Genomic DNA, 110,916 nt, shown 5'->3' with positions numbered 1-110,916 from the left:
CCGCGAACTCGTAGAGCGCGGGAAGACGCGGGGCGATCAGGCCGTAGTCGAGCATGCGGGCGAGGGCGTGCTCGGCGAGGACGACTTCGTCGAGGGACCCGGCCACCGGGTACTCCCTCGGGAACGACCGGCCGAGGTCGAGGAACATCTTGACGCTCCGGTGGCGCGGGTCCACCAGCCTGGGGCCGAGGAAGGCCAGCCGTCGCCCCAGCGCGAGGCGCGGATTCGCCAGCATGGCATGGGTATAAAGAACTCGAATCAGCGCGACGTTCATCATGAATCGCTCTACTTTGAGTTCCTCGGACGCCAGGCTTTCATACTTCAGATAACCCGCGACAATGCTGGCGTTATGCGCCCGGTACCACCGGGTCGGCGAGGGTTCCGCAATGAAATCCATCCAGTACCGAACACTGTGGCTGCCGGCATTTCCTGAATTGCCGGCGGCCAAAAGACCTGCCTCGACCTTGTCCCGCAGCAGCATTTCATTGACTTTGCGCCACCACGGGCTGCCGGCCACAGCCGCGGTCTCCGGCTCCAGCACTCCGCGAGCGGCCGACCAGCGCATGAAGCTCAACTCGGCGTACCCGTATCGGGAGAAGCCGCCCGGCACCGCGTCATAGAACTCACGCGCCAGTGCAAGACGTTCAGCCGTGTCGCTCTGCGCGAGTTCCACCCGCTGCCGTGCGCGAGCGGCGGCGTCAGTCACGGTGACCCATTTGGATCGGCATCATGCAGAAACCTCATGAATTCGAGGACTGGATCGTTGTGCATTGTGCTCCGGTAACCGCACTCTAAGCCTCGTCCACCGCGTCCGTCCCGTCCGGGACGTGCGTCTCCTCGATCGGCGGCATGAACGCCCGCAGCCACCGTTCCGTCTGGGCTACGTGCGCCTGTGCGGCTCCTGCCGCCGCGACGGGGTCGTGGTCGGCGATGGCGGTGGCCAGGACGCGGTGGTCGTCGTCGCTCTTCCTGCGCAGTTCGGGGCCTTCGGGCAGGGTGAAGACCTGGTACTTGCGGGAGCGGGCGCGGAAGACCGCCAGGAGGGTGGCCAGGGTGGGGTTGCCGCCGACGCGGGCGATCTCGGCGTGGAAGCGGTGGTCGAGTTCGGAGGCCTTGGTGGGGTCGCTCGTGGCCTCCATGTCCTCGATGAGCGAGAAGAGCGTGCGCACCGCCTCCGGTGTGCACCGGGCCGCCGCCTGGGCGGCGACGTGGGCCTCGAGGACGCGCCGGATCTCGTAGACCTCCAAAAGGCCCGACAGCGGGAGGAGTTCGAGGGTCAGGGAGAGGCTGCCGATGACGTCCTCGGGCCTCAGTTGTGAGACGTACGTGCCCGAGCCGTGCCGCGGTTCGATGACACCGAGGGCGGCGAGCATCCGTACGGCCTCGCGCAGCGATCCCCGTGAGACGCCCAGTTCCTCGCAGAGGTCGCCCTCGGGCGGAATGCGCTCGCCCGGACCGAGGCGCCCCGACGCGATCATGTGCCGTAGGCCGTGGAACGCCTTCTCGACTGCGGACATCCGTCCCTCTTCCTCCCCTGACGGGTCCGCGATCATGCCGCGGCCCCTCGGAGCACTGTAGCGAGGTGTGGCGAGTCATCAGATGTGTCGGATGCATGCCGCCCGGAAGTCATCTGATGACTTTCACTGTACGACCCTTGTTTCCGCCGGAGAAGGTGTGCAGGATGCCGAGTCATCAGATGTGTCCGGCGGAGTCCGACCTTCCGTCGGCCCGCCCCTGCCCAGATCTGGAGTCCTGTGAGCGAGACCGAGGTGACCACGGCGCCGCGCCCTCTGCTGCTGGCGGACGGCCGGCCCGCCGACCGGGCGTGGTCGCTGGATCCTGCCCTCAAGCACCTGAACCACGGCTCCTTCGGGGCGGTTCCACTAGTGGCGCAGGAGCGGCAGGAACTGCTGCGTGTGGAGATGGAACGCTCACCCGTGGTGTGGTTCCCGGCACTGCCCCAGCGGCTCGCCGCCACCCGTGTCGAGCTCGCCGACTTCCTGCGCATCGACCCCGGGGACCTCGCCCTGGTGCCCAACGCCAGCGCCGGCGCGAGCGTCGTCTATGCCGCTCTCGCCCTCCGCCGGGGCGGGGAGATCGTCGTCACCGACCACGGCTACGGGGCTGTGACCATGGGTGCCGAGCGGCTTGCACGTCGGTGGGGCGGCCGGGTCCGTACCGCCCGGGTGCCGCTGGACGCGGACGCGGATCAGGCCTACGAGGCCGTGACCGACGAACTCGGCGAGGCCACCGAGCTCGTCGTCGTCGACCAGATCACCTCGGCGACCGCACGGCGGCTGCCGGTGGAACGCATCGGGGCGGAGGCCCGGCGGCGCGGCATCCCCGTCCTCGTGGACGGCGCGCACGCGCCCGGGCTCCTCGCCGCCCCGCTCGCCGACGCGACCTACGACGTCTGGACCGGCAACCTGCACAAGTGGGGCTGCGCCCCGCGCGGCACCGCGGCGCTGGTCGCCCGCGGCCCCTTGCGCGAGCGGCTCCACCCGCTCATCGACTCGTGGGCCGCGGCCGATCCCTACCCCGACCGGTTCGACCAGCAGGGCACCGTCGACGCCACCGCCTACCTGGCCGCGCCGACGTCCCTCGCCCTCATCGAGCGCACCTGGGGCTGGACCGCCGCCCGCCGCTACATGGACGACCTGGCCGACTACGGCGCCTGTGTCATCGGCGCCTCATTCGCCGAACTGACCGGCGCGGACACCGCGGTCGACGTCGGCATGCCCGTGCCCGGGATGCGCCTGGTGCGCCTCCCGGACGGACTCGCCGCCGACCGCGTCGAGGCCGACGCACTGCGCGACCGGGTGGCCCTCGAACTGGGCGTGGAGGCGGCGTTCACCAGCTTCGACGGCGTCGGCTACATGCGCCTGTCCGCCCACGTCTACAACACAGCCGCCGACTACGAGTACTTCGCCGAGGAATGCGTCCCCGTCCTCGGCAGGTGGGCACGAGAAAACCGAAGGAAGAGGTCAGCACAATGAGAAGAAGGACGGCAGTTCTCGCGCTCGGCACCGCCGCCGCGATGGTCCTGACCGGCTGTTCCACCATGAGCCCCGAGGCGAGCGGAACAGTCACCCTCAACATGGTCGAGAGCCTGACGAACCCGACCCGCACCGACCTGCTCAAGGACCTCATAGCCGACTTCGAGCAGCAGAACCCCAAGATCAAGGTCAACCTGGTCTCCCCGCCCACCGAGCAGGCCGACCAGAAGCTCCAGCAGATGCTGCAATCCGGCAGCGGGGTGGATGTCCTGGAGGTCCGCGACATCACCGTCGGGCCCTGGTCGAACAACGGCTGGCTCCACGACATGAAGAAGGACCTCGACGGCTGGAAGGGCTGGGAGGCGATGACGGAGAACGCCGTCAACGCCTCGCAGGACGCCAAGGGCAGGACGTACTTCGTCCCGTACGGCTTCTACGGCCTGAGCCTCTTCTACCGCACCGACCTGATCAAGGAAGCGGGCTTCAGCAAGCCGCCGGCGACCTGGGCGGAACTCGTGGAGCAGGCCTCCGCCATCCACGACCCGGCGAAGCGCCGCTACGGCTACGCGTTCCGCGGCGGCGCCAACTCCAACAGCAATGCCACCGCCGCCATCGAGGCCTACCTCGCCGACCAGGTCGACCCGGCCAACGGCTTCAAGCTCAAGGGCGGCCGTACGATCTTCTCCGCCCCGGAGGCGGAGGACGCCATGGAGAACTACCTCAAGCTCTTCAAGCAGGCGTCCCCCAAGTCGTCCGTGTCCTGGGGCTACCCGGAGATGGTCGAGGCCTTCTCCAACGGCTCGACGGCGTTCCTGCTCCAGGACCCCGAGGTGATCGCCACGGTCTCGGAGTCCAAGTCGATCTCGAAGGGCCAGTGGGGCACCGCGCCGCTGGTGGCCGGGCCGGGCGGCAAGACCGTACAGCCGCTGGCCACCGCCGGGTGGGGTGTCGCCAAGGGCAGCGGACACAAGGCCGAGGCGGTCAAGCTGGTCGAGTTCCTCTCGCAGGGCGAGGCGTCGACGACCTTCACCAAGAAGAACAGCCTGGTGCCCATCCTCAAGTCCGCGACCAGCGACCCCTTCTACAAGACCGGTCCCTGGTCGAGCTACGTCACCATGACCGAGCAGCCCGACAAATACCTGGTCGTCACCCAGCCCCGCGGCGTGACCTGGTGGGCCGAATGGCAGCAGAAGGCGGACGCCGACGTGCAGAAGCTGATCCTGGGCAAGACGACGCCCAAGAAGCTGCTCGCCGGCTGGGACGCGTACTGGACCGAGAAGTGGCAGCAGGAGCAGTAGGCATGTCCGTCACGTCCACACCTACAGCGAAGACGACGGGGCCGGGCAGGGGGGAGGCCTCCCGCAACCGAGGTCTCCCCCAACGGGGCGGCCGGAGGCGGGAGTTCACCACCCGGCGTGGCCTGCAGATCGCCGCCTTCATGGCGCCGGCCGCGGTCTTCGTAGCGGTCTTCACCTACTACCCCATGATCGCGGGCGGCCAAATGGCCTTCCGCAACTGGAAGTTGACCGACCTGACCGACACCTCATGGGTCGGGCTGAAGAACTTCAGCGACGTATTCGCCGACCCCGCCTGGGGCACCGTACTGGGCAACACCGGGGTCTGGGTGGTCGGCTCGATCGTCCCCCAGCTGGTGATCGGCTTCGCCCTCGCCCTGTGGCTGCGCCGGCGCTTCCGTTTCCGTGGCCTCTACCAGGCGCTGATCTTCTTCCCCTGGGCGATCTCCGGGTTCCTCATCGGCATCCTGTTCCGCTGGCTGTTCAACAGCGAGTTCGGCGTCGTCAACGACCTGCTGCAGAAGGCCGGTCTGATCGACGAGCCGATCGCCTGGCTGGCGGATCCGAAGACGGCCATGGTGGCCGTGCTCATCGCGAACATCTGGTACGGCGTCACCTTCTTCGCGATCATGATCCTGGCCGCTCTCCAGTCGATCCCCGACGAGCTCTACGAGGCGGCGGCGCTGGACGGCGCGAGCAAGTCACGCACGCTCTTTCAGATCACCATCCCGTACATCCGCACCACGCTGGCCCTGACCGTGCTTCTGCGGGTGATCTGGATCTTCAACTTCCCCGACCTGATCTTCGGCATGACCGGCGGCGGGCCGAACAACGAGACGCACATCGTGACCACCTGGATGATCAAGATCACTCAGCAGGGCGACTACGGCAGGGCCTCCGCGCTCGGCCTCCTCGTGGTGGCCGCGCTGCTGGTGTTCGCGGTGTTCTTCCTCATGGCCACGCGCGACAAGAAGGGGGTGCGGTCGTGATCGGCAAGGAGTCCACGGTCGGCCGGGTCGTCAAGTTCACCTTCCTCGGCGTGTGGCTGCTCTTCACCGTCTTCCCGCTCTACTGGATCACCGTCACCTCGCTCAAGGCACCCGGCGACATCTTCCACTTCCCGCTCGCCTACTGGCCCGAGCGCTTCTCCCTGGAGAACTACAGCGGTCTGTTCGGCACGGCCGACTTCGGGACGTACCTCACCAACAGTCTCGTCGTCTCCACCGTGGCGGGCGCGACGGCCACGGTGATCTCGATGCTCTCCGCGTATGTGCTGGCCCGCTTCGAGTTCCGCACGAAGTCCGCGCTGCTGATGGCCGCCCTGGTGACCCAGATGATCCCCTCGTTCATCGCACTCGGGCCGCTCTACCTGCTGATGACCGACCTGAAGCTGGTCGACAACCGCTTCGGCCTGACCCTCGTCTACATCGCGGTGTGCATCCCCTTCTGCACGGTGATGCTCCGCGGCTTCTTCGAGAACATCCCGGACGCGCTGGAGGAGGCCGCCATGATCGACGGCCTGTCCCGGTTCGCGGCGCTGTTCCGCGTCCTGTTGCCGGTGATGCGGCCGGGCATCGTCGCCGCCTTCATCTTCAACTTCGTCAACTGCTGGAACGAGCTGTTCCTGTCCGTGACGCTCATGAACAGCGACAGCAACAAGACCGTGCCCACGGCCCTGAACGGCTTCATCTCCAGCTTCAACATCGACTGGGGCTCGATGTCGGCGGCGGCCGTGCTCACGATTCTGCCCACCATGCTCCTCTTCGCCTTCGCCAGCCGGCACATCGTCCAAGGCCTCACCTCGGGGGCGGTGAAGGGCTGAGAGGGAGGCGGGCCGACCTGACGGGGCGAGTCGCGGGAATGCTTGCGGGCTCGCCCCGCGTTGCCACGAGCATGACGACGAACGCGCCGCAGCAGCCCGAGGTGCTGCGCTACACGGCCTTCTCGAGCACCGCCGACGGTGGAAACCCCGCCGGCGTCGTTCTGGACGCCAGTGCCCTGGACGACAACGACATGCTGGCCATCGCCGCCGACCTCGGATACTCGGAGTCCGCGTTCCTGACCGCGCCCCCGGACGACCTCGCCGGCCAGGCCGGACGGGCGTACACCATCCGGTACTTCAGCCCCAAGGCCGAGGTGCCGTTCTGCGGGCACGCCACCGTCGCGACCGCCGTCGCGCTCGCCGAACGGATCGGCTCCGGGGAGTTGGTGTTCGCGACCCGCGCGGGCACCGTGCCGGTGGAGGTCACCGAGGAGGGCGGGACGATCAGGGCCACGCTCACGAGCGTGGAACCGCACATCGAGGAGATCGCGGACGCCGACCTCACGGAGGCTCTCGCCGCGCTCGACTGGCCCGCCGCCGATCTCGACCCGGCCTTCCCGCCCCGTGTCGCCTTCGCCGGCGCCCGCCATCTCGTTCTCGCGGCGGCGACGCGCGCCCGCCTCGCGGATCTCAGCTACGACTTCACTCGCCTCGAAGCCCTGATGCACCGCCTGGACCTGACCACGGTTCAACTGGTGTGGCGGGAGTCCCCCACCGTGTTCCACGTCCGTGACCCCTTCCCCGTCGGCGGCGTCGTGGAGGACCCGGCGACCGGCGCCGCGGCCGCCGCGTTCGGTGCGTACGCCCGCGAGCTGGGCCTGGTCGAGGAGGACACCGTCCTCACGCTGCACCAGGGCACGGACTTGGGCCGCCCTGGTCAACTCACCGTGACGCTGCGCGCGGGTGACCCGCGGGTCCGAGTCGGTGGCGCGGGGACGCGCATCGGCTGAAGCACCTGTCACAGGCCCTCCCTCGCCGGGTTCATCTCCGGCGAGGGAGGGCCTTTTTACTTCGAGGCCTTCTGGCCCTACAGGCGGACGATTGGGTTAATTCCGGAGCAGTACAAGCATTTCAGCACCTGCGAACCTTCACCGTTCGTGCACAATTTGCGCGTCGCGGCGAGTGCGAAGGTGCAGCGTCATATGTGCACCGGCCGCGACCCTGCCGTCCGAGAGAAAGACAACGAGAGTGCGACAGATCCTCAGCAGGGCATTGGCCGTGGCCGCCACCACAAGCGCCCTGTCCCTGTGCGGCACATGGGCGTTCGCGGCCCACGATCCACAAGGCACGGAGGCGGATGCGCCCGCCGCGCCGTCGAGCCGTGCGTTCCAGTGGGACTTCCCGGACGAGCCGTTCGACGTCAAGCAGTTTGACGCCATGCACTCCAAGGTCGAAGACACCATGTCCCGGTTCGACAAGATGTGGGGACAGGACCAGCACAGCACATCCGGGCACCACACAGGCGAACCGTCCACGCACGACCGTGAGGAGTCGCACGGCCCGCGGGAAGCATCCGGATACGGACCCGAGGAACCGTCCGGGTACGGGCCGTCGGAACCGTCGGGGTATGGCCACGATGAGCCGACCGGCTACGGCTCGGAGGAACCGGCTGGGTACGGCCATGACGAACCGGCCGGATACGGCCCGGACGAACCGGCCGGATACGGCCCCGACGAACCAGCAGGGTACGGCCCGGACGAACCAGCCGGATACGGCCCCGAGGAGCCGCCCACGTCTCCGCCGCCGCACAGCACCCCGCCGGCCTCACCCTCGCCGACGCCGACCAGGCATGCACCCGAGAAGCCGATCCCCGCAGGGGAGTTGCCCGACACCGGCATCGATGAGGGTGTCCTGGCCGCCATGGCCGGCGGCGGAGCGCTGCTGGCAGCCGGAACCTTCCTGTACCGGCGAGGCCGGGCGGCGTCCCGCCGCTAGCGCATCACCAGCGGACGCCATCGCGGCGGCGCGGAGCCGATGTCTGCTCCGCGCCGCCGCGGGTGTGTGCACCAGCAGCCGCGCTGCTTCCCCGCGCACGCCCCTCCCCGTCGGCCGACCTGGAACTCATCGCCCCCGCAGGGAGCTCGCCGTCGCTCCGGTGCGTTCGCGGAGCAGGATGCGCAGGGTGTTGGCGTGTTCGTAGCCGACTTTGCGGGCGATCGCTTCGAGGGGGAGGTCCGTGGTCCGCAGCAGGTGCGAGGCGTGCTCGACGCGCAGGTCCTGGACGAAACGGACGGGGGAGGTACCGAGCGTGCGACGCACGATGCGCTGGAGCGTCCGTTCGCTGACGCCGAGGGTGCGTGCCGCGTCGGCGATCGAGACCGGCTGGTCCAGGTGCGCCCGGGCCCAGCGCTCGAAGGCCGCCAGCGTGGGGTCGCTCTGCGCGAGGGCCGAGGTGATCGTGTACGCCGCCTGCGACGGCCGCTCGTCGACGACGAGGTAGCGCGCGACCAGATCCGCGAGGGCGGGGCTGCTCATCCGTACGATCGCGAGCGCGAGGTCGACGTGCCCGAACGCCGCGCCGGCCGTGGTCACCCCGTCGGACATGGTGACCATGCGGGTCTCGTCGACGGTCACCGCCGGGTAGCGCTGACGGAAGTAGGGGGCGAGCCACCAACTCGTCGTGGCCCGGCGCCCGTCCAGCACCCCCGCCTCGGCCAGCAGGAACGTGCCCGTACAGGCGGACGCGATGGGGATGCGACGTTCGCGTGTCTCGGCCACCAGGCGTCGTACCGGCTCGGTGTCCGAACCCGACACATGGGCGATCAGCGCATCGGGCCGTCGCTCGGCCAGCGCGGGCACCAGCAGCAGGTCGGCCTCCTTCGCCGTGTCCATGGGGAGGGTCTCGACCACATGCCCCGCTCCGGTGCGGATCCGGCGGCGAAAGCCGACCGTGGAGACCTTCCAGGCGGGCGGCGGTTTGGGGATTTCCTCGCGCATGGCGTTCGCCCCGTCGATCACGTCGAGCAGGGCGGAGAGCCCGGAGTCGAACACACCGTCGTATGCCACCACAGCCACATCCATGACGGAAACGATATCGGACGCGTCGTTTCCGACGCTGGGCGAGGCGATTGCGGCGGCCTAGTTTTGTGGTGTCCGGACGACATCCGGTGCCCGGTACCAGCACCGAACGCTCACCGATGACCAGAGACAACCGCACGTTCGCCCATGACCACAGACAGGAATGCAGCATGACGAAGCTGGGGCTGCTGGCCCGGATCGAGGCCAGGCCGGAGTACGCCGAGAAGGTGGAGGCGCTGCTGCGGGACGCCGTCCAACTGGCGCAGCAGGAGGAGCACACCGTCACCTGGTACGCGTTCCGCCAGGGCGCGAGCACCTTCGGGGTCTTCGACACCTTTGCCGACGAGCAGGGGCGTCAGGGGCACCTGCAGGGAAAGATCGCCGCCGCGCTGATGGGGGCCGCCGAAACCATGCTCAGTGAGGCGCCGGACATCCGGCCGGTCGACCTCCTGGCGGTCAAGCTTCCCTGATCCCACCGCCGGCCGGCAGCACCCTGACCCGCGCTGCCGGCCGGCGCCCTCCGCACACCTGCGCATCGACCACGGCCCCGACCGGGCCGACCGAGGCAGACTTGAGGAAGAGAGAGATCATGGCACAGCCCGCCACCAAGGACGACAGCACCACCGGCGACGGGGTGCCGTCCGCCCGGTCCCGCTCGCGTACGCACACCTGGCAACCGCCGACCAGCTACGCGGCCGCCGGCGCCCATACGGGCATCGAGCTGGCCCGTATGAGCCTGGACGGCCGTCTGCCCGAGGCCCCGATCTGCACGACCCTCGGATTTCGCCTGGTGGCGGTCGAGGAGGGGCAGGCCGTCTTCGAGGGCGAGCCCGGAGAACACCTCTTCAACCCCATGGGCACGGTCCACGGAGGCTATATGGCCACCCTCCTCGACTCAGCGCTCGGCACCGCCGTACTGAGCGCCCTGCCGGCCGGCCGCGCCTACACGACCGTCCAGCTCGGCGTGAACATGGTCAGGCCGGTGCTCGACTCCACTCCCACGCTGCGTTGTGAGGGCACCGTCGTCCATGTCGGCCGTACGACCGCGACCGCGCAGGCGCGGCTCGTCGGAGCAGCCGACGGGAAGCTTTATGCGCACGGGACCGCCACCTGCGCCGTCTTCCCGCTGCCCGGCGCGGACTGAGGGAGCGTATGAACGAGGTGAAACGGACGACGGTCGTCAACATGAAAGGGCATCGCGACGACCCGGACTACGCGGACGTCGTCTACGTCGGCCGCGCGATGCGCCGGGGCGGATGGGACCTCGATGCCTCACCGCTCGCGAGTCCCTTCCGGCCCGGCCGGGACGGTACCCGGGAGGCGGTGATCGACAAGTACCGGGCACATCTGCTGAGCCGTCCGGATCTGCTCGAGCTGCTGCCGGCGCTGCGTGGCCGCAGGCTCGGCTGCTGGTGTGTCCCGCAACCGTGCCACGCGCAGGTCATCGCCGAACTCGCCGACTCACTCGCGCCGTAGAGCCCAGGTCCCGGACGCGGGCCGATCCATGGCGCGGCCCGGTCCGTGTTTCACGCCTCCGCCACGAAGCGCTCGGCAACGCCCAGAGCGGCGGCCATGATGCTGAGCTGCGGATTCACCTCCGGGCAGCTCGGCAGCACGGACCCGTCGGCGATGAGCACACCGTGCACGCCACGCAGGCGCCCCTCGGCGTCGGCCGGCGACCGCTCGGGGTCCGTCCCGGCGGCGGCCGTACCCGTGGGATGGAACGCGGACATGTGCAGGTGCCGCGCGGTCACCGTGTCGAGCAGCGCCTCCAGTTGCTCGGGGGTACGAGCTCGTGGGGCGTGCGGGACGCCGGTGAGTACCTCCTCGGCGCCGGCGGCGAACAGCAGGCGGCCCATGGCTCGTTGGGCTCGCAGCAGGCGGCGGGCGTCGCGCGGCGCCAGGTCGTAGCGCAGCAGCGTGTGGTCCCGGCCGAGGACCCGGCCCGAGGGGCGGTCGGCGACCATGGCCCCGAGTGTCGCCAGTTGCTCGGTCTCCTCCACTTCGCGGCGCAGTTCGCGTCCGACGCCCGGCAGCACGAAGGAAGTCATGCCCGGGGGCGCCGCGGTGGCTTCGATCAGGATGCCGTCGGAGTGCAGTTCCTCCACGCCGACGCTCTGCAGGACCCCTTTCCAGCCGGTGACCGGGCGGCTGAAGCGGCCCGCGACGCTGATGGCCGGGTGCACGCTGAGGTTGCGGCCGATCCGCGGGTGACCGCCGAGGCCGGAGCGGCGCAGCAGTTGCGGGGTCTGCAGGGCGCCGGCGGCGACCACGACCAGGGAACTGAGGATCTCCAGTTCACTGCCGCCGGGGCGGCCGACCACCACTCCGGCGGCCCTGAGGCCGCCGGGCCGGTCGCGGTCGGTGAGGATCCGCAGGACACGGGCGCCCGTCATGATCGCGGCGCCGGCCGCGCAGGCGTCGGGAAGCACGGAGAGCTGGACGCTCTGCTTGGCGCCCGTGGGGCAGCCGACGACACACTGGCACGAGCCGCGGCAGCCGGGGGCGTTGCGGCGCAGGGGCGCCGCGGCCCAGCCGAGCTCCTTCGCTCCGGCCAGGGCGAGCAGTCCGTTGTTGCCCAGGACGTCCAACGGCTGCCGTGCCACTCGAAGGGAGCGTTCCACCTCGTCGAGGCGTGTGTCGAAGCCCTCGGCGACGTCGAAGCCGTGGTGGCTCAGCCAGCGGGTGACGACGTGGTCCGGAGTGCGGTAGCAGGTGCCGGAGTTGACGACGGTGGTGCCGCCGACCGCCCGGCCGACGGGCAGGACCAGCGGCGGGTTCCCGAGGGCGATCGTGGCGCCGCCGTCCCGGTAGAGGTCGGTGAAGCGGTCGAGCGGAGCCCTCCGCCCGAACGACGCGGTGGTGTGGTGCTCCCCCTCCTCGACCATGACGACTCGCAGCCCGGCGCGGGCCAGCGTCCGGGCGGCCATCGCGCCGCCCGCTCCCGATCCGACGACGACGGCGTCGGCGGTGGAACGGGTCGGCCACTCACGCGAAGGGGTGCAGTCGAGCGGCGGATCGTCGGCGGCGGCCACTGGGCTTGCGGGGCCTTGATGCGCCGTCCGTTCGGTACCGGCCGCCAGCAGCACCGGTACCTTCACCGCGTCCAGCAGGGGCAGCAGGGACCGGTGCGAGGCGAGCGACGCCATGACGTGCTCGCGTTCCACGGGTCCGAGTGCGGGCAGCCGCCGGCCGGTGCGGGCCACGGCGTAGGCGTTGATGGCCTTGGTCGCGCCGTGTATCGCGGTGCGGGCGGGGGCAGGCATGGCTGCCAGGAGCGTCTCGAGGCGCCTTGGCACGGCCCGGGTCCAGTCGGCCGTGCCGTCGTCCGCGAGCAGCGCCGCGGCAAGAGCCGTAAGTCCAGGGGAAGTTGAGGGAGTCATCGGTCACCGACCTCCGCGTGGGCGGTGCCGGAGAGCCGCCAGGTGGCCTCCTGCCGCCATGTGCCCCACCAGCGTTCCACGCTGACCACGGCGTCCGCGGTCTCGGTGTTGCGGCAGACCGCGGGAGATCCGTCGGGGTCGGTGTAGTCGAGGGCCAGCGTCCGCTCCGGCGGCTGGGTCACCGTCACCCGGATGCGGCGCCGGCCCGCGCGGCCGGTCACGTGCCACTCGGGCAGGCCGATGTCAGCCCGGAACCGGCCGAGCCCCGCCCAGCCCACGGCGGCGCGCTCCGCACGACGGGGCCAGGCACGCCCGTTCTGCAGCAGGCGCAGGAACACCAGGGGTGGCAGTCGGTCGAGTCCACGGCGCATGGACACCGCGGCAACGATCTCCAGGATGTCGCCGCCGCCCAGGTCCGCGTGCAGCCACGCCCAGCGTCGGGCGTTGCCGTGGCCGTAGATGCGGGCGCTCGCGCCGACCGCGCGGTCCAGCCGCAGCTCGTTGGCTCCGTACCGGACGGTTCCGCTGTAGTGGCAACGGGCGGCCGGCAGCATGTGGCTGGCCGGCAGCCAGGGGCGCCGCCAGGACCAGCGGGGAAAGGTGTGGACCGGGCCGCTCAGGGGCGTCTCGGTGAGCGACCAGGTGAACGGCCCCGCGGAACCGGTGAGACGGCCGGGCCGGGCGCTGATCTCCTCGGTGGCGAAGCCCTGTTGGTCCTCCGACCACGGCACGGGGCCGAAGCGTGCGTGCTCGGCGGGGCCGTCCTTCGGGAAGACGGCGACCCAGCCGTGCGCGTAGGCGCCGGAGCCATCGCTGGGCGCCACCACTTCATGGTGCAGCCACATTCCGCTGCCGGTCGCCGGATCGGTGAGCGTCGTGTACCAGACCTCCGTGCGCCCCGGGTTGCCGTCCCAGCGCGGGGCCAGATCCTGCCCGCCGGATGCGGGGGTGGACTGCGCAGCGCGCGGGAAGCGGAAGCTCGCGAGGAAGGGCAACAGGCCGGTGGCGAGGGGGAAGCGGAGTGTGCCCTCGCCCACCGGTTCGCCGTCCTCGTAGAGGGTGTACGGCAGCGTGGTCATCGAAGAGAGCGGGCGCGCCGGCGAGATGGACTTCCAGCCGTCCAGCTCCAGGCGCCGGCCCTCCATGGCGAACGTGATCCGGTAGCGGATCCTGCGGTGGGCCAAGGGCGAGATCTCCAACTCACCGACGGCTTCGGCATCGTCCGCCCGCCCGGCTATGCGCACCCTTCCCGTCATGCGCGCCTGAGTCGTGCGGTGCGGCAGCATCAGGTCATCGGAGCGGACCACGAGGTCCAGGCGTACAGGGCGCTCACGGTCCTCGTCGCTCAGGTGCACGCGACCCAGCATCGCCTCCTGGAACACCGTTCCGCGTGGGGTCACAGCGCACCGTCCCGGCGTTCGCGCGAACGCGCCAGTCCCTCGAGCATGATGCGTTCCGTCGCCGACAGATAGGCGCCCGCCGCGACGCGCGCCGCCTCGGGGTCGCGGGCGGCCACGGCCTCGACGACCGGTGCCAGACGATCGTGGGCCGCCCGGGCCTCCGTGAAAGGTCCGACCAGCGCTGCTCGGACCGGCAGATAGGCGTTGAACAGGGTGTTGGTCAGCAGGACATACACGCGGTTGCCCGTGGCTCGGGCGAGCGCCCGGTGCACCTCGGCGTCCGCCAGCTGGACGTCGTCGCCGCCGTCCGCGTCCCCGACCGCTGCCAGCAGCGCCCGCAGCTCGGCGACCTGGGCCTCGGTGGCCCGGTCCGCGGCACGCTCCGCGATCAACGCACCGATGCTGCGCCGCACTTCGAAGATCTCCCCGATCCAGTCCGGACTGTGCCGCACGAGCATCGGCAGCAGATCCGCTCCGCCGAGGCGCAGGAAATCCCGGACGCGGGTCCCCACTCCGTGCCGTGTCTCCAGCAGCCCCGACTGCGCCAGCCGGCCGAACGCATGCTTGAGCGTGGTGCGGTTGACCCCGAATTCGTCGGCAAGTTCACGCTCGGGAGGCAGATAGCTCCCCGCCGGATGCCGCCCGGCGAGAATGTCCTCGCGCAGCCGTTTCTCAAGGACGTCGACGACGGTCTCGCGTGGCAGTGCTTCCATCCCGGATCTCCAAGCGCACGGTGGATCAGTGACTCATCCACTGAACCACTAAGATTGACCTCGGGTCAACGGACGCTCCGTGGAACGGAGTTCGACGGGGGGGCGGCGCGGCCGCCATCGCGCCTGGGCACGCGTACTCTTCCCGCGCCGCACGATCCGTCGACCGCCACGGTGCTCCGCTGCTCGTGCCGACCCAGCCGGCACGAGCAGCGGAGGCGGCGAGGTCACGTCACGCGACGGCAGTGCCCTCGAGCTCGATCATCAGGGTGGGGATCGCCAGCCGTGTCACCCCGAGCATCGTGGTGGTCGGCGCCACCCCGGCGGCTCCCAACCGGGACGCCAGCACGCCGTAGTGCTGGAAGAGCAGGTCGACGTCGGTGGTGTAGACATTGAGCCGGACGAGGTTCACGAGGGACATGCCGGCCTCCCCGAGCACGGCCTCAAGGTTGTCGAGGCTCAGCGCCAACTGCGCCGCCATGTCACCGTCATGCTGGGGCTTGCCGTCGCCGCTCATCGCTGTCTGTCCGGAGCAGTACAGGGTCCGGGTGTGCCCAGAGACGATCTCACCCTGGTTGTAACCCATCTCCACCGACCACGTCCACGGGTTGATCGTCGTGCGCTCCACAGCCACATCAGCTCCACTCGGTTCATCGACAGTGAGTACGTCCACCGACTCCGTGGCCGCCCATCCCTGACGTCGTGTTGAGAGCCTCTCAACCAACCACGACACCCTGTGTCATGTATTCGGTAGGGTTTCTCGTATGCGCGCCGACCGGTTGGTATCGCTGGTGCTGCTGCTGCGCCAACGCGGTCGGTTGTCAGCGGCCACACTGGCCCGCGAGCTGGAGGTGTCCACCCGCACCGTGCTGCGCGACGTGGAGGCCCTGTCCGTGGCCGGGGTCCCGATCTACGCCGAACGCGGCCGGCACGGCGGTTTCGCGTTGTTGCCGGGATTCCAGACGGAGCTCACCGGCCTGAACCACGACGAGGCGCTCGCCCTCCTGGTCGCCGGATCACGGCGCGGCGCGCAGGTGTTCGGCCTCGGCTCCGCGCTCGCTTCGGCCATGCTCAAGTTGGTTGACGCGCTACCCGAGAGCTATCGGGACACCGCGGCCGGTGCCGCGCAGCGACTGCTCATCGACCCGGAGACGGACCTTCTGTCGCGCCGCTCGGCCGCCGAGGAGGTGCCCGACACCGTTGTGGCCGAGGTCCGGCGCGCGGTGTTCGCCGGACACAAGCTGCGCATCCACTATGCGGCCGTGGACCAGACCCCGAAGTGGCGAACGGTGGACCCGATCGGCCTGGTCACCGTACGCGACCAGGGCTACTTGCTGGCCACGAGGTCTGGTGAGGACCGCACTTACCGGCTGTCCCGGGTGCTGGCCGCCGAGGAACTCGACGAACCCGCGCAGCGCCCGGACCGAGTCGACCTGGACCGAACCTGGCAGGAACGCAGCACGCAGTTTCGGACCGGCGGCGACCAAGTCACCGTGCTGGTACGGGTGGACCCGGCCCGGCGGAAGGACCTGGCGGGCACCGCGCTGGCCGTCCACGCCGAAGAAGCCGACGCAGACGGCTGGCTGCGGCTGGAGGTTTCCTTCCAGGATTCCCGACATGCCGAATGGGCGCTGTGGCAGCTCGCCACGCAGGCGGAAGCCCTGGCCCCGCAGTGGTTGCGCAACTCCCTGCGCGACCGCGCCTCCGCGATCGCCGGTCGCTATGGAGAGTCGGCCTGAGAGTTGTCGCCTTCTGCGGGCGGCCGCCGACACGAACTGGGGCCGCGTCGAGCACCATCGTGCCCACCCACATGCTCACAAACTTCAGGCCATTTCACACCCGGGCACATCGGCCACGCATTCAACCCAGCGCTCAGAATGGAGAACCGCCCACCTCCTCCATCATGTGCGCCACCCAGTCAATCAAGACACTAATTGACTGAGCAACCGAGTCTGAATTGCAGCGACAGAAAGCGCTACAACTCTTCCACCCTGAGATGAGAGCAACCAGGTGGGTACTTCGGGGCACGAGCACCACAAACAGAAGGGAGATACACCATGCAACCAATGACACGCTGGGCAGGAACAGGAGCACTGCTCGCCGCGGCCCTTGCGGGACCGCTGAGCATGCCCGCCCACAGCGCCCCCGCCTCGCTTTACGCCCCGTCGTCCCTGGTTCTGACGACCGGTCACGGCGAGAGGGCGGCCACGACAGCACCCGAGCGTGCGGTGACGCTGAACTGTGCGTACACCACGTCCGGTACTCACCCGGACCCGCGACAGGCATGCGGGGAACTGGACCGCGTGAACGGCGACCTCGACCGCTTGGCCACACTCGGCGGAAATGAGACCGGGCGAGCCTGCACGAGGGAATACCGCCCCATTGTCGTCACCGTTCAAGGTGTGTGGCGCGGTATACGCGTGGACTATGAGCACACCTTCGCGAATCCTTGCATCAAGGAAACGCAGGGCGCTTCGGCATTCGCGTTCTGAGCCACTACGGCCGCACGGCGCCTACGGGCCCCCTCGCCCTTGAGCCCGTGAACTCGTCGGCGAGTTCACGCTCGGGCGAATCTCCTCGCGCAACCGTGACCGAAGAACGTCGATGACGGTTTCGCGTGGCAGTGGTTCCATGCCGGCATCTCCAACCGTGCTGTGGGTTATTGACCCATCTGCTCAACCATCAAGGTTGACCCGGGTCAACGACGCCTGCGCGGAGTGGAGTTCGGCCTTCGGGTTCACCGGCATGGGACCGGGGGCGTGGGACCGACGCCCGGGTTCGGGCCAAGCTCCACCGTTTCCGGTCAGCGGTCGTCGCCTGACTGGTGCACGCCGCTCATCGGTGGTTCACCGCCGGCCCCGGGCCTGCGGCGATCGATGAGGGTCGGTGCGTACGTGTGCGCGCACCCCCTGCAGGCCGAACAGGATGAGAAGCTCGACCGCGCCGCCGTCGGCGCTGCCAAGCCAGTGGGGCAAGGACGTGTCGAACTCGGCTGCCTCACCGGGCGGAAGCGTCAGGTCGCGCTCGCCGGTCACCAGCCGCAGGCGTCCGTTGAGCACATAGAGCCATTCGAAGCCTTCGTGGGTCTGCGGGGTCGGTTCCAGTGGTTCCGCCGAGGCAGGGATGACCATCTTGAACGCGTGCACCCCGCCCGGTCGCCGGGACAGGGGCACGAACGTCATCCCGAACCGCTCGATCGGCTTGAGGTGGATCCGGGGGTCGCCGGTGCGCGGGGCGCCGACGAGCTCGTCCAACGGAACGTCATAGGTACGGGCCAGCGGCAGCAGCAATTCCAGACTCGGCCGACGCAGCCCGCTCTCCAGCCGGGACAGAGTGCTCTCCGACACGCCGGTCGTCGCCGCGAGCTCGGCGAGGGTGATGCCGGAGGCCCGACGCAGCGCACGAAGGCGCGGCCCCACCCCGTCCAGCACGTCGTCGTCCGTCTTGCGTTCCATCAGGCCATCTTGCCGTAACCGCAAGATTCCGTGCCAGGTCGAGGGGTGCCTGGCAAGACTGAGTGCATTGCACCACCGATGCGGTCGCGTTCCGGGACTGCGTCCACGCCCCCCGGACCCGCGGAGAGTCGCCGCGCGTATCGACCTGCCCCAGTGAAGGAGCGCACAGTGCCCAGCACCACGCGCCGCCACCGCCGCCGCGACACCCCGCCGCCCCGTACCGGAAGCAGCGAGAGCGAGGTCCTGCGCAAGTTCCTCGACTACCTGCGGACCTCGATCGCCGCGAAGGTCGAGGGCGCCCCGGAACCGCAGGTGCGGACAGCCGCCGTGCCGTCAGGCACGAACCTGCTCGGCCTGCTCAACCATCTGACGTTCGTCGAGCGCTCGATGTTCCTCGGGGAGGACGTCACCAACTGGCGGGCGACGTTCCGAGCCGCACCGGCGGACACCGTGCCCGATGTCGTCGCCCGCTACCGAGACGCGGTCAAGCGCGCGAACGACGTGCTGGACGGGTGCACCGATCTCGGCGCACCGGTTCCCCGACCGCAGCCGGACCGCCCCGCTGCCAGCATCCGCTGGGCACTCACCCACATGATCGAGGAGACCGGCCGGCACGCGGGCCAGGCGGACATCCTCCGCGAACTCATCGACGGCACGACGGGCCGCTGATCCACCTTTCCAGGACGGGAACCCATGAGCACAGCACCACGGCCATCGTCGCGCCGCGTCCTCCGTTCCGCGCGCACCGCAGCAACGGTCGTGCTCGCCCTCCTCCTCCTCACGATCGTCACCGCAGCCTGTTCCACGCCGACAGCGGACGACGGCGTTCCCGCCCCCACGGCCGCCACCCAGGGCGATCCCCGGTTCGAGAAGACCTTCCGCCACGAGTTCGCCGACGTCGACGGCGTCCGTATGCACTACGTGACCGGCGGCAGCGGATCGCCGGTCGTGCTGATACATGGTTGGCCACAGACCTGGTACGGCTGGTGGCCGATCATGCCGGAACTCGCCGAGCACCACACCGTCTACGCCGTCGGCCTTCCCGGACTCGGTGACAGCACCGGCTCACCGAGCGGCTACGACAAGGCCACACTGGCGCGCTATGTGCACACGCTGATCGCCGACCGGCTCGGCGTGCGTGACGCGCGTGTCATCGGGCACGATTTCGGCGCCGCGGTGGCATTCCAGTACGCAGGCCAATTCCCGGACGACACCGCCCGCCTCGGCTACTTCGACCTGCCGCTGCCCGGTCCTGCGATCGATGCACCCACGTACCGTTCACTGAGCTGGCACATCGCCTTTCACTCCCAGCGCCGGGTCCCCGAGGCGGTCGTGGGCGACGATGTCCGCGAGTACCTGGCACTGTTCTATCCCCAGGTCTCGTTCGGTGGCACGGCGTTCGGTGGCACCTCTGACCGGTCCCCGTTTACCGGTGCCGAGATCGACGAGTACGCGCGAACCTACAGCCGGCCCAAGGTCCTGTCCGGCGGCTTCGAGCTCTACCGCGCCCTCGACAAGGACGTCCGCGACACCGTGGCGGCAGCACCGACACGTATCCCGACCCTGCTCATGACCGCCCAGGGGCAACTCGATTCGATACGGGGCACAGTGGCCGCGCGCATGACCAACATCGTCCGGGCGGTGGACGTGCCGAAGGCAGGGCACTGGCTCGTCGAGGAGAACCCCCAGTTCGTCACCGCCGAGCTCTTGCGCTTCCTCGACGGATGACCACGCCCACCAGGCGTCGCGGGACGCCGTCCGCACCCACTCACAGGAGACTCACCATGCACAAATACGACGTCACAGTGACTACCAGCGCTTCGCCGGATGTCGTCTGGAAGCTGCTGGTCGACGCGGCAAGCTGGCCGCTGTGGTCCAAGGTGGACAGTCTGGACACGGCACGGTCGGTCGACCTCGATCCCGGCGGCGACGACGGCGTCGGTGCCGTCCGTGCTTTCCGGACGGGACGCACCGTGACCGGGGAGCGGCTGACCGAAAAGGTCGAGCAACGCCTCTTGGCCTACGAAGACGCGTTCAACACCCCGATGCACAACTATCACGCACGCATCGAACTGAAGCCGACAGCGAGCTCGGGCACGGTCATCCACTGGTACGGCACATACGAGACGAGCCGGCTGATGGGCTGGGTCATGCCGCGCTACCTCCAGAGGTTCATGCAGGGCATGGCAGAAGGACTGGCCCGCTACGCCGAGGAGTCCAAGCCGGCTCAGTGATGGCTACGCCGCGGCGCATCTTCAGCCAATTGTTCGGCGCATAGGGCATGCCATCGCCGGGGTAATCTGACGGCGACTTGCGCCAGAGGGAGACCCCATCGTGTCCACGTTCGTTGTGTTCGATCTTGAATTCACGTCATGGGCGGGGGCACTCGAGCAGGATTGGGGGACGCCGGGCCAGCTGCGCGAGATCGTGCAGATCGGGGCACTGCGCCTGCGCGAGGACTGTTCCGTCGTCGAGGAGTTCGAGGCGCTGGTGCAGCCCATCGCCAATCCCCGGCTTTCCGCGTACTTCACCGATCTCACCGGCATCGACCAGGACACGCTGGACCGAGAGGCGATTTCCCCGGCAGAGGCACTTGGCGAGTTCCTGGGGTTCTGCCGGGGCGAGTCGGTGCTCTCCTACGGCAACGACATGGTGGTCCTCGGGGAGAACGTGGGCTGGGCGCGAGCGCGGGGCGAAGAGGTCAAGAACGGTTACCTCGCTGCCCATTTCCTGAATATCCGACCTTGGTTGAATACTCTCGCGCCGGAAACGGCGACAGCCAACGTGGGCCGCCTGTGGCAGGTGCTCGGTCTCCCCAAGCCCGCAGCCGGTCAAGAGCACTCCGCGCTTTTCGACTGCTATTCCTTCGCCGCCGCCCTTGCATACCTGCGCGGCACCGGCGCTCCCCTGCCCGACGGGTGTCTGCGGCGTCCTTACAACTGAGTCGGAGCCGGGGTGTCGGCTCCCCTGGACGGCCAACAGAAAAGGCAAGGAGAGATCTCTCCTTGCCACTCTCAACTTATAGCGCGCCGGGGGGCTTGCCGCAAGACCGGGGTCACGGCGCAGAATCGTCGACCGATGCCACAACCTGCGGAAACGGGGCACGACGTGCGTGTGTGTTGTCGACGACAAAGTTGGTAGCGAAGTGACTGAGCGGTACGTGTTGGATCTTCAGGACGTCGACGAGAAGCAGGTCGCGGTCGTCGGCGGCAAGAGCGCGCACCTGGGCGGGCTGTCGCGGATCGAAGGCATCCAGGTGCCGGGTGGCTTTTGCGTGACGACGGACGCCTTCCGGCGGATCATGGCGGAAGCACCGTCGATCGACGAGCGGATCGATCAGCTGTCGCGACTGAGCCCGGACGACCGGGAGGCGATCCGCACCCTCAGCGGGCAGATTCGGCGGACCATCGAGGGGATTGCCATCCCGGTCGATCTCGCGGCGGCGATCACCCGCGCGCTCGACCGATTCGGAGTGCAGTCCGCCTACGCCGTCCGGTCCAGCGCGACGGCGGAGGACCTGCCGACGGCCTCGTTTGCCGGACAGCAGGACACGTACCTGAACGTCGTGGGACCGACGGCGATCCTCCAGCACGTCAGCCGGTGCTGGGCCTCGCTGTTCACCGAGCGGGCCGTGACCTACCGTCAGCGCAACGGCATCGACCACCGTACGGTCCACATGGCCGTGGTCGTGCAGCGGATGGTCATCCCGCATGCCGCCGGCATCCTGTTCACGGCCGACCCCGTCACGGGCAACCGGAGGGTCGCCACCGTGGACGCCGGCTTCGGCCTCGGCGAGGCCTTGGTCTCCGGCCTGGTGAACCCGGACGTCTTCAAGGTGCGGGACGGCGAAGTCGTCGCCAAGGCGATCGCCGCAAAACAGCGTGCCGTTCACGCCCTGCCGGCCGGCGGTACGCAGGAAGTGGCGATCGACGCGCAGCAGCAGGAGCAGCCGGCGCTGACGGATGCTCAGGTCGTGCGGCTCGTGCAGCTCGGGCGGCGGATCGAAGCGCACTTCGGCCGCCCGCAGGACATCGAATGGTGCCTGGGCGACGATGACTTCCGGATCGTTCAGAGCCGGCCGATCACGACGCTGTTCCCCACTCCCGAGACCGGCGACGAGGAGAATCACGTCTACGTCTCCGTCGGTCATGGGCAGATGATGACCGACCCCATGAAGCCCCTGGGGCTCTCCATGTGGCAGCTGACGGCCATGGTGCCGATGCACGAGGCCGGCGGGAGGCTGTTCGTCGACGTCACCCGGCGCCTGGCATCGCCCGCGAGCCGCGCCGGCCTCCTGGACGTGCTGGGGAAGGGCGATCCGCTGATCAGGGACGCCCTGGAGACCGTCCTCGACCGCGACGACTTCGTCCCGTCGGTCCCGGACGCGGATCCCGGCAGGCCTCCGGCCGGCGGTGCGCCCTCCCCGATCGAGACCGACCCGGACCCGGCCATCGTCACCGAACTGATCGGACGCAGCCAGGAGTCCATCGCCGCCCTGGAGCGCGCCATCCGTACGAAGAGCGGACCGGCGCTGTTCGACTTCCTGCTGGAGGCCTTCGAGGAGCACAAGCGAGTCCTCGGCGATCCGCTGAACCTGCAGGCGATCATGGCGGGGATGGAGGCCACATGGTGGCTCAACGACAAGCTGCAGGAGTGGCTGGGCGAGAAGAACGTCGCCGACACGCTGACGCTGTCCGCCCCCGACAACATCACCTCGGAGATGGGACTCGCGCTGCTCGATGTCGCCGACGTGATCCGCCCGCATGCGGAGGTGGTGGCGTTCCTTCAGGGAGTCGAGGACGACGGCTTCCTGGACGAGCTTGCGAAGCTCGCGGGCGGGACCGAGGCGCGCGACGCCATCGAGGCCTACCTCGACCGGTACGGCATGCGCTGCGTCGGCGAGATCGACATCACGAGGCCGCGTTGGCGCGAGCACCCCACCACGCTCGTGCCCGTGATCCTCGACCACGTCAGGAACTTCGAGCCGGGCGCCGCCGAGCAGCGCTTCGAGCAAGGGCGGCAGAAGGCGCAGCACAAGGAACAGGACGTGCTGTCACGCTTGCGGGCCCTGCCGGACGGGGACCGGAAGGCCGACGAGGCCAAGCGGATGATCGACCGGGTCCGAGCCTTCATCGGGTACCGGGAGTACCCCAAGTACGGCATCATCAGCCGCTACTTCGTCTACAAGCAGGCCCTGCTGAAAGAGGCCGAGCGCCTCGTGGCGGCAGGTGTACTGCCTGAGAAGGAGGACATCTTCCACCTCACGTTCCAGGAACTCCGCGACGTCGTGTGCTCGAACCGGGTGGACGGCCGGCTCGTCCAGGAGCGCAAGGACGCGTTCCGCTCGTACCACGCACTCACACCGCCCCGGGTGCTCACCTCGGACGGTGAGGCCCTCACCGGGGCGTACCGGCGCAACGACGTGCCGGCCGGCGCCCTGGTCGGTCTGCCGGTTTCCGCCGGGACCGTCGAGGGACGGGCCCGCGTCATCCTGGACATGGCGGACGCCGATCTCGAAGCGGGCGACATCCTGGTCACGCCCTTCACGGACCCCAGCTGGTCGCCGCTGTTCGTCGGCATCGCGGGCCTGGTGACGGAGGTGGGCGGCCTGATGACCCATGGCGCGGTGATCGCCCGGGAGTACGGCTTGCCGGCCGTCGTGGGCGTGGAGCAGGCCACCCGGCTGATCCGGGACGGGCAGCGGATCCGCGTGCACGGAACCGACGGGTACGTCGAGATCCTGCCTTGACCGACCGCTCCGGGCCCGCGCCCGTCGTGAAAGTCCGAGGCTAGAGCACCGCTTCGAGGATCCCCACGATCTCCCCCTCCGTCGGCTGCCGCGGTGCGTTGCGAGTGACCGCGTCCGCGAGGGCGCCGGAGGCGATCGGGCGCAGCATGTCCGGGCGGACGCCGAGGTCGCGCAGGGGCTGCTTGATGTCGAGGGCGCCGGAGATCTCGCGTACGGCGTCGATCGCGGCGCGGGCCCAGTCGCCGTCGGCGGGCGGGGCGAGGCGGAGTGCGCGGGCGGTCTGCTCGTAGGCGTCCTGGGCGGCCGGGGCGCTGAACTCCAGGACCTCCTCCAGGACGGCGGCGAGGGCGATGCCGTGCGGGGTGCCGGTGTGGGCGGTGAGGGCGTGACCGATGCCGTGGACCAGGCCCAGGCCGGAGATGGTCAGGGCCTGGCCCGCCAGGTGGGCGCCGAGCATCAGCTGGGCGCGGGCCTCCAGGTCCGAGCCGTCACGGTGGGCGGCAGGCAGCCAGCGCCCGACCATGGCCACGGCCTGGGTCGCGTACGCCACCGAGACCGGGTTGGCGCCGCGCGAGGCCAGGGACTCGATGCCGTGGACGAGGGCGTCGATGCCGGTCGCGGCCGTGATCCGGGCAGGCAGGCCGAGCGTCAGCTCCGGGTCGAGGAGCGCGATCCGGGGCTTGACCGAGGAGTGGCCGATGTACACCTTGCGGCATGCGGCGGCGTCCTCGATGACGCCGAAGCCGTTGGTCTCCGCACCCGTGCCGGACGTGGTGGGGATCGCGATGAGCGGCAGACCGTCGAGCCCATCCCAGAGCGCGTCCGCATCGGCCGCCGCCGCGTCGGTGTTGCCGACGAGCAGCGCGATGCCCTTGGCCGCGTCGAGGACCGAGCCTCCGCCGAGGGCGACGACGACCGACGGGCCGAAGGCCCGGGCCCGGGCGGCACCCTCGTCGACGTTGCCGGTGGACGGGTTGGCGCCGACGCCGTCGTACACGCCGTGTTCCAGGCCCGCCGTGTCCAGGACCTTGAGCACCTGGTCGACGATGCCGGCGGCCCGCAGACCCCGGTCGGTGACGACGAACGCGCGGTTCATGCCGAGGGAGGAGACGAGCTCCGGGAGGTGCGCGATGCGGCCGGGGCCGAACTCGATGCGGCAGGTCGGGTCGATGGTCAGCTGGTCGGTGCGGGACTCGCCCATGGCGTTCGGCTCCTGAAGACGCGGCGGGACGTGCGGTGCTCGGAAGGAAGAGGGAGGTGTTGCAGAGGGAGATGGAGTGGGGGCCGGTCCCGCCGAGCCGGCCTGACCGGCCCGGCGGGACGCGAACGGATCCAGCGGATCACACAGAGCTCAGTGCCGCGTCGTCAAGGGCGGCGGCCGGGTTCGGGAGACGGAACTCCGCTCCGGCCAGGGCTTCGTAGAGACGTACCGGGCTCATCTCGCCGGCCAGGTCTCCGTGGTGCGCCTTGGAGCGGCGGAAGATCTGCTCCACGAGCGCGGACAGTTCCGTGGAGACGCCGACCTCGCGGCCGAGGTCGATGGCGAGTCCGAGGTCCTTGCAAGCGAGGGCCATGGCGAAGGAGTCGTCGTAGTCGCCGTCGGCCAGGACGCACAGGATGTCGTTCTCGAGGAAGTTCGAGGCGGCCGGGCTGGCGAGCAGCGAGCTGCGCAGCACGCCGAGGTCCACGCCCGCCTTCACGCCCATGGCCAGCACCTCGGACGTGGCGACGAGGTGGCTGAACCACAGCAGGTTGATCATCAGCTTGACCGTGTAGCCGGCGCCGAGCGGGCCCACGTGCAGCACCTTGTCGGGGTCGCCCATGGCTTCGAGCACCGGCAGGGACATGCGGAAGTCGTCCGCCGTCCCGCCGACGAATATCTGCAGCCGCCCGGCCTCGGCGCCGCGCGCCATGCCGCTGACGGGGGCGTCCAGACGGCGTACGCCGCGCCGGTCGAGCACCTCGGCGGCGACCCGTTCCGCGGCGGCCGGCGTGGAGGTCGACATGTCGATCCACAGGGCGCCCTCGGGCAGCGCCTCGGCGACCCCGCCGCGCAGCAGCACGTCCTCGACGATGCGCGGATTCGGCAGCATCGTGACGAGCAGTTCGGCATCGGTGGCGCACGCCGCCGGGGCATCGGCCCAGCGTGCCCCGAGCGCCAAGTGCTCGGCGGCGGCCTCGGGCCGGGTGTCGTGCACGGTGACCAGGTGTCCCGCGTGGATCAGGTGGCGGGCCATGTGGCTTCCCATGTTGCCCAGTCCGATGAAACCGATCCTCATCGTTGTCCTCGCTACGGCTCTGTAGGGGTGTGCAGGTGACAGGTGTTCAGGTGAAGGGGTGCAGTGCGGTGGTGGGCCGGTCAGGCCAGGTTGATCCAGGTCGTCTTCAGCGCCGTGTACGCGTCCAGCGCGTGCAGGGACTTGTCGCGTCCCGCGCCGGTGGCCTTGAAGCCGCCGAAGGGGGTGATGACGTCACTGGCGTCGAATGTGTTGATCCAGACCGTGCCGGCCCGCAGCCGCTTGGCCGTACGGTGGGCGATCGTGACGTCCCGGGTCCAGACGGAGGCGACGAGCCCGAAGTCGCTCTGGTTCGCCAGGCGTACGCCCTCGTCGACGTCGCCGTCGTACGACACGACAGCCAGCACCGGGCCGAAGATCTCCTCCTGGCCGACGGTGGACGTGTTCGCCACGCCGTCGAGCACGGTCGGCTCGACGAAGGTGCCGCCGGTCTCGGTGAGGGTGCGTCCGCCGCCCAGGAGCACCTGCGCCCCGTCCGTCCTGCCGCGCTCGATGTAGCCGAGGATCTTGGCCAGTTGGGCCTCGTCGACGATGGGGCCCATGACGGTGGCGGGGTCGAGCGGGTCGCCGACGCGGAAGGTGTCGGCGGTGATCCGCTGTACGGCGTCCAGGAGTTGGTCCTTCACCGATGCGTGGACCACGACGCGGGAACCGGCGTTACAGGTCTGCCCCGCGTTGTAGAAGATCCCCCACGCCACGGCGGACGCGGCGGCCTCGATGTCGGCGTCGGCGAGCACGAGCTGCGGGGACTTGCCGCCCGCCTCCACGGCGACCTGCTTGCCGTTGGACTCGCCCGCGTACACCTGGAAGAGCCGGGCGACCTCGGCCGAGCCGGTGAAGGCGATCTTGTCGACCTCGGAGTGGCGGCCGAGGGCCTGACCGGCGACCTCGCCCCGACCGGGGATCACGTTGAACACGCCGTCGGGCAGCCCGGCCTCGGTGGCCAGTGCCGCCAGCCGGAGGGCGGCGAGCGAGGTCTGCTCGGCGGGCTTGAGGACGACGCTGTTGCCGGTGGCGAGCGCCGGGGCCAGCTTCCAGCTGGCGATCAGCAGCGCGTAGTTCCACGGCACGACCGCGCCGACGACGCCCAGCGGCTCCCGGGTGATCAGCGCCAGCGCGTCAGCCGGAGTCGGGGCCACCTCGTCGTACGTCTTGTCGATGGCCTCGGCGTACCAGGCAATGGTCTCGGCGGCCTTGTCCACGTCGATGCGCACCGACTCGGTGATGGGCTTGCCCATCTCCAGCGTGTCCAGCAGCGCCAGTTCCTCGGCGTTTGCCCGGATCAGGTCGGCCCAGCGCAGCAGGACGCTCTTGCGTTCCCTCGGCGCGAGGTCACGCCAGCGGCCGTCCTCGAAGGCGGCGCGTGCGGAACGTACCGCCCGGTCGACGTCCTCGGCGCCGGCGGCCTGGACTTCCGCGAGCACGGCACCGTCGCGCGGCGAGACGCTGGTGAAGCTGTCGCCGGAGGTGGCGTCGGTGAAGGCGCCGTCGATGAAGAGGCGTGTCTCGAAGGTGAGCTTGCTCGCCGCGGTCAGCCACTCGTCGTGCGAGCGCTTGAGCAACTCGTCGATGGTGTACGTCACTTGATCCTCCAGCGGTCGATCGCGTCCTCGTCCAGTTCGACGCCGAGGCCGGGCCTGTCCGGGATCTCGAGGTCGCCCTCGGCGTTCACGCGAACGGGCTCGGCGAGCATGAAGTCGCGGCGCTCGGGCGTCCAGCCGGGCGGGTCGTAGGGGAACTCGAAGAAGGGGCCGCCGCCGACGCCCGCCGCGACGTGCAGGTTGGCGAGGACGCCGATGCCGTTGGTCCAGCTGTGCGGGGTGAACTGACGGTGCTTCAGCTGGGCCAGCTCGGCCAGGGTGCGGGCGCGGTGCATGCCGATCGCGAGCACCACGTCCATCTGGTAGATGTCGAGGGCGTCCTCTTCGAGGTAGCGCAGCAGCTCGGTGGGTGAGTGGTGCATCTCCCCGGCGGCGATGCGGACGCCGGGGTTCTCGGCGCGCAGCCGCTTGAAGCCGTTCAGGTCGGCGTACGGCAGTGGCTCCTCGACCCAGAACACGTCGAGCTCGGCGAGGCGGGCGATGGTCTTGCGGGTCTTCGCGAGGTCGGAGGCGTTCGCCGTGTCGCCGGCCATCCGCCAGGACTGGTTGAGGTCGACCATGATCTCGAAGTCGGCCCCGAGTTCCTCGCGCACGGCACGTACGGCCGCGACGCCCTCGTCGATCCGGTTGCGGTCGATACGGATCTTCAGTGCGCGGAAGCCGGCCTCGCGCACCTTCAGGGCGGTGGCGACCCGCTCCTCGGGCGACTTGAGCTCGCCGGAGGAGGCGTATGCGGGCAGCCGCTTCGCCGCGTTCCCGAAGAGTTCCGACACGGGGCGGCCGTGCACCTTGCCGATGATGTCCCACAGGGCCGCTTCCAGGGGCCAGTAGTGGGCGCCGTGGAAGTTGGCGGTCTCGATCGCCTTGACGTGCCGGGTGATGTCGAGGGGGTCCTCGCCGACGAACAGGTGCTTGTACGTCTCGAAGCCGTCCATGAGGTCACCGGAGCCGATGCCGGTGACGCCCTCGTCGGTGTGGACGCGGACGATCGTGGCGTCGAAGTGCCGGCGAGGCTCGGGGTCCCAGGCGGCGCGGAAGGGCGGGTCCAGTTCGAGGCGCAGCCGGTCCAGGGTGATGTCTGTGATCTTCATCGGGCGAGCACCTCGGCGGTCGGCGTGTAGAACGGGTTCGTCGGCCCCTGCTTGGCGGCGGTCTGTACGTCGGAGACAGTGGGGGTGCCGGTCACGGCGGCCCGTATCGCGTCGTGGGCGGCGGCACGCTGGTTGCGGAAGGACTCGTCCAGGTCGTCAACCGCTGGGTTGATCCACATCGCGGCGATGATCAGCAGGTCGTCGGCCTCCTCGGCGGGGATCAGCCCTGCGTCGACCGCGTCCGAGATCCCCTGAGCGAGTCCGGCCTGGGCGGAACCCCAGGTGGCACGCTGGTGCAGCTCGCCCTCCGCGGCGGCCTTGGCCACGAACAGGGTCAGCGGCTTCACGGGGACGGACGGCCGTACGACCGTCATGAACGGGACGTGCCCTGCGCTCGGTGTGGCCAGCGCCGTCGCCCAGGCGGTCTCGACGGGGCCGCCCTTGCGTCCGATCACGACATTCGTGTGGGCGGCATTGGCGCCCTCACCGACGAAGGACTCGCCGATGAGCGCGGTCGGTGCAAAGGGCGAAGGCATGGGATCTCCTGGATCTCCGGGAGCGGGGAGCTGTGGCGGGCCGGTGGATCCGGCGAGTGAGCGCAAAGCTCGCATACCTCGCAGTTCATCCGGCTCGATGCGGCGAATCTAGGTCGGCCGCCATCCCGTCGCAAGGCGGTCGCGGGAATCGAAATGCCGGTTGCTCTCCTGACAACTTCATACCTGACCTGGGGGTTCCTCAGCCGGTGTGCCCGCATACGATGACCTGCGTGACCGACTCTTCCTCGGCTTCCCGCGGACATGGCCTGCGCCGCGACATCGACCTGCTGGAGGCGCTGGCGTCCGACGAGGCGCAGAACGCCGGCGGCCTCGGCGTCGTACGCCTCGCTCAGCTGGTGGGCCGCGAGAAGACGCAGGTCTCCCGGGCCCTGAAGGCGCTCGCCGCCGAGGGCATCGTCGAGCGTGACCCCGACACCCTGGAGTACCGGCTGGGCTGGCGGTTGTTCTCGCTGGTGGCCCGTACTTCCGAGAGCCGCCTGGTGCGGGTGGCCGAGCCGGTCATGCATACCCTGTCGGCGGATCTGGAGGAGACCAGCCACCTGTGTGTGCTCAGCGAGCGTGAGGTCCTCACCCTGCTGTCGGTCTCCGGGCACTCCTTCCGCGTCCATGGCTGGGAGGGGCGCGGGGTGCCCGCCTGGCGGCTGTCCGCGGGCCGCGTCCTGCTCGCCGACGCGACACCGGACGAGCTGTACGTCCGCTTCGGCACGACCGGTGAGATGCCGGTGCAGGAGCTGTGGACCCTCATCCAGGACGCCAAACGGCAGGGTTACGCGCGGGTGAGCGAGGAGTTCGAGGAGGGCCTGGTCGGGGTGTCGGCACCGGTGCGCGACTTCCGCGGCCGGGTGGTCGCGGCCATCAACATCTCCGCCCCCAAATCCCGGCTCGGCGACCGTCTCGACGTGGCGGGGCGCACGACGGCTCGGGCCGCGGGACGGGTGTCGTCGCTGCTGGGCTGGGAACCCCGGCGCACTCCGCAGTTGCGGGCCCGGCTGACCTGACGGGTCCGCCACTCTCCGTGCCCCCGAGCAAGGCCTGCGAGCGAGTTGCCCTCACAGCAACCACGGTTGCGATCCGCCGAGGTTGTCTTGTCGGCCCCATGACGCCCTCGTAAATTCACCGCGCATCGGACGAGCCCCCGTCCGGAACGGAGAAAAGAGCAGCTCATGAACCTCGCCGGCATCGACCTCCTGGCCAAGGCCCCCCTCGCCGAAGGCGATGTGTTCCTCGGCGGCCGCTGGCTCCCGGCCGCCGACGGACGGACCTACCCCGTCCTCGACCCGGCCACCGGCGACCTGGTCCGCGAGGTGTCCTCGGCCGGACCGGAGGACGCCCGCGCGGCGATCGAGGCGGCCCGGTCCGCCGCGGCCGGCTGGCGTACGACACCACCCCGGCGCCGTTCCGAGATCCTGCACAGGGCCTTCGAGCTGATGCGCGAGCACACGGACACCCTCGCCCGGCTGATCGTGCTGGAGAACGGCAAGGCGTACCGTGACGCGGCCGGCGAAGTCGCCTACGCCGCCGAGTTCTTCCGGTGGTTCGCCGAGGAAGCGGTCCGGATCGGCTCCTCTTTCGCGGACGCACCGGCCGGCGGCTTCCGGCACGTCGTACGCAAGCACCCCGTCGGCGTCACCGCCTTCGTGACACCCTGGAACTTCCCGGCCGCCATGGCAACCCGGAAGATCGCCCCGGCGCTCGCGGCGGGCTGCCCCGTCCTGCTCAAGCCCGCGCCGGAGACCCCGCTCACCGCCCTCGCCATCGCCGCCCTCCTCGCTGAAGCCGACCTGCCCGACGGGCTGTTGAACGTCCTGCCGACCGACCGCGCCCCCGAGGTGGTCTCGGCCTGGCTCGGCGACGAACGGGTCCGCAAGTTCTCGTTCACGGGCTCCACCGCAACCGGCAGGCTGCTCCTGGAGCAGGCCGCGGCGAACGTCGTCAACGTGACCATGGAACTGGGTGGCAACGCCCCCTTCGTCGTCTGCGAGGACGCCGACATCGACGCGGCGGTGAGCGGCGCGATGGACGCCAAGATGCGCGGCGGCGGCGAAGTCTGCATCGCCGCCAACCGGTTCTACGTCCACGAGTCGGTCGCCGCCGAGTTCACCGAGAAGTTCGGCGCGGCCATGGCCGCCGTACGGACGGGCCCCGGCCTGGAGGAAGGCGTCACGCTCGGCCCCATGATCAACCGGGCGGCCGTCGACAAGATCCGCTCGCTCGTCGACGACGCTCTCGGGCGCGGCGCGCAGATCGCCGCGCAGGGCACCACGCCCGACGGGCCCGGCCACTTCCACCCGGCGACCGTCCTCGTCGACGTACCCGACGACGCCCGCATCCTCCACGAGGAGGTCTTCGGACCGGTGGCGCCCCTCGCCACGTTCACCGACGAGGACGAGATGCTGACGCGCGCCAACGCGACGGTGCACGGTCTCGCCTCGTACGTCTACTCCCGCGACGTCGGCCGCGCCCTGCGGATCGCCGAGCGCCTCGAGGCGGGCATGGTCGGCGTCAACCGCGGTCTGCTGTCCGACCCCGCGGCCCCGTTCGGCGGCGTCAAGCAGTCCGGTCTCGGCCGGGAAGGCGGCCGCGAAGGCATCGAGGCCTTCCTCGAGACGCAGTACATCGCCCTCGACTGGCCGCTCTGATCCCTGCCCTTCTCCGCTCTCCCCCGCTCTCCCCTCTGCTCACGTCGCTCAGGACAAGGACCGCCCATGGCAATGACGCCTGCGACCCAGAACCAGCCCAGCACCCCGGAAGTCCCCGACTTCACGCGTGAACGCCGCCGTCTGCACACCAAGTTGAAGCTCGCCACCCAGATCGGGCAGGGCATCGACGGCTACATCATCGGCGGCATCGGCATGGCGATGACCGCGCTGACCGCCGACCTCCACCTCTCGCCCCTCATGCAGGGACTGGTCGGCGCCTCCCCACTTATCGGCATCTTCGTCGGCGGGCCTCTCTTCGGGCGGCTCGCGGACCGGTTCGGCCGCCGCCCCGTGTTCCTCGTCGACATGCTGATCTTCCTGATCGGCTCGGTCCTGCAGTTCTTCGTCGCCGACGGACTCCAACTGTTCCTGATCCGCCTGCTGATGGGCGTGGCGATCGGCGGCGAGTACGCGATCGGCGCGCCGCTGCTGTCGGAGTACGCGCCTCGCCAGGGCCGCGGCCGACTGCTGGCCAGCCTGGAGATCAGCTGGTACGTCGGCTACGCGCTGGCGACCGTCGTCGGCGCTCTCTTCGCCGAGGTCGACGGCGGCTGGCGCTGGTCGCTCGCCAGCAGCGCGGTCATCGCCGTGGTGTGCGTGGCGCTGCGCGGCGGCATCCCGGAGTCGGCGCGCTGGCTGCTGAGCAAGGGGCGCCGCGAGGAAGCCGAGGTGTTGATCGAGAAGTACGGCATCGAGGTCGACGTCGACGCGGAACTCGAGGAGCGTGACGCCCCCGCGAAGGAGGGGTTCGGTGCGCTGTTCCATCGCCGGCACCTGCGCAGCACGGTGTTCGCGAGCGTCTTCTGGGCGGCTCTGGTGCTGCCGTACTTCGCCATCGGCACGTTCTGGACCCAGGTCTTCGAGGCCCTCGACATGGGTGACAACGCGGTCGCGGCGCTGCTCGTCTACTCCTTCACCGCTGTGGCCGGCGTGACGGCGGGCTGCCTCGTCGTCGACCGGATCGGCCGGCGCAGGCTGCTCATCCCGCCGTTCTGGATCACCGCCGGCTGTCTGGCCCTGGTCGCTGTGTGGCCGACATCGACGCCGGTCATCGTCGGCGGATTCCTGTTCTTCATCTTCCTCAACGCCGCTTCGAGCGCACTGACCGCCGTCTATCCCCTGGAGGTCTTCCCGACCGCCCTGCGCACCACGGGCGTCGGCTTCGCCACCGCGATGAGCCGGGTCGGCGCGGCCATCGGCACCTTCCTGCTGCCGATGGGACTGGAGCGGTTCGGGGCGGAGTTCGTGCTCCTCGTCGGTGCGGGTGTGCTCGCCCTCGGTGGTCTGGTCTCGCAGTTCCTGGCCCCGGAGACGACCGACATGGACCTCGCACGGGCGGCGCGCAAGGCACGAGGGGCATAGCCACCGCACGCCAAAGGGACGGCCCCGCGGGCGAGCGCCTGCGGGGCCGTGCACTGTCGAGCGTCACGCGTAGGCGTCGAAGGGGATCCCGGAGGGCTTCGCGTCGTGGAGAGCCCACTGGAAGTCGCCGTCGTCGATCTTGATCGTGGCCGAGCCGAAGTCGGCGCTCATGAGCTTGTCGCGGAATCCGGCCGGATAGCCCTCCCAGCCCACCAGGCGCGGGAAGAACCAGTTGCCGGTGGCGTTCTCCGCCGGTTCGTCGTTGGTGTTGGCGAACCGGAAGCAGTGACTGGAGACGCCGTCCTTGTGGTAGACGATCTTCGGGTGGGTGCCGTCGAAGCGGATCGCCGAACGAGCCGCCAGCTGGTAGGTGTTGTGCTGGGACACGGACACGTATTCGGCCTGGTTGTTGCTGATCCACACAATGACGTGTTCCCAGTCGTGGGTGTGCCCGAGGGCCGCCGGACCGAGGGTGATCTGGTCCTTCTCGAAGTAGCTCGCGTACATCACCGCGCACCAGCCGTTGTTGCACTTCGCGCGTGAGTAGGTGTTGGCGTTGGCCAGCTGGGCGTAGTCGTGGCATTTGCCGTTGACGTCACCGCCGAGCTTGAGACCCGGGTTGAGGATCCGATCAGCGCCGATGGCGGCCGTGGCGTAGCAGCCGTCGCCGTCGTAGTCGTAGGCCGGTGAGAACGTTTGCTCCAGACCGTCGGCGTTCTGCGGCAGCAGGGGCAGGACGTTCGCGTGGGCGCTCGCCGGCAGGGCCACGACGAGCGTCATCGCGCCGAGGGCGCCGAGGGCGGCCTTGGCGAGGGATCTCAACTTGCGCATCACGGCTCCCGGCTCAGCAGTAGAGGTTGCCGCCCGGCGAGACGCCGAGGATCTGCGTGAACCGGTTGTAGGCGTCGACGCGGCTCTGGACCTGCGCCGGGTTCTTGCCGTCGCACTCCAGGGAGCCGTTGATGGACCGGATGGTCTGGCCGAAGCCGGCCTGGTTCACCATGGCGTTGTGGGGGGTCATGGTGCCGGGGCCGGACTGGGTGTTCCAGTACCAAAGGCCGGTCTTCCAGGCGACGGCCGACTCGTTCTGCACCCGCCAGGGGTTGTTCAGCAGATCGATGCCGAGCGCGTCACCCGCGGCCTTGTAGTTGAAGTTCCACGACAGCTGGATCGGACCGCGGCCGTAGTAGGCGGCCTGGCCCGCGGGGCAGCCGTAGGGCTGGTTCCAGTCGCAGTAGTGCGGGTAGTTGGCGGTGTTCTGCTCGACGATGTGCACGAGCCCGCCGGTCTCGTGGTTGACGTTGGCGAGGAAGGCGGCCGCCTCCTGCTTCTTCACCGTGTCGCTGCCGGTGTTGGCGAAGCCCGGGTAGGCGCTGAGGGCGGCGGTCAGGCCGTTGTACGTGTAGAACGAATTCCGGTTCGGGAACATCTGGTTGAACTGCGACTCGCTCACGACGAACCCGGACGGGTTGCCGCCTCCGCTCGCCGGCGCGTTCCACTTCTGGTTGGCGGCGCCGGTGCAGGTCCAGATCTGCAGCCGGGTGCTGTTGGCGCTGTTGTTCTCCCGTACGTCGAGACACTTGTTCGCGGCCGGATTCACGATGTCGCGGGCCGCGGTGACCACCCACTGCTGGTTGGCACCGCCCGAGCAGTCCCACAGCTGGACCGCCGCACCGTCGGCGGTGCTGCGCTCGACGATGTCCAGGCACTTCCCGAGCGCGCGCAGGGTTCCGTCACCCTGGTTGGACCAGATCTGGGCGCCCGTTCCGTTGCAGTCGTAGAGCTGAACGGCGGTGCCGTTGGCGTTGCTTGCGCCCGCCACGTCGACGCACTTGCCGGCAAGTCCGGTGATCGTGCCGTCGGCCGCCTGGGCGGGCGTCACGGTGAACAGCGTGGTGAGAACCGCGGAGAGAACTGCGAAGACCGCGAACCGGCCGACGGGACCGCGTCTGGTACGGGACCGTCTGTGGTGGGAGAGAGGCATGATCGAGGACGCTCCTTCGGTGCGCTGAGGGGCCAAGGGAGGGCGGGGGTTTGCTGGATCAGCCGGTGTAGCCGGCGAACACGCGGGTGAAGTCCCAGTCGGACTGGTTCACGCCGGAGCAACTGTCGGCGGGGCCGCCGGTGCACGGGCGGTCGCGGTTGGCCGACCAGAAGGTCAGCCGCGCCAGGTGGTGTTGCTGGGCGTAGGCGAGCATGGTGCGGAAGTCGTTGACCGTGACGGTCTCGTTCTGGTCGGTGATGCCGTTCATGGACGAGATGCCCATGGACCGGTAGGCCTGGTCGTCGGTGTAGCCGTAGGCGCTCTTCAGCGAGTTCTTCAGGCCTTCGGCCGCCTGTACGGAAAGGTTGCCCATGTTCTGGCCGGCGCCCTCGAAGTTGAACGGCATGATGGTCCAGCCGTCCACGGTCAGCCCCGAGTTCGCCGCCCGGTTGATCAGGCTGGTGTCGGGACCGTTCTGGCCCGTGCCGATGGTGACGTAGACCTTCAGGCCGGAGTTGTTCGCCTTGACGGTCTTCAGGGCGTCGACGGTGCGCTGTTGCACGGTCGGGTTGCTGTAGGCCTCGGCCTCGATGTCGATGTCGATGGCCTTCAGGCCGTAGGCGCTGATGACCTTCTGGTAGGCGGCGGCCAGTTCGCTCGCGGTGGAGCAGGAGCTCTCCAGCTTGTTGCCGCTCCAGCCGCCGAAGGACGGGACGACGTCCCCGCCGTTCGCCCGCACGGTGTTGATCGTCTGCTGGTCGACTCCGCCGGTCAGCGCGCGGCTGCCGTCCCACTGGGGGTTGCAGTAGCCGTTGCTGAGGACGAACGCGAGGGTGAAGTACTTCACGCCGGTGGCGTTGGTGACCGTGGTGGGGTTGGGCGGGCTCCCCCAGCCGTTGTAGAGGTACGGCGCCACGGCCATCGGCGCGGAGGGGGTGTCGCCGTCACCGGGGGCGGGTGCGTTCCACTTCTGGTTGGCACCGCCGCCGCAGCTCCAGATCTGGATGCGGGTGCCGTTCGCGGGGTTGTTGTCGGTGACGTCCAAGCACTTGTTCGCCTGCGGGTTGACGATGTCGCGCCCGGAGGAGACCGACCACTTCTGGTTGGCGCCGCCGGTGCAGCTCCACAGCTGCGCCTTGGCTCCGTCCGCGGTCGAACTGCCGGTGATGTCGAGGCACTTGCCGAGGGCCTGGATGGTGCCGTCGCGGCCGACCGTCCACTGCTGGGCGGCGGTGCCGTTGCAGTCGTGGAGCTGTACGGCTGTGCCGTTGGCGGAGTTGGCTCCGGCGACGTCGAGGCACTTGCCGGCGAGGCCGGTGACGGTGCCGGTGGCGGCCTGCGCGGGCGATGCGGTGAGCAGGCCGGTGGCGAGGCAGAGCACAGTGAGTGAGCAGGCTGCGGGGAGAGGTCTGGGCATGCGCGCGGAGAGCCCTTCGTGGGGGGTGTGAACGACCGATACGCATTCACCTCGTGAACGGTGAGTGCGTCGCACGGTGCCTGGCTGACCCGTGAACCTAAAGGTATGGACCATTTTCGTCAAGACATGAAGTAAGCCGTGAGAGAAGCAATTTGGAGCCCCCGCCCAGCCGCCTCCGCGGCTCCCCGCATGCAGCTGGCAGGATGCACGCATGGCGAACACCCAGTCGATCTCCTATGAGCGGATTGCCGAAGTGCTGACCGAACTCGGCATGATCACCAAAGAGCAGGCCCAGAGAGCCCTGGACCAGGCCGCCGCCTACGCGACCGAGCCGATGGCACGACGCCGTGAAATCGCCGACGCCCTCGAATCCATCGGCGTGGCCGTGTCCATCCACGCCGACGACGTCGACTTCGCCGACGAGCACTACGAATGGCTCCTCGACGAGGCCGCAGCCCTCACGGGCGGCAGCGTCACCGTCTCCAACTACCGTTTCGACAAGGCCAACCCGGACGACGAGGACTGCGGCCTGGGAACGGTGCACTTCGAATGCAACGGCCGGCCCCTCTCCTTCGGCATCGAGCAGGAGTCGAACGACTACCTCGACATGGGAGCGGCGCAGCAGGCCATCGAATCGCTCACCGCCCATGACGACCCTCGGGAGTTCCGCTGCGTCGAGCTGGAAGGCTCGGACCCCGGCGACGACTACATGGTCCTGGCCACAGCCGAACAGCGGGACGGCCTCCTACGACACCTGGGCATCGTCTTCGAAGCCCCCTTGCGCTGAAGCCGCCACCCGCGACCTCGAAGGATCACCGCATGGCACCTGGACCTGGCCACCCTGCCGATTCCGCCGAGCCCGGACCCACCCATCACCTCGTCGGCGAGGAGGCCGGTGCAGTCCGCCGCTTCTGGAGCCGGCTCGGCCTTCCCGGACTGGTCGACGTCCACACGCACTTCATGCCCGAGCGCGTTCTGCGCAAGGTGTGGGACTACTTCGACGCCCTGGGGCCGCTGACCGGTGGAGTCGAATGGCCGATCACGTACCGGCAGGAGGAGGCCGAACGAACAGCCCTGCTCCGCGAGTTCGGCGTACGGTCCTTCACCGCGATGCTCTACCCGCACAAGCCCGGCATGGCCCGATGGCTGAACGGCTGGGCAGCCGACTTCGCCCGCCGCACCCCCGACTGCCTGCACACGGCGACCCTCCACCCCGAACCGGGCGTCGAAGCCTACGTCCGCGATGCCGTCGAGGCGGGTGCGCGCGTCTTCAAGGCACACGTGCAGGTGGGGGCGTACGACCCAGCCGACGAACTGCTCGAGCCGGCATGGGGGCTGCTCGCCGAAGCCCGGATTCCGGTCGTGATCCACTGCGGCTCCGGGCCGGCGCCCGGGAAACACACCGGACCCGACCCGATCGCACGGGTACTGGCCCGGCACCCCCGGCTGCGGCTGATCATCGCGCACCTCGGGATGCCCGAGTACGAGGAGTTCCTCGGCCTCGCCGAGCAGTACGAGGAGGTGCGGCTGGACACGACGATGGCGTTCACCGATTTCGCCGAACAGCTCACGCCGTTCCCCCGCCGGGCCCTGCCCCGCCTGGCCGACCTCGGCGAACGCATCCTGCTCGGCTCCGACTTCCCGAACATCCCCTACCCGTACATCCACCAACTCCACGCCCTGGAGCGGCTGGGACTCGGAGACGCATGGCTGCGAGCTGTGTGCCACGACAACGCGGCCCAGGTCTTCGGACTGGAACTGCAAGCGGGGCTGCGGCGTCCGGACCTGACATGAAGGAAGAGATCAAGGGCCTCGCCGGTTTCCTCGTGGCCGGTCTGGGTGCCGCGGCGGCGCTGCTGGCCTGGGCACCCCTGGCACGGGTCAATGTGGAGGGCGGCTTCGAGGGGCTCCACCGGGACCTCAGAGTCCTCTACATCGACCTACCGCTGGTCGCCGCGGGCGGCGCCCTGGTACCACTCACCTTCTGGCTGCTCACCCTGCGCCACTCCCACCGCCCGTGGCTCGCCGCCCTGGCCGCGGTCGCGGCGGCCGCCCTGGGGATCTGGGGTCTTACGAGTTGGTGGGCTCCCTATCAGGCACCTGAGTTCGGCTACTGAGAGGGCCCGCACATGACCACCGCACGCCGTCGCACCCGCCTCGCCCTCACCCTCGCCGGCGTGCTGATCGCCGCCATCGGCCTGCTCATCTACGTCCCGGCGAGCATCGACTCCGGCGCCGCGGACCAGGCCGCCGTCGGCGCCTCCGCGGGCGACTGGGACGACGTCCTCGGCTACAAGGCCGACTACGCCGCAGACGAGGCGGCATTCCAGGCCGACGCGGACAAGCGGATCGCGGAGGAGGACAAGACGTTCGGGCTCGTACTGATCGGCCTTGGTGCCGCTGTCACCGCTGCGCGATGGACCGTGCGGCCACGGCGATAGCCGGTGCGTGCAGCATGGCGGGGCCGCTGCGTCGGGTACCTGGGGCGGCCATGCCCGCCGCCCCCGGTGTCACCCGGTTCACAGCGACGCGGTCTCCGACGCGGTCGTCCACGCGAAGCCGTCCGGGTCGGTGAAGGTCCCGGCGTCGCCGCCGATCGCGAGCCGGTGTGATCCTGTGCCGTCCGGCGAGATGCCTGCGACCTTGGCCAGGCCGCGGCGCTTGTAGAGCGCCAGCTTGACCGGGCCCGCGCCGGTGACGAACTCGACGTACTTGCCGCCGAAGCTCTTCGCCACGGCGAGGCCGTGATCGACGTAGAACTGCTTGCTGGCCTTCACGTCCTCGACGCCGAGCAGGAGCACGATCTCGTCGATCTCCCGCGTGGCCGGGCCGGTGTCCTTCTTCGACGACGACGCGATCTGCCAGATCGTCCCGTCCGGAGCCTGTACGACGCCGCCGTAGCCCCAGAGCGACTTGGCGGCGGGCTTCAGCGTGGTGGCACCGGCTGCCACGGCTGCGTCGACGAGGGCGTCGACGTTGCCCGGCTGGGACACCACGAGCGACAGCGTGAATCCGCGGAAGCCGGTCGTCGGTGCCTCGGATGCCGCCAGGCGTACCTGGTTGGCGAGCCCGAAGGCGGTGGAGTAGAAGCTGCCGGCGGCGGCGGGGTCGGCCACCTCGAGAGTGACGAATTCGATGGAAGTCATGGGAATGACGCTAGTCACGGCCGGGGACCGGCGCTTCTTGATTCCTGACCGGAACCGCCGACCGGGTAGTCCTGCCGGAAGTCGGCAGACCGGTTCATCAGTACTCGTTGCTGCGCCGCAGCCCGAAGGGCCGGCCATCCGGGTCGACGAGAAGGCGATGCAGAGGCGTGTAGAGCCGCTTGGCCGTGCTGGAGAGGCTCGGCCGGCGATACGCACGCAAACGCCCGGGCGGCCGGGGGCCGTGGCGGCCGTCGTCGTGCCAGGCATCCAGTGCGGCGGCGCTCGCGGCGAAGGCGTCGAAGGCCGTCAGGGGATCGCAGAGCGCGTCGGGCGCGCGGGGAACCCCCGGTGCTTCCAGATCCAGGTGCTCGCGCATGAGTTCCAGACGCAGATCTCTGGCGAAACCGCGCGCGCCGTCCCCGAGACCACCGGGGTCGCGTGGCTCGCGCGGGTCCGGGCTCTCGTCCAGGACGGCACAGGTGAGTTCCGAGTCGTGGGTCCAGGAGCGGAGGTTGATGTTGTCGGAGCCGACCGAGGCCCACACGTCGTCGATCACACACACCTTGGCGTGCACGTACACCGGCGTCCCGACGTGGTTCTCCAGCCCGTACGCCGCGACCCGCCCGCCGCCGGCGCGGCGCAGCCTGTCCAGGGCGGTGATCCGGCCGATCAGGTTCATCGGCAGGGTGAGCCGGCCGTCCTGTTCGGGGACGCTGGGGATGACCGCGATCAGACGCAGGTCCGGGTGGGCGTCGAGTGCCTCGGCGAAGCATTCCACGACGTGCGGGGACCACAGGTACTGGTCCTCCAGGTAGATCAGGGCCCGGGCCCTGCGCAGCGCCTTGCGGTAGCCGCGCGCGATACTGCGCTCGCCGTCCGGGGCGAAGTCGTAGCCGCGCAGCAGCCGGTTGGGGTAGGTGCGCAGGACCTGGACGATGTGGGTGCCGCAGGGCGGGGGGTCGGGTGTCTGGGCGGGCAGCCGGTCGGCACGGGTGTCCTCGTCATGAGCGAGCTCGCGCAGGCGGACGAGCGGGCTGCGGGTGAGCGGTGCGGGGTCTTCCCAGCGTTCGCGGAAGCCGGCCTCGATGTCGCCGACGGCCGGTCCGCGGATCGCGAGCTGGATGTCGTGCCACGGTGGGTGCGGTCCGTATGCGGCGGCGATGCGCAGTGACTGGGAGTCTCCGCGGTGCGCGGCGTCGTCGTTGCGGTTGTGGCACAGGTCGATACCGCCGACGTACGCGACGTCGTGCTCCGGTCGGTCGGGATGCCGGAGCACGACGAGCTTCTGGTGGTGCGAGCCGCCGGGACGTACCCGCATGTCGAGCAGGCACTCGCCGCCCCCGGCTTCGATCGCGTCGCCGAGGTGCCGGTTCTCGGCCTCGCTGAACTGGAAACGGTCCAGGTGGGAGCGCCAGAGCAGACCCTTGACGATCACTCCTCGGCGTGCCGCCTCAGCCAGGACGGTGCCGATTTCGCTCCCGGGGCCATCGAGGCGCTCGTCGGGGTCGCCGCGCCAGTCGGTGAACAGGAGCAGGTCTCCTGCGCGCTGCGCACGGATCGTGCCGAGGAGGGCCGGGAAGTACGTCGCGCCGTGGACGAGCGGCCGCACCAGGTTGCCGTACGACCACGACCGTCGGTCCGACCGACGGCTGTCCAGACGTGTGGCACTGTTGCCGCGCTCGGCCGAGGTCAGCAACCAGTCGCTCAGTTCCACAGCCCAAGCCTCCCGATTACACACACGGGTACCCGGTTCGCGCCCCCTCACCCTGGCTCCGAAAGCCGTCAGCTCTTCGCGACGGGGTGGTACCGCAGGTTCACCTCCGCGGTTCGGTCGACGCCGTTGAGCAGTTCGAGCCGCACGGGCACGCCCCCGGGGTTGTCGAAGAATCGGACCCCGTCGCCGAGCAGCACCGGCGCGACGTGCAGGTCGATCTCGTCGACCAGGCCGCGATCGAGGAGTTGCCTGCCGATCGTGGGCGAGAACACCTCGAGGTTCTTGCCGCCGGCGGCCTCCAGCCCGATCCGGACCGCCTCGGCCACATCGCAGTTCAGGAACGTCACGCCCTCGGCTTGCTGCGCGTCTTCAGGATGGTGCGTCAGGATGAAGAGGGGCCCCTGCCACGCGCCGCCGTAGATGGCGCCGGGCTCGGGGTAGGCGTCCCAGCCGTTCCGGCCACCCAGCACGGCGCCGGTCGTCTCGACGTACTCCTCGATGATGCCGGGCCGGGACGAGATGCCCGTCAGCCAGTCCATCGCATGCTCCGGCCCCGCCACGAACCCGTCCAGCGACATGCTGAAGTGCAACAGCACCTTCCCCGCGGCCGTCTGTGGATCCGTGTCCGGCAGGGCCCTGGGGAACGTGCCGTCGGGGCTCTGGGAAGTCTCTGCGGCGGCCATGATCGGTTCCTCTCGTCGGCGGTCCTCCTACTTGTCGACCGGTCCCGCCGCCGAAATTCATCGTCGGACGGCCGACGTCACGACAGATCGGCCGAAGGCGCGTCCGGGAGGCTTTGGCGCAGCCGTTGGGCGTCCCGGAAGAGGCGGTTCGTGTGGCCGGCGAGCACGCCGCCCAGCAGCAGCTCGGGACGGTAGAAGGCCCGCGCGGCGGCGGCCACCTCCCGTGCCGGCAGGTCGATCTGGATGATGTCAGTGCGGCGGATCTCGTCGATGGAGCTTCCCCAGACGACGCGCCGAAGATTCGCCCATGCCATCGCGCTCATGCACATCGAGCAGGGCTCGCCCGTGGTGTAGAGGGTGGTGTCGGACCAGCCCTGGTTGCCGTGGCGATCCACGTAGTCGTTCATGGCGACCACCTCGCCGTGCAGCAGCGGGCTGTCCGCCCCGGTGTTGACCCCGCTCCCCCGGACCTCGCCGGTGCGGTGGTCCACGATCACCGCGCCGAACGGCCACTCGGGGTTCCTCCGAGCCTCCTCGATGGCCCGCCACATGAACTGCTCGTGACGGGTGCCGGTGACGGTTCGCAGGTCCGTCGCCGCGTTCGGACCGGGGCCGAAGTCCGGGGCGGCGTGGGTCTCCTGCACCGCATGCCGAGGGAGTGCGATGGGCGCCGCAACTCCCGTCGCCACTGCTCCGAACCTACCGAGGAACTGACGCCTGCCCGAGTCCATACGCTGCTCCTTGCCCGTCACCGACAACCGCACGGAGTGATCAAACCATCACAGATGGTTTCCGATCCGGCTGGGCATCATGCCTCCGGCTCATGGCGCACCCAGCCCGAGGGGCCGGCACAGGCCCGGTGCGCCACGAGTCAGACCAGTTCGGGTTGCGGTTCCAGTTGTCGCCCCGGTGCGATCTTCGGTTCCCAGAGTTTGGTGGTCCGCATGTAGCCGAGGATCACCGAGACCATCGCCAGAATGAGAAGTGGCCCGAACACCAACGGATATCTGGCCATCTCCATCGGCAGATAGCGATACGACACCAACAGGGCCGCGAAGACCGTCGTGCCGTAGGCGACCAGCTGGATTCCCGACCGATCCCAGCCACGAGCGAGCGACCGCATCGCCGCCTCGATCGTGAGCGCGAACACCACGCCGGCGACGAGGTCCACGCCGTAGTGGTATCCGAATCCCAGAGTTGCGCCGAGCGTGGCAAGCAACCAGAAGGTGCCTGCGAATCGCAGAATCCTCGGCCCCTTGCGGGAGTGGACGAAGATCACGGTGGCCCAGGCCGTGTGCAGGCTGGGCATGCAATTGCGTGGGGTGATCTCGTCGAACGGCATCGCGTGCGGCGCACTGATCGGCGGCGCCGTCTCCGGCCACAGGTTGGCGACCGCCCACTGCCCGCCGTCGACGCCGTAGGCGAAGATCGGTCCGACGACCGGGTAGATCATGTAGATGCCCGGCCCGAGGAGGCCGATGACAAGAAACGTGCGCACCAGATGATGGCTCGGGAAGCGGCGTTCGACGGCCACGTGGCGCAGTTGGTACAGCGCGACGACAACCGAGGCCACCGCCAGCTGGACGTAGACGTAGTCGAGAACGTGGGCGCCGACCGGACCGGTGGCCCGAACCATGCGACCCACCAGCCACGATGGGTTGCCCAGCGCCTGATCGGCGGTTGCCACGTACTGGTCCAGCACCATCGGGCGGGTCTGCGACGTGATGTGCAGCCATGCGTCGCCGGTCTTACGGCCGGCCACCAGCAGCAGGCCCAGGCCGACGCCCTTCAGCAGCAGGACACGTTCCCGGCCGGTGCGGCGCGTGACAGCGATGACCGTGCAGCCCAGCATCACCCACAACGCGCCGTTGCCGAAGGGATGGCCTTCGGTCACCTTTATGCCGGCAGCCCACCGCACCACGACGAATATGAGGTCGATGCCGATCGCGGTGCCCACCGCGATGAACCGGTGCCGCCGGGTGAGCACCACCATCATCAACGCCATACCGGCGTAGAGCAGGAATCCCGACTTGGGCGGGAATATCACCTCTCGCGCCTGCGTGGTGATCGGCCCGGGTATGCCGTAGTGGCGCGCCGCGATCTCCAGCGCGACGAGGAACCCGAGGGTCACCACACCCGCAACGGTCCACAGCATCGCCCGTGGTTGACGCCACACGGCGACGGCGAACTTGATTCTGTTTTTTATTCGCGAGAACGCCCGCGACGACATGGATATCAATTTGTTTGGCCGGTTTTCGGATGTTAGGTAAACAGGTCACTTTGCTCTGATTGGTACGGATTTCGGTCAACAGTTGGCGATGAGGGCGATCATCGCGAGTTCGAACATGTTAGCGGAGAAGGCCAGTAGGTTTCGGCTCGGTGAACTGACGCTCGCTCAGTGCGGCGACAACCCGCCCGACAGCCCGCCCATCAGCCCGCCTTGGCGCTGCCGGTACCGGCCTTCGGGGGAATTCCGCGTCGGCTGCGCGGTCCGGTGGCCGCCGGGTGGTACGGGCATGAGATGGCCACGCCCCCCGATCCGCCCGCCTCGCCGCTCGAGCACCCGAGCGGAGTGGAGTCGCGCGTGCCGGGGCTGCTGCGGGTCGCCGCCGCGTACGCATGGCGGATCATCGCCATCGGCATCGTCGTCCGCGTCGCCTTCTCCGTGCTCGGGGAGTTCCACCGGATCGCCGTCGCCGTCTTCCTCGGTCTTGTCATCGCCGCCGTACTCCGCCCCGTGGCCGGCCTCCTCGCCCGCTACATGCCCCGGCCGCTCGCGGTCGCCGTCGCGCTCATCGGCGGCATCGTCCTCATCCTCGGGGCGCTGGCCCTGGTGGGGGAGACGGTGGCGGACCAGCGGAGCACGCTGGAGCGAGAGTTCGTGACGGGGATCGACCGGATCGAACGTCAGCTGGAGGAGCCTCCGTTCCGGCTCCCCCCGGACCTGTTCAATGATCTCCAGTCCCGGATCGGCAAACTCCTGTCGAGTCACCGCTCGACCCTCATCAGTACGGCGCTCAGCGGCGCGAGCCGGCTGCTCGAGGTGCTGACCGTGCTCGCTCTGGCCCTGTTCTGCGCTGTCTTCTTCACGCACTCCGGCGAGAAGCAGTGGCAATGGCTGTGCGACCAGCTCCCCATGGCGGCGCGTCAGCGTTTCGCCGTCGCGGGAGGTGCCGCCTGGCGGACGTTCACCGGTTACACGCACGGCATCCTGCTGGTCGCGGCAACCAACGCGGTCCTCGTGGGCATCGCGCTGCTCGCTCTCGGGGTGCCCCTCGCCGTGCCGTTGGCGCTGCTTGAGTTCGCGGCCGCTTTCATCCCGCTGATCGGCTCGCCGATCGCTCTCGCGGTCGCGGCCGTCGTCGCGCTGGCCTCCAAGGGAGTACTGGTCGCCCTGCTCGTCGTGGCCCTGATCGTGGTCATCGGACAGATCGAGGGCCACCTCCTGCACCCCATCGTGATGAGCTGGGCCGTCCGCCTGCACCCGGTGGTGGTCGCGCTGGCGGTCGTCGGCGGAGCGGTGGCGGCGGGGGTGATCGGCGCCGTGGTGGCCGTACCGGTGGTGGCCGTGGTCTGGTCGGTGTGCCAGGCACTGCGGGGCCGCACCGACGAACCGGAAGGGGTCGGGGCGAGGTCCGGCGACGACAGCGCCTGAGCCGTATTCGGTGACCGGTCTGGGGGTGGGCCGGGGTGCGTTGACGGATGAGGGCTGGGAGTGGATGCCGCTGCGGGAGCGGGGCATCGGGAGCCGACGGCCGGTCCGGCCGGTTCAGCAGGTTCAGCAGGTATGGCCGGTATGGCGCCGGTACGGCCGGTCAGTGGCCGGCGGCGGCCTTGACCAGAGCGACGGCCAGCCCGATCACCGCGTCGAGCACGCCGGCCAGGACGCCGGCCGTGGTGCTGTTGCCCATGCGGACACCGCCGTACCAGCCCCAGCCGAACAGGCCGGCCACGTTGACTCCAGCCGCGGCGAACAGAGCGGTGTCCAGGTCCATCACGTCCAGGGCCGCGGAGCCGATCAGGATGAGCGGACCGACCGCGGACAGCAGCAGCGGGCTGCTGACCCACAGCATCCGGCGCAGCTCCGCGCCGGTGGCCACCCGACCGTGCACCGTGCGGTGGGCCTGTTCGTCGGCGACGAGCGTCGCGAGCCAGAGACCGACCGCGGCGGCCGCCACACTGGCCGCGGCCCCGGCGACGGAGGGGTGCTCGGCCGCCGTCAGGCCGATCACCACGGAGATCATGGTGATGGTCGCGTACAGCCGCTCCTTGAGCCAGTTGAGCCAATCGGCCGTGGTCCGCGGGTCATTGCCCGCCCCGGCCGCCGGGCCGCCGGCCGGGATGGGCCTACCTTCGGCGCCCTCGGTGTCGTCGTGGCCCATGCGGTCAGCGTAGGTGTTCGACCGGACCTGCCTGACGCTCCGTCAGGGTGTGTCGCCGGGGCGGCGGCGGCCGTACGCCGGGTGTGCGTGCCTGCGGTGCTCTCGTACGGGTCTGCAAGGTGCCCTCCCCGCTGTACCGGCTCAGCGGCGCAGGACCCGGCGCTGTACCGACTCCAGCGGACCGTGGGAGAACCGACGCAGCCACAGGGTCGAGGCGGCCACGAGGAGGACGCAGACCGTCGCCCACAGGCCCATGACCCACCAGGGACCGCTGTCGGCGAAGTGCTCGGCCAGGCCGAGGCCGATGCCGTAGCAGGCCAGCATGCACAGCACGTTCTGCAGGACGTAGGAGGACAGCGCCGTACGGCCGACCGCGGACAGTCCGTGGGTCAGGAAGGCCGGGAACCACCCGCGGTCCAGGGCGACGCCGACCAGACCCATGTAGCCGACGGCGACCACCGGGGCGGCGACATAGCGGCCGAGGAAGAAGAACTCCTCACCGCCCAGCCACAGGGCCGCGTTGAACGGAATGCCCAGCCCCAGGCCCCAGACAGCCATCCGCGAGCGCAGCCGCCGACCCCGGTCGGTGGGCTTGAAAGCTCCGGCGCGGTGGAGACGGACGCCGAGCAGGAAGAGGAAGACCAGCAGGCCGAAGGAGATGACCGGTTCCATCCGCAGGGCGATCGCGTTCTCCAGCCGGAAGGCGATCTGGTCGAACCAGCTGCCGTGGGCGTACACGTCCACCGCCGCGTCGGACACCTCGTTCCCGGAGTCGTCGGAGGGAGCGGCCAGCAGGGCGAGCGTGATGAGCGACATCAGGACCACGTGCACGCTCACCGACGTCCACATCACCGCGCGCCGTACCCGCTCGGAACGCGCCAGCAGCCTGGCGATCAGCAGAGCCGTCAGGGCGTACCCCATCAGCACGTCGAACCCGAAGACCAGTACGAAGTGCAGCGTGCCCTCGGCGAACAGGAACAGCGCGCGGGGCCGGTAGCCGCGCGGCCACGGGGTGCCGCGGCGCGCGGCGGAGTCGTACTGAATGGCCAGACCGACGCCGAACAGGATCGTCAGCAGCGACAGGAACTTCCCGTCCGCGAGGAACCGGAACAGCGCCTCAGCCGGCTCGCCGAGCGGGTCCGGCATGGGCGTCCCCTGCAGGAACGCCCACTCGGAGCCAGGCGTGGCGAAGATCCACACGTTCGTCATCAAAGTGCCGAGAATCGCCGCTCCACGCAGCACATCGAGCAACGGCAGCCGGGCCGGCGACGCGGGCTGCGTGGAGGACGTGTCGTCGAGGGACGCGCGAAGGCTGTAGGGCATACCTTCAGGTTCTCGGCGCTTTACGGCCCGATCGTCGTGCGACCGGACGAAAACGACGTACATCCTTCGATGCAGTGCAGGCGTCGGAACAGGCACCGGTACCTCGGGAAACGAGCACCTGCCTACGAGAGGCCTACCGGATCGTCCAGCGCTGGGAGTTCCCGCCGGTGCACGGCGCTGTGAAGACGCGGTCGTTCGCCGTCACGCGGTGAGGCGCCTCGACGCGGCTGGCGCACAGGCTCACCAGAAGCAGCCCACCATGCGCACCGCGCACACGGAACATTCGTCCAAGACAAGCGCCGAGAAGTCGGCCACCGTAGAGGCATGCGCAGCTACGAAGTGGGCCCCTCCCCCACGGACCGCGAGGCGGCGAACGGCTGGGAAGTCGCCCATCTGCACGGCGGCACGTCTCTGAACGGCGTGTGGATGGCAGGGTTCCGCGACCGTGTCGCCGGTGGGCTGGATCTGCAGGTCCTCCCCCAGCCTGCCGTGATCGTCGTCATCGGGCTCGGAGTTGACCCGCTCACGGTCGAAGGTCCCGCGGGGCACCTGCCACTGAACAGCTTCGTTGCCGCGCTGTCGCCCGGTTCGGCCCGGATCCGCGGCGAGCGGGTCGAGTGCATCGAGATGCGCTTGTCTCCCCGGGCCGCCTATGAACTGCTGGGTGTCTCCCCGTACGAACTGGACCGCTCCATCACTCCTCTGGAGGACCTGTGGGGGCGTCATGAGGAGCGCCTGCGCGCGCAGTTGGGTGAGGCGGCGACCTGGCAGGAACGCCTGGCGCTGATGGACGAGTTCCTCATCAGACGTGCTGCCGACGCACCGGCGATGGCGCCTGAGGTCGCCGCCGCCTGGGATCTGATCGTGAACCAGCGGGGACGGGTACGGGTCGACGACCTCGCCGCATCCTGCGGGTGGAGCCGCAAGCGGCTGTGGTCCAGGTTCACCGCGCAGGTCGGCCTCACACCCAAACGCGCCGCCATGGTGGTCCGCTTCGACCACGCCGCCCGAGCGCTGACCGTCGGCCACAACGCCGCCGACGTCGCCTTTGCCTGTGGATACACCGACCAGTCCCACCTCCACCGGGACGTACTCGCGCACGCCGGATGCACACCACGCGCCCTCGCCGACAGGAACACGACCGCCAGTTAGCCCTTTCAGGCCGAGACCCAAAGCCCAGGCCAGGGCCCGGAACCCAGACATGGACATGGACCTGGGCTGATACAGACCTGCCACGCGCCCGCGCGCCTCGCCGCCGACGCTTGCGCCCGCACGCTCCTCCCGCCCCTCCCACGGCCCAGGCACCTAGGCACCCGCAGACACCAAACACACAGCCGAACAAAAAGGACCGCACCTATGACGAACCCCGACACCCAAGCAGCGCCCTCAGCCGACCGCGACCTGATCGGCCGGCTCACCTTCGGAACCATGGCCGCACAAACCATGCGCGCAGCAGTCCAGTTGAAGGTTGCGGAGCTGATCGGCGACACCCCGCGCACGGCCACCGACGTGGCCGCCGACGCCGGAGCCCACCCCCAGCAGATGACGCGGCTGCTACGTGCCTTGGCCGCGCTCGGCCTCTTGCGGGAACACGCTCCCGACAGCTTCTCGCTGACCGGCGCGGGCGCCCTGCTCAGCGCCGAACACCCCGACTCACTCGCGTCGTTCGTGGGCGCATTCACCGATCCGACCGTGGTACGCGCCTGGGAACACCTGGATGGCAGCGTCCGCACCGGCGAGGTCGCCTTCGACACCGTATTCGGCACCGACTTCTTCTCCCACCTTGCCCAACGCCCCGAACTGTCCGTGCAGTTCAACGCCGCGATGAGCCAGGCCGTCTCCGAGACCACCGCCGCGCTGCCGCACGCCTACGACTTCGGCCGGTTCACGACCGTCACGGACGTCGGCGGAGGGGACGGAACCCTCCTGGCCGGGGTGCTCGACGCGCATCCGCACCTCACCGGCGTCGTTTTCGACACCACGCACGGCCTGGACGAAGCAGCCAAGACGCTGGAGCGGCACGGACTGAACGACCGCTGTTCGCTGGTCGCCGGAGACTTCTTCAGTTCCGTCCCCGCAGGCTCGGACCTCTACCTGGTGAAGAGCATCCTGCACGACTGGACGGACGACCAGGCAGTCACGATCCTCAGCCACTGCCGCGAGGTACTGCCCCCCGGCGGTGCCGTCCTGATCGTGGAGCCCGTGCTTCCCGAAGCCGTCGCCGCCCACACCGAAACCGACAGCCTCGACAGCGCGATCACCTACCTGAGCGACCTCAACATGCTCGTCAATCTCGGCGGCAAGGAACGCACCCGCAACGACTTCCAGGACCTGTGCCATCGCGCGGGCCTGACCCTCACCACGGTCACCCCGCTCGCTGACGCCGAGCCCTTCTCGATCCTCGAAGCCACAGCCAGCCCCATAGGCCCCAATAGCCGGTAACGCCGCTCCACACCATCGCTCGGACATGCGCGGGCCCGGCCCGGACCCACTGGCCCGGGCCGGGCCCGCCCAAGGTCACCTACCGTCAGCTCGACGAGTCGGCGAACATGCCGGGCTCGTACGTACCTCCCGGCATGCGGGTGATCACACCCAGCCGGTTGGCCGCGTTGATCATGGCTACCAGGGAGACCAGCGCGGCGATCTGATCGTCGTCGTAGTGCTTGCGCACCTGCGCCCAGATCTCGTCGGACACGCCGTGGTTGGCGTCGGCGAGCCGGGTGCCCTCCTCGGTCAGCGCCAGCGCGGCCCGCTCGGCCTCGGTGAACACGGCCGACTCGCGCCAGGCGGCGACCAGATGAATCCGGACCGGCGTCTCACCGGCCGCTGCGGCTTCCTTGGTGTGCACGTCGACGCACCAACCGCAGCCGTTGATCTGGCTGGCGCGAAGTTCGACCAACTGCTGCAGGCCCTCGGGCAGCGACGACTCCGTGATCGCCAGGCTCACGTGGTACATCCGCTTGCCGACCTTGGCGCCGACCTTGTTGGCCATCAGGTTGAAACGGGATTCCATTGGCTTCGTCCTCACTTGTGCGACGGCGGCACCGCGCGAAGGGTCTGCGCGGCGTCCGGACGAACACCAGATGCCGAGGCTTCGCTCCTTGTGACGGTGACGATGGTGTGACGTGTGCCACCGAGATCGGATGTCACAAATCAGCGGGTACCGGCATCTTGTGCGTGAGGAACGCCGGACAGCGAACAGGTGGGAGTCAGCCGTGACCGAGCGCAACGCGCAACCGAAGGACACCGCTGAGCTTTTTGCTCCGGAACACGGGATGAACTCCGCCACCGAGGCGTTCGTCGCACACCGGAATCTGCTGTTCACCGTCGCCTACGAGATGCTCGGCTCGGCCGCCGACGCGGAGGACGTCCTGCAGGAGACCTGGCTGCGATGGGCCGGCGTCGATCGCGACACCGTGCGCGATCAGCGCGCGTTCCTGGTCCGGATCACCACACGCCAGGCACTGATGCGGCTGCGCACGCTCCGTCGGCGCAAGGAGTCCTACGTCGGCCCCTGGCTGCCCGAACCACTGCTGACCGCACCCGACGTGGCCGAGGACGTCGAGCTGGCGGACAGCGTGTCGATGGCGATGCTGCTGGTGCTGGAGACACTCGGCCCCACCGAGCGGGCGGTGTTCGTGCTGCGCGAGGTCTTCGACCTGGCATACGACGAGATCGCGGAAGCCGTCGACAAGAGCCCGGCCGCCGTCCGTCAGATCGCCCACCGCGCCCGGGCACACGTCGCGGCGCGCCGCCCTCGCGGGGCCGTATCTCCGGCCGAGGCGCAGAACGCGCTCGACGCCTTCCGCCGGGCCGTCGACTCGGGTGATCTGCAACGGCTGCTCGACGTCCTCGCACCGGATGTCGTCCTGCTGGGGGACGGCGGCGGAGTCGTTCAGGCCGTGCTGGCACCCGTCGTGGGGGCCGCCGAGGTGGCGCCCCTGGTCGCCGGGCTGGGCCGCTTCGGCACCGCGGCGTCGCTGCATTCGGCCCACATCAATGGCCATCCGGCCCTGGTTCTCCGGCTGAACGGTCGGATCGACACGGTGTTGGCCATCCGCATCGACGACCGTCTCATCACCGGCCTCTACGCCGTACGCAACCCCGAGAAGCTGTCACGCGTGGAGCGGGAGACCGCGATGAGCCGTTGAACGTGAACGCTTGCCACAGAGCTCTCCGCCGAGCGGCCGGCCCGCCAGCGCAGGCGACGTACGACCCGATGTGCAGCACTCAGGAACGCGGGGGCTTCCAAGGTGCGGTCGGCCAGGACCACCTCCCCCTCCAGGACGCGCACGCGCACCGACTCCGGCGCGATGGCCTGCTCACCGTCGCCCGCGACCGGGGCATCGTCCTCACGGAACGTCAAGCTGCGCACGGCTGTGCCCGATCTGCGTCGGATCCCCTGAACCAGGCGTCCTGGAGCGGATGTTGGAACAGGATGGCCGGGACCATGCCGCAGACGGCGCCGACCATCCCGTGATCGAAAAACATTTGCGGACGCGGACCGCCCTTGGATAGACGAAGAGGGATAAGCCGATGATCCCCGTGATCGCCACGCTTGTGTCCTCCCGGAGTGTGCCTTGACGGTGAAACAGAACGACCTGACCATGCGTCCGATCAACGGACGCGAAGAACTCGACCTCTTCTCTCAACTGCCCTACGCCCTCAACGCGGAACTGGCCGACGACCTTGCCTCCGGCCGTCGACGTCCCGAGTGGATGTGGGTCGCCCAGCGCGGTGACCGCCTGCTGGCCAGGGCTGCCTGGTGGAGTCGGCCCGGCAGGGACACACCACTGATCCTGGATGTCCTCGACATCGACGACAGCGCACCGGATCCCGATCGTCTGGACATCGGGGTGCGGCTTCTGCGGACGGCGATGGCGGCTGTTCTCCCGGACAGTTCGCGTCCCCCGGAGTACAGCCGTTTCATCCCTCCGGACTGGCGTGACAACGCGGCGACCAGACAGCTCGTCGAAGACCGCATGACGGTGCTGGAACGGACCGGTGCCCGGCTCTTCGTCGAGCGACTTCGCCTGGAATGGAAGCCGACGTCACCGGTTCCCGGGCCCAGCGAGCGGCTGCTCTTCCGGCCGGTCCAGGATGCCGGGGAACTCGTGGCCCTGATGGCCCCGGTCCTGGACGGCACGCTGGACGAGCACAGCCGTGACGACCTGACGCGGATGACTGCCCAGGAGGCGGCCACCCAGCACTACGAGGACGAACTCGCGCGCTACACGAGTCCGCGAGACTGGTGGCGGATCGCCACGCTGCCCCAGGGAGAACCGGTGGGGTTCGTGGTCCCGGCCCACAACGGCTACAACCCGATCATCGCCTACGTCGCCGTCCTGGCCGCACATCGTGGCCACGGCTACATCGACGACGTCCTCGCCGAAGGCACCCGCATCCTCGCCGAGCAGGGAGTTCCCCGCATCCGGGCCGCCACGGACCTCGGCAACGTCCCCATGGCGAACGCCTTCCGACGGGCCCGGTACGTCAACTTCGAGCGTGAGATCAACATGACCTGGAACTGATCACGCGTACCGACCCGCGCCAGCCCGGCCAACCAGCAAGGAGTACCGGACCGTTGAACGTCGAGCTCCCGCCGTTCGTGCGCGACACCGCTGCCCAGTTCGGGGCCGGTGTCCCCTACGCCCTGAAGGTTCTGGCCGGCCGACTGGCCGACGACCCGGACATGGGCCGGCCCTCCGGTCTGCCCGGCATCCTCACCGTGATGGTTGAGGGCGACCTGTACGAGGACTGCCCCGACCTGGCCGTCGGCTACATCCGCGAGCCCGACCGGATCGAGATCCGGTACGTGAACCTCGCCCCGTCCGCCGAGCCCGTAGCGCCCGCCCAGGACGAGGACCCGGGTCAGGAGCAGGTCCAGCCTGTCGACCCGATCACCGAGGCCGTCACCGTACGGCAGATCGCCGACGCCTGGCTGCGTATCATCCGCCGGCTCCAGCACAGCGCCCCCGACTCCTATGCCGCGCTCCGCACCGGTGCCGACCTCACCGCGATCGCCGCTTTGGAGAACGACCTCGGCGTCCGCATACCCACCGAGCTGCGCACCCTGTGGCTGCTGAGCGGAGGCGACGACGGGGCCGACGGCTGGGGCTCGGGATGCCTTCCGGGCAACGAGGCTCTGATGGCCCTGGATGCCGTGCCCGACGTCTACCGGCAGAAGTTGGACGCCCAGGCCGACCTCGACACCGACAACGCGGGCCGCCCCGAGGAGGAGCGGATCATCTTGTGGAAGGCGACCTGGATTCCGGTTGTCTCGCACGGTCCGTCCGACACCACCTCCGGCCTGTACCTGGACGCTGCGACCGGCTACCTGGGCCGTTGGTCCCTCTACAACGACGCTTGGGGCGAAGAACTCGACACGCTGGTCACCTACTTGGAAGAAACCGCCGACATGCTCGAAGCCCCGGCGCTGGCCACGCGGGACACTCCCGGCCTGATCGGTGGGGCGCTGGTGTGGCGCAGGGGGTTCGGCGACGCGATGGAGGACCGGTGGCGGCCCCTGACCGGCTGACCGGCTGACCGGGCAAGTGGCCGCCAAGTACGACGCGTTCGGCCATACTGATCACATGATGGGTGTGCCGCTCTCCGTACTCGAAGTCGCGATGGTCCAGAGCGGTACGGACCCCGCGGACACCTTGAGGGACACGGCCGAGTTCGCCCGTCGCGTCGAAGGGCTCGGCTACCGGCGCCTCTGGTATGCCGAGCATCACCACTCCCCCGCCATCGGTGCCTTCCCGCCGGTGGTGCTGGTCGCTCACGCCGCCGCGTCGACGTCGTCGATCCGGCTGGGCTCCGGGGGCGTCCTCGCGCCCAACCACGCTCCGATCATGCTGGCCGAACAGTTCGGCACGCTCGCCGCGTTGCACCCTGATCGCGTCGATCTCGGGATCGGCCGTGGCCCGGGTACCGTGCACGAGGCGACAGCGCTGGCCCTGCGGCGCGGGGCGGGGCCGGCGACGGACGAGGAGTACCGCGACGACGTGGTGGCGACCCTGCGTTTCCTGGTCGACGAGGTCGCGCTCGGCTCGCTGCCCGAGCCGTGGCTGCTGGCCTCCAGCACCGCCGGTGCCGCTCTCGCCGCGCAGCTCGGTCTGCCGATGGCCTTCGCCCATCACTTCCGCCCCGAGAACACCACTGCCGCGATCGAGCACTACCGCGCGCACTTCGTGCCGTCCCGCTGGTGCCCGAGCCCGCGTGTGCTGCTGTGCGTGGAGGCGGTGTGCGCCCCGACGCGCGAAGAGGCCGAATGGCTCGTCGGTCCGATGAGCGTCGTCAAGGTCGGACTTCTCCAAGGGCGAAGCGACATCGCCTTTCCCACCCCTGCCGAAGCGGCCGTGCATCCCTTCTCCGACCAGGAGCGGCAGGCCCTCGCGGCGTTCCACGCGCACCAGGCGTACGGCGACGCCGACACCGTCGTTCGCCGTCTCACGGAGCTGACCGACGCGACCGGCGCGCAGGAGTTGATGCTCGTGTCACCGGTGTACGCCCTGAGGGACCGCCTCCGGTCCTTCGAGCTCATCGCCGCGTCATCACCTGCGCAGGGCGACGGGCCGGCCACCGCGTAGGGCCCCCTCCCTGCCCCCGCTCAGGGCCTCGCGTCACCGCGTCGGCGGCCACCACCCGAACAGCAGCAGCGTCGCGTCGTCCCGCAGGCTCCCGGGCTGTGCGTCCAGGATCGAGTGGATCAGTCGCCGCAGGGTCTCCGGCGCCAGTTCGCCCGCGGCGGAGGCGCAGATGATGTAGTCGGTGATGAGCAGCGGCGCGGGGTGTCCGCAGTTGATCCAGCGCAGCACGCCGCTCGCCAGGTCGAGCTGGGCGAGGACTCCCGTGCAGAACTGGTCCGGGAGCCACCGCGCCAAGGCGTCGTCCACGCTCTGCACCAGTTCGGGCAGCTCGGCCCCGGTGCGCCGGGCGTTGTGGCGGGCCGGGGCGGCAGCAGGCCCCGGCGACACCGCCGTAGGGATGAGAGGTCCCTTCACGAGTCTCTTGACCGATGCCGATGTCGGTCGGTCAGTCCTCCTGGACCACGGACAGCACGTTCCCGGCGGGATCGGTGAACCACGCGATCGCCGCGGGGCCGCCCTGGCCGACTCGAACGATGCCCTTCTCGTCGTGGTCGAAGCCGGAGTAGCGCTCCAGGGTCACGCCGCGCCGCTCCAGTTCGGCGACGGCGGATTCGATGTCGTCCACGGGGAAGTTGAGGATCGTGAACGTGGCGGGGGTGTGCGTGTCCTTGGGATAGACGAAGACGTGCCCGCCACCGCCGAGCCGCACGATCAGCATGCGCATCTCGCCCTGTCCCATGTCCTCCACCTGGAGGCCGAGGGTCTCACCGTAGAACAGGCGGGCCGCGTCGAGGTCGTCGACCGAGAAGCCGCTGTACGCCTGCGATTGTCCGAGCATGCCGGGTGTCTCCTTCGTGGGTGAGCCGTTGTGGCATCTCAGGGCACATCACGCGTGCCGCGGCGGGCGGCACGCCGCGCTGGCAGCCGCCCGGATGGTCGTGCGTCCTTCAGCCGGGCGGCCCAACTCCCCTACCGCGTTTGCGGATCGACGACGCACACACCATCGGAGTTGGCCTACACCAAAGCCTTGACAGTGGTTTCCGTCACTTCTTAAATCATGCATTGAAATAAGCGTCACTTCTCACCCCCTTCACCCCCCACCCATGCCGCTTCGCCGGCGCAGGAGAAGACATGCCCCCTACCTCACGACCAGCCGTCAGAGGCCGCGGTCCGTTGACCGCGGCCTTTGTCGCCGCCGCCACGGCCGCCTCGCTCCTCAGCGCCGTCCAGCCCACCCAGGCCGCCCCGGAACACGCCGCCGACGCAGCCCCGTCCGCCGCCGCCCTCCCCACCGGCTGGTCCACGGTGGTGAACAGCGGCAGCGGCAAGTGCCTGGACGCGCGAGCGGCCGGCACCGCCAACGGCACGGCGGTGCAGCAGTACGCCTGCAACAACAGCACGGCGCAGCAGTGGAGCTTCACACCGACCGGCGACGGCCATGTGCGGATCAACAACCGCAACGACGCCCGGCAGGTGGTGGATGTCAGCGACGTGTCCACGGCCGACAACGCGGCCGTGCATCTGTGGACGTACGGCGGCGGCAACAACCAGCAGTGGCAGGCCGTCGACGAGGGTGGTGGCGCCTACCGCTTCGTCAACCGGAACAGCGGCAAGTGTCTTGACGTACCGTCCGCCTCGACGGCCGACAGCGTCCAGCTGGTGCAGTACACCTGCAACGGCTCGGCCGCCCAGCGCTTCCAGGTCGCGCCCGTGAGCACTGCCCCGGGGGATGTCGACCTCGGCCCGAACGTGGCCGTCTTCGATCCGTCGATGCCGTCGTCCACGATCCAGAGCCGACTGGACTCGATATTCCGGCAGCAGGAGACGAACCAGTTCGGCTCCGAGCGCTATGCGGTGATGTTCAAGCCGGGCACGTACAGCAATGACGTCAACGTGGGCTTCTACACCCAGGTCCTGGGCCTGGGCCAGTCCCCGGACTCGGTCACCATCAACGGCGCCGTGCACGTGGAGGCGGACTGGTTCCCGCCGCAGAACGCCACCCACAACTTCTGGCGCGGCGCGGAGAACCTCTCGGTGAACCCCACGGGCGGCACCGACCGCTGGGCGGTCTCCCAGGCTTCCGGGTACCGGCGCATGCACATCCGCGGCAACCTCGAACTCAGCGACGGCGGCTGGTCCAGCGGCGGCTTCATGGCCGACACGAAGATCGACGGGCAGGTCCGCTCGGGCACGCAGCAGCAGTGGCTGACCCGCAATTCCCAGCTCGGCAGCTGGACCGGCTCCAACTGGAACATGGTCTTCGTCGGCAGCCAGGGCGTACCGGGCAACACGTTCCCCAACCCGCCATACACCACGGTCAACCAGAGCCCGACCGTACGGGAGAAGCCCTTCCTGTACGTCGACAACGCGGGCGCCTACCGGGTGTTCGTGCCCTCCCTGCGGACCAACTCCTCGGGCACGAGCTGGGCGAACGGCGCCGCGGCGGGCAGCTCGCTCGGCATCGACCAGTTCTTCGTCGTCAAGCCGGGCGCAACGGCCTCCCAGATCAACGCCGCTCTCGCCGAGGGCAAGAACCTGCTGGTCACCCCCGGCGTCTACCACCTGAACCAGACGCTGAGCGTCACCCGCCCCGACACCGTCGTCCTCGGACTCGGCCTGGCCACGTTCATCCCGGACAACGGGATCACGGCCATGACGGTCGCCGACGTCGACGGCGTGAAGATCGCGGGAGTCCTCTTCGACGCGGGCACGACCAACTCCCAGACCCTGGTGGAGATCGGCCCGGCCGGCGCCGCCGCCAACCACGCCACGAACCCCACCTCCCTGCACGACGTGTACTTCCGCGTCGGCGGTGCCGCCGTGGGCAAGGCGACCACCAGCCTCATCGTCAACAGTGACAACGTCATCGGCGACCACATGTGGATCTGGCGCGGCGACCACGGCAACGGCATCGGCTGGAACACCAACACCGGCGACACCGGCCTCATCGTCAACGGCGACAACGTCACCATGTACGGCCTGTTCGTCGAGCACTACCAGAAGCACCAGACCATCTGGAACGGCAACGGCGGGCGGACGTACTTCTACCAGAACGAAATGCCCTACGACCCACCCAACCAGGCCGCCTGGATGAACGGCTCCACCCAGGGCTACGCCGCCTACAAGGTCGCGAACTCCGTGACCAGCCACCAGGCGTACGGGCTGGGCAGTTACTGCTTCTTCAACGCCAACCCGTCCGTCACCGCCGAGCGCGCCTTCGAGGTCCCCAACACTCCTGGCGTCCGCTTCCAGAACATGGTGACCGTCTCGCTCGGCGGAACCGGAACCATCCGGCACGTCATCAACGACCGGGGCGGCCCCTCCAACTCCACCACCAACGTGGCCAACCTGGTGAGCCATCCGTGAGGCGGCTGGCAGCACGACTGCTGGCGGGGCTGGCGCTGGTGCTGGGGCTGACAGCAGGCCCAGGGCCCACCGGACTCCACGCCTCCGCCGCGCCCCAGGCGCCCGCCTTCAAGGTCATCGCCTTCTACAACGGCACCTGGGACGCCGCACACATCGACTTCGTCAAGGAAGCCAACGAGTGGTTCCCGCGCACCGCCGCCCAGCACAACTTCACGTACCGGGCGACGACCGACTGGAACCTGCTCGCGAACGGCGGGGTGAACGACTACCAGGTCGTCCTCTTCCTCGACGACGCGCCGGACACCGCGGCCCAGCGAGCCGGCTTCGAGCGGTACATGCGGGCGGGCGGCGGCTGGATGGGCTTCCACGTCTCGGCGTTCACGACCGACGCCGGATCGTGGCCCTGGTACCACAACACCTTCCTCGGCAGCGGGAACTTCAGGTCGAACACCTGGGGTCCCACCACGGCGATCCTGCGCACCGAGGACCGTACGCACCCCTCGACGACCACGCTGCCGGCGACGTTCACCTCAGCGGTGAGCGAGTGGTACAGCTGGTCCAACGACCTGCGCACCAAGCCGAACATAAAGATCCTGGCATCTGTCGACCCGTCGAGCTTCCCCCTGGGCACCGACCCCAACCAGTCCTGGTACAGCGGCTACTACCCGATCCTGTGGACCAACACCCAGTACCGGATGCTGTACGCGAACTTCGGCCACAACGCCATGGACTACGCCACCAACACCCGCCTGTCCTCCACGTTCGCGAGCCCCACCCAGAACCGCTTCCTCATCGACGGCCTGAAGTGGCTCGGCCGCGCGGCTGAATAGCTGTCACCCTGCCCGCACCCGCTGCCGGCGCCAGACGGACGAGGAACGGCTGTGCCCCGAACAGGCGCAGCCGTTCCACGTGTACGGGCGTGAAGTGGTGCCGGATGGCGGTGGCGAGGTCGTCGCGGTGGGGAAGGAGGAGTACGGCCGTGCCGTCGGGGGCGAGGACCCGGCGCAGTTCCGTCCACCAGCGGGAAGGGGCGTTCGCGAGCAGACCGCGAGCCTGGACCTGGGCGCCCCAGGGCGGGTTGCACAGCACGCGGTCGACGGAGTCGTCGGGAAGGGGGAGCCGGCCGGCGTCACCACGGCGGATGGCGATGGGCAGCTCACCGGCGTTGGCGCGCGCTGCGGCGACGGCGTCCGCGGAGAGGTCGAAGCCGTGGAAACGGGCGTCGCCTTGGGCGAGTGCCGCCTCGATGAGCAGGGTGCCGGCGCCGCAGCACGGGTCGAGGACGACGTGGCCGGGGCGGATGTCGGCCAGCCGGGCCATGGCTGCGGCGAGCGGTGGGTGCAGGGTGCCCGGGATGGTGCGCCGCTTGTAGGCGCGACGGTGCAGCGGTCGGTCGTCGAGCCGCAGCATGAGCGTGGCTTGCGTGCCGTCCAGGGTCAGCCGCCAGCCCCAGCAGCCGGGTGGGGGCGGGGTTCCTGCCCGCCGCGAGTGGTACGGGACGCGGAGGCGCCGCGCCAGGGCCTGTCCGACCACGTCCTCGGCGTCGTATCGGGTGAAGGTCCGCCGACCGAGGAAGGAGGCCGAGACGTCGATGCCGGGCAGCTCCGGGGCGGGCGTCGTCGCGCTGTGGCGGCGGAGGGACAGGAGGTGGTCGATCCCGGCCGGATCGGCGAGCCCGGTGAGGTCGTGCAGGGCTTGTCGCGTCGATCCGATGTCGGGGCGCCGGGCGGCGAGCAGGAACACGTCGTCCGCGGTACGCAGCGCCGGCACGGACCGGTGCGTACGAAAGTGGACTTCGCGGTGGCGCAGTTCGGTGACGGCGCCGAGCCCGGAACCAAGAACCTCGGCGGCGACCACGGCCTCCAGGCCGCGGAGGCAGCGCGCCACGAGGGGCGTGTGCATGGTGTTGTTTCTTCTTCCACGTCAGCACTCGCGACAGCGCTCCGCTGCCCCGCGTCGTCGGCGACGGGGGATCCTCGCTTCGCCGACGGTGCCTAGCGGAGGTGGAAGAAGTACGTCATGGGCGCAGTCTAGCGGTGGGGGGCGGGCCCGGAAGTGGTGGCCAAGACCCTGGCTCCATGGATATGGCGCAAATGTCCCTTACTGTGATTCGTGATCCAGAGCCTCCGCGGACGGGATGGAGTTGGGGCCGTGGCGTTCGCGGAGCAGTCCGCGCCAGGGGGCGGGCGTCGGTCCTGGGCACCATTGCTTGCGGTCTGCGCCGGATACTTCATGGTGATCCTGGATGTGACGGTGCTCAATGTCGCCGTGCCGGTGATCGGCCGCGAACTGTCGGCCTCGCTGACCGGCATCCAGTGGATCACCGACGGGTACACCCTGGTCTTCGCCGGCTTTCTGCTGACCGGTGGTGCGTTGGGTGACCGGCTGGGCAATCGTCGGGTCTTCTGCTCGGGCGTGGCGGTGTTCACGGTGTCGTCGGCCGCGTGCGCGCTCGCGCCGAGCACCGGCTTCCTGGTGGTGGCCCGGCTGGTGGAGGGGTTGGGCGCGGCGCTGATCGTGCCCGGCTCCCTGGCGCTGCTGCAGCAGGCCTACCCTGAGCCGGCCGCCCGCTCCCGTGCCTTTGGGCTGTGGGGTTCGATGGCGGGCATCGCGGCTTCCGCCGGGCCGCTGCTGGGCGGGCTGCTCGTCTCCACGGCGGGCTGGCGCTGGGTGTTCCTCATCAACCTGCCTGTCGGTGTCGTCTGTCTGGTGCTGACATTGCGTCATGTCGCACGCTCACCCCGGCGTGCCGACCGCGCCCTGGACTGGCCGGCCCAGGTCGCGGTCGTGGCCGCGGTGGCGCTGCTGACCGCATCACTCAACGAGGCCGGCCGGCGCGGCTGGTCCGACCCGGCGGTGCTCTCCGGGGTGGGCCTGGCCGTGCTGGCCGCCGCGGCATTCGTGCTGCGCGAGCGGCTGGCCCGCGCTCCCGCCCTGCCGCTGGACCTGCTGCGCTCCCGCGCCATGAGCGGCGGGGCCGTCATCGGCCTGCTGTTCAACTTCGGCTTCTACGGCATGGTGTTCACCGCCAGCCTGTACTTCCAGCATCAGCGCGGCTTCAGCGCCCTCGGTACCGGGCTGGCGCTGTTCCCGGCCGTGGCGATGACCATGTTCGCGTCCGTCCTGTCCGGGCGGCTGACCCGCCGCACGGGCGATCGTCCACTGGTGATCTCCGGCATGCTCCTGGCCGCCGCGGGACTGGCCGGCTGGGCCGCGGCGGGAGCCGATCCCGCGTACGCGCTGCTGGTGGCACCGATGATGGCCGCCGGGTTCGGCACCTCCTTCGCCCTCACCGGCTCGACCGCCACCGTGATGGGCGCGGCGCCCGAGGCGTACTCGGGAGCTGCCTCCGCCCTGTTCAACACCACCCGCCAGATCGGCAGCGCCACCGGAGTGGCCCTAGGCGGCAGCCTGCTCGCGACGGCCACCGACTACGACACCGGCCTACGCACGAGCATGGCCATCGGCGCCCTCGCCTACCTCTCGGCCGCAGGCCTCGCGTGGCTGAGCGTGCCGGGTAAGTCCGAGAAGGCGTAGGGCACTTGGGGCTGCCGGGATGGGTGGGTCTCCGCATTCGTGCGCAGGTTCGGCGGCCGCGACTGCGCCGCGCGGCTCGCCGCCCGCCCCGGCGGGGAATCGGCCTACGTGTGGACGATCGGACTCCTGATGATGGCCCCCTACATCGCCTGTGCGCCCGGCCCCGGCGTCGCCCAGGAGTCCAGGGCGGCGCTGGAGGCGGCCGACTGCGCCCTGCGCGACCAGCCCTGTGAGCACGAGACGCCCCCCTACCGGGAGCATGAGCCCGGGTTCGACGAGGACCCCGCCGGGCAGCTGTGCAACCTCCCTGACCCGCAGGACACGGTTGAGTCCCTGTCCGCCGGAGACCGACATCGCCGAGGAGATCTCCTGGCACGGCCGGCTGGTACGCCGCCCGGGACTCCGTACGCAACACCTCGGTACTCGACGACCTGATCGCGACGGTGCCGCACCATGCCGACGCGAGTTTTCCCCCCGGCACCCGGCCCCGTCCCGCAGCGGCCCGGCCACGGCCGAACCCGGCGTAGTGCTGAGCACCCCCGGAGGGCGCGCCCTCTACGGACAGGAGAAGGTCGGTCACGGGCCTTCTCCTGCATCACTCTCAGCGACGACCCCGTGCACAATGTGACGGTTCGCGCATGCGTGGTGCTCGAGGGCAGCCGCTCCTCCGCGGGCGACCGCGGCTCCCTCCCAGGTAACCGCCCCCTGGGGTCCAGTCCCGACCCTCGGCGACCCTCGCGTGGAATGCTGGGTGCACAGCCTCACCGAGGCGAACGGAGAGGTGGCGGGTGCGATGGACTGGGCTCGTTTCGCGCAGGAGCTGGCGTCGATGGCGCGGGAACTGCTCTCACAGGAGTCGGTCGACGCCACCCTGGATCGGATCACCAAGTCGGCCACCGAGCTGGTGGAGGGCTGCGAAGCGGCCGGGATCCTCGTGCTGCACGGCCAGAAGGTCCAGACGCTGGCGCCCACGGAACAACTGGTCGTCGACAGTGACCAGTTGCAGGAGAGGCTCCGCGAGGGACCCTGCTTCGACGCCGCTCGCACCAAGGACGGAGAGCGGGTGTTCCGCATCCCGGACTTCACCCGTGACCAGCCGAAGTGGCCCGCCTACGCTCCCCAGGCCCACGAGCTCGGGGTGGGCAGCATGATGGGCTTCCTGCTGTACACCGATGACGAAGATCTCGGCGCACTGAACGTCTACTCCCGCAAGCGCGGGGCGTTCACCGAGGCCAGCGAGCTGGCCGGCTGGCTGCTGGCCTCCCACGCCGCAGTCGCCTTCTCCAGTGCCCGCGCGCACGCTCAGATGGAGAACGCCGTCGCCACACGCCACATGATCGGCGAGGCCATGGGCATCCTCATGGGCAGCCACAACCTGACAGAGGAGCGGGCGTTCGACGTGTTGCGCCGGTACTCGCAGAAGAACAACATCAAACTCCGCGACGTCGCCAAGATGATCTGCGAGCGCGGCGGTCTGTCGTGAAGCGGCGCAGTCGGCTCCCCCGGCTCGTGGTCTGAACCAGAGGAGCCTGACCAGGCCAGCCCCCAAGGGGAACGCCGCTGAGCCCGGCCTTACCGCCAAGTCCCCATCTCCGAGCTTTTCACGCACGCGCCGGACGCCAGGTTTGCCTCGATTGTCATGCCTGACCGGAGCCGCACGAATGAAAGCCGCCACTCCAACGGGGGCTTCGGTGCGGAATGGCCGTGACGTCGGCCGCCGCTCCTTGAGGATCTTGCTCGTCAGCTGCTGTGACTGACCCTGACGAGGAGCGGAAGAAATGTCCCATCGCCGTGTCCGGCCTGCCCCGCGATCCCGCCTGATCACGTGGTGGGCAACCGCCGGGGCGGTCACAGCTCTGGCACTCGGCCTGCCCGGCACGTCAGTGGCGGCCGACCGCCCGACCCCGCCCGAGGGAGGGATCACCGCGGCCCCCGCCGCCTTCGTCCGAGGAACCCTCCAGCCGGACGCCGCGCCGGCCGGGGCGAACAACTGGAAGTGCCGGCCGACCGCCGCCCACCCCCGCCCCGTCGTCCTGCTGCACGCGACCCTCACGAACGCCCACACCAACTGGAGCATGCTGTCGCCCCAGCTGAAGAAGGCCGGGTACTGCGTTTTCGCGCCCAACTACGGCGGGGCACCTGGAGTTCCCTTCAAGGGCACCCGGCACATCCCCGACTCCGCCCGCGAGGTCGCCCGATACGTCGACCGAGTGCTCAAGGCCACCGGTTCCCGGCAGGTCGACCTGGTGGGCCACTCGCAGGGCGGAGGTCTGCTGCCCCGCTGGTACCTCCGGTTCGAGGGGGGAACGAACCCCGCGCGTCCGTCGCACAACAAGGTGCGCCGGCTCATCGGCCTGGCCCCGTCCAACCACGGCACGACCCTGTCCGGCCTGGGCACCCTCACCACCGCACTCGGCCTCAACCCGACGGTGTCCGCCGTGGCGGGGCAGGCGTACTCGGACCAATTGGTGGGGTCGCGGGTGAACACCACGCTCGACCGGGACGGCGACACCCAACGAGGCGTCGCCTACACCGTCATCGCCACCCGGTACGACGAGGCCGTCACGCCGTACCACAACCAGTTCCTCACCGCGGGGCGGGGCGCGACCGTACGCAACATCACTCTCCAGGACGTCTGTCCCCAGGACCGCTCCGAGCACCTGTCGATCGCCTACGACTCCAACGCCGCCCAGCTCGTCCTCAACGCCCTCGACCCCGCACACGCCGAACGCGTGCACTGCCGCTTCTCGGCACCCCTCCTCGGCGGGTGACGCCGCAGATCAGGGCCCGCTCGGGGCCGTCCGAGCAGCGTTCTGAGACGGCTCGGCCCGGTCAGTTCGACCTTGCCGCGTCGATTGGGCAGAATCAGGGCCATGAGTGAGAACGTGTTCTTCAGTATTTCTGCTAATGGCGAGAACCTCGGCCGCATCGTCTTCCGGCTGTTCGACGATGTCGTGCCCAAGACCGCACGCAACTTCCGTGAGCTGGCGACCGGCCAGCACGGTTACGGCTACAAGGGTTCGCCCTTCCACCGGGTCATCCCGGAGTTCATGCTGCAGGGCGGTGACTTCACCGCGGGCAACGGCACCGGCGGCAAGAGCATCTACGGTGAGACGTTCGCCGACGAGAACTTCCAGCTGAAGCACGACAGGCCGTTCCTGCTCAGCATGGCCAACGCGGGCCCGGGCACCAACGGCTCGCAGTTCTTCGTCACCACCGTGGTGACGCCGTGGCTGGACGGCAAGCACGTCGTCTTCGGCGAGGTCATCGAGGGTGAGGACGTCGTCAAGGCGGTCGAGGCCCTCGGCAACCGCTCGGGCGCGACGGCCAAGAAGATCGTCGTCGAGGACTGCGGCATCGTCGCCTGACGCAGCCTCAGCCGCACATCAGGTCCATCAGGTCCGCACCATGCGGGCCCGATGGGCCTGATCTCTTTTCCGCGGTCAGTGCGATTCGCGGCTGACGTCCGAACCGCTGGAGCCCACGAGGAAGTCGAGGTCGGCGCCGGTGTCGGCCTGGAGGACGTGGTCGACGTAGAGGCGTTCCCAGCCGCGCCGGGGGTTGGCGTAGGCCTTGGCGGATGCCTCACTCGGGCTTCTGCGGGCCAGTTCATCGGCGGGTGCGTCGACATCGATGCGGCGGGCTTCGACGTCCAGGGTGATGAAGTCCCCGGTGCGCACGAGGGCGAGAGGGCCGCCGGCCGCGGCCTCGGGCGCCACGTGCAGGACGACCGTGCCGTATGCCGTGCCGCTCATCCGGCCGTCGCAGACGCGGACCATGTCACGGACGCCCTGTGCGAGAAGCTTCTGCGGCAGGGGCATGTTCGAGACTTCGGGCATGCCCGGGTAGCCCTTGGGGCCGCAGCCGCGAAGGACGAGGACGGAGTCGGCGTCCACGTCGAGTCCGGGGTCGTCGATGCGGGCGTGGAAGTCCTCGATGGAGTCGAAGACGACGGCCCGGCCGCGGTGACGCAGCAGTTGCGGGGAGGCGGCGGCCGGCTTGATGAGCGCGCCGTCGGGTGCGAGGTTGCCGCGCAGGACGGCGATGCCGCCCTCGGCGACCAGGGGTTCGGCGCGGGTGCGGATGACCTCGCCGTCCCAGATCGGGGCGTCGTCGAGCGCGGCGGCCAACGGGTCCCCGGTGACCGTCAGGGCGTCGGGGTCGAGCAGGTCACGGACCTCGCGCAGGACGGCGAGCAGCCCTCCGGCGCGGTGGAAGTCCTCCATGAGGAAGCGGCCCGCCGGCTGAAGGTCCACCAGGACCGGTACGCGGGAGCCGATGCGGTCGAAGTCGTCGAGGGACAGGCCGACGCCCAGGCGGCCGGCGATGGCCAGGAGGTGGACGACGGCGTTGGTCGAGCCGCCGATGGCGGCCAGCGCGACGATCGCGTTGTGGAAGGACGCCTTGGTGAGGAAGGTGCCCGGTCGGCGGTCGGCGCCCACCATGTCGACGGCGAGTCGGCCGGTGTGGTGCGCGGCCTCCAGCAGACGGCTGTCGGGGGCGGGGGTCCCGGCCACGCCGGGGACGACCGTGCCGAGGGCCTCGGCCACGAGGGCCATGGTGGAGGCGGTTCCCATGGTGTTGCAGTGGCCGGGGCTGCGGATCATCGCCGACTCGGAGCGGTGAACTGCTCCTGCGAGAGCGTGCCCGCGCGGACCTCTTCCGACAGCCGCCACACATCGGTGCCGCAGCCCAGCGGCGTACCGCGGAACGTCCCGGTAAGCATCGGCCCGCCGGGCACGACGACGGCGGGCAGATCCACCGATGCCGCGGCCATGAGCAGCGAAGGGATCGTCTTGTCGCAGCCGCCCAGCAGGACGACTCCGTCAATGGGGTTGGCCCGCAGCATCTCCTCCGTGGCCATGGCGGCCATATTGCGCCAGAGCATGGCGGTGGGCCGCACGTTCGTCTCGCCCAGGGACACCACGGGCAGGTCCAGCGGGATGCCGCCGGCCTCGTACACGCCGTCGCGCACGGACGATGCGACCTCGTCGAGATGGGCGTTGCAAGGGGCCAGGTCCGAGGCCGAGTTGGCGATGGCGATTTGCGGCCGCCCGGTGAATGCGTCGCCGGGTACGCCTCTGCGCATCCACGCGCGATGTATGTAGGCGTTGCGGTCCTGTCCCTCGTACCACTGTGCGCTGCGCAGCCTCACCATGGGACCTCTTCCGGCAGTCGGTACGGAGGTCTACAGTCTGGAACGCCATGGAGCATACGCAGAGGTACGACGGCTCGACAGCCCCCGGTGAGGACGGCCCGACTGCCGTCGGCTCATGCGCGCGTTCGTCCTGACCGCGCCCGGCGCGTACGAGGTCCAGGACCTCCCGGCGCCGGTGGCCGCGCCCGGTGAAGTCGTCGTCGATGTCGAGCGGGTCGGCGTGTGCGGCACCGACATGGAGTTCTTCACCGGCGCCATGGCGTACCTCCACCAAGGGCACTCCTCCTACCCGATGCGGCCGGGGCACGAGTGGGCCGGGCGGGTCGCGACGGTCGGCGACGGCGTCGACCGGGCCTGGATAGGGCGCCGCGTCATGGGCGACACGATGCTGGGCTGCGGCACATGCCGCCGCTGTCTTCGGGGGCTTCAGCACGTGTGCGAGAAGCGCCAGGAGGTCGGCATCCGGGGCGGGCGGGCCGGGGCGCTGGCGGAGCAACTCGCCGTACCGGCATCCTCGTTGCACGCCCTGCCCGACTCCGTCGACGCGGTACTCGGCGCGCTCGTCGAACCGGGCGGCAATGCTCTGCGCGCCGCACAGGCCGCAGCGCCCCGCGCCGAGGACCGTGCTCTCGTCCTGGGGCCCGGGACCATCGGCCTCCTGGTCGCGTTGTTCCTTCGGGCGGCGGGCGCGGAGGTCCACCTGCTGGACCGCCCCGGCCACTCCCCCGCGTTCGCGCATGCCTTGGGATTCGCGCGCGTATGGGACGAGGGGTCCCTGCCGGACCTGCCCTTCGACGCGGTCGTGGACGCCACGAACGCGGCCCATCTGCCGCAGAAGGCACTGGAGTTGGTCGAACCGGGCGGCCGGGTCGTGTGCATCGGGCTGGCCGGTGAGCCGAGCAGGATCGACACTCGCGCGCTCGTACTGAAGGACGTGACGGCGGTGGGCATCCTGTCGGCCTCGCCCGGCCTCGACGCCACCATCCGCGCCTACGCGTCCGGAGCGGTCGACCCCAGGCCCCTGGTGGCCGCGACCGTCGGTCTCGACGAGGTGGGCCCGGTTCTCGCGGGTGTGCGACCGGAGGGCGCTGGGCCCGGCCCCAAGATCCATGTGGACCCCGGCCTGACCGGGGTGAGCGCGCTCGCGTCAGGCAGCGCGGGCCGGCCGTAGCCGATAGGCGTCTCCGTGTGTGATGACGTGGCCGGCGGTGGGCGGCGGGAAGTGCGTGCCCAGCACGAGGGTGTCCGTGTCGGCGAGGGAGCCGAGCAGCTTGCGGCGCGACTCCTCTGACTGCCGCGGGTCGATGTCGACGCAGGAGCCGATGGCGGGATGGGCGAACTGGACGGGGTGATGGACGGCATCCCCGGTGATCAGCGCCGATTTCCCGCCGTCGGTCAGCTGGACGGCGATGTGGCCGGGGGTATGCCCCGGGGTGGGGAGCAGGCGTAGGCCCGGGGCGATGTCGGTGCCCTCGGGCTGGACGTCGACGAGGTCGAGCAGCCCTGCCTCCTCGACCGGGATCACGGAGTCGTCGAACATGTGCCGCCGCGGCTCGTCCATGTCGTACGCGGCCCAGAACTCCCGCTCGGTACGGGAGGTGACGTAGCGGGCGTTCGGGAAGGTGGGCACCCACTCGCCGTTGACCTCCTGGGTGTTCCAGCCGACGTGGTCGGTGTGCAGGTGGGTGAGGAGGACCAGGTCGACGGAGTCCGGCGGGAATCCGGCGGCCGCGAGCTGCTCGAGGTAACCGGTCCGCAGGTCGTGCCAGGCCGGGTTCGCACGCGCCTTGCCATTGCCGATTCCGGTGTCGACGAGCACGCGCAGACCGCCCGCTTCGAAGGCGAAGCTGTGGCTGTCGAGGTGCAGGGTGCCTTGGTGGTCGGCGAAGTCGGGGCGCAGCCACTCCTGCCGTGAGACCACGTCGGTGGTCGCGCCGGGGAGCAGCCAGGGCCCGGTCGCCGGTGGCAGGGGGACCTCGTCGATGCGGTGGACGGTGACGTCGCCCACGGTCCAGGAGGGGATGGAGGCCAGGGCGGCGGACTCGTCGGCCGCTGGGGTGTGAGTGGTCCTGCGCATGAGGCCCCTCCTTCTAAACGCAACAGGTTTGCTTTAAGCAAAGCTAGGCCCTACGGTCACTTAAAGCAAACCATTAGCTTTTACCGGGAGCAGCTTCATGTCCGCCGATGCACTCACGCCGCCGGAGGCAGCCCGCTGGGCCGCCCGCGCCGGGCTGTCCCTGGACGAGACCCGCCACGCCGGGGTGGCGGCCACCGCCCAGCACATCCATGCCGTCGTCTCGGTCCTGCGGGAACTGGACTTCGGCGACACCCCGCCCGCCTCCGCCTTCGAGGCGGGCCGCCGAACCGGAGAGGAGAGGCACGATGCAGCCGTCTGAGCTGTCCCTCGTCGCCGCGTCCGACGCGATACGGCAGCGGCGACTGTCGCCCGTCGAGCTGGTCGACTCCGTCCTCGATCGCGTCGAGCAGGTCGAGCCGGCGCTGGGTGCCTACGTCACGGTGGCGGCGGAGCAGGCGCGCCGGTCGGCAGTCGCGGCCGAGCGTGAGGCGGCGGCCGGCCGTTTCCGGGGCGCGCTGCACGGGATCCCCATGGGCCTGAAGGACCTGATCGATGTCGCGGGCCTGCCGACGACGGCCAGCTCCCGGGTCCGGGCCGGCCACCGAGCCGACTCCGACAGCACGGTGGCCGCACGCCTGGCGGCTGCCGGCGCGGTCCTGGTCGGCAAGACCCATACGCACGAGTTCGCCTACGGGCTGACCACCCCGCAGACACGCAACGCCCGGGACCGGGGTCGGGTCGCCGGCGGCTCCAGCGGCGGGTCGGCCGTCGCCGTGGCGGCCGGGACCGCGACCTTCGCCCTGGGTACCGACACCGGCGGGTCGATCCGGGTGCCCGCCGCGCTGAACGGGGTCGTCGGCCTGAAGCCGACGTACGGCCTGGTCCCCCGCCACGGCGTGACGTCGCTGTCCTGGTCGCTGGACCACGTCGGCCCTCTCACGCGCACGGTGGCGGACGCGGCCGTGGTCCTGTCCGTCCTGGCCGGACACGACCCGCGTGACCCCGCCTCACTGCCCCTCCCGTCCGGGAACCACGGGCACGGTGCCGGCGGACCGGGAGCGCCGAGCCCGGACCTGACCGGGGTGCGCGTCGGAGTACCCCGCAACTACTACTTCGACCATGTCGACCCACAGGTCGAAACCGCGGTCCGGCGGGCCGTCGACCGACTCAAGGAGCTCGGCGCACGGCTCGTCGAGGTCGACATCCCGATGACGCGCTACATCCGGGCGACGCAGTGGGGCCTGATGGTCCCCGAGGCCACCGCCTACCACGAGCGGACGCTGCGTGCGATGCCCGACCTGTACGGGGCGGACGTACGCATCCTCCTCGAAGCCGGCGAGCTGATGCCCGCCGGGGACTATCTGCGCGCCCAGCGCGCCCGGACCCTGATGCGGCAGGAGTGGGCACGGCTGCTGGACGGGGTCGACGTGATCGCCGCCCCGACTGTCCCGGCGACCGCGGTGCCGGCCGGCCAGGAGACGCTCACCTGGTCCGACGGGACGGTGGAGAGCGTCTCCGACGCCTACGTACGCCTCTCGGCCCCCGCCAACATCACCGGCGTACCCGCACTGTCCGTACCCGTCGGCCACGACCGCGCCGGGATGCCGATCGGCATGCAACTCCTCGGCCGCGCTCTCGGGGAAGCCATGCTCCTGCGGGTCGGTCACGCGTACGAGCTGAGCGGCCCCGCCCGCGAGCCCCAGGCCACAGGTCACAGACCACAGGAGGGCACTAAAGCCAAGAATTCGCCTTAGTGGATACAATCCCTGCATGGCTCGCAGACAGATGGTGCGCCCGGGCGGGCGCAGCGCCCGGGTTCAGGCGTCGGTCCACACCGCGGTACGCGAACTCGCCGCGGAGGTGGGGCGGGACGCCCTGACCGTGCCGCTGGTCGCCCAGCGCGCGGGCGTGACACCGTCGACGATCTACCGCCGCTGGGGCGATCTGCAGGAACTCCTGTCGGACGTCGCCGTCGAGCGGCTGCGCCCCGAGACGGCGCCGGAGGAGCACGGTGACCTGCTCTCCGACCTGACGGCCTGGGCCGAGCAGTTCCTGGACGAGATGGCCTCCCCCGCGGGCCGCGCCTACATCCGCGACGCCCTGCTCGGCGACCCGGACGGCAGCAATGCCGGTCAGTGCTCGGCCTACGCGGCCGAGCAGATCGCCGTCATCCTGGGCCGCGCGGTCGAGCGCGGGGAAGCTGCTCCCGACGTCGAGACGGTCATCGACCGCGTCGTCGCGCCCCTGATGTACCGCATCCTCTTCCGCCCGGACGGGCTCGACGCCGCCTACGCCCGTCACCTGGTGGCGAGTTCCGACAGCGCAGGGGCGTGAAGTCCGGCTGCCAACGAGTGAATCCACCCGTGCGGTGAGCGGCAGCCGCCGTGACGGCGGGAAGGCCGTCCCTGTCAGCGACAAGCGAGGGTCAGGGAGCGTCCCGATGCCGAAGTACCTCATCCAGGCGACCTACACGCCCGAGGGCACCAAGGGGCTGCTCAAGGAGGGCGCGAGCGGCCGCCGAGCCGCTGTCGAGCAGGTGGTCGCCGGACTCGGCGGCACGGTCGAAGCCATGTACTTCGCCTTCGGTGAGCACGACTTCGTGTGCATCATCGACTTCCCCGATCCCGTCTCCATGGCCGCTGTCAGCCTCACCGTCAAGGCCAGTGGCGCCCTTCACACCCAGGCCACTCCCCTGCTGACCCTCGAAGAGATCGACGAGGCGACGCGGCGGGAGGTCGCCTTCCGGGCACCCGGCAAGTAGGCCGCGGAGCGGTTGAAAGCTCGCCTGTGTACTCTCCCGTGCTTCGGGTAGGCCCCCACACTGATGGAGCCCAGGCCTGAGTCGACGGAGAGAGAAGTCTTCATGGGCCGCGAACCGGATCCCGAGAGCGCCCCCGACCTCGTCGGACAGCAGCTCGTCGACGCCGTGGAGAACCTGGTGTCGCTCTGGTTCTCGGCCGTGGAGGAGGTCAGTCCGCGGCTGCCGCCGCGCCACATACGCGCCTTGAGGGCCGTACGCCGTCAACCGGCGCTCAATGTCACCGGACTGGCCGAGCATCTGCGGGTCGGGCTTCCCACCGCCAGTCGGCTCTGCGACCGGCTCGAGAACGCCGGGCTGCTCCGGCGATGCGTGGAGCCCGGCGACCGGCGTGAGGTGCGTCTGGAGGTGACTGCCCAGGGGCGCACGCTCCTGGGGGACGTCACCGAGCGGTTGTCGCTGCGGCTGGCCACCGCCTTCGACGGTGTTCCTGCCGCCCGGCGCGCGCCGCTCGAACAGGCACTGCGCGCCTTCCATGAGGGCGGACTCCCCGGCAACCCGGAACCGGGACCGGCACCCGGTGCGCACGCCGGGCCCGAGCGCTGAGCGCGTCGCTCAGGACTCCGCCGCCTGCTGCCGTCGCGCGTCGCCGTGCACGTGGCAGAGCAACAGGCATACGTCGTCGTCGTGTTCGGAGTCGTGCAGCAGCGGGTGCAGGAGCCGGTCGGCCGATGCATCCAGTTCATCTTCGAGTTCGGCCGGGCGGAAGTCGCCCAGTACCTCGGTGAGTCGCTGGATGCCGGGGTCGATCCCGTGGGCGCGGCGTTCCACCAGCCCGTCGGTGTACAGCGCCAGAGTCGATCCGGGCGGGAGCGGCACGGTGTGGTCGCGGATCTCCTGTTTCAGCGGGATGCCGAGCATCGCGCCGGGCTTGGCGTCGAGCGTGTGCACCTGACCGTCGGGGGTACGCAGCACGGGTGGCGGATGGCCGGCGGCGGCCCAGGTGAGTGTGGGGTCGTCCGGGTGGAAGCGCGCGATCACCGCGGTGGCGTACAGGTCGAGGCGCAGGCGATGCAGGAACAGGTGCAGTCGTGTCAGGAGTTCGCCGGGGCTGCTGCCGTCGACGGCGTAGGCGCGCAGGGCGGTGCGCAGCTGGCTCATCATCACCGCGGCGTGCAGCCCGTGGCCGGTGACGTCCCCGATGACGGTGATGAGGCTGCCGTCGGGCTGGCGGAAGGCGTCGTACCAGTCACCGCCGATGTTCAGGCCCCGGGTGGCCGGGAGGTAGCGCGCGGCCAGGGTCAGGCCTTCTGTGGTGGGCAGGTCGGTGAGCAGGGCTCGTTGCAGGGTCTCGGCGATGTCGCGGTTGTGCTCGAAGCGCCTGGCGTTCTCCAGGGCGATGCTCGCCCGCCGGGTCAGCTCGATGAGCATGACGGCGTCGTCGGCGTCCCAGCGCTCGTCGGGCGCCGACAGGGTGAGGACGCCCTGCGAGGTCCGGCGCGAGAGCAGAGGGATGCACAGGAGGGGGCTGCCGGGGCCGAGAGCCGAGGGCGGCTGGTCGTCGACGCCGGGCAGGCCTCCGGGGTGGTCGGCGGCGTACTGCGGGCGCCCGCGGCGGGCCGCGAGGACGGCGGCGGCCGGATGGGGGCCGCTGCGCAGCGCCTCGTCCACGCCGTCGAACAGCCAGACGTCGACGGTGCGCGCATATCTCGGCACCAGCAGCGCGGGCAGCAGCCGCACGATGGCCTCGGGGTTGAGGGAGGCCGTCAGGGCGGCGCTGGCATCCGCCAGGAAGGTCAGCCGGCCACGGGCCTTCTCCGCCTCCTTGCGGGCCTTCTGCTCGGCGTCGAACAGTTCGCGCTGGGCGCGGCCGGCGGCGTCCAGGTCGGCGTGCAACGCCAGCACGCCCTGGTTGGTCTGGTGGAGTTCCTCGCGGTGGACGGCGACCAGCGCTTCCTGCTCGTCGAGCCGCTCCAGCAGCAGGGCCGCGTCCTCGTCAGCGCCGAACAGGGCCTCGGCCAGCAGTGCCGGGTCGTCGGCCACGTGCTCGCCGACGGAGACGTCCGCGTCCTCGGCGCAGGGGACGCAAGCGCGCCACGGGGGCTGCCGGTCCCCGGGGCGTCGCTTCGCCGGGGCCACCTCGACGCTGAACTCGCCTCGGCCGGGTGACAGGGTCGCTGCCACGCCGACCTGCCAGTCACCGCCCTTGGTGAGGCACTGCCGTAGCTGTGCGGTGAGTGCGGCGACCAGGCGGGTGCGCTCGACCGGCGGCACTGCGCACGCGGCGGCCAGCCGAGCCGTGCCGATGCGGGCCTGCGCGGCGTCGGTGATGCTGCGGACGTACCAGGTGCGGGTCATGACGAGCGGTCCGGGGGGCAGGGGCTCAGCGCGACGACGGCGGTGTCGTCACGTACCGGCCGGGCGGCGCTGCTGGCGTCCCGCACGATCGAGGCGGCGATCACGGCGGGGTCGAGGGGCGTCGGGGTGTGGACGGCCGGGCCGGGGCTCCAGCGGCTCGGCAGACCGTCACTGTGCAGGACCAGGAGGCAGTCGTCGGTCCAGGTCTCCTGGTGTGCGGGCAGTTGTGCGGGGAAGTGGGCGCCGACGATGCCGGGGCGCGAGACCAGCCCGTGCCAGCTGTCGCCGCGGCGCAGCCGGGCCCCCACGTTGCCCACTCCGGCGAAGGACAGCCGTCCGGCGGTGACGTCGAGCTGGGCGACGGCCACGGCCGCACCCCTGGTGTCGCGCAGGGCGCCGTGCAGGCGCCGCAGCAGGTCGGCCGGTGGTAGGTGGGGCGCGGCTCGCACCGCCTCCACCGCGGCGGAGGACGCATCGGCCGCCAAGGGGCCGTGGCCGAGGCCGTCGGCCAGCATCAGTGTCACGTGGTCCGATGTCCGCACGGACGTCCAGGCGTCGCCGGAGAACTCCGCAGCCGCGAGGGGGACGTTGACTCCCCCGGCCCGCACCGGCAGCGCGCCGGTGTGCGGGCCGTCGGGGTCCCGGTTCGGGCGGGGACCGATCCTGGCCATGACGATCGTTCCCCGACCGGGTGTGCTGTGCAGGCCGAAGTCGTCAGCCGTGCGCCGACAGGTGCCGAGACCGGCACCGAGGGAGGCGGCGGTCGAGTAGCCGTCGCGCAACGCCGCGTCGCTGTCGCGCATGCCGGGCCCGTGGTCGACGGCCATGATCTGCACCATGGAGATCCTCTCGTCGCCGTAGGCCGGAACGGACGGACCCACGAGGTCGAGCAGTATCTGCCCGCCACCGGCGTGCTTCAGCAGATTGGTGGCGAGTTCGGTGGCCACGAGCTCGGCGGCGACGACCCGCTCCTCGGCGAGCCCGGCACGGCGGGCCGCGGCCCCGGCCGCCATGCGGACGCCGCGTACGCGGGTCGAGTCGTGCACCGGCACCTCCCAGACGCGCGGCATCAGGGCGCCTCGCGCGGACGGGGCGGCTTGGAGATCCAGGACGTCACCGTCACGGTGGTGCCGCTGCCACGGCTGCTGTCGATGGAGAACTCGTGGACCAGGCGCCGGGATCCGCCCAGCCCCATCCCGAGCCCCCCACCGGATGTGTAGCCGTCGCCGAGGGCCTGGTCCAGGTCGGCGATGCCGGGGCCCTCGTCGCTGAAGACGAGACGCAGGCCCTGTATCGCGCCGTTGGTCACCTTCGTGCACTCCATCTGTCCCCCGCCGCCGTGCACGAGGGCGTTGCGCGCCAGCTCACTGGCCGCCGTGACGAGTTTGGTCTGCTCGACCAGGCCGAACCCGAGTTGGGCGGTCATCTGCCGCACATGCTGCCGCACCCGCACCAGGTCGAGGTCCGAGTGGATCGGCAGGCAGGCGGAGACGCTGCCGGTGCTATGGGTCACAGGCACTCCCGGCGTGGGCGCCCGCCGCGGGGCAGGGCCGACACCTCGGCCCCGAGCAGGCGCATGGCCTCCTCGGTGTTGAGGGCGGTGCGCAGCCCCGGCAGGGTCAGGCCGAGTTCCACCAGCGTGATGGCCACTGCCGGGCGCATCCCCGCAACCACGGTCTGAGCGGCCAGCAGCTTGGTCATGGCCGCGACGTCACTGAGCACGCGGCCCATGAAGGAGTCGACGATCTCGACCCCGGACAGGTCGATGACCACACCGTTGACCGCGCTGTCCGAGACCGTCTCGCCGATGTCCTGGCGGAGCTGCTCAGCCGTGCTGTCGTACAGGTCGCCCTGGAGGGTGACCAGAAGGACCCCGCCCAGCCTCAGAACGGGCACATGGCCTTCGTACGGGAAGGTGGACACGCCCGTCACCGGGGCTCCGCGGCCGATGCGGGGCTCGCCACGATGTGGGCGCCCTGCTGCTGCAGGGCGTAGGCCAGGGCATCGGCGAGGCTGGCGCGGGTGAGCACATCGCTCAGGTCGATGCCGAGGTGGACGATGGTCTGCGCGATGGCCGGCCGGATCCCGGAGACTATGCACTCCGCTCCCATGAGTCGCGCCGCCGCCACGGTCTTCATCAGATGCTGCGCCACCAGGGAGTCCACGGTGGGCACCCCGGTGATGTCCAGGATGGCGATGCGGGCGTGCTGCTCGACGACGGCGTCCAGGAGCGTCTCCATCACCACCTGGCTGCGGGCGCTGTCGAGCGTGCCGATCAGCGGTACGGCGACGATACCTTCCCACAACTTGATCACGGGGGTGGCGATTTCGAGCAGTTCCAGCCGCTGGCGGTTGATGAGTTCCTGCCCCGCGACCGTCGTCGTCTCCTGCATCACCAGGCGCAGGGTGCCCATCAGCACGGTCAGGGCCGTGGTGCACTCCCGCACGTGCTCGGCGGGTGCGTCGGAGAGCTCGTCGAGCAGGAGGTCGGTGACGGGCCGCCGCAGTGCGTCCATCTCGGCCGCGATCTGCCCGAGGGTGGCGCCGGCCCGCGCCCGGGAGTGCGCCGTGCGCGCCAACTGCTCGCGGACGACGGTGAACCCGTCCGCCTCCGAGTCCTCCACACGCCCCGACGCGGCCACCGCGGCGAGCGCCTCCACAACGGCCCGGCCGGCTTCCACCGCCTCGTCCCGGGAGACGGTGAACACGGTGCGGAACAGCGCCGCGTCGGCCCAGCGCTGGGCGATCTGCTCCCGGCGTCGCCGCAGGAAGTCCCCGACCTCCTCAGCCGGATCGGTCTGATCTTTTGCCGATTGCTGCTCCGGCACGTACTTCCCTCCTCATATGGTGTGCGCCGCCCCGATCTCACGGGGAGCGCCGGACTGTACGGTCACGATGCCTGCCGTGGCCCGAACCAGTCCAGGCAGACCACGAGCGCATCGTCGTCGGGCACGGGTGTGCCGCGGTGACCGGCCAGTTCCCTCAGGACGGCACGGGGAACCTCGGCCGCGGGCAGCAGGCTGGTAGACACGATGGCCCGGGCGAGCGCACGCTCCCCGTACTGCTCACCACCACCGGGTGCGGCGACGGCGTACACCCCGTCGCTGACGAAGACGAGTCGGTCCCCGGGCTCGATCTCGACGACCTGCTGGACGACGTAGTCCGTCTCCTCGAACATGCCGAGGGGCAGCTGCTCATCGAACTCGACGGCGGTGACGGTACGGCCGCGCAGACGCAGCATCTGCGGGGAGCCGGCGTCGATGACCTGTAGCCGGCCCGTGCGCAGGTCGAGGTCGAGCAGGAGCACGGACAGGTGGGCGTCTCCGCGGTACTGGGCGTAGACGGCCTGGTCGGCGAGTGCGGCCTGGTCCGCGATGGACAGGCCGGCACGGCGTGCGTTGCGCAGCGCGTTGATGCCCAGGTTGGTCAGGAGGGCGGCCTCGATGCCCTCGCCCATGCCGTTGGTGATGTAGAGCATCAGGCGGTCGGCGTCGGCGGACCAGTCGAAGTTGTCTCCGAAGATCGCGTAGGCGGGTTCCAGTTGGGCGCCGACCGCGTACTCGGGGCGGGTGCAGGAGCGGCCCGGCAGGAGTTGCCACTGCATCTCCGCCGCCAGGGTGAGCCGGTCGGTGCGACGCGCCCGGACGTACAGATCGGTGTCCCGGTCGGCCACGATCACTTCGTGCCCCAGCACCTTCGCCACCTCGGCCAGTTCGTCCAGGCACTCCTCGGCCTGGGCTGCGGAGGGCATCGTAACGGCAAGGACGCCCAGCCGGTCGCCCCGCACAGTCACCGGCAGGTGCAGGCGCACCTCGCCGTCGCTCAGCCTCTCGACGAAGGGTTCCTGGGACCCGAAGGCCCGTCCGGAGGGCGTGCCGTACGCGGGCACGGACTCGGGCGGGCTCGGAGCCGTGTGGACGGCCTGGAGCGTGGCGAGGCCGTAGTCGGCCATGTAGAGCTGGACGGTCTTCGCCGCGTAGTCGTTGCACAGTACTTCGCGGACCGCGTCCACCAGTTGGTGCGGGGCCGCGGAGCGAAGTGCCCGCTCGGCTGCCACGAATCTGTTCACGATGTTGGATACGCCATTCTTGTCACAGTGACGGCGCTGGAACCGCGCTGCCGCGGACGCCGCCCGTCGGTCCTTCTTGTCCGTATCTAGTGTTCTGCACGTATTGTCCGAACCGGTGGGCTGACAGTGCCCGTGAAGCCTGAAAGAGTGGCAGCGTGACTTCCTCCTACTCGCAACCGCGGCCGGACGAGGTGGCGCGTGTGACCTCGGAGGCCGCCGAGTTGCTGGAGGTCTTGTGGGGCCGGGCCTCGACCGCGCCGGTGTCCGCCTCCCAGATTCGCGTGCTGTTCATCCTGGAGCACAGCGACGGCATCAACCTGCGCATGCTCGCCGAGGCCCTCGGCTCCACGCCGCCGTCGACCAGCCGGCTGTGCGACCGGTTGCAGGCGGTCGGCTTCGTCGAGCGGGCCCCCAGCGCCTCCAGCCGCCGCGAGCTGCGGCTCCACCTGAGCCGTCGCGGACGGACCTTTCTGACCGAGCTGCGCGCGCGACGCGAGGCCGCGCTGCAGTCCGTGCTGGAGCAGATGCCCGCCACCAAGCGGACCGCGCTGCTGGAGGGCCTGGAGGCGTTCTGCGCCGCGGCGTCCGCGGAGATCCACGAAGGCGACGAAGCCTCCGACGCCAGAAGCGCCTGAATCCCGCCGACGCCCCGGTGCGGTGCCGGGACAGGGCCGGGTACGCGCCGCAGCCCGGCGACGCGGGCCGTCGTCATTGCTGACCGGCACGTTCCACACCCCCTCCCACGCTTGACTCGCTCACTCTGTTGCCTCATGACCATAGTTGTCAAACGGCAACTGTTGGGCATACGAGTGCGGTTTGCAATCGATGAACTGCCTCTTCGGGCAGCGGTCTTCAGTCCGAAGCAGCCATCACTCCGAAGCGGTCATCACTCCGCCGTCGCGGCCGGAGGCTCGGGATTCGGCCCCGAGTCCGCGGTGGCGAGCGCCTCCTCGACACTCCCCACGATCGGGACGGTGATGCTGACACCGGTGAGATCCATGATCCGCCGGACGGCGGGCGTAGGGGAGATCACATACACGCCCCCGGGGATCTCCCGTACCTCTTGGTACGCCCGCAACACGATGTTCATGCCGGACGAGTCCATGAAGGGGACGCCGGCGATGTCGAGGAGGAAGTTTCGTCGGCCATGGTGCAGCTGGTTGGCGAGATGGTGCTGCAACTCGGTGGCTGTATCCATGTCCAGGTCGCCCTCGACCGTGAGCAGCACGGCATCCTCCCGGGGCACTTCCACCTTGATCGACAAGGGATTCTGGGCAACGGACACAAGTACCTCCCACAGGCGTTGGCGATCGCGACGGGTGCCCCGACGGACGGATTCAATGCCTCGTGGAGCGAAGAATTCCCGGCAACCGGCCTACCACGCCTCTCGCGGGCCCGTCGCAGGCGGTTTCGGGCATGACGCTCCTGTGCTGCATGCGTGTTGACCGTCCGTCGATGCGTTCGGCCGCCTACCCCCGAATCTCCCCAGCACACAGGGCACGTGCGAGCGAGCGGTACGCCGTCACGCTTCCGAGTGCCACTCCTGACTGCTTTTGCGTGCAAGGGCTGGGCGGGCGGTTTGGCGGGCGGTCGACGGGTCACGCGATTAAAGAGACATCACACGGTGTGGAGGAGGGAAGGGAACTCGGGCCTCCTCGCCATCTGTCAGGGAGCGTAAGGATGAGTGAGCAGTACCGGACCGGTGTCACCAGGAGTTCAGCGAGCGCAGGCCGTGTGCGCCGGGGGCCGCGGAGTCCGGCGGAGGCGCGCGGCGCCGTTCGGCGGGTCCTGTCCGAACAGTCGCACGCCCGCGGCGCCGCCTGCGAGCCGGACACCCTCTCGGACGCGCTGCTGGTGGCGTCGGAGCTGACGACCAACGCGATGCTGCATGGTGGCGGCGTCACCGGCTTCGACGTCGAGGTCGTCGGCGAGAACCTCTATCTGTCCGTCAGCGACCACGAGCGCAGCCGACCGGTCACCCTCGACCCGGTCGACCGCCACGGCCGCCACCGCTGCGGAGGCCGCGGCTGGCCGATCGTCTGCAGGCTGTCCCACACGGTCCTGGTCTCCGACCTCCCGACGGGCGGCAAGCGCGTCACCGCGGTGCTGCCCCTGCCGACGGGGTGCCGGGAGCGGGTCGACAGGGTCTGACGGGGTCTGACGGGGTGGGGCGGCTTGCCAGCTCGATCGGGTGGGGCGCGGGGAGTGGGCCGAGGCGGGGAGGCTGCGGCTGCCGACGGGGCTGGTCGGGGGCGAGGCGGGGAGGCTGCGGTCGCCGACGGGGCTGGTCGGGGGCGAGGCGGGGAGGCTGCGGTCGCCGACGCTGGCTGAGGGCGTCGCGGACTGGGCTGTGGGCGGACGGGACGGACCGGTGGGGGTCAGCGCGATGAGGCCGGTAGGGCCGACGAGACGGCCATGTGGGTCAGTGCGATGGGGCGCGGTGGGCCGACGGGACAGACCAGTGGGTCAGCGCAATGGGGCGCGGTAAGCCGACGCGACGGAACTGACTGGTGGGCCGGCGTAAAGAGGCTGGCAGGCCGACGGGACAGGGCCAGTGGCCAGCGTCATGGGCCAGCGGGCCAGCCGGAGAGGCCAGTGGTCAGCACGGAGGCGCCGGCGGGCCAGGGAGCAGACAACATGGCCCGACTCGGGCGGGTCGGCCACCGAACGGTCCCACGCGGGCGGGTCCGCTACCCACCTGTTCGGATGGGGCACGGACGATGGACCGCCCCGGAAAGGCTGCCGCTACCGACGGGGATTTGGCCGAGCCCCGACGCGGACAGGTCGGCGGGCCGACGGAACAGACCGGTGGGCCAGCGTGAAGAGAACGGGGCACCAGGCCGACAGGCCGAGGGCCGACAGGCCGAGGGCCGACAGGCCGAGGGCCGACAGGCCGAGGGCCGACAGGCCGAGGGCCGACAGCCACTTGGCTGCGGCCCACGTTTGCTGATGCAACTCAGGCGAACCGGCCGACGCCCAGGTGGGTGTCGGCCGGCGACCTCAAGGCAACACGGTGCTCAGGTCAGGCGACCCCCGGCTCCAGCAGCCCCGCGCGCAGTTGCTTGATGATGCGGCTGATGAGGCGGGAGACGTGCATCTGGGAGACGCCGATCTGTTCGGCGATCTGCGCCTGGGTGAGCTCCTCGACGAAGCGCAGATGGATGATCCGGCGCTCCCGCTCGTCCAGCCCGGCGATCAGGGGTGCCAACGAGTGGAAGTCCTCGACGAGTTCCAGCGAGGGATCCTCCTCGCCGAGCAGGTCGGCCAGAACGGACTCGCCGTTCTCGGCGTCGGAGGTGACGGCCGCGTCGAGGGAGGCGGACTGGTAGCAGTTGGAGGCCTTGCGGGCCTCGATCACCTCTTCCTCGGAGAGGGACATCAGCTCCGAGAGTTCGCGGGTGGTCGGCATGCGGCCCAGCCGGGAACCAAGTTCCTCGGTTGCCTTCGCCAACTCCGCACGCGCCTCCTGCAACCGGCGCGGCACATGAACCGCCCAGCTCGTGTCCCGGAAGAACCGCTTGATCTCGCCGACGATGTACGGGACGGCGAACGTCGTGAACTCAACCTCCCGAGCGACCTCGAAGCGGTCGATGGCCTTGATCAGCCCAATGGTCCCGACCTGGACCACGTCCTCCAACGAGTCCCCACGCGTGCGGAACCGCGAAGCCGCGTACCGCACGAGCGAGAGGTTCATCTCGATCAGCGTGTTACGTACGTACTGGTATTCGTGCGTGCCTTCTTCCAGCATGACCAGTCGGTCGAAGAACTGACGCGACAACTGACGTGCGTCCTGAGGGCTCACCCTCGTCGGATCCTCGATCAGCGGCAGCGCCGCCCCCTGCGTCGTCACCGTCTCCTGTGCCGTGGCCGTTGCCTGCGCCACCGTCACGGCTGCCATGCTGCCCTCCCGATCGCCGGATCCTGTTGTCGTTTCCCCGCGTGCCCGAGTTCGCGCGTCTCACTCCTCTTCTGTCGAACAGATCGCGGCACGAAGGTGAGTTCTGGCGCGAACTCGCCCTACAGAACGGTCGAACCGGCCACGCCGTCCGCGGACGTACCGACGCGGCGCCGGCACTCCGTCGCCCGTCGGCGTCGGTATCGGACGGCCCTTCTACGTCCGCTCGTTTGCGTGGGGAGTTGCGGGGCATGCGGATTTTCGTGCTTCGGACCAGAGGCGCCACGGTGCGACAGGTATGACCGCTCCAGGGCCTTAGTGCCCTGTGCACCGTTTCCCACGGAGATTCCCTGAGAACGTCGTTCAGGAGCTGTTCCTCATGCTGGTTGAAACGTCCGCACATGGTTCCGACATCCCTACCCGTCCCCGCGTGTCAGGCGGACGCGTCCACGACGACGCCCCCGACACCGCGGCCGGCTTCACCCGGCTGGCCGCTCTGCCCGAAGGGCCCGAGCGTGACGCCGTACGCGACGAACTGGCCCGGGCCTGGCTGCCCATGGCCCACCGCATCGCCGGCCGCTTCCGCAACCGGGGTGAGTCGCTGGAGGATCTGCGCCAGGTCGCGGCCCTCGGGCTGGTCAAGGCGATAGACCGGTTCGAACCGGGACGAGGAGCCTTCGAGAGCTACGCGGTGCCCACCATCACGGGCGAGATCAAGCGCCACTTCCGCGACCGGATGTGGGCCCTCAGGGTTCCCCGTCGCGTCCAGGAGCTGCGCAACAAGGTACGGATCGCGCGCCGCGACCTCGTCGCGACCTCGGGCGGCTCCACCCCCTCGGTCGCCGAGATCGCCGCCCACGCGGGAATGACGGAGGAGGAGGTCAAGGCAGGGCTGGAGGCGTTGGACAGCTTCAGCACCCTGTCCCTCGACGCCGAGATGTCCTCCAGCGACGACGGCTTCAGCCTCGCCGACACGATCGGCAGCAACGAGGAGGCGTACGACGTCGTCATAGACCGGGAGGCGGTGAAGGAGGGGCTGCGGCGGCTTCCCGAGCGCGAGCGCGCCATCCTGTACATGCGGTTCTTCGAGGACATGACGCAGGGCCGTATCGCCGAGCAGCTGGGGATCTCCCAGATGCATGTCTCCCGCCTCATCAGCCGGTGCTGCGCACAGGTGCGGGAAGAGGCTCTCGACCGGGGGAACCGGTCCTGACGCCGACTTGGCAGCAGCCCCCCCCTCCCCCGGCGGCGCGCACCACGATCACTTCATCCAGGAGCGGATACCCATGCTGATGCCCCATCCGGCGATGCTGCGCAGGCTCGTCGAGGAGTACGAGGCGCTCGTGGCCCACGACAGCGACCTCGAGGCCGGGACCGGTCGGCGTGACCTGCGCGCGCAGGACCTGGCCTACACGCTGTGCGTGTCGACCGGCACCCGCGAGGTGGGACAGGCCCTGGAGACGGCCCGCCGCATGCTTGACGCCGCGCACGACCCCGTCGCGGCGCAGGTGAAGCGACGCGTGATCACGGCAGGCCTGGACGAGCCTACGAGGGCGCACGGGCCGGCGGTGGTCGGCTGAGATGCACCAGCGGGACACGGCCCGGAGCGGCAACGGAGAGGAAAGCGATGTGAGCATCGACAGAATCTGGTCGTACCGTCCCGGGAGCGGTCACCAGGAGGGGCGGACGCTCACGGGGTTCAAGGTCGAGGCGACGGACGGTGTCGTCGGCCATGTGGACCGCCAGGCCGACGACACTCCCCTGCGACACCTGATCGTCGACACGGGCGTATGGGTCTTCGGCAGGAGTCTGCTGATCCCCGCAGGGATGATCACCGGCATCGACATGGCGGCCCGCCTGGTCACCGTGGGGTGTACCCGCGAGGAGGCCAAGGGGGCTCCCCGCTTCAGCACGGACCGCGAGACGCTCGATCCCGAGTACCTGTCCGCTGTCGGTGCGTACTACGCGACTTTGCGCCATGATTCGGGCGAGCCCGGGTAGCAGAGCGGCAGGACACGGTCGGACGACGAGGAGCGGAGACTACGACGTGCGAGGAATGGTGAAGTGACGGGAGCCGCAGTCTTCTTGGTGCGCGCCTGTGATGCTCAGGGAGTGACGAGCATTCCGCAGGCAGCGTACGAGCAGCCGTGAAGCCGATGGAACGCCGTCCGGCCGGGGACGTCGGGACCGCGCCTGCCAGGCCGGTCCCGATCACCAGCGCGGCGGCGGCGCGGAGCTATGTGCGGTCGGTCGTGACGGAGGGATGGCGCGCAGCGTCCGACCCGGCGAGTGAGCGGACCGTCACGGATCTCCTGCTGGTGGTGTCGGAACTGGTCACCAACGCGATCCGGCACGGCGGCGGCCTCGCGGGGTTCGAGGTGGCCCTGCTGTCCGATGCCGTGAGCCTCAGTGTGCACGACTACAGCGACGCAGTGCCCTCCGCGGCTTACGGGCCCGGCACGCTGCCGCTCGTACACGAGGGCAGCGGATACGGGTGGCCGCTGATCATCCGCCTGACCCGCGAGATCAGCATCGAGCGCCGCCGGGAAGGCGGCAAGACGGTCAGCGTGCTGGTGCCCCTGACGTGAGGGGCCGCGGTGAGAGTGCGCCCGCCGACGCGGGCGCCTCACCAGGGCAGGAACGCGTGCACGTCCTTGCCGTCGTCCCGCACCACCACGCTCACCTGGTCGCACAGCGTGTGGATCAGGTACCAGCCGATACCGCCGCCGGTGCCGTTGCCGGGGTGGAACGGACGCGGCTCCGGTGGCGTGGTGCTCGTGTCACTGAACGTCACATGCACACCGTCGAACGTCCTGCGCATCACCAGCCGCAGCGGCCCCGGCGCATACTGGATCGCATTGGCCGCCAGCTCGCTGACGACCAACAGGATGTCGTCCCGGTACTCGGGCGTCGCCGGCGGGGCCGACCTCGCGAGCGTGGTCAGGAACTCCTCCGCGCTGAGGCGGGCTCTCGTCACATCACCAAATCCCCCGTCAAGCCTGACCTCCCAGTCCTGGATCTCTTCGGACGACGGTTTTTTCCCGCCCCCACGCGATTCGGTCGCCATCACACCTTCTTCGGCCCGCTGTCGTCGGCCGCGTGACTTCGTCGTGCATCTTTCTCACCGCTGCTGGTTCCCAGGCTGAGCGCGGCTACGCGTACGGAACGGTAGGAGCCTGCGGGACATCGCGGAAGAGGGAGGCCACGGGGCCTGCTGCGCCGGCTCCGGATGCGGCGCATCCCGACTTGATAGGCAAGCGGGGACTTGCCTATGCTGGGGTTGTGGCCGACGACCTTTTCAAAGCCTTGGCCGACCCCACCCGCCGCACGATTCTCGACGAGCTCACGGAGAAGTCCGGGCAGACACTGTTCGAGATCTGCGCGCGGCTGAGCATGAAGCATCAGCTCGGCATCTCGCGGCAGGGGGTCTCCCAGCACCTGGCCGTGCTGGAGGCCGCCGGGCTCGTCGAGACAAGGCGGGAGGGCCGCTACAAGTTCCACGACCTGAACACGGCCCCGCTGCGGCAGATCACCGAGCGATGGCTCGTGCCCGACCCACCCGGACCCGAGGAGAGCACCCCATGAAGATTCACCTGACCAGCGTTTTCGTCGACGACCAGGCCAAGGCCGAGCACTTCTACACCGAGGTCCTGGGCTTCGTGAAGAAGCACGACGTCCCGGTGGGTGAGAAGGACCGCTGGCTGACCGTCGTCTCACCCGACGAGCCCGGCGGCACCGAGCTCCTCCTGGAGCCCGCCGGCCACCCGGCCGTGAAGACGTATCGCGACGCCCTCGTCCAGGACGGCATTCCCCTCGCCCAGTTCGCCGTGGACGACGTCCACGCGGAGTACGACCGGCTGAGCAACCTCGGCGTCCGCTTCACCCAGGAGCCCGTGGACATGGGCCCGGTCACCACCGCGGTCCTCGACGACACCTGCGGCAACCTGATCCAGATCGCCACGGAGCCGCAGTAGGCAGCCGGCCCTGGCCTAAACACGTCCCAACGCGTCGTACAACTCCGGCTGTTAGCTTCTGACTGACGCGGCGTCACAGTTGGGGGGCGGACGGGCATGCAGGACCGGAGTCCAGCGGAGCTCATCGCCGGGTTGCGGCGTCGGATCGACGCCTACGAGGACGGCGCAGGGGCACCCGCCGTGCTCGGTCCGCAGGCCCTCGACGATGCCTACGCGGTGCTCGGCCTGCTCGACGGGCCCGAGGTGGAGCCGGCAACGGCGGAGGTGCTGGCCTGGTTCTTCTGGTACCGGCAGCGGGAGAGTTCCGACCCGGAGGACGCCCAGCAGGCGGCCTGGGCCGCCGTACGGCTCTTCGTGCTCATCCATGAGGGCATACCGGACGCGGCGACCCCGCCGGACCTGGACCGGATGCTCGCCGTTCACGACGCCGCTCTGGCCTTGGATCCCGTCCGGGCCCGGGAGCTGGTCGACTGGGCGGTCGCGGCGCCCCAGCCCGAACCGCTGTACGGGGCGTTGGAGGTACTCGAAGCGGCACAGGACATCGCGGCGCGGACTCCGGGGGCGCCCGACGAGCCCGACTTCCAGTTCCTGTACGGGTATCTGCTGCGGACCAAGTTCGAACGTGAAGGCGTAAGGGAGGATCTCCTGGACGCGCTCACGGCGTTGCGGGCGGCGACCTCGCGCCCGCCGCCGGACGCCGAAAGGCGCGGCGTGTGGTTCGCCAACCTGGGGCACGCCCTGATGCTCGCCTACCAGCACGCGTACGAGGACTCCCTGGCGGCGGCGGTGTCGGCCCTGCGTACGGCACTCACCGATCTGGCACCGGATTCCCGGGAGCGGCTCATCTGTCTGCAGAACCTCGGCTCGGCGCTGCTGCTCGGCAACGAGTGGGACGACGCCGCGGCCGTTCTCGGGGAAGCCGAATCTGCCGCGCCGGACGGGAGCGTCACCCAGGCGGAGATCCGCAGCAACCTCGGGCAGGCGCTCTTCACCCGCTACGAGGAGTACGGCAGCCACGGCGATCTGACGGCAGCCCTTCAAGCGCTGCAGGCAGCGCACGGCGCCGAGTTGCCCGAGCCGTACGGCGCCAGGGTACGGGCCGCGAGCGCGCCGATGGTCGGCTTGGCTCTGCTCGCCCGGGCATGCTCTCTCGGATCAGCCACTGAGGCTGCTGCTGAGCTGGACGCGGCGGAAGAGGCGGTGGCGAGCGCCCTGCGGGAGGCCGCTGCCGATGGCGACGGCCCGTCGGGAGCGAGTGACCTGGGCAGCGGTCCGGCCCACGCCCCTCACCTGAGCGGTGGCCCGGCGCAGGCGACCGGCCCTGACACGCGAGGACGCGCTCCGACGCCGAACCGGCAGATCGCCCAGCTTCTCCACGTGCGCGCCCGGATCCGCTACGAGCGTCACAGGATCACCGGGGACGGAGCCGGTCTCGACGGAGCGGTGCAGGACTCCGAGCACGCACTCCGCTCGGCCGCCCTCTCTCCTGCGCACCGGGCGGTGGCGCAGCATGTGCTGGGCAGCGCCCTGCGGGACCGGTTCGTGCTGGGCGGCGTCCTCACGGACATCGACCGGGCTGTCGCCCTGGCCCGTGAGTGCCTCACGATCGATGAGGGAACGGAACCGTCCCCGACCGCACGGCTGCACTTGCTCGCCGACGCCCTTGTCCGCCGCGGCCAGAGCACAGGAGCCCGGACCGACCTGGACGAAGCCGTCGCCCTGTGCACCCAGGGCTCGGCCGCCGCACCGGATACCGGGCTGCCCGAACTGCTGGCCGTCCAGGGCAGCGCCCTGCACAGCCGTGCCCTGGTGGCCGGTGACCCCATCGATTTGGACGCCGCGATTGCCGTGTACCGCAGAGCAATCGACTCTGCGTACGGCCTTGCCGCAGGCCCGGACGATACGGACCGCGCACGGGCGGAGCCCGACCTGAACCCGGCTCGGTCGGGTCTGTGCCTCGCCCTGGAGCACCGGTTCGAGCGCTTCGGCGCACGCTCCGACATCGACGAGGCGGTCGCTCTTGCCGAGGCCACCGTGCAGGACGCCCGGACTAACGACCGATGCGTTGCCCTGAACCTGCACACCATCGCCCTGCGCAACCGGTACGTGCGCTACCGCGACCCCGCCGACCTGGACTCCGCAGTCGAGGCCGGCATCGCCGCTGTCGAGGCGACCCCAGCAGCGCACTACCAGCGCCCGGCCCACCTCTCCAATCTGGGCCTGACGCTCTTCGAACGGTTCGAGGCGACCCAGGACATGGCCGACATCGACGCGGCTGTGGACACGTTGCGCGCGGCCGTGGACGCCCTGCCGCACAACCACGCGCACCGCCCCGGACTACTGACGAACTGGGCGCTGGCCCTGGCGCAGCGCCATGAGCGCACCGCCCGTTGGCAGGACGCGGAGGAGGCCATCGAAGCGGTCGGGAAGGCGCTCGGCTCGGTCGCCGGGGACCATCCCGACCGCGCCGCCCAGCAGTACCTCCTGGCCGGACTGTTGCGCGCGCGGGCAGCCTCCCGCTGGTCCGCCGAGCGCGCCGCCGAGGACCTTGCCGCCGCTGACGAAGCCCTGCGAGCTGCGGCGGCCACACCGGGGGTGGCGGCGAGCGTGCGCATGGCGGCCCTGCGCCTGGGCGCCGAGGCGCAGACGGACCCGGCGGCCGCGCTCGAACGCTACGAACAGGCCGTCAGCTGCGTGCAGTTGATCGCCTGGCACGGGCTGAGCAGACGCGACCGCGAGGACCATCTGAGCGCCATCGACTCGCTCACCCAGGACGCAGCGGCGGCCGCACTCGACGCGGGCCGCCCGGAGCGCGCGGTCGAACTCCTCGAACACGGCCGCTCCGTACTGTGGAACCACGCCCTGGACACCGGCGCCGACCTGTGGGAGCTGCGCGCCGCCGCACCTCAACTCGCCGAGCGAGTGGAGACGTTGCGCACCCAGCTGCGGCTGCTCGACGTACCGGACGCGGTGGTGCAGCGACCCGGCGACGCCTTCACCTCCCGAACACCGGGCCCACGGGCGGACCGGGGTATCGCCCTGGGTCACGAGTGGGACGCGCTGATCGCCACGATCCGCAAGGATGTGCCGGGCTTCGCGGACTTCATGCGGCCACCCGGGTTCGAGGGTCTGCGCGCCGCGGCAGCCGAAGGCACCGTGGTGCTGCTCAATGTCTCCAAGCGCCGCAGCGACGCCCTCCTGCTGACCTCCGACGACCTACGAGTCGTCCCGCTCCCGCAGCTCTCCCCCGGCCTCGCGGAGCAGCAGATGGCCTGGTACCTGTCGGCCCTGTTGTACTACGACGAGCCCGAGATGACCCGCGAGAAGCACACCATGCTCGAGGAGTCCATGGCGCTCACACTGAGCTGGCTGTGGCACTCGGTCGCCGAACCCGTCCTGGACGCGCTGAGCCACGCCGGCTCGCCACCCGGCGACGGCCGTTGGCCTCGGATCTGGTGGTGCCCCACGGGCTCCCTCGCCTTCCTGCCCCTGCACGCGGCGGGCCTGCACCTGCCCGCTCCCGTGACGGACGCGTGTGTGCTCGACCGGGTGGTCTCCTCGTACACCCCGACCCTTCGGGCGCTGATCCGCAGCCGCGCCCAGGCTCCCGCGCGGGGCGAGCGCAGGCGCATGCTGATGGTGGCGATGCCCGAGACCCCGGGCCGCAGGTCCCTCCCCAACGCGGCATACGACACGGAGCAGATCAGCGAGTCCTTCGCCGGCAGGTGCACGGTGCGCTCCGGCGCTGCGGCCACCCGCGAGACGGTGCTCGCGGACCTCGCCACGCACGCGTGGGCACACTTTTCGTGCCACGGCGATCAGGAGCGCGGCGACCCGTCGCGCAGCGGCCTGTATCTGCACGACGGCTGTCTGACGGTCGCCGACATCGCACAACTGAGACTGGAACAGGCCGAGTTCGCGATGCTGGCGAGTTGCAAGACGGCGGTGAGCGGCTTCATGCTGCCCGACGAGGCGATCCATCCCGCCGCGGCGCTACAGGTGGCCGGCTACCGGCACGTCCTGGCCACGATGTGGAGCGTCAACGACCGCATCGCGGGGGAGATTGTCGACAACGTGTACGAAACTCTTGTGAGCGAGGGCGAGTTGGCGGCCGAGGACTGTGCGACGGCCCTGCACCACGCGGTGCGGGGGTTGCGAGCCAAGCCCCGGATGCCGCTGGTGGGCTGGACGCCCTTCATCCACCACGGACCGTAGGAGGCACCCATGGCAGACGAGGAAACCGGGCCGCGGGCGAAACGCAGACGCCCGCCGCTGGACGACGGCGAATCAGTGATCGTGTACGGCGACAACCGGGGCGGACAGGCCGTCGCACCGGGCGCCGCGGTCCCGGCCCCGGTCTCCCAGCGCCCCGCGGCCCCGCCGAGTGCGCTGCCGCAGCAGCCGGACGCCACGACCGCCGAACCGGACGGGCAGGAGGACTAGCGCCCCCATGCCCAGCACCTTCCTCGGTCTGGTCCTGCTCGTGGTGTGTCTCGTGCCGGGTTTCGTGTACTCGGCGGCACGCGACACCGTGCTGCCCGAGCGGACCTCGTCGGCGTTTCGCGAGACGACCCGGGTGGTCCTGGCGAGCCTGGCCCTCGACACCCTCGCCCTCGCGTTGTTCGGCGCGCTGCGTGCGACGGCGCCCGGCATCACTCCGGACGTGGGGCGCCTGGTCCGCGAGGGCTGGGGCTACGCACGGGACCACTATCCGGCGCTGGCCTGGTGGTCGCTGGCGGTCCTCGCGATCGCGGCCGCGCTGGGGGCGGGCGCTGCCCGGCTGCTGCCACGCGGTGCCGGACCGGTCACCGTGGAGTCGTCCTGGTGGCTGCTGCTCGGCCGCTACCCCGCCGAGGCCGGCGCGAAGTCCGCGTACGTCGGTTGCGAACTACTGGACGGCTCGTATCTCGGCGGCACGCTGAAGCACTTCGCGCACCAGGCGGAGGAGACCGGGGACCGCGAACTGGCCCTGGTCGCCCCGCTCGACTACCGCCCGCACCCCGGACAGCCCGTACGGCCCCTCACCGGGCATCAGTTGGTGTCGGTGAGCGCCCGGCAGATCAAGTTCCTGACCGTCACCTATCTCGACCACGTCCCGACCGACGCACCGCGGCCCGAGCCGCGAGGGGAGAACACAGCATGAGCGAGTTTCCCTACGCCTTCCACGTCGAGCTGCACCGCACCTTCGGGCTCCGCCTGGAACCGGGGCCGGTCGTGGGCCCCGACCCTGTCGAAGCCGCTCTGTCCGGCCACCGTCTGGGCATACGGCTGCGCCCCACGGGACCTGACCAGGCGTCGATCGTGGGACTTGCCGCGGAGATCACCGACCGGTTGCCGCCGACCACACGCAGCGTGATGACCGACGACGTCCTGGAGCCCTGGGAGCCGGACCTCGCCCTGCTGCTCGACACCAACCCGCCCGAACTACGGATGCTGCCGAGCGCGCCGCCCCTGTCCAGCACCGAACCCATCCACTCCCTCGACCTGGCGCCCCTCACCGCCGACCTCCGCGTCACCCGGTGGCTGCTGCGCGTGCAGATCAACTGCGCGGGAGAGCTCTACGAGCACGTTCATCCGCTGTACGCGACGGCCACCACGAACATGCTGGAGATCGTCGGCGACCGCAGTAGTCCGATGCTGCCCGACCAGGTCGCGCCGACCCACTGGCACGGGCCGGAACATCGCTCGGCTCGGTGAGGGAATCAGCCTCTGTCAGCCGACCCGCGCGGCGATGGCCCTCGCGCACACCAGGGACTCGGTGTGCGTCGTGTCCACCTCCAGGTCATAGCCGACCCCTTCGTGCACCACGTCCGCCTGCAGTACGGCCATCCCCTGGACCCGGTCTCCGCGAGCGACCTCACGGCCCGCGGCGACCGCGCTGTCACACCTGACGCCGACCCACAGCACGGCGAGGCCGCTCAAAGCCTTCTGCCACCGCTGCTGGGATGCCGCCCCGCCGAGGAAGACGTCGTCGACGACGACCCTGGCGCCCGCGCGGACCATCGCGGCGACCCCCTCGATCCAGGCGGCGTCCAACGCCCGGAAGTCCTCCCCGACGCTCACCCCGCCATCCGGCGCGAACATGATCCCCTCGTCCGCCCCCTGCATCCTCGCGGGCAGGGCGGCGACGAACGAGTCGACCCCGAACGCCAGCCACGGATCCGGCAGTACGGCTTGGAGACACCGTACGATCCCGGACTTCCCCGAGCTGGAACCGCCGTTCAGCACGATCACCTGTGTAGTCACCGCGCCACACTAGGGCGATTCCCACCCTGCCCCCATGCAATTTCCCGCTGCCCGCCCCCGGCGAAGAACTCGGCGAGCGGCAGGATCGCCGCGCCGACCGTGACCGCGTCCGGGCCGAGGCCTCCGAGGTCGATGGAGACGCGCTCGGCCGGATGGCGCAGGGCGTAGGCGGATGCGTAGCGGCGTACGGCGGGCAGGATGCGGGGGCCGAGCTGGAGTGCCGCCCAGCCGCCGATGAGGATGCGTTCGGGCTGGAAGAGGTTGATCAGGTCGGACAGGCCGGCGCCCAGGTACTCGGCGGCCTCGTCGAGGACGGCGAGGGCCGCCGGGTCGGCGTCGGTGCCCGCGGCGGGGTGTGCCGCGGCGAGCATCGCCGTCAGTGCGGTCTCCTCGTCGGTGCCCTCCGGTGGGTGGCCGCCCTCCTCGCGCCAGCGGTCGAGGAGCGCCTCCGCACCCGCGTAGGCGTCCAGGCAGCCCAGGGCACCGCAACGGCAGCGGCGCCCCCGGACCCGTACGGTCAGATGCCCCCACTCGACGGACCGGCCCTGCGCCACCTCCTGCGTGACGAGGCAGGCGCCGACGCCGGAGCCGAAGAGGACGACCACCGCGCTGCGGGCGCCGCGGCCGGCGCCGAACCACATCTCGGCGTGGCCGAGGGTCCGGGCACCGTTGTCGATGAAGTACGGCACGGTATCGGGGAGTTCGCACGTCGAGCGGAGCAGGGATTCGAGCGGTACGGCGTCCCAGCCGATCGTCTGGCCGTGGACCACCGCGCCCAGCTCAGGGGTACGGGCGACGATGCCGGGGACGCCGATACCGACTCCCAGGAGCTGCTCGGGGGCGACGTCCGTCTCGGCGAGGACCTCGGTGATGCCGTCGCGGATGTGCCCGACGATGACCTCGACGTCGTAGCCCTGGCGCTCCAGCGGCCGTTCGGTGCGGGCGAGTTCGGTGAGGGTGAGGTCGAAGAGCTCGACGCGTACGCGGGTCTCGCCGACGTCGACGCCGATCATGTGGCCGCCGGCGGGGGCCACGCGCAGCAGGGTGCGGGGGCGGCCGCCGTCGGACTCGACAGTTCCGGCCTCCTCGACGAGGCCGTCGGCCATGAGCTCCGCGACCACGTTGCTGATGGAACCGCCACTCAGTCCGGTGGCCGGTGCCAGTTCGAAGCGGCTCAACGGCCCGTCGAAATACAACTGTTGCAGTACGACGGTGCGATTGCCCCGTCGCAGGTCACGCACTGTCCGCCCGTTCCGCCCTGCCATGTGGGTCCCTTCCGACGCCGCCCGAACAGCAACATACCGCCGCCCAGTCTCTTGACGCGCCCTTCCTTCGGGTCTTAAATCACGCTCTAAATTAACCCATGAGCGGCGTTCGGAAAGTGAACGCTCGCGTTGGGCATCCCTCCGGAAAGGGACCCCTGAGCCATGCGCAGAATCCGAGCCGCGGCCGTCGGTGCCGTCACCGTTTCCCTGCTGACCGCCATGACCGCCTGCGGTGGCGGCTCGTCGACGGGCGGCGGGTCCAACGACTCACCGAAGACGCTCACCTACTGGGCCTCCAACCAGGGCGCCAGCATCGAGGTAGACAAGAAGGTCCTCCAGCCCGAGCTCGACAAGTTCGAGAAGCAGACCGGGATCGAGGTGAAGCTGGAGGTCATCCCCTGGTCGGACCTGCTGAACCGGATCCTCACCGCGACCACCTCCGGCCAGGGCCCCGACGTCCTGAACATCGGCAACACCTGGAGCGCCTCCCTGCAGGCCACGGGCGCGCTGCTGCCCTGGGACGAGAAAAACTTCACCGCGATCGGCGGCAAGGACCGCTTCGTCGACTCAGCGCTCGGCTCGACGGGCGCGCAGGGCCAGGACCCGGCCGCCGTGCCGCTGTACTCGATGGCGTACGCGCTCTACTACAACAAGAAGCTGTTCGCCGACGCGGGCATAGCCAAGCCCCCGGCCACCTGGGACGACCTGGTCGCCGCGGGCCGCAAGCTGTCGGGGGACGGCAAGTGGGGGCTGGGCGCCGAGGGTTCCAACGCGTCGGAGAACATCCACCACGTCTTCGTCTTCGCCAAGCAGCACGGCGCCGACTTCTTCACGGCCGACGGCAAGCCCGACTTCACCAACGACGGCGCCGTCGACGCGGTCAAGCAGTACGTCGACCTGATGGCCAAGGACAAGGTCATCGCGCCGGGCAACGCCGAGTACGCCCAGAACCAGTCGGTCAGCGACTTCGCCAAGGGCAAGACCGCGATGCTGCTGTGGCAGAGCGCGTCCGCCAACCTCGAGTCCCAGGGCATGAGCGCGGACGCCTACGGTGTCGCGCCCGTTCCGGTGCAGTCCGGAGCTCCCGGCACCGACAAGCAGGTCAACTCCATCGTGGCCGGCATCAACCTCGCCGTGTTCAAGAACACCGACAACGTCGACGGCGCGAAGAAGTTCGTGAAGTTCATGACCAGCGACGAGGAACAGAAGGTCCTGAACACCGCGTTCAGCTCCATCCCGCCGGTGAAGGGCGCCCAGTCGGACGCCTCCTTCAACTCCGGGGCCAACTCCGTCCTCAAGGACACCCTCGCCCAGAGCGCCGCCGCGATGCCGCAGGTGGCCGACGAGTCCCAGTTCGAGACGGCCGTCGGTACGGCCGTGAAGGACCTGTTCGCCGACGCGGCCGCCGGGCGTTCGGTCACCACCGCATCGGTGAAGGCGGCGCTCGAGAAGGCCCAGCAGCAGATGCCGGCGAAGTGAGCACGATGACGACCGCTGCTCCCGCAGAGGCGGCCCCGCACAAGAGCTCGTCCGGGTCGGCGGAGCAAACGCCCCGCTTCCGCCGCCCCGGGCGGATCCGCCGTATCGCACTGCCGTATCTGCTGCTCCTGCCGGCCCTGATCCTCGAACTCCTGGTCCATCTGGTGCCGATGGTGATGGGCATCGTGATGAGCTTCAAGGAGCTCACGCAGTTCTACATCCGTGACTGGGGCGCCGCGCCCTGGACGGGCCTGTCCAACTACGAGGTGTCGGTGGACTTCGACGCCCCCGTGGGTGAGGCGCTGCTGCACTCTTTCTTCGTCACCATCGCCTTCACCCTGCTGTCGGTGGGCCTGTGCTGGCTGATCGGTACGGCGGCGGCGATCTACATGCAGGACACCTTCCGTGGCCGCGGTCTGCTGCGCGCCCTGTTCCTGGTGCCGTACGCGCTGCCCGTGTACGCAGCCGTCATCACCTGGGTGTTCATGTTCCAGCACGACAACGGGCTGGTGAACCATGTCCTGCACGACCAGTTGGGCCTGACCGACAAGCCGTCCTTCTGGCTCATCGGCGACAACAGCTTCGTCGCGCTGCTCGTCGTGTCGGTGTGGAAGGGCTGGCCGTTCGCCTTCCTCATCGTCATGGCCGGTCTGCAGAACATCCCCAAGGAGCAGTACGAAGCCGCTTCCCTCGACGGGGCCGGCATGTGGCAGCAGATCCGCCGGATCACCCTGCCCTCGCTGCGCCCGGTCAACCAGGTCCTGGTGCTCGTGCTGTTCTTGTGGACGTTCAACGACTTCAACACGCCGTTCGTCCTGTTCGGCAGGACCGCTCCACAGGCCGCGGACCTCATCTCGGTCCACATCTACCAGGCGTCGTTCGTCACCTGGAACTTCGGAACCGGTTCCGCCATGTCCGTCCTGCTGCTGCTCTTCCTGCTCGTGGTGACGGGCGTCTACCTCCTGCTGACCTCCCGAGGAAGGAAGACGGCCGATGTCTAGCACCTCCCGGGCGCCCCGCTCGCCGATGGCTCCGCCACGGTCCTACTACTGGTCCCGGCGGATCTTCCTCACCCTGCTCACCGGGTTCGTCCTGGTGCCGGTCTACGTCATGGTCTCCAGCTCGCTGAAGCCACTCGCGGACGTCTCCGGGGAGTTCCGCTGGCTGCCGAGCGAGCTCACGATCCGGCCGTACATCGACATCTGGTCGACCATCCCGTTGGCCCGCTACTTCGTGAACTCGCTGATCGTGGCGGGCGCGGCGACCGTCTGCTCGGTGGTGATCGCGGTGTTCGCGGCCTACGCGGTCAGCCGCCACAACTTCCGGGGCAAGCGCGTCTTCACGGTCACGGTGCTGTCCACGCAGATGTTCCCCGGCATCCTCTTCCTGCTGCCGCTGTTCCTCATCTACGTCAACATCGGCAACGCCACCGGCATCGCCCTGTTCGGCTCGCGCGGCGGTCTGATCCTGACGTATCTGACCTTCTCGCTGCCGTTCTCGATCTGGATGCTGATCGGGTACCTCGACTCGGTGCCGCGGGACCTGGACGAGGCCGCGATGGTGGACGGCTGCGGGCCGCTCGGGGCGCTGTTCCGGGTCGTCGTGCCGGCGGCGATCCCGGGCATCGTCGCGGTCGCCGTGTACGCCTTCATGACCGCCTGGGGCGAGGTGCTGTTCGCCTCGGTGATGACCAACGACACCACCCGCACACTCGCCGTCGGACTCCAGGGCTACTCCACGCTCAACAACGTCTACTGGAACCAGATCATGGCCGCCTCGCTGGTCGTCAGCGTGCCCGTGGTCGCCGGGTTCCTGCTGCTGCAGCGCTATCTCGTCACCGGACTGACGGCTGGAGCCGTCAAGTGACCGGCGCCGCCGTCTCCGACTCCGCTTCCTCCGGCTCCGCTGTCTCCGACTCTGCTGTCTCCGAAAGGAATTCCGTGACCATCGACCTTGCCGCACTCCCCGAGGACTTCCTGTGGGGCACGGCCACGTCGGCCTACCAGATCGAGGGAGCCGTCGCCGAGGACGGCCGCTCGCCCTCGATCTGGGACACGTTCTCGCACACTCCCGGCAAGATCGACAACGACGACCACGGCGACGCCGCCTGCGACCACTACCACCGCTGGCGCGAGGACATCGCGCTGATGCGCCGACTGGGCACCAACGCCTACCGGTTGTCGATCGCCTGGCCGCGTGTGGTGCCCGGCGGCGACGGGCCGGTCAACGCGAAGGGCCTCGACTTCTACGACGCGTTGATCGACGGCCTGCTGGCGGCGGGCATCACTCCGTCCGTCACCCTCTACCACTGGGACCTGCCGCAGGCGCTCCAGGACCGGGGCGGCTGGCCGGCCCGCGACACCGCCCAGCACTTCGGCTCGTACGCGGCGGTCGTCGCCGAGCGTCTCGGTGACCGTGTCCAGCACTGGACCACGCTCAACGAGCCGCTGTGCTCCGCCTGGATCGGCCACCTGGAAGGCAAGATGGCGCCGGGCCTGACCGACCTCACGACGGCCGTCCACGCCTCCTACCATCTCCTCCTCGGCCACGGCCTGGCAGCGCAGGCGATCCGGGCGGTGGCACCGGGCGCGCAGGTCGGCATCGTCAACAACCTGTCCGCCGTCGAGGCCGCCACCGAGCGCCCCGAGGACGTCGCGGCGGCGCGGCGCCAGGACGGCCACACCAACCGCTGGTGGCTGGACCCGGTCCACGGCCGCGGCTTCCCCAAGGACATGCGCGAGGTCTACGCCGCCGCGTCCGGCGTCGAACTCCCGGAACAGCCGGGCGACCTGGAGACCATCGCGCAGCCCCTGGACTGGCTGGGCCTCAACTACTACTTCTCGTCCACCGTCGCCGACGACCCCGACGGACCGGCCCCGCACGTCCGCACCATCCGCCGCCCCGGCGTCCCCCGCACGGGCATGGACTGGGAGATCGACGCATCCGGCATCGAGCGCCTCCTGCTCCGGCTGACACAGGACTACGGCGCCCGCAAGCTGTACGTCACGGAGAACGGCTCGGCCTACCCCGATGTCGTACGCCCCGACGGGACGGTGCACGACCCGGAGCGCCAGGAGTACCTGGTCGGCCACCTCGCGGCGTGCGCGTCCGCCGCCCGCAAGGGCGCCCCGCTGGCCGGCTACTTCGCCTGGTCGCTGCTGGACAACTTCGAGTGGGCGTACGGCTACGACAAGCGCTTCGGGCTGGTCCATGTCGACTACCGCACCCAGGCCCGCACCATCAAGGGCAGCGGCCACCGGTACGCGGACATCATCCGGGCGCATGCGGAAAGGGCACGTCACGCCGCCTAGCGGGCCGCGGCCCGCAGTGCCGATGAGCCGTCACCACGAGGGCGCCGACGCGGCCGACGCCGTGCCGGGCGGCGCCGGTTGAGCCGGAGGCATCGCGGTGCCTCCGGCCGGGCGCTCGACCGGTGAACGGTCCCCGCGGTGGTCGTACGCCCCGCAGGTGACCGTTCGCCGGCCTCTACCGGCGGCTGCGCACGAGCAGGTACAGGAAGTACGGCGTGCCGATCACCGCGGTCATCAGACCGGCGCCGAGCTGGGCGGGCGCGATCACGGTGCGGCCGAGCAGGTCGGCGGTGCACACGAGAGCGGCGCCGAGCAGGACGGAGACCGGGATCACCCGGACGTGCGGTCGGCCCACGAGCGCCCGGGCCGCGTGCGGGGCGACCAGGCCCACGAAGCCGATCGTGCCCGCGGCGGCGACCGCGGTGGCGGCGAGCAGGACGCTCAGGAGGAGGAAGCCGAGGCGCCCGCGCGCCAGGTTGAGCCCGAGCAGTCGCGGGGTGTCCTCGTCGAGGGACACGAGGTCGAGTTCCGCGCGCCGCAGCACAGCGATGGCCACGCCGATGGCGAGGACGGCTGCGAGCGGTGCGATGTCGGGCAGGGTCCGTCCGTAGGTGGAACCGGACAGCCAGGTCAGGGCCTTCGCGGCGTTGAACGGGTCGGTGAGGACGATCAGCAGGCTGACCAGCGCGGTTGAGCCGGTCGCCATGCCGATGCCGACGAGCACGAGCCGGTTCTGCTGGAACCCGCCCCGCGCGGCGAGTCCGAAGACGATGACGGAGCTGATCGCGGCGCCCGCGAACGCCGCGCCGGCCACGCTCCACGATCCGGCCAGCGGCACGGTCGTCACCAGGAGCACGGCGCCCAGCGCCGCCCCGCCGGAGACGCCCAGCACGGCGGGTTCCGCGAGCGGATTGCGCGTGACGGCTTGGACGAGCGTGCCGGACAGGGCGAGTGCCGCGCCCGCGAGGAGCGCCGCGAGAACGCGGGGCACGCGAGTGTCGAGTACGAACGAGACGGCCCGACCTGCCCTGCCCTGCGCCCAGTTGACGACGTCGCCCAGCAGCAGCTTGCTGTCGCCGAGCAGCACCGCGGCGATCGTCACGCCGACGAGGACCGCCACCAGGACGACCGTGGTGGTGACGAAGACGGTCCGGCTTCTGATGCGCAGCCGGTCCGGTGCGGCGGCCGCGGCCGTGTCCTTCAGCCGCGTGGCCATGACGATCAGGAACACGGCGCCGACGAGACTGGTGACGACGCCCGTCGGCACGGCGACCGCCAGGTCCGTGGGCACGAGGGCCCGCAGCAGCACGTCCGAGCCGAGGACCAGGGCCGCACCGATCAGGCCGGCCACCGGAAGACTCGCATGCGCCCGGGTGAACCCGCGAAACCTGCGGGCGAGGGGACGCACGAGCGCGGGGGCGCACAGGCCGACGAAGCCTATGGGCCCGGCGAGGGTGACGGCCGCCGCGGAGAGCAGCGCCGCGCACACGACCGCCGTGACCCGGGTGGCACGCACCGGCACGCCGACCCCGCGGGCGGCGTCGTCACCGAGGGCCAGGGCGTCGACCCGGCGGGCGACCACCAACAGCCCGAGGAGGCCGATGACGCCGAGCGGGGCGAGCTGGGTCACGCCGTCGAACCCGCTCTGGGCGATGCTGCCCTGGTTCCACTGGTAGAGGCCCTGGGTCTCCTGGGGGAAGAGCAGGAGCAGCCCCTCGGTCACGGCGTTCAGGCCGAGGGCGAGGGCGCTGCCGGCGAGCACCAGCCGGACGGTTCCCGCGCCCAGGCCGGACAGGCCGAGCACGACGGACACCGCCACGAGGCCCCCGGCGAACGCGACGCCGGAGGAGGCGAGCAGGGGCAGCGACACACCGGTGACGGCGGCCAGCCCGAGAGCCAGGTAGGAGCCCGCGTTCACGGCGAGGGTGTCGGGCGAGGCGAGCACGTTGCGGCTGATCGCCTGCAGGGCGGCACCCGCCATCCCGAGTAGGGCCCCGACGAGGAGCCCGGCGGCCAGTCGCGGCAGCCGGGAGGCGATGACGACGGAGGCGTCGGCCGGGTCGGCCCGGCCGGTGAGCGCATTGAACACCTCGCCGGCGCCGACGGCGGCCGTGCCCTGCGTGATGTCCACGACCGCCAGACCTGCGACCAGCAGGACCAGAGCGGCCGTCACCGCGGCCGCGCCGGTCCGGGACGTGGCGGTGGCCGCGGGCGGACGGGTGGCGGGAGTTGTCGCGGTGACGGCCATGGTGTTACTTCGTCAGCTCCTTGACGAGGGCGTCGATGTACGCCCCCATCGACTCCTGACCGCCGAACATCCAGATGCCGTCGGGCAGGCGGTGGACGTTGCCCTTCTTCACGAACGGCAGCGAGGTCCACACCTTGTCCTTGGACAGGGCGCCGGTGGCCGTGAACGGGGTGCTGCTCTTGTCGCCGTCGTTGGCGATGTAGGCGAACTGCACGTCGTCGCCGAGCTTGGTGAGCCCCTCGACGTCGGTGGTGCCGAGCCCGTAGTCCTTGTCGCCCTTGACCGTCCAGGCGTTCTTCAGACCGAGCTCCTCGTTCACCGCGCCGATGAGCGAACCGCTGGTGAACGGCCTGATGGAAACCTGGTTGGAGATGTCGTAGCCGTCGGCGAAGGCGAACTCGGCGCCGTCGAGGCCGGCGTCCGCGAGGGCCTTCTTGCCTTCGGCGACCTTCGCGTCGAACTCGTCCTTGATCTTCTCGGCCTGGTCGGAGGTGCCGGTGGCCTTGGCGATGAGGTCGAGGTTCTCCGTCATCTGCCCGATCGGGTCGGAGGCGTCGGCGGAGCGCACCTCCAGGACGGGGGCCACCTTGCGCAGCTGCTTCACGGCCGCCGGCGGCAGGTCGGTGCTGGCGACGATGAGGTCGGGCGCCAGCGCGGCGATGGTGTCCATGCTGGGCTCGCCGCGGGTGCCGATGTCCTTCGGCTCGTTCTTCAGCGGGACCGCGGTGTCCCAGGTGTTGTAGCCGTTGACGTCGGCGACGCCGACCGGGTCGACACCCAGCGACACCAGGAGCTCGACCTCGTGCCACTCGGTTCCGACGACCTTCTTGGCCGGCCCGTCGAGTTCGACCTTCTTGCCGGAGGCGTCGGTGAGGGTGATGGCCTCGCCGGCCTTCTTCGCGTCGTCGTTGTCGGCGGCGGGCTCGGTGGTACCGCAGGCGGTCAGGGTGAGGGCCGCGGCGGTGGCGACCGCCGCGGTCGTGAGGAGGCGTCTCATGAGGGTGTGCTGAGCCTTTCGGTTCGCGTGTGGTGCCGGCCGATCGCGCGGGTGCGCAGCCGGCCTGTCAGGGGGTCGGTGTCGACTTCGATGCGGATGCCATAGATGTCGGTCAGTCTCTGAGCCGTCAGGACGTCCTCGGGGAGACCGTCCGCGACGATCCGCCCCTCGTGGAGGAGCACGATCCGGTCGGCGAGGGCCGCGGCCTGGTCGAGGTCGTGCAGGACGGCGCCCACGGCGATCCCGTGGTCGTCCGCCAAGTCGCGGATGAGGTCGAGGAGTTCGATCTGGTAGCGCAGGTCGAGGTAGGTCGTCGGCTCGTCGAGGAGCAGTACACCGGTCTCCTGCGCGAGACAGCCGGCGAGCCACACGCGCTGGAGCTGTCCGCCGGAGAGATGCTCGGCGCCCCGCTCGGCGAGCTCGGCGACGCCGGTCATGGTGAGCGCGCGCTCCACCGCGGCCGGGCCGCCCGGGTCGGCCCTGCCCCAACGGCCCCGGTACGGGTAGCGGCCGAATTCCACGACGTCCCGTACGGTCAGGCCGCTGGGCGTGGGGCGCCCTTGCGTCAACAGGGCCACGCGGCGCGAGAACTCACGCGGGGTCAGCGCCAGTCCGTCGGCGCCGTCGATGACGAGCGTCGCGCTCCTGGGCCGCTGCAACCGCGAGACCGTCCGCAGCAGCGTCGACTTCCCACTGCCGTTCGGCCCCACCAGCACGGTCACTTCACCCGGCCGCAGCGTCACCGACGCGTCGTGTACGACGTCCACGCCCTCGTAGGCCACGGTGACATCCGTGGCCGACAGCTCATGACCGCGGGGGCTCACCGCCGCGGTGATCTCTTCACCTGCTTGCACGCGGCACAGGTTAGCCTAACCTTACCCAAACTTGTGAGGGGTGGGCGGCCCCGAGCGCAAGAAGGGGATCAGCCAAAGGTCGCGTCTCCGCCGGACAACCTCACCTACGAAGCCCGCCCGGGATCTGCGGCACCTCGCGCCGCCCCCATGATCTCCGCCACGATTTGAGCCTTCAGATCCGAGTACGCCAGCAGAGTCGACGCCCGCCGAGCGGCTTCCCGCTTCGCGGCTGCGTATCGGGCCATCACGTCCGGATGAGCGATGAGATAGTCCCGGAAGAGGAGATTGTCGACCCACAATCGCCCCTGCCGCTCGACCACATGGACATTGGCAGCCAGCCCGGAACGCCGGCGCAGATACTGCCGCCCGGAGACCCCGGCCTCCCCCAGGCACTCGAACCCCAGCCGCTCAATACGGGCGACAGCGGCCTCGATTCCGTGTGTCGGGCAACCGACCTGAACGTCGATTACCGGCTTGGCCTCGAGTCCTGGAACGGCAGTGGACCCGATGTGCGCCACCTCCACGGGCATTCCGCTCAGTGCTGCCGAGATGTCCCGGACCAGCGTCCGACCCTGGTCCACCCAGGCCGGATCAGGAGCGACGACGTGGATCGGTTCGTCGAGATCAGCCACGGCACCACGCTATCGGTGCCGGTCACATGGGTTCGGCGTATTTGCCCAGGTCGCTGGCGTTCAGCGCGGCCTTGTCGTTGAAGCCGATGACGTAGCCGTCGAGGTCGCGGATGTAGAACATGCGCTGACCGGTCTCGTCAGTGGCCATCTCCTTGACGACTTCGGCGTGCTGGGAGGCGTGCTCGTAGAAGGCGTCGAGGTCGTCGACGGCGAAGTAGAACATGCCGGCGAACCCGAGAGGCTGGTCCTTGAGGACGGGGAGCCACTGCTTGAGGTCGGCATTGCGGTAGAGCATGGCGCAGAACTCGCCCTTGTGGAGGAGCATGTGGATGTCGTCCCCGGGGCGCGAGGTGCTGGAGTCGGCGTCGAAGCCCAGCCTCTTGTAGAAGGCCAGGCTGGCGGCGGTGTCGGACACGCTGATGCACGGAACGAAAGGCACGGAGGACTCCTGATCTGCAGGGGTTTTCACCCGTTGTGACACACCTCGTTCCGGAGCGCATGTCGACGGGACCGACATTCGAGTTGAGACGATACGCATCGTCTTGCTACAGTGGGCGCATGCGTTTCTTCTTCTTTCTCTGAGTCCGGGCACGGCCGATGCCGCCGTTTCTGCTGCCCGTAGACACTTCGCATTCCCAGGGAAAGTCACATGCGCGAACGCGCCCACACCGCTGCCCACACTGCCGTAGCACAGCTGTCCGTCAAGGACGTCACCAAGTCCTACGGCACCCGCACCGTCCTCGACCAGGTCACCTTCACCGTCCGCCCCGGCGAGAAAGCCGCCGTCATCGGCGAGAACGGCTCCGGCAAGTCCACCTTGCTGCGACTGTTGGCCGAAGCCGAGGTGCCGGACGCCGGGGAGGTCACCGTCAGCTTCCCCGGAGGCGTCGGCCACCTCACCCAGACCCTCGACCTCGACCCGGACTGCACCGTGCAGGACGCCGTCGACCTCGCCCTGACCGAACTGCGTGACATGGAGCGCCGCCTGCGCGAGGCGGAGGAGAGCCTCGGCGAGGCATCGCCGGACGAACTCGCCGCGTACGGCGAGCTGCTGATCGCGTACGAGGAACGCGGTGGATACGAGGCGGACGCCCGCGTCGACGCCGCCATGCACGGGCTCGGGATCGCCGGGATCACTCGCGACCGCGTGCTCGGCTCGCTCTCCGGCGGCGAACAGTCACGGCTCGCGCTCGCGTGCGTACTGGCCGCCTCGCCCGAGCTGCTCCTCCTGGACGAGCCGACGAACCACCTCGACGCGACGGCCGTGCGCTGGCTCGAGGACCACCTGCGCGCGCACCGCGGCACCGTCGTCGCGGTCACCCACGACCGCGGCTTCCTCGAACGCATCGCCACCACGATCCTCGAAGTCGACCGGGATGCGCACACCGTGCGCCGGTACGGCGACGGCTGGACCGGCTACCGCACCGCGAAGGCCGCAGCCCGCCGCCGCGCGGAGCAGGAGTACGCGGACTGGCTGGAAGAAGTGGCCCGTACCGAGGAGCTCGTCGAGGCCGCCGGCAAGCGGCTGGCCGGCACCGGCAAGGACCCCCGGCAGGGCTTCGGCAAGCACCGCCGCTCGCACGAGGCGAAGCTCGGCGGGCAGGTCCGTGCGGCCCGGGAACGGCTGGCCCACCTGCGGCGCAACCCGATCGCCGCGCCACCGGAACCCCTGCGGTTCGCGGCGGCCCTGTCGGCGGCGGGCAGCGAGCATCACGCCGAGCACCCGCTCGCCGAACTCGACGACGTCGTGGTCGGCGAGCGGCTGAGCCTGGAGGGTTCGCTGACGATCGCGCCCGGGCAGCGGCTTCTCGTCACCGGCGAGAACGGAGCGGGCAAGACGACGCTGCTGCGCGTCCTCGCGGGCGACCTGGAGCCGGACGCCGGTGCGGCCCGCCGCCCCGCGCGGATCGGCTACCTCGCGCAAGAACTGCCCCCGCGCTCCACGCGGCTCCCGCTGCTCGCCGCCTTCGCGGCCGGGCAGCCCGGGCTGCCCGAGGAGTACGCCGATCAGTTCCTGGCGCTCGGCCTGTTCCGTGAGGAGGACCTGCACGTCCCGGTGGCCGCGCTGTCGGCGGGCCAGCAACGGCGACTCCAGATCGCGATCCTGGTGACCCGGCCCGCGGACCTGCTCGTACTCGACGAACCGACGAACCACATCGCGCTCGACCTGATCGAGGACCTGGAGGCGGCGCTGGCGGCGTACCCGGGAGCGGTGGTCGCGGTCTCGCACGACCGCGGCTTCCGCGAGCGGTTCGCCGGGGAACGGTTGGCGCTGCGCGCCGGACGCAGGTACTGAACGCGCTCCCCCGCGAGCTTTGTCATGCCCGTATCTAGACCTCTGAGGTTCGCTGGTTCACGGTGGTCCCTCCTATCCGCCCTACCGGCCTGGAGGGACACCGCGGTGAGACGTAGGCGATTATTGGCAGGGGCGATCGGCACACTCTCGGGAGTCGCGCTCGGCCCGGGCCAGGCCCTGGCCGACGTACCGACGCCCCGTACGCAGGGCTGGCAGGCCGTGCCGGCACCCGGCAGCACTCCGGCCGCGCAGCTGCGGCGCATCGCCGCTGTCGGACCTCAACTGGCCTGGGCCGTGGGCGAGGAGGCCCGCGGCGGGCCGTCGCAGGGGCGAGCCCTGGCCATGCTGTGGAACGGCAACGCGTGGGCGAAGACCGACCTGTCACACCTGAACCACACGCGCCTGAGCGATGTCGCCGGTGTCTGCGCGACCGCGGCGTGGAGCGTGGGCCAGCCAGTCGGCACCGGCAGCCCGCTGCTGCGCTGGGACGGAACCACCTGGCGCGAGGCCACGTTCCCGGGCCAGGGCGAGACGGACGTCCGGTTGAACGCGGTGGCGGTCGGCCCGGACCGGCAGGTGTGGATCTGCGGCAGCCGAGGCGGCGCCGCCCGTCTGCTGCACGGGGACGGGCAACGCTGGCGATGGCTGGACCCGTTGCCCGTGGCGAGCGTGAATCTGTACCGGGTGGTCCTGCGCTCGCCGGGCGAGGTCTGGGTGAGCGGCGACCAGTCGAACGGCGGCGGATGGTCCGGGCTCGTGGCCCGCTGGGACGGAGCGTGGACCGTACTGCCCCCGGTCCCGGGCCTGCGTCTGAGCATCGCCGATCTCCACTCGGCCGGTCCGGACGATGTATGGGCGGTGGGCACCGAGATGGGCGTCGGCGGGCCGCCCGGCCGTCCGGGCAACCCGTCCATGAGCCACTGGGACGGCACGGCCTGGACGCGGGTGGAAACGGGCTTCGTCGCGGGCTCGTTGACCGGAATCGCGGGCGATGCGCAGGGCCGGGCCGCGTGGATCTCGGGCTGGAACTTCCAGGACCAGAGTCGCAGTACGTACCTACGCCGGGACGGAAGCGCCTGGACCCTCGTTCGGGGGCCAGTCGGCGCGGCGCCTGCGCCGTATCTCAATGCCGTGACGTCCATCCCCGGCACCAGCGGGTTCTGGTCCGTGGGCATGACGAGCCCGAACCCGTTTCCGCCGACCGAGGCGTACACGGAACGCCTCGAAGCCTGAGGCGGATCCGGGACAGAAGGTGAGAGCCGGGCCGCCCGAGGCCGAGCCGATGGGCGATCCCGGCTCAGCCGGCGCTGTCGGCTCCGGCGTCTCCGGCGTCTCCGGCGTCTCCGGCGTCTTGGGCGAGTCCGACGGTGTAGACCCACCACACGTTCACGAAGGCCTGGGAGCGGATCATGTGCATCCAGTCGGTGCAGTGCAGCTCCCGGTTGTAGTTCGACTACCCCAACGTTGAGACGACCTTCGAGTACATCGTTACTGCCTATTGCTCATGCTCGATGCATGAATCGCATTGCGATTGATCCAATTCGCTGCTGATCGCATCCCTCAGCACCTCGTGCTGCGGACCGAGTCTGAATCGCTCGTCACTCCATCGGTCAGCCGGATACAGCCATACCGGCTTGCCCACCAGTTCGGTCGGCTCCCACTCGTACCGAGGCCAGACGTGGGCATGCAGGAACGGGTCCGTATTGCCGAGGATCTCCAGGTTGACCCGGCGGAACTCGGAGTCCAGGCGCCGACAGGCTCGCTCGACTGCTTCGCCGAGCCGGTCCATGTCGGAGAGATACGCCAGCCGTTTGGCCTTCGGCAGGTCGGAGAGCCGTTGAACACCGGGCTCATCCACGAGGAGAACGGCGTAGCCCGGTAGGAACTGGACGTCTCCGATCACCGCGAACCCTGACTCGAGTCGTCGCAGCACTGTCGGATTCTCGCCGCGGAGAGCAGCCCCGATCCGATCCAGCCGCCAATCGCCGGTCACCCCGAACCCTGACTCAAGCCGCCGCGACACCGTGGGGTCTCCCCTATCCCCCCGTCGACTTCAGCCACTTCTCGCCGCCAAGTGGGAACTCGTAGGCCGGTCGCCCGTTGTTGCCGCTCGTCCGGAACGGCTTGCCGTTGTCGTCGATGACCAGCGTGCCGTTTCGGCCGCCGCTGGACCAGGTCAGCTCCAGGTACCAGGTCACGTCGTACGCCGAGGCGTCGGCTGTGATCTTGAAGACCTCCGGGTCCGACTCGCTCACCTTGAAGGAGAAGTCGCGCTGATCGGCCCCGGCCACGACGACCGGGCGCGCGGCGTCGAGGGCGACGGTGAAGGGACGTGTCGGCACACCACCGCCGCACCCGACGCCCATCACGTAGTCGTTCCAGGCCAGTGGCGTGTCCTTGCGGACCACACGGACCTCGAGGCCCTCGATCACCACGGTCTCCCTGCCGGTGCCCTGGACGGTCAGCGTCACCAGTTGCTCCCCGGCCGTCACCGCCTTGTTCGCCCCGACCCAGGCCGGCGCGTCCTGCTCGACCGGGGGCGGGCCGATGTCCGTCGCGGGCCGGTCGATCAAGTAGTGCTGGTAGCAGGGGTGTTCCCAGCTGTACGGGCGGACGTTCACGGTCAGCGGTGGCGTGGCGTCCGTCTTGTCACCGGCGTCTGCGCCGCCGTTGGGCCCGTTCTTCGTCGGGGTTGCGGAGGGTGACGGGGAGTTCCTACCGCCCGGCGTGGCGCTGCGCGAGTCGGACGGCGACGACTGCGGCGAGGCCTTGGTCGGTGGGGCGGCGACATCCTTCGAGGCGGCGGCACCGACGCTGCCGCCCCGGTCCTCGTCGCCCTGACTCCCGTCCGTCGGCAGATTCATCGCGAGCGCGGCAGCCCCGAGAACGGCGGCCACCGCGACACCGGCGACGAGGGCGGTACGGCGGCGAGGGCGGGCCGGGTGGGTGCCGTGAAGGGGACCGGCGACGTCCTCGGGAGCGGGGGTCGCCTCGGAGCCGGTCCGGGCAGGGTCGGGCACGACGGCCGCGCCGTCATCGGAAGCGGTCGGCGCATCCGGTGCATCCGGCGCAGGAGGAACCACGCCTGCCTCGGCGGGGCTCTCGCCGGCCCCCGCAGGGCCCGCCGCGGCCTCGCCAAAGCCCGAACTCGCCTCCGCCACCCCCTTCCTCCCCCGCAACGCATCCGCCAACACCCACCGCCGGTGCAGCTCCACCAGTTCCTCCGGCGAGGCCTTGCACAGCCGGGCCAGTCGCTCCACGGGCGCGTAGTCGGTGGGGACGGCATCCCCGTTGCAGTACCGGTGCAGCGTCGAGGTGCTCATGTGCAGCCGTTTGCCGAGGACGCCGTAGCTGAGTCCCGAGCGGTCCTTCAACTGCCGCAGAAACGCCGCGAAGTCGGTCGCAGCAGTGCCTTCCGACACCGTTCCTCCATCCCCCGTGTCCCGTTCCCCCGTTCCAGGGAATGGACGTTTCTCCAGGTCAGATCCATTGCAGCCGTTCCAGTGTCCCTGATCGCCAACCGGAGGTGGCGGCCGGAACGGATCACCGGACAAGCTCAGGTCATCCAAGCACGTCGCTCCCGGCAACCGGTCGAGCGGATGCCTTCAAGTCCTTTGCAGTGACAAGGAATCAGCCATGCGTACCTTCCGCCACGCCCGCCTCCTCGCCGCCACCGGCGCGGCCGTCACCGTCCTCGCCCTCACCGCATGCGAGAACGGCTCCGGCACCCGCGACGAGGGTGCCTCGCAGACGACGTCTCCGTCCGCCACGGCGGACGCGTCAAAGCCTGCGCAGGACCAGCCGTCCGGTCAGCCGGGGCAGAGCGCGGGCTCCGGGCAGCAGTCGGACCAGCCCTCGCAGCCGGGCAAGCCCGCAGAGAGCGGCACCAGCGGCGGAAGCGGCAGCGGCGCGAACGGGGACGCGAACGCCCCGGGGGACCTGACCATCTGCAACGGATCCAACACCAGGACTACGGCCAAGCCCGTCCCCCGCCCGCTGAACCACATGCTGCTCACCGTCACCAACACCGGCTCGAGGCCGTGCGCCCTGATGTACTACCCGGTGCTCCGCTTCGACGAGATGCAGTGGGTGCCGCAGGCGATCGACGACACCAAGCCGCAGGCCGTGCCGACGCTGGAGCCGGGCGCCTCGGGCTACGCGGGCGTCCGGCTCAGCGCGGCCGACGGCAGTGGCACGGGCGGCGACACCGCCCGCGCCCTCACGATCGCCTTCCAGGGCAGGACGCCGAACAGCTCCGGCGGACCGTCGGCCACCCCGCCGCTGCCGGCGAAGGGTGTCTACTACGACAGCGCCTTGAGCGTCACGTACTGGCAGACGGACATGGAGACGGCCCTCAACTGACGGATCACCCGCGCGACTTACTCGTCGACGCGAACGCATCAGCACCGGCGAGGTCGAAGTCTCCGTGGTCGCTGCCGAGTCCCTGGGCCACCAGGGCCGCCGCGGCGCTGCCGAGGACGGCGGAGTCGTAGGGCGTGCGGCCCAGGCCCATGCCGCGTACGAAGCCGGCCGAGAAGGCGTCGCCGCAGCCGGTGGTGTCCACGACGTCGATCGCGAAGGCGGGCACCGTCTCGGCGCCCTCAGGGGTCACCAGCAGGGCACCGTCACCGCCGCGGGTGACCGCGACCAGGCCGGCTCCGGCAGCGAGGAGCTTCTTCGCGCCCGTCACCAGGTCCTGCTCACCGGTGAAGCCGAGGAC

At 70.0% G+C, this 110,916-nt stretch carries 107 protein-coding genes and 3 pseudogenes (2 of these 110 only partly in view); 62 read left to right on the top strand and 48 right to left on the bottom strand.

Annotation, left to right across the window (positions count from 1 at the left end):
• Together ACZ7M7_RS32050 and ACZ7M7_RS32045 are read right to left on the bottom strand one after the other, a co-directional pair.
• A protein-coding gene (locus tag ACZ7M7_RS32050) for a hypothetical protein (protein WP_472122913.1) crosses the window boundary here: on the bottom strand, positions 1–706 show its 5' portion. 200 nt of this gene lie to the left of the window's left edge; 706 of the gene's 906 nt are visible here — the first part of the coding sequence; it begins with the start codon at positions 704–706; the stop codon falls past the left edge of the window.
• 85 nt (positions 707–791) lie between these two features.
• Complete coding sequence (locus tag ACZ7M7_RS32045; RefSeq protein ID WP_383605654.1) at positions 792–1,517, bottom strand: FadR/GntR family transcriptional regulator; 726 nt, start codon at positions 1,515–1,517, stop codon at positions 792–794.
• Between the two features lie 237 nt (positions 1,518–1,754).
• Here ACZ7M7_RS32045 and ACZ7M7_RS32040 point away from each other — a divergent pair, with 237 nt between their 5' ends.
• The 6 genes from ACZ7M7_RS32040 (at position 1,755) to ACZ7M7_RS32015 (ending at position 8,048) form a co-directional block, all read left to right on the top strand.
• Positions 1,755–2,996: an aminotransferase class V-fold PLP-dependent enzyme gene (locus ACZ7M7_RS32040; RefSeq protein WP_472122909.1), complete on the top strand. Its 1,242-nt coding sequence runs from the start codon at positions 1,755–1,757 to the stop codon at positions 2,994–2,996.
• Positions 2,993–4,294, top strand: a complete 1,302-nt coding sequence (locus tag ACZ7M7_RS32035) for an ABC transporter substrate-binding protein (protein ID WP_472122906.1) — start codon at positions 2,993–2,995, stop codon at positions 4,292–4,294. Before ACZ7M7_RS32040 ends, ACZ7M7_RS32035 begins: the two co-directional genes overlap by 4 nt.
• Positions 4,295–4,296: 2 nt before the next feature.
• On the top strand, positions 4,297–5,280 hold the full coding sequence (locus ACZ7M7_RS32030; protein WP_472122903.1) for a carbohydrate ABC transporter permease: 984 nt from the start codon (positions 4,297–4,299) through the stop codon (positions 5,278–5,280).
• Entirely contained in the window at positions 5,277–6,113 is an 837-nt protein-coding gene (locus tag ACZ7M7_RS32025; protein WP_383605666.1) for a carbohydrate ABC transporter permease, read from the top strand. The genes ACZ7M7_RS32030 and ACZ7M7_RS32025 overlap by 4 nt, the downstream gene beginning before the upstream one ends.
• A 71-nt stretch (positions 6,114–6,184) precedes the next feature.
• A complete protein-coding gene (locus tag ACZ7M7_RS32020) occupies positions 6,185–7,063 on the top strand; it encodes a PhzF family phenazine biosynthesis protein (protein ID WP_451174549.1) in 879 nt (292 codons plus the stop codon).
• Positions 7,064–7,331: 268 nt separating this feature from the next.
• A complete protein-coding gene (locus ACZ7M7_RS32015) occupies positions 7,332–8,048 on the top strand; it encodes an LPXTG cell wall anchor domain-containing protein (RefSeq protein WP_472122899.1) in 717 nt (238 codons plus the stop codon).
• Positions 8,049–8,174: 126 nt separating this feature from the next.
• Here the strand turns inward: ACZ7M7_RS32015 and ACZ7M7_RS32010 are convergent, their stop codons facing one another.
• Positions 8,175–9,134: a GlxA family transcriptional regulator gene (locus ACZ7M7_RS32010; protein WP_472122896.1), complete on the bottom strand. Its 960-nt coding sequence runs from the start codon at positions 9,132–9,134 to the stop codon at positions 8,175–8,177.
• Positions 9,135–9,301: 167 nt separating this feature from the next.
• On the opposite strand from ACZ7M7_RS32010, the gene ACZ7M7_RS32005 reads away from it, so the two are divergent.
• The 3 genes from ACZ7M7_RS32005 (at position 9,302) to ACZ7M7_RS31995 (ending at position 10,607) form a co-directional block, all read left to right on the top strand.
• Entirely contained in the window at positions 9,302–9,601 is a 300-nt protein-coding gene (locus ACZ7M7_RS32005) for a putative quinol monooxygenase (protein WP_472122893.1), read from the top strand.
• Between the two features lie 119 nt (positions 9,602–9,720).
• Complete coding sequence (locus tag ACZ7M7_RS32000; protein ID WP_472122890.1) at positions 9,721–10,275, top strand: PaaI family thioesterase; 555 nt, start codon at positions 9,721–9,723, stop codon at positions 10,273–10,275.
• A 17-nt stretch (positions 10,276–10,292) separates the two neighbouring features.
• On the top strand, positions 10,293–10,607 hold the full coding sequence (locus ACZ7M7_RS31995) for a DUF4326 domain-containing protein (RefSeq protein ID WP_383606225.1): 315 nt from the start codon (positions 10,293–10,295) through the stop codon (positions 10,605–10,607).
• Positions 10,608–10,657: 50 nt separating this feature from the next.
• Here ACZ7M7_RS31995 and ACZ7M7_RS31990 read toward each other — a convergent pair whose 3' ends face one another.
• The 4 genes from ACZ7M7_RS31990 to ACZ7M7_RS31975 all read right to left on the bottom strand — a co-directional run bounded on the left by ACZ7M7_RS31990 (position 10,658) and on the right by ACZ7M7_RS31975 (position 15,252).
• The gene (locus tag ACZ7M7_RS31990) at positions 10,658–12,514 is read right to left on the bottom strand and encodes a GMC family oxidoreductase (protein WP_472122887.1); all 1,857 of its coding nucleotides are present in this window, start codon (positions 12,512–12,514) and stop codon (positions 10,658–10,660) included.
• Positions 12,511–13,914: a hypothetical protein gene (locus ACZ7M7_RS31985; protein ID WP_472122884.1), complete on the bottom strand. Its 1,404-nt coding sequence runs from the start codon at positions 13,912–13,914 to the stop codon at positions 12,511–12,513. Before ACZ7M7_RS31985 ends, ACZ7M7_RS31990 begins: the two co-directional genes overlap by 4 nt.
• A complete protein-coding gene (locus ACZ7M7_RS31980) occupies positions 13,911–14,627 on the bottom strand; it encodes a FadR/GntR family transcriptional regulator (RefSeq protein ID WP_472122881.1) in 717 nt (238 codons plus the stop codon). Before ACZ7M7_RS31980 ends, ACZ7M7_RS31985 begins: the two co-directional genes overlap by 4 nt.
• A 229-nt stretch (positions 14,628–14,856) precedes the next feature.
• Positions 14,857–15,252 (bottom strand): RidA family protein, encoded by a 396-nt coding sequence (locus ACZ7M7_RS31975; protein WP_472123321.1) that lies wholly within the window; start codon positions 15,250–15,252, stop codon positions 14,857–14,859.
• 136 nt (positions 15,253–15,388) lie between these two features.
• Between ACZ7M7_RS31975 and ACZ7M7_RS31970 the strand changes: the two genes are divergently transcribed.
• On the top strand, positions 15,389–16,363 hold the full coding sequence (locus ACZ7M7_RS31970; protein ID WP_472122878.1) for a helix-turn-helix transcriptional regulator: 975 nt from the start codon (positions 15,389–15,391) through the stop codon (positions 16,361–16,363).
• Positions 16,364–16,681: 318 nt separating this feature from the next.
• Positions 16,682–17,116 carry a subtilase-type protease inhibitor gene (locus ACZ7M7_RS31965; protein ID WP_472122875.1) on the top strand — a complete coding sequence of 145 codons (435 nt, stop codon included), beginning with the start codon at positions 16,682–16,684 and terminating at the stop codon, positions 17,114–17,116.
• A 354-nt stretch (positions 17,117–17,470) separates the two neighbouring features.
• Here the strand turns inward: ACZ7M7_RS31965 and ACZ7M7_RS31960 are convergent, their stop codons facing one another.
• Positions 17,471–18,079: a helix-turn-helix domain-containing protein gene (locus ACZ7M7_RS31960; protein ID WP_472122873.1), complete on the bottom strand. Its 609-nt coding sequence runs from the start codon at positions 18,077–18,079 to the stop codon at positions 17,471–17,473.
• A 168-nt stretch (positions 18,080–18,247) separates the two neighbouring features.
• On the opposite strand from ACZ7M7_RS31960, the gene ACZ7M7_RS31955 reads away from it, so the two are divergent.
• The 5 genes from ACZ7M7_RS31955 to rph all read left to right on the top strand — a co-directional run bounded on the left by ACZ7M7_RS31955 (position 18,248) and on the right by rph (position 23,828).
• Complete coding sequence (locus ACZ7M7_RS31955; protein WP_472122870.1) at positions 18,248–18,748, top strand: DinB family protein; 501 nt, start codon at positions 18,248–18,250, stop codon at positions 18,746–18,748.
• Between the two features lie 24 nt (positions 18,749–18,772).
• Positions 18,773–19,807: an alpha/beta fold hydrolase gene (locus ACZ7M7_RS31950; protein ID WP_472122867.1), complete on the top strand. Its 1,035-nt coding sequence runs from the start codon at positions 18,773–18,775 to the stop codon at positions 19,805–19,807.
• The gene (locus ACZ7M7_RS31945) at positions 19,804–20,313 is read left to right on the top strand and encodes an SRPBCC family protein (protein ID WP_472122864.1); all 510 of its coding nucleotides are present in this window, start codon (positions 19,804–19,806) and stop codon (positions 20,311–20,313) included. The genes ACZ7M7_RS31950 and ACZ7M7_RS31945 overlap by 4 nt, the downstream gene beginning before the upstream one ends.
• Positions 20,314–20,413: 100 nt before the next feature.
• Entirely contained in the window at positions 20,414–21,022 is a 609-nt protein-coding gene (locus tag ACZ7M7_RS31940) for an exonuclease domain-containing protein (protein WP_472122861.1), read from the top strand.
• A gap of 202 nt (positions 21,023–21,224) precedes the next feature.
• Positions 21,225–23,828 (top strand): rifamycin-inactivating phosphotransferase, encoded by a 2,604-nt coding sequence (rph, locus tag ACZ7M7_RS31935; RefSeq protein WP_472122858.1) that lies wholly within the window; start codon positions 21,225–21,227, stop codon positions 23,826–23,828.
• Between the two features lie 40 nt (positions 23,829–23,868).
• Here the strand turns inward: rph and ACZ7M7_RS31930 are convergent, their stop codons facing one another.
• The 5 genes from ACZ7M7_RS31930 to fae all read right to left on the bottom strand — a co-directional run bounded on the left by ACZ7M7_RS31930 (position 23,869) and on the right by fae (position 29,353).
• Complete coding sequence (locus ACZ7M7_RS31930) at positions 23,869–25,029, bottom strand: iron-containing alcohol dehydrogenase family protein (protein ID WP_472122856.1); 1,161 nt, start codon at positions 25,027–25,029, stop codon at positions 23,869–23,871.
• Between the two features lie 139 nt (positions 25,030–25,168).
• Positions 25,169–26,107, bottom strand: a complete 939-nt coding sequence (locus ACZ7M7_RS31925; protein ID WP_472122853.1) for an NAD(P)-dependent oxidoreductase — start codon at positions 26,105–26,107, stop codon at positions 25,169–25,171.
• A gap of 80 nt (positions 26,108–26,187) precedes the next feature.
• On the bottom strand, positions 26,188–27,708 hold the full coding sequence (locus tag ACZ7M7_RS31920) for an aldehyde dehydrogenase (protein WP_383625341.1): 1,521 nt from the start codon (positions 27,706–27,708) through the stop codon (positions 26,188–26,190).
• Positions 27,705–28,817: a mandelate racemase/muconate lactonizing enzyme family protein gene (locus ACZ7M7_RS31915; protein ID WP_472122850.1), complete on the bottom strand. Its 1,113-nt coding sequence runs from the start codon at positions 28,815–28,817 to the stop codon at positions 27,705–27,707. The genes ACZ7M7_RS31920 and ACZ7M7_RS31915 overlap by 4 nt, the downstream gene beginning before the upstream one ends.
• Positions 28,814–29,353: a formaldehyde-activating enzyme gene (gene fae, locus ACZ7M7_RS31910; RefSeq protein ID WP_453825797.1), complete on the bottom strand. Its 540-nt coding sequence runs from the start codon at positions 29,351–29,353 to the stop codon at positions 28,814–28,816. The genes ACZ7M7_RS31915 and fae overlap by 4 nt, the downstream gene beginning before the upstream one ends.
• 221 nt (positions 29,354–29,574) lie before the next feature.
• Between fae and ACZ7M7_RS31905 the strand changes: the two genes are divergently transcribed.
• The 3 genes from ACZ7M7_RS31905 (at position 29,575) to ACZ7M7_RS31895 (ending at position 33,435) form a co-directional block, all read left to right on the top strand.
• Positions 29,575–30,372, top strand: coding sequence for an IclR family transcriptional regulator (locus ACZ7M7_RS31905; protein WP_383605730.1), 798 nt, complete (start codon positions 29,575–29,577; stop codon positions 30,370–30,372).
• Positions 30,373–30,537: 165 nt separating this feature from the next.
• Positions 30,538–32,013 carry an NAD-dependent succinate-semialdehyde dehydrogenase gene (locus tag ACZ7M7_RS31900; protein ID WP_472122846.1) on the top strand — a complete coding sequence of 492 codons (1,476 nt, stop codon included), beginning with the start codon at positions 30,538–30,540 and terminating at the stop codon, positions 32,011–32,013.
• A gap of 66 nt (positions 32,014–32,079) precedes the next feature.
• Entirely contained in the window at positions 32,080–33,435 is a 1,356-nt protein-coding gene (locus ACZ7M7_RS31895) for an MFS transporter (RefSeq protein WP_472122843.1), read from the top strand.
• Positions 33,436–33,498: 63 nt separating this feature from the next.
• On the opposite strand, the gene ACZ7M7_RS31890 is transcribed toward ACZ7M7_RS31895, so the two are convergent.
• Genes ACZ7M7_RS31890 through ACZ7M7_RS31880 form a run of 3 tightly spaced genes read right to left on the bottom strand, consistent with a single transcriptional unit; the run spans position 33,499 to position 36,836 of the window.
• Positions 33,499–34,266 (bottom strand): NPP1 family protein, encoded by a 768-nt coding sequence (locus ACZ7M7_RS31890; protein ID WP_472122840.1) that lies wholly within the window; start codon positions 34,264–34,266, stop codon positions 33,499–33,501.
• A gap of 13 nt (positions 34,267–34,279) precedes the next feature.
• Entirely contained in the window at positions 34,280–35,419 is a 1,140-nt protein-coding gene (locus tag ACZ7M7_RS31885; RefSeq protein WP_472122837.1) for a glycoside hydrolase family 19 protein, read from the bottom strand.
• A 58-nt stretch (positions 35,420–35,477) separates the two neighbouring features.
• Complete coding sequence (locus ACZ7M7_RS31880) at positions 35,478–36,836, bottom strand: ricin-type beta-trefoil lectin domain protein (protein WP_472122835.1); 1,359 nt, start codon at positions 36,834–36,836, stop codon at positions 35,478–35,480.
• 211 nt (positions 36,837–37,047) lie between these two features.
• On the opposite strand from ACZ7M7_RS31880, the gene ACZ7M7_RS31875 reads away from it, so the two are divergent.
• Genes ACZ7M7_RS31875 through ACZ7M7_RS31860 form a run of 4 tightly spaced genes read left to right on the top strand, consistent with a single transcriptional unit; the run spans position 37,048 to position 39,277 of the window.
• The gene (locus ACZ7M7_RS31875) at positions 37,048–37,623 is read left to right on the top strand and encodes a hypothetical protein (RefSeq protein ID WP_383605745.1); all 576 of its coding nucleotides are present in this window, start codon (positions 37,048–37,050) and stop codon (positions 37,621–37,623) included.
• Between the two features lie 32 nt (positions 37,624–37,655).
• The gene (locus tag ACZ7M7_RS31870; RefSeq protein WP_472122832.1) at positions 37,656–38,630 is read left to right on the top strand and encodes an amidohydrolase family protein; all 975 of its coding nucleotides are present in this window, start codon (positions 37,656–37,658) and stop codon (positions 38,628–38,630) included.
• Entirely contained in the window at positions 38,627–38,953 is a 327-nt protein-coding gene (locus ACZ7M7_RS31865; RefSeq protein ID WP_472122829.1) for a hypothetical protein, read from the top strand. Before ACZ7M7_RS31870 ends, ACZ7M7_RS31865 begins: the two co-directional genes overlap by 4 nt.
• A gap of 12 nt (positions 38,954–38,965) precedes the next feature.
• Entirely contained in the window at positions 38,966–39,277 is a 312-nt protein-coding gene (locus tag ACZ7M7_RS31860; protein ID WP_472122826.1) for a hypothetical protein, read from the top strand.
• Between the two features lie 78 nt (positions 39,278–39,355).
• Here the strand turns inward: ACZ7M7_RS31860 and ACZ7M7_RS31855 are convergent, their stop codons facing one another.
• The 5 genes from ACZ7M7_RS31855 to ACZ7M7_RS31835 all read right to left on the bottom strand — a co-directional run bounded on the left by ACZ7M7_RS31855 (position 39,356) and on the right by ACZ7M7_RS31835 (position 44,534).
• On the bottom strand, positions 39,356–39,982 hold the full coding sequence (locus ACZ7M7_RS31855) for a VOC family protein (protein WP_472122823.1): 627 nt from the start codon (positions 39,980–39,982) through the stop codon (positions 39,356–39,358).
• Positions 39,983–40,079: 97 nt separating this feature from the next.
• Positions 40,080–41,696, bottom strand: a complete 1,617-nt coding sequence (locus tag ACZ7M7_RS31850; protein WP_472122820.1) for a phospholipase D family protein — start codon at positions 41,694–41,696, stop codon at positions 40,080–40,082.
• A 68-nt stretch (positions 41,697–41,764) separates the two neighbouring features.
• Entirely contained in the window at positions 41,765–42,379 is a 615-nt protein-coding gene (locus tag ACZ7M7_RS31845) for a dihydrofolate reductase family protein (protein WP_472122817.1), read from the bottom strand.
• 77 nt (positions 42,380–42,456) lie between these two features.
• Positions 42,457–43,110 carry a nucleoside deaminase gene (locus ACZ7M7_RS31840; RefSeq protein ID WP_472122814.1) on the bottom strand — a complete coding sequence of 218 codons (654 nt, stop codon included), beginning with the start codon at positions 43,108–43,110 and terminating at the stop codon, positions 42,457–42,459.
• A 140-nt stretch (positions 43,111–43,250) separates the two neighbouring features.
• Positions 43,251–44,534 (bottom strand): phosphatase PAP2 family protein, encoded by a 1,284-nt coding sequence (locus ACZ7M7_RS31835; RefSeq protein ID WP_472123319.1) that lies wholly within the window; start codon positions 44,532–44,534, stop codon positions 43,251–43,253.
• A 366-nt stretch (positions 44,535–44,900) separates the two neighbouring features.
• Here ACZ7M7_RS31835 and ACZ7M7_RS31830 point away from each other — a divergent pair, with 366 nt between their 5' ends.
• Positions 44,901–46,034 (top strand): AI-2E family transporter, encoded by a 1,134-nt coding sequence (locus tag ACZ7M7_RS31830; protein WP_472122811.1) that lies wholly within the window; start codon positions 44,901–44,903, stop codon positions 46,032–46,034.
• 160 nt (positions 46,035–46,194) lie between these two features.
• Here ACZ7M7_RS31830 and ACZ7M7_RS31825 read toward each other — a convergent pair whose 3' ends face one another.
• Together ACZ7M7_RS31825 and ACZ7M7_RS31820 are read right to left on the bottom strand one after the other, a co-directional pair.
• Complete coding sequence (locus ACZ7M7_RS31825) at positions 46,195–46,761, bottom strand: hypothetical protein (protein ID WP_472122808.1); 567 nt, start codon at positions 46,759–46,761, stop codon at positions 46,195–46,197.
• Positions 46,762–46,902: 141 nt separating this feature from the next.
• Positions 46,903–48,084 (bottom strand): DUF418 domain-containing protein, encoded by a 1,182-nt coding sequence (locus ACZ7M7_RS31820; protein WP_470946532.1) that lies wholly within the window; start codon positions 48,082–48,084, stop codon positions 46,903–46,905.
• A 324-nt stretch (positions 48,085–48,408) separates the two neighbouring features.
• Here ACZ7M7_RS31820 and ACZ7M7_RS31815 point away from each other — a divergent pair, with 324 nt between their 5' ends.
• Together ACZ7M7_RS31815 and ACZ7M7_RS31810 are read left to right on the top strand one after the other, a co-directional pair.
• On the top strand, positions 48,409–49,236 hold the full coding sequence (locus tag ACZ7M7_RS31815) for a helix-turn-helix domain-containing protein (protein ID WP_472122805.1): 828 nt from the start codon (positions 48,409–48,411) through the stop codon (positions 49,234–49,236).
• Between the two features lie 204 nt (positions 49,237–49,440).
• On the top strand, positions 49,441–50,526 hold the full coding sequence (locus ACZ7M7_RS31810) for a methyltransferase (RefSeq protein WP_472122803.1): 1,086 nt from the start codon (positions 49,441–49,443) through the stop codon (positions 50,524–50,526).
• A gap of 85 nt (positions 50,527–50,611) precedes the next feature.
• Here ACZ7M7_RS31810 and ACZ7M7_RS31805 read toward each other — a convergent pair whose 3' ends face one another.
• Entirely contained in the window at positions 50,612–51,097 is a 486-nt protein-coding gene (locus tag ACZ7M7_RS31805) for a carboxymuconolactone decarboxylase family protein (protein ID WP_472122800.1), read from the bottom strand.
• Positions 51,098–51,359: 262 nt separating this feature from the next.
• Between ACZ7M7_RS31805 and ACZ7M7_RS31800 the strand changes: the two genes are divergently transcribed.
• From ACZ7M7_RS31800 to ACZ7M7_RS31785, 4 genes are all read left to right on the top strand, one after another.
• The gene (locus ACZ7M7_RS31800; protein WP_472123316.1) at positions 51,360–52,235 is read left to right on the top strand and encodes an RNA polymerase sigma-70 factor; all 876 of its coding nucleotides are present in this window, start codon (positions 51,360–51,362) and stop codon (positions 52,233–52,235) included.
• Positions 52,236–52,691: 456 nt separating this feature from the next.
• The gene (locus ACZ7M7_RS31795; protein WP_472123313.1) at positions 52,692–53,615 is read left to right on the top strand and encodes a GNAT family N-acetyltransferase; all 924 of its coding nucleotides are present in this window, start codon (positions 52,692–52,694) and stop codon (positions 53,613–53,615) included.
• 53 nt (positions 53,616–53,668) lie between these two features.
• Positions 53,669–54,622, top strand: coding sequence for an SMI1/KNR4 family protein (locus tag ACZ7M7_RS31790; protein WP_472122797.1), 954 nt, complete (start codon positions 53,669–53,671; stop codon positions 54,620–54,622).
• Positions 54,623–54,677: 55 nt separating this feature from the next.
• Entirely contained in the window at positions 54,678–55,676 is a 999-nt protein-coding gene (locus tag ACZ7M7_RS31785; protein ID WP_472122794.1) for an LLM class flavin-dependent oxidoreductase, read from the top strand.
• Positions 55,677–55,709: 33 nt separating this feature from the next.
• Here the strand turns inward: ACZ7M7_RS31785 and ACZ7M7_RS31780 are convergent.
• A pseudogene (locus ACZ7M7_RS31780) lies at positions 55,710–56,027 on the bottom strand (SpoIIE family protein phosphatase); the annotation flags it as partial.
• A gap of 94 nt (positions 56,028–56,121) precedes the next feature.
• Positions 56,122–56,514, bottom strand: a complete 393-nt coding sequence (locus tag ACZ7M7_RS31775; RefSeq protein WP_472122792.1) for a VOC family protein — start codon at positions 56,512–56,514, stop codon at positions 56,122–56,124.
• A gap of 293 nt (positions 56,515–56,807) precedes the next feature.
• Between ACZ7M7_RS31775 and ACZ7M7_RS31770 the strand changes: the two genes are divergently transcribed.
• On the top strand, positions 56,808–59,042 hold the full coding sequence (locus ACZ7M7_RS31770) for an RICIN domain-containing protein (protein WP_472122790.1): 2,235 nt from the start codon (positions 56,808–56,810) through the stop codon (positions 59,040–59,042).
• A pseudogene (locus ACZ7M7_RS31765) lies at positions 59,039–59,863 on the top strand (ThuA domain-containing protein); the annotation flags it as partial. The gene ACZ7M7_RS31770 and the pseudogene ACZ7M7_RS31765, both read left to right, overlap by 4 nt.
• Here ACZ7M7_RS31765 and ACZ7M7_RS31760 read toward each other — a convergent pair.
• On the bottom strand, positions 59,832–60,944 hold the full coding sequence (locus ACZ7M7_RS31760) for a methyltransferase domain-containing protein (RefSeq protein ID WP_472122787.1): 1,113 nt from the start codon (positions 60,942–60,944) through the stop codon (positions 59,832–59,834). The pseudogene ACZ7M7_RS31765 and the gene ACZ7M7_RS31760 sit on opposite strands and share 32 nt — an antisense overlap.
• A 249-nt stretch (positions 60,945–61,193) precedes the next feature.
• Here ACZ7M7_RS31760 and ACZ7M7_RS31755 point away from each other — a divergent pair, with 249 nt between their 5' ends.
• From ACZ7M7_RS31755 to ACZ7M7_RS31735, 5 genes are all read left to right on the top strand, one after another.
• Complete coding sequence (locus tag ACZ7M7_RS31755) at positions 61,194–62,579, top strand: MFS transporter (RefSeq protein WP_472122784.1); 1,386 nt, start codon at positions 61,194–61,196, stop codon at positions 62,577–62,579.
• Between the two features lie 39 nt (positions 62,580–62,618).
• Positions 62,619–63,014, top strand: a complete 396-nt coding sequence (locus ACZ7M7_RS31750) for a hypothetical protein (RefSeq protein WP_472122781.1) — start codon at positions 62,619–62,621, stop codon at positions 63,012–63,014.
• Between the two features lie 358 nt (positions 63,015–63,372).
• A complete protein-coding gene (locus tag ACZ7M7_RS31745) occupies positions 63,373–64,062 on the top strand; it encodes a GAF and ANTAR domain-containing protein (protein ID WP_472123311.1) in 690 nt (229 codons plus the stop codon).
• Positions 64,063–64,357: 295 nt separating this feature from the next.
• Entirely contained in the window at positions 64,358–65,350 is a 993-nt protein-coding gene (locus tag ACZ7M7_RS31740) for an esterase/lipase family protein (protein WP_472122779.1), read from the top strand.
• A gap of 102 nt (positions 65,351–65,452) precedes the next feature.
• Positions 65,453–65,947, top strand: coding sequence for a peptidylprolyl isomerase (locus tag ACZ7M7_RS31735; RefSeq protein ID WP_383605811.1), 495 nt, complete (start codon positions 65,453–65,455; stop codon positions 65,945–65,947).
• Between the two features lie 75 nt (positions 65,948–66,022).
• On the opposite strand, the pseudogene ACZ7M7_RS31730 reads toward ACZ7M7_RS31735, so the two are convergent.
• A pseudogene (locus ACZ7M7_RS31730) lies at positions 66,023–67,668 on the bottom strand (dihydroxy-acid dehydratase).
• A gap of 184 nt (positions 67,669–67,852) precedes the next feature.
• Here ACZ7M7_RS31730 and ACZ7M7_RS31725 point away from each other — a divergent pair.
• Positions 67,853–68,908, top strand: a complete 1,056-nt coding sequence (locus ACZ7M7_RS31725) for a zinc-dependent alcohol dehydrogenase (protein ID WP_472122775.1) — start codon at positions 67,853–67,855, stop codon at positions 68,906–68,908.
• Here ACZ7M7_RS31725 and ACZ7M7_RS31720 read toward each other — a convergent pair.
• Positions 68,885–69,814: an MBL fold metallo-hydrolase gene (locus tag ACZ7M7_RS31720; protein ID WP_472122772.1), complete on the bottom strand. Its 930-nt coding sequence runs from the start codon at positions 69,812–69,814 to the stop codon at positions 68,885–68,887. The genes ACZ7M7_RS31725 and ACZ7M7_RS31720 overlap by 24 nt on opposite strands.
• Positions 69,815–69,911: 97 nt before the next feature.
• On the opposite strand from ACZ7M7_RS31720, the gene ACZ7M7_RS31715 reads away from it, so the two are divergent.
• From ACZ7M7_RS31715 to ACZ7M7_RS31695, 5 genes are all read left to right on the top strand, one after another.
• A complete protein-coding gene (locus ACZ7M7_RS31715; protein ID WP_472122770.1) occupies positions 69,912–70,133 on the top strand; it encodes a hypothetical protein in 222 nt (73 codons plus the stop codon).
• Positions 70,120–71,568 (top strand): amidase, encoded by a 1,449-nt coding sequence (locus ACZ7M7_RS31710; protein ID WP_472122767.1) that lies wholly within the window; start codon positions 70,120–70,122, stop codon positions 71,566–71,568. Before ACZ7M7_RS31715 ends, ACZ7M7_RS31710 begins: the two co-directional genes overlap by 14 nt.
• A gap of 16 nt (positions 71,569–71,584) precedes the next feature.
• A complete protein-coding gene (locus ACZ7M7_RS31705; RefSeq protein WP_383605828.1) occupies positions 71,585–72,148 on the top strand; it encodes a TetR/AcrR family transcriptional regulator in 564 nt (187 codons plus the stop codon).
• A 106-nt stretch (positions 72,149–72,254) separates the two neighbouring features.
• Positions 72,255–72,575 (top strand): GYD domain-containing protein, encoded by a 321-nt coding sequence (locus ACZ7M7_RS31700; protein ID WP_451176363.1) that lies wholly within the window; start codon positions 72,255–72,257, stop codon positions 72,573–72,575.
• A 102-nt stretch (positions 72,576–72,677) separates the two neighbouring features.
• Positions 72,678–73,178: a MarR family winged helix-turn-helix transcriptional regulator gene (locus ACZ7M7_RS31695; protein WP_472122763.1), complete on the top strand. Its 501-nt coding sequence runs from the start codon at positions 72,678–72,680 to the stop codon at positions 73,176–73,178.
• Between the two features lie 9 nt (positions 73,179–73,187).
• Here the strand turns inward: ACZ7M7_RS31695 and ACZ7M7_RS31690 are convergent, their stop codons facing one another.
• The 6 genes from ACZ7M7_RS31690 to ACZ7M7_RS31665 form a co-directional block, all read right to left on the bottom strand.
• Positions 73,188–74,930, bottom strand: coding sequence for a PP2C family protein-serine/threonine phosphatase (locus tag ACZ7M7_RS31690; RefSeq protein WP_472122760.1), 1,743 nt, complete (start codon positions 74,928–74,930; stop codon positions 73,188–73,190).
• Positions 74,927–76,000, bottom strand: coding sequence for a SpoIIE family protein phosphatase (locus ACZ7M7_RS31685; protein WP_472122757.1), 1,074 nt, complete (start codon positions 75,998–76,000; stop codon positions 74,927–74,929). The genes ACZ7M7_RS31690 and ACZ7M7_RS31685 overlap by 4 nt, the downstream gene beginning before the upstream one ends.
• Entirely contained in the window at positions 76,000–76,443 is a 444-nt protein-coding gene (locus ACZ7M7_RS31680; protein ID WP_472122755.1) for an anti-sigma regulatory factor, read from the bottom strand. The genes ACZ7M7_RS31685 and ACZ7M7_RS31680 overlap by 1 nt, the downstream gene beginning before the upstream one ends.
• Complete coding sequence (locus ACZ7M7_RS31675; RefSeq protein ID WP_472122752.1) at positions 76,440–76,862, bottom strand: STAS domain-containing protein; 423 nt, start codon at positions 76,860–76,862, stop codon at positions 76,440–76,442. Before ACZ7M7_RS31675 ends, ACZ7M7_RS31680 begins: the two co-directional genes overlap by 4 nt.
• Positions 76,859–77,758 carry an STAS domain-containing protein gene (locus tag ACZ7M7_RS31670; RefSeq protein ID WP_472122749.1) on the bottom strand — a complete coding sequence of 300 codons (900 nt, stop codon included), beginning with the start codon at positions 77,756–77,758 and terminating at the stop codon, positions 76,859–76,861. Before ACZ7M7_RS31670 ends, ACZ7M7_RS31675 begins: the two co-directional genes overlap by 4 nt.
• A gap of 62 nt (positions 77,759–77,820) precedes the next feature.
• On the bottom strand, positions 77,821–78,999 hold the full coding sequence (locus ACZ7M7_RS31665) for a PP2C family protein-serine/threonine phosphatase (protein ID WP_383605853.1): 1,179 nt from the start codon (positions 78,997–78,999) through the stop codon (positions 77,821–77,823).
• Between the two features lie 155 nt (positions 79,000–79,154).
• Here ACZ7M7_RS31665 and ACZ7M7_RS31660 point away from each other — a divergent pair, with 155 nt between their 5' ends.
• A complete protein-coding gene (locus tag ACZ7M7_RS31660; RefSeq protein ID WP_383605856.1) occupies positions 79,155–79,634 on the top strand; it encodes a MarR family winged helix-turn-helix transcriptional regulator in 480 nt (159 codons plus the stop codon).
• A 251-nt stretch (positions 79,635–79,885) separates the two neighbouring features.
• Here the strand turns inward: ACZ7M7_RS31660 and ACZ7M7_RS31655 are convergent, their stop codons facing one another.
• Complete coding sequence (locus tag ACZ7M7_RS31655; RefSeq protein ID WP_383605859.1) at positions 79,886–80,284, bottom strand: STAS domain-containing protein; 399 nt, start codon at positions 80,282–80,284, stop codon at positions 79,886–79,888.
• A 395-nt stretch (positions 80,285–80,679) separates the two neighbouring features.
• Between ACZ7M7_RS31655 and ACZ7M7_RS31650 the strand changes: the two genes are divergently transcribed.
• Positions 80,680–81,150 carry an ATP-binding protein gene (locus ACZ7M7_RS31650; RefSeq protein ID WP_472122745.1) on the top strand — a complete coding sequence of 157 codons (471 nt, stop codon included), beginning with the start codon at positions 80,680–80,682 and terminating at the stop codon, positions 81,148–81,150.
• An 871-nt stretch (positions 81,151–82,021) separates the two neighbouring features.
• On the opposite strand, the gene ACZ7M7_RS31645 is transcribed toward ACZ7M7_RS31650, so the two are convergent.
• Positions 82,022–82,897, bottom strand: a complete 876-nt coding sequence (locus ACZ7M7_RS31645; protein WP_383605865.1) for an RNA polymerase sigma factor SigF — start codon at positions 82,895–82,897, stop codon at positions 82,022–82,024.
• Between the two features lie 376 nt (positions 82,898–83,273).
• Between ACZ7M7_RS31645 and ACZ7M7_RS31640 the strand changes: the two genes are divergently transcribed.
• From ACZ7M7_RS31640 to ACZ7M7_RS31625, 4 genes are all read left to right on the top strand, one after another.
• Positions 83,274–84,107, top strand: a complete 834-nt coding sequence (locus tag ACZ7M7_RS31640) for a SigB/SigF/SigG family RNA polymerase sigma factor (RefSeq protein ID WP_383625422.1) — start codon at positions 83,274–83,276, stop codon at positions 84,105–84,107.
• A 73-nt stretch (positions 84,108–84,180) separates the two neighbouring features.
• Positions 84,181–84,474 carry a DUF5133 domain-containing protein gene (locus ACZ7M7_RS31635; protein ID WP_472122741.1) on the top strand — a complete coding sequence of 98 codons (294 nt, stop codon included), beginning with the start codon at positions 84,181–84,183 and terminating at the stop codon, positions 84,472–84,474.
• Positions 84,475–84,523: 49 nt separating this feature from the next.
• Positions 84,524–84,895 (top strand): PRC-barrel domain containing protein, encoded by a 372-nt coding sequence (locus tag ACZ7M7_RS31630; protein WP_472122738.1) that lies wholly within the window; start codon positions 84,524–84,526, stop codon positions 84,893–84,895.
• Positions 84,896–85,050: 155 nt separating this feature from the next.
• On the top strand, positions 85,051–85,482 hold the full coding sequence (locus tag ACZ7M7_RS31625; protein WP_472122735.1) for an ATP-binding protein: 432 nt from the start codon (positions 85,051–85,053) through the stop codon (positions 85,480–85,482).
• Between the two features lie 38 nt (positions 85,483–85,520).
• On the opposite strand, the gene ACZ7M7_RS31620 is transcribed toward ACZ7M7_RS31625, so the two are convergent.
• Positions 85,521–85,961 carry an ATP-binding protein gene (locus ACZ7M7_RS31620; RefSeq protein ID WP_383605879.1) on the bottom strand — a complete coding sequence of 147 codons (441 nt, stop codon included), beginning with the start codon at positions 85,959–85,961 and terminating at the stop codon, positions 85,521–85,523.
• A gap of 215 nt (positions 85,962–86,176) precedes the next feature.
• Here ACZ7M7_RS31620 and ACZ7M7_RS31615 point away from each other — a divergent pair, with 215 nt between their 5' ends.
• From ACZ7M7_RS31615 to ACZ7M7_RS31590, 6 genes are all read left to right on the top strand, one after another.
• Complete coding sequence (locus ACZ7M7_RS31615; protein ID WP_472122732.1) at positions 86,177–86,479, top strand: ArsR/SmtB family transcription factor; 303 nt, start codon at positions 86,177–86,179, stop codon at positions 86,477–86,479.
• Positions 86,476–86,868: a VOC family protein gene (locus ACZ7M7_RS31610; RefSeq protein WP_383605882.1), complete on the top strand. Its 393-nt coding sequence runs from the start codon at positions 86,476–86,478 to the stop codon at positions 86,866–86,868. The genes ACZ7M7_RS31615 and ACZ7M7_RS31610 overlap by 4 nt, the downstream gene beginning before the upstream one ends.
• Positions 86,869–86,964: 96 nt before the next feature.
• A complete protein-coding gene (locus ACZ7M7_RS31605; protein WP_472122729.1) occupies positions 86,965–91,083 on the top strand; it encodes a CHAT domain-containing protein in 4,119 nt (1,372 codons plus the stop codon).
• 9 nt (positions 91,084–91,092) lie between these two features.
• Positions 91,093–91,311: a hypothetical protein gene (locus ACZ7M7_RS31600; protein WP_472122726.1), complete on the top strand. Its 219-nt coding sequence runs from the start codon at positions 91,093–91,095 to the stop codon at positions 91,309–91,311.
• 7 nt (positions 91,312–91,318) lie between these two features.
• Complete coding sequence (locus tag ACZ7M7_RS31595; protein ID WP_472122723.1) at positions 91,319–92,011, top strand: DUF6338 family protein; 693 nt, start codon at positions 91,319–91,321, stop codon at positions 92,009–92,011.
• Complete coding sequence (locus ACZ7M7_RS31590) at positions 92,008–92,565, top strand: hypothetical protein (protein ID WP_451176408.1); 558 nt, start codon at positions 92,008–92,010, stop codon at positions 92,563–92,565. The genes ACZ7M7_RS31595 and ACZ7M7_RS31590 overlap by 4 nt, the downstream gene beginning before the upstream one ends.
• A gap of 15 nt (positions 92,566–92,580) precedes the next feature.
• On the opposite strand, the gene cpt is transcribed toward ACZ7M7_RS31590, so the two are convergent.
• Together cpt and ACZ7M7_RS31580 are read right to left on the bottom strand one after the other, a co-directional pair.
• Complete coding sequence (cpt, locus tag ACZ7M7_RS31585) at positions 92,581–93,114, bottom strand: chloramphenicol phosphotransferase CPT (RefSeq protein WP_383605897.1); 534 nt, start codon at positions 93,112–93,114, stop codon at positions 92,581–92,583.
• The gene (locus ACZ7M7_RS31580; RefSeq protein WP_383625440.1) at positions 93,111–94,379 is read right to left on the bottom strand and encodes an ROK family transcriptional regulator; all 1,269 of its coding nucleotides are present in this window, start codon (positions 94,377–94,379) and stop codon (positions 93,111–93,113) included. The genes cpt and ACZ7M7_RS31580 overlap by 4 nt, the downstream gene beginning before the upstream one ends.
• Before the next feature lie 162 nt (positions 94,380–94,541).
• On the opposite strand from ACZ7M7_RS31580, the gene ACZ7M7_RS31575 reads away from it, so the two are divergent.
• The 4 genes from ACZ7M7_RS31575 to ACZ7M7_RS31560 all read left to right on the top strand — a co-directional run bounded on the left by ACZ7M7_RS31575 (position 94,542) and on the right by ACZ7M7_RS31560 (position 99,169).
• Positions 94,542–95,858 carry an ABC transporter substrate-binding protein gene (locus ACZ7M7_RS31575; protein ID WP_472122719.1) on the top strand — a complete coding sequence of 439 codons (1,317 nt, stop codon included), beginning with the start codon at positions 94,542–94,544 and terminating at the stop codon, positions 95,856–95,858.
• 5 nt (positions 95,859–95,863) lie between these two features.
• Complete coding sequence (locus tag ACZ7M7_RS31570) at positions 95,864–96,859, top strand: carbohydrate ABC transporter permease (RefSeq protein ID WP_383605905.1); 996 nt, start codon at positions 95,864–95,866, stop codon at positions 96,857–96,859.
• Between the two features lie 25 nt (positions 96,860–96,884).
• Positions 96,885–97,724 carry a carbohydrate ABC transporter permease gene (locus tag ACZ7M7_RS31565; RefSeq protein WP_383606240.1) on the top strand — a complete coding sequence of 280 codons (840 nt, stop codon included), beginning with the start codon at positions 96,885–96,887 and terminating at the stop codon, positions 97,722–97,724.
• 74 nt (positions 97,725–97,798) lie between these two features.
• Complete coding sequence (locus tag ACZ7M7_RS31560; protein WP_472122716.1) at positions 97,799–99,169, top strand: GH1 family beta-glucosidase; 1,371 nt, start codon at positions 97,799–97,801, stop codon at positions 99,167–99,169.
• Between the two features lie 175 nt (positions 99,170–99,344).
• On the opposite strand, the gene ACZ7M7_RS31555 is transcribed toward ACZ7M7_RS31560, so the two are convergent.
• From ACZ7M7_RS31555 to ACZ7M7_RS31535, 5 genes are all read right to left on the bottom strand, one after another.
• Positions 99,345–101,417: an iron ABC transporter permease gene (locus ACZ7M7_RS31555; protein ID WP_472122713.1), complete on the bottom strand. Its 2,073-nt coding sequence runs from the start codon at positions 101,415–101,417 to the stop codon at positions 99,345–99,347.
• 4 nt (positions 101,418–101,421) lie between these two features.
• The gene (locus ACZ7M7_RS31550) at positions 101,422–102,414 is read right to left on the bottom strand and encodes an iron-siderophore ABC transporter substrate-binding protein (protein WP_472122710.1); all 993 of its coding nucleotides are present in this window, start codon (positions 102,412–102,414) and stop codon (positions 101,422–101,424) included.
• Complete coding sequence (locus tag ACZ7M7_RS31545) at positions 102,411–103,268, bottom strand: ABC transporter ATP-binding protein (RefSeq protein WP_383605917.1); 858 nt, start codon at positions 103,266–103,268, stop codon at positions 102,411–102,413. The genes ACZ7M7_RS31550 and ACZ7M7_RS31545 overlap by 4 nt, the downstream gene beginning before the upstream one ends.
• Before the next feature lie 104 nt (positions 103,269–103,372).
• Positions 103,373–103,900 carry a GrpB family protein gene (locus tag ACZ7M7_RS31540; RefSeq protein WP_472122707.1) on the bottom strand — a complete coding sequence of 176 codons (528 nt, stop codon included), beginning with the start codon at positions 103,898–103,900 and terminating at the stop codon, positions 103,373–103,375.
• Positions 103,901–103,922: 22 nt separating this feature from the next.
• Positions 103,923–104,339, bottom strand: coding sequence for a VOC family protein (locus tag ACZ7M7_RS31535; protein WP_472122704.1), 417 nt, complete (start codon positions 104,337–104,339; stop codon positions 103,923–103,925).
• A gap of 210 nt (positions 104,340–104,549) precedes the next feature.
• Between ACZ7M7_RS31535 and abc-f the strand changes: the two genes are divergently transcribed.
• Complete coding sequence (gene abc-f, locus ACZ7M7_RS31530; RefSeq protein ID WP_472122701.1) at positions 104,550–106,196, top strand: ribosomal protection-like ABC-F family protein; 1,647 nt, start codon at positions 104,550–104,552, stop codon at positions 106,194–106,196.
• Positions 106,197–106,301: 105 nt separating this feature from the next.
• Positions 106,302–107,429, top strand: a complete 1,128-nt coding sequence (locus ACZ7M7_RS31525) for a hypothetical protein (RefSeq protein WP_472122698.1) — start codon at positions 106,302–106,304, stop codon at positions 107,427–107,429.
• A gap of 262 nt (positions 107,430–107,691) precedes the next feature.
• On the opposite strand, the gene ACZ7M7_RS31520 is transcribed toward ACZ7M7_RS31525, so the two are convergent.
• Both ACZ7M7_RS31520 and ACZ7M7_RS31515 read right to left on the bottom strand, forming a co-directional pair.
• Positions 107,692–108,189 carry an HIT family protein gene (locus tag ACZ7M7_RS31520; RefSeq protein ID WP_472122695.1) on the bottom strand — a complete coding sequence of 166 codons (498 nt, stop codon included), beginning with the start codon at positions 108,187–108,189 and terminating at the stop codon, positions 107,692–107,694.
• A 43-nt stretch (positions 108,190–108,232) separates the two neighbouring features.
• Positions 108,233–109,618 (bottom strand): helix-turn-helix domain-containing protein, encoded by a 1,386-nt coding sequence (locus tag ACZ7M7_RS31515; RefSeq protein WP_472122692.1) that lies wholly within the window; start codon positions 109,616–109,618, stop codon positions 108,233–108,235.
• A gap of 214 nt (positions 109,619–109,832) precedes the next feature.
• On the opposite strand from ACZ7M7_RS31515, the gene ACZ7M7_RS31510 reads away from it, so the two are divergent.
• Positions 109,833–110,558, top strand: a complete 726-nt coding sequence (locus ACZ7M7_RS31510; protein WP_472122689.1) for a DUF4232 domain-containing protein — start codon at positions 109,833–109,835, stop codon at positions 110,556–110,558.
• Between the two features lie 4 nt (positions 110,559–110,562).
• Here the strand turns inward: ACZ7M7_RS31510 and ACZ7M7_RS31505 are convergent, their stop codons facing one another.
• Positions 110,563–110,916, bottom strand: partial view of a carbohydrate kinase family protein gene (locus ACZ7M7_RS31505; protein ID WP_472122686.1) — the final stretch only. The gene runs 576 nt beyond the window's last position; the window shows 354 of its 930 coding nt (coding positions 577–930); the start codon falls outside the window, past its right edge — the gene reads right to left on this strand; its stop codon occupies positions 110,563–110,565.

Source organism: Streptomyces sp. NPDC111606, assembly GCF_055656945.1.
Note: the sequence above shows the minus strand (reverse complement) of the source record. Positions and strands in the feature narration are given on the sequence as shown.

Coding starts and splice junctions, on each gene's coding strand:
- ACZ7M7_RS32045 (WP_383605654.1), bottom strand. CDS start 1,517: ATGTCCGCAGTCGAGAAGGCGTTCCACGGCCTACGGCACATGATCGCG.
- ACZ7M7_RS32035 (WP_472122906.1), top strand. CDS start 2,993: ATGAGAAGAAGGACGGCAGTTCTCGCGCTCGGCACCGCCGCCGCGATG.
- ACZ7M7_RS32030 (WP_472122903.1), top strand. CDS start 4,297: ATGTCCGTCACGTCCACACCTACAGCGAAGACGACGGGGCCGGGCAGG.
- ACZ7M7_RS32020 (WP_451174549.1), top strand. CDS start 6,185: ATGACGACGAACGCGCCGCAGCAGCCCGAGGTGCTGCGCTACACGGCC.
- ACZ7M7_RS32010 (WP_472122896.1), bottom strand. CDS start 9,134: ATGGATGTGGCTGTGGTGGCATACGACGGTGTGTTCGACTCCGGGCTC.
- ACZ7M7_RS32005 (WP_472122893.1), top strand. CDS start 9,302: ATGACGAAGCTGGGGCTGCTGGCCCGGATCGAGGCCAGGCCGGAGTAC.
- ACZ7M7_RS32000 (WP_472122890.1), top strand. CDS start 9,721: ATGGCACAGCCCGCCACCAAGGACGACAGCACCACCGGCGACGGGGTG.
- ACZ7M7_RS31990 (WP_472122887.1), bottom strand. CDS start 12,514: ATGACTCCCTCAACTTCCCCTGGACTTACGGCTCTTGCCGCGGCGCTG.
- ACZ7M7_RS31980 (WP_472122881.1), bottom strand. CDS start 14,627: ATGGAAGCACTGCCACGCGAGACCGTCGTCGACGTCCTTGAGAAACGG.
- ACZ7M7_RS31970 (WP_472122878.1), top strand. CDS start 15,389: ATGCGCGCCGACCGGTTGGTATCGCTGGTGCTGCTGCTGCGCCAACGC.
- ACZ7M7_RS31965 (WP_472122875.1), top strand. CDS start 16,682: ATGCAACCAATGACACGCTGGGCAGGAACAGGAGCACTGCTCGCCGCG.
- ACZ7M7_RS31960 (WP_472122873.1), bottom strand. CDS start 18,079: ATGGAACGCAAGACGGACGACGACGTGCTGGACGGGGTGGGGCCGCGC.
- ACZ7M7_RS31950 (WP_472122867.1), top strand. CDS start 18,773: ATGAGCACAGCACCACGGCCATCGTCGCGCCGCGTCCTCCGTTCCGCG.
- ACZ7M7_RS31945 (WP_472122864.1), top strand. CDS start 19,804: ATGACCACGCCCACCAGGCGTCGCGGGACGCCGTCCGCACCCACTCAC.
- ACZ7M7_RS31930 (WP_472122856.1), bottom strand. CDS start 25,029: ATGGGCGAGTCCCGCACCGACCAGCTGACCATCGACCCGACCTGCCGC.
- ACZ7M7_RS31925 (WP_472122853.1), bottom strand. CDS start 26,107: ATGAGGATCGGTTTCATCGGACTGGGCAACATGGGAAGCCACATGGCC.
- ACZ7M7_RS31915 (WP_472122850.1), bottom strand. CDS start 28,817: ATGAAGATCACAGACATCACCCTGGACCGGCTGCGCCTCGAACTGGAC.
- fae (WP_453825797.1), bottom strand. CDS start 29,353: ATGCCTTCGCCCTTTGCACCGACCGCGCTCATCGGCGAGTCCTTCGTC.
- ACZ7M7_RS31905 (WP_383605730.1), top strand. CDS start 29,575: ATGACCTGCGTGACCGACTCTTCCTCGGCTTCCCGCGGACATGGCCTG.
- ACZ7M7_RS31900 (WP_472122846.1), top strand. CDS start 30,538: ATGAACCTCGCCGGCATCGACCTCCTGGCCAAGGCCCCCCTCGCCGAA.
- ACZ7M7_RS31895 (WP_472122843.1), top strand. CDS start 32,080: ATGGCAATGACGCCTGCGACCCAGAACCAGCCCAGCACCCCGGAAGTC.
- ACZ7M7_RS31890 (WP_472122840.1), bottom strand. CDS start 34,266: ATGCGCAAGTTGAGATCCCTCGCCAAGGCCGCCCTCGGCGCCCTCGGC.
- ACZ7M7_RS31885 (WP_472122837.1), bottom strand. CDS start 35,419: ATGCCTCTCTCCCACCACAGACGGTCCCGTACCAGACGCGGTCCCGTC.
- ACZ7M7_RS31880 (WP_472122835.1), bottom strand. CDS start 36,836: ATGCCCAGACCTCTCCCCGCAGCCTGCTCACTCACTGTGCTCTGCCTC.
- ACZ7M7_RS31875 (WP_383605745.1), top strand. CDS start 37,048: ATGGCGAACACCCAGTCGATCTCCTATGAGCGGATTGCCGAAGTGCTG.
- ACZ7M7_RS31870 (WP_472122832.1), top strand. CDS start 37,656: ATGGCACCTGGACCTGGCCACCCTGCCGATTCCGCCGAGCCCGGACCC.
- ACZ7M7_RS31865 (WP_472122829.1), top strand. CDS start 38,627: ATGAAGGAAGAGATCAAGGGCCTCGCCGGTTTCCTCGTGGCCGGTCTG.
- ACZ7M7_RS31860 (WP_472122826.1), top strand. CDS start 38,966: ATGACCACCGCACGCCGTCGCACCCGCCTCGCCCTCACCCTCGCCGGC.
- ACZ7M7_RS31855 (WP_472122823.1), bottom strand. CDS start 39,982: ATGACTTCCATCGAATTCGTCACTCTCGAGGTGGCCGACCCCGCCGCC.
- ACZ7M7_RS31845 (WP_472122817.1), bottom strand. CDS start 42,379: ATGGCCGCCGCAGAGACTTCCCAGAGCCCCGACGGCACGTTCCCCAGG.
- ACZ7M7_RS31840 (WP_472122814.1), bottom strand. CDS start 43,110: ATGGACTCGGGCAGGCGTCAGTTCCTCGGTAGGTTCGGAGCAGTGGCG.
- ACZ7M7_RS31835 (WP_472123319.1), bottom strand. CDS start 44,534: ATGCTGTGGACCGTTGCGGGTGTGGTGACCCTCGGGTTCCTCGTCGCG.
- ACZ7M7_RS31830 (WP_472122811.1), top strand. CDS start 44,901: ATGGCCACGCCCCCCGATCCGCCCGCCTCGCCGCTCGAGCACCCGAGC.
- ACZ7M7_RS31825 (WP_472122808.1), bottom strand. CDS start 46,761: ATGGGCCACGACGACACCGAGGGCGCCGAAGGTAGGCCCATCCCGGCC.
- ACZ7M7_RS31820 (WP_470946532.1), bottom strand. CDS start 48,084: ATGCCCTACAGCCTTCGCGCGTCCCTCGACGACACGTCCTCCACGCAG.
- ACZ7M7_RS31815 (WP_472122805.1), top strand. CDS start 48,409: ATGCGCAGCTACGAAGTGGGCCCCTCCCCCACGGACCGCGAGGCGGCG.
- ACZ7M7_RS31810 (WP_472122803.1), top strand. CDS start 49,441: ATGACGAACCCCGACACCCAAGCAGCGCCCTCAGCCGACCGCGACCTG.
- ACZ7M7_RS31805 (WP_472122800.1), bottom strand. CDS start 51,097: ATGGAATCCCGTTTCAACCTGATGGCCAACAAGGTCGGCGCCAAGGTC.
- ACZ7M7_RS31800 (WP_472123316.1), top strand. CDS start 51,360: ATGAACTCCGCCACCGAGGCGTTCGTCGCACACCGGAATCTGCTGTTC.
- ACZ7M7_RS31795 (WP_472123313.1), top strand. CDS start 52,692: ATGCGTCCGATCAACGGACGCGAAGAACTCGACCTCTTCTCTCAACTG.
- ACZ7M7_RS31785 (WP_472122794.1), top strand. CDS start 54,678: ATGATGGGTGTGCCGCTCTCCGTACTCGAAGTCGCGATGGTCCAGAGC.
- ACZ7M7_RS31775 (WP_472122792.1), bottom strand. CDS start 56,514: ATGCTCGGACAATCGCAGGCGTACAGCGGCTTCTCGGTCGACGACCTC.
- ACZ7M7_RS31770 (WP_472122790.1), top strand. CDS start 56,808: ATGCCCCCTACCTCACGACCAGCCGTCAGAGGCCGCGGTCCGTTGACC.
- ACZ7M7_RS31760 (WP_472122787.1), bottom strand. CDS start 60,944: ATGCACACGCCCCTCGTGGCGCGCTGCCTCCGCGGCCTGGAGGCCGTG.
- ACZ7M7_RS31745 (WP_472123311.1), top strand. CDS start 63,373: ATGGACTGGGCTCGTTTCGCGCAGGAGCTGGCGTCGATGGCGCGGGAA.
- ACZ7M7_RS31740 (WP_472122779.1), top strand. CDS start 64,358: ATGTCCCATCGCCGTGTCCGGCCTGCCCCGCGATCCCGCCTGATCACG.
- ACZ7M7_RS31735 (WP_383605811.1), top strand. CDS start 65,453: ATGAGTGAGAACGTGTTCTTCAGTATTTCTGCTAATGGCGAGAACCTC.
- ACZ7M7_RS31725 (WP_472122775.1), top strand. CDS start 67,853: ATGCGCGCGTTCGTCCTGACCGCGCCCGGCGCGTACGAGGTCCAGGAC.
- ACZ7M7_RS31720 (WP_472122772.1), bottom strand. CDS start 69,814: ATGCGCAGGACCACTCACACCCCAGCGGCCGACGAGTCCGCCGCCCTG.
- ACZ7M7_RS31715 (WP_472122770.1), top strand. CDS start 69,912: ATGTCCGCCGATGCACTCACGCCGCCGGAGGCAGCCCGCTGGGCCGCC.
- ACZ7M7_RS31710 (WP_472122767.1), top strand. CDS start 70,120: ATGCAGCCGTCTGAGCTGTCCCTCGTCGCCGCGTCCGACGCGATACGG.
- ACZ7M7_RS31705 (WP_383605828.1), top strand. CDS start 71,585: ATGGCTCGCAGACAGATGGTGCGCCCGGGCGGGCGCAGCGCCCGGGTT.
- ACZ7M7_RS31700 (WP_451176363.1), top strand. CDS start 72,255: ATGCCGAAGTACCTCATCCAGGCGACCTACACGCCCGAGGGCACCAAG.
- ACZ7M7_RS31695 (WP_472122763.1), top strand. CDS start 72,678: ATGGGCCGCGAACCGGATCCCGAGAGCGCCCCCGACCTCGTCGGACAG.
- ACZ7M7_RS31690 (WP_472122760.1), bottom strand. CDS start 74,930: ATGACCCGCACCTGGTACGTCCGCAGCATCACCGACGCCGCGCAGGCC.
- ACZ7M7_RS31685 (WP_472122757.1), bottom strand. CDS start 76,000: ATGCCGCGCGTCTGGGAGGTGCCGGTGCACGACTCGACCCGCGTACGC.
- ACZ7M7_RS31650 (WP_472122745.1), top strand. CDS start 80,680: ATGAGTGAGCAGTACCGGACCGGTGTCACCAGGAGTTCAGCGAGCGCA.
- ACZ7M7_RS31645 (WP_383605865.1), bottom strand. CDS start 82,897: ATGGCAGCCGTGACGGTGGCGCAGGCAACGGCCACGGCACAGGAGACG.
- ACZ7M7_RS31640 (WP_383625422.1), top strand. CDS start 83,274: ATGCTGGTTGAAACGTCCGCACATGGTTCCGACATCCCTACCCGTCCC.
- ACZ7M7_RS31635 (WP_472122741.1), top strand. CDS start 84,181: ATGCTGATGCCCCATCCGGCGATGCTGCGCAGGCTCGTCGAGGAGTAC.
- ACZ7M7_RS31625 (WP_472122735.1), top strand. CDS start 85,051: ATGGAACGCCGTCCGGCCGGGGACGTCGGGACCGCGCCTGCCAGGCCG.
- ACZ7M7_RS31620 (WP_383605879.1), bottom strand. CDS start 85,961: ATGGCGACCGAATCGCGTGGGGGCGGGAAAAAACCGTCGTCCGAAGAG.
- ACZ7M7_RS31610 (WP_383605882.1), top strand. CDS start 86,476: ATGAAGATTCACCTGACCAGCGTTTTCGTCGACGACCAGGCCAAGGCC.
- ACZ7M7_RS31605 (WP_472122729.1), top strand. CDS start 86,965: ATGCAGGACCGGAGTCCAGCGGAGCTCATCGCCGGGTTGCGGCGTCGG.
- ACZ7M7_RS31600 (WP_472122726.1), top strand. CDS start 91,093: ATGGCAGACGAGGAAACCGGGCCGCGGGCGAAACGCAGACGCCCGCCG.
- ACZ7M7_RS31595 (WP_472122723.1), top strand. CDS start 91,319: ATGCCCAGCACCTTCCTCGGTCTGGTCCTGCTCGTGGTGTGTCTCGTG.
- ACZ7M7_RS31590 (WP_451176408.1), top strand. CDS start 92,008: ATGAGCGAGTTTCCCTACGCCTTCCACGTCGAGCTGCACCGCACCTTC.
- ACZ7M7_RS31580 (WP_383625440.1), bottom strand. CDS start 94,379: ATGGCAGGGCGGAACGGGCGGACAGTGCGTGACCTGCGACGGGGCAAT.
- ACZ7M7_RS31575 (WP_472122719.1), top strand. CDS start 94,542: ATGCGCAGAATCCGAGCCGCGGCCGTCGGTGCCGTCACCGTTTCCCTG.
- ACZ7M7_RS31570 (WP_383605905.1), top strand. CDS start 95,864: ATGACGACCGCTGCTCCCGCAGAGGCGGCCCCGCACAAGAGCTCGTCC.
- ACZ7M7_RS31565 (WP_383606240.1), top strand. CDS start 96,885: ATGGCTCCGCCACGGTCCTACTACTGGTCCCGGCGGATCTTCCTCACC.
- ACZ7M7_RS31555 (WP_472122713.1), bottom strand. CDS start 101,417: ATGGCCGTCACCGCGACAACTCCCGCCACCCGTCCGCCCGCGGCCACC.
- ACZ7M7_RS31550 (WP_472122710.1), bottom strand. CDS start 102,414: ATGAGACGCCTCCTCACGACCGCGGCGGTCGCCACCGCCGCGGCCCTC.
- abc-f (WP_472122701.1), top strand. CDS start 104,550: ATGCGCGAACGCGCCCACACCGCTGCCCACACTGCCGTAGCACAGCTG.
- ACZ7M7_RS31510 (WP_472122689.1), top strand. CDS start 109,833: ATGCGTACCTTCCGCCACGCCCGCCTCCTCGCCGCCACCGGCGCGGCC.